This is a genomic window from Mammaliicoccus lentus (genome assembly GCF_002902755.1).
GTDB lineage: Bacteria > Bacillota > Bacilli > Staphylococcales > Staphylococcaceae > Mammaliicoccus > Mammaliicoccus lentus.
The window spans coordinates 57672-138468 of the sequence record NZ_PPRS01000006.1 but is presented as its reverse complement, the minus strand read 5'-3'; the positions used below and the strand labels follow the sequence as shown (position 1 = coordinate 138468).

The window sequence follows — 80797 nt, the reverse complement described above, 5'->3', positions numbered from 1 at the left end:
ATTACATTAAAAATGGCCAAATCCATAGCTTAGCTATGAATTCGACCAAAAAGACATTTTTATTATTTAGTTGTCTACTTGACAGGGTTCACTTCATTTCATAGGTACGTGCTTTTTTGTTTGCTTAAAATATAAAGCAAATTCTATTATTTATTGATTTCGTCGTTTAGAACGAAGTATCAACATTATGAAGTAACATAGTAATCCAAACAACATTGTGATGAACAATGCATGGAACAATGCTATAAATATATTAACTCTTGTAAATATAGACAACGCTCCTGTTGTAACCTGTAAGCAAATTAGTATAAATGCTAAAGTCCAACCGTACTTAATTACACGATATTTAGCATAATTTCTGAAAGCGTAAATGAATATATACAGTATCCATATAAATATGAAAAATGCTAGGGCTCGGTGAGACATTTGAACCCACTCATAAAATGTTTGTGGTAATCCAGTGCTACCGCTATGACACAGTGGCCAACTTAAGCATGAAAGACTAGCATTAGCATGTCTAACAAGCGCACCTGAATAAATAACAAAGTATATAAAGAAAGTTACGGCATACGTGTGTATTTTTAAGTGTTTATCTATCACTAAACTAGTTGCTTCGAATTTTTTATCTACTTCATAAATAATTAGTGTTAGTAATAGGACGGATGCGAAACTGATTAAAGATATTCCGAAATGTAATGAAAGTATAAAATCATTTTGTTGCCATATTACAGCGGCAGCTCCAATAAGTGCTTGTAATAATATAAAAGCTATACTTGTGATACATAAAGGTCTTACTTCTTTAATATGTCCTAATTTTATCCAACTAATAATAGCTAATAAAGCGACAAGAATAAGTGCTAAACCTGATACACCTCTATGGGCTAATTCAATTATCGTTTCAATTGGCCAGTCCGATGGTATAACAGATCCATGACATAATGGCCAAGAACTTCCACAACCATCTTCAGAACCAGTCTTGGTTACTAAAGCGCCACCTAACTGCACAAACAGCATAACAATTGTTGCTAATGTAGCTAGCCATTTTAAAAATTTGTCATTAAACAATAAGAACACCTCTAATAAAATTATAATCCATATTTAAACTAATATAAAATGGGCTTTATTCTAAAATAAACCTTATTTATATTAAAAAATATGATAGAATTTAAGAGAAAGACGTATTAACAATAATTATTATATTAATACGATTCTAATTTAAACACTAATATCTATAGTATAACAATGAATACCCATTGTAAATGTTACACAATAATGACTTTTTAATGAACTCAAATTTTAGGGAAGTATAAAAATGTCAAAATTTTGTTTCAAAAATGTATAGATTATGTGACAATTTTCATATATCATTGAATATATATGTGAGAGATAACGGAAGGAGGGTCAAAATTGCAACAAAATCAATATAGTGTGACGTCCGAAAAAGATATAGATAAAAGTCGTCTAACGTTATATGAAATTAAAGCCATCATTAAAATGGGACTTGTTCAAGGGAATTTAATACCTGCGTTTGCGGGTGCTTGGCTTGCGATTGTATTTGGTGGTTTCAACTTCTTCCACAGCTTGCCAGTTGTGTTATTAATGATTGTAGGTTCTACACTCATTATGGGTGGCGCTTGTGCGATCAATAATTACTACGACCAAGATATCGACTCCATCATGCCATCTAAACAAAAAAGACCAACTGTTAATGGACGAATTAGTAACAATAATTTACTTAAATTAAGCTTTGGCTTAATGATAGTAGGTGAGATCTTATTATTTATGATTAACATTCCTACAGGTATTATTGGATTACTGGGGATTTTCGGATACGTTGTCTTATACTCAATTTGGTCTAAAAGACACACAGTTTGGAATACTGTAATAGGTAGTTTTCCTGGCGCGATACCACCATTGATTGGTTGGGCAAGCATTGATCAAACATTAAGTCCACTTGCTTGGACGCTATTTTTAGTATTATTTGCTTGGCAACCAGCGCACTTCTATGCATTAGCTTATCGTCGAAAAGACGAATATGCTTTAGCGAAAATACCAATGCTACCAGCAGTCAAAAGCTTTACTAGAACACGCTTAAGTATGTTGTTATGGGTAGTGCTATTATTACCTTTACCATTCTTAATGGCGCAATTAGGTACTGTTTTTGTAGTTATTGCTTCATTACTTAATATAGCTTGGTTACTATTAGCTTTATCTGGATTTAAAAAAGAAATTAACAAATCAAAATGGGCTACGAGTATGTTTGTTTTTTCTTTAAATTACCTTGTTATTTTCTTTGTTATGACAGTCATTGTTACTGTCGTACAATTAATATAATTAAATATGAATGAATGCATGAAAGAGGGGTTAAACGAATGAAGACACGTTTAAAAAACACGAAAATGTTCGGTTTACTTATCGCCCTGCTGTTTGTTCTAGCAGGTTGTGGTCAACCACATTTATCAGTTCTTCGCCCGGCAGGGGAAGTCGCTGATAAACAATTCTTTTTATTAATGCTTTCAATAGGCATTATGTTACTTGTTATTATTGTAGTCGTTATTATTTTCTTACTTGCGATGATTAAATTCCGTCGTAAAAAATTAGGTGAAGATTTTGTTCCTAAAGACGTAGAAGGTAATCACAAATTAGAATTAGTATGGACAATCATTCCTGTTATTTTACTTATTATCTTAGCTATACCTACAGTGATGCTTACATTCTCACTAGGTGATACTAAAGCGATTGATAAAGTCGACGAAAAAGGTAAGAGTAAAGAGCTTGTTATTGATGTAACTGCTAATCTTTATTGGTGGGAATTTAGTTATCCAAATGAAAAAATTGTTACCAGTCAAGAGCTTGTTGTTCCAACTGATCAAAAAGTTTACTTCAGATTACATTCAGCTGACGTAAAACACTCATTCTGGGTGCCAGCAGTTGGTGGTAAATTAGATACTAACGTAGAAGGCGTTAATAAATTCTACTTAGAATTTAATAATGATAAAGCAAAAGAAGTTAAAAATCTATTCTACGGTAAATGTGCTGAGTTATGTGGACCTTCACATGCTTTAATGGACTTTAAAGTTAAAGCTCTACCTAAAGATGATTTTGATAAATGGGTTAAAGATATGAAATCTGTTGAGAAACCTGTAGCTGCGACATCTAGTCAAGCTAAAGAAGGTGAAAAGGTATTTAATAAATCATGTGCTGGATGTCATGCTGTTACGCCAACAGGTGAGAAAGCTAAAGGTCCTAACCTTACAAACTTTGGTGACCGTGATCTAATTGCTGGATATTTAGACCATGATGAAAAGAACCTTAAAAAATGGATTAAAGACCCTGAAAGCATTAAGCCTGGTAATAAAATGACTGATCAATATAAAGTTTCTGATGAAGATATCGATGCTTTATCTGCCTACTTAATGGAACGAAAAGTTGATAAGTAAGAATTGAAAGGGAGGTTACTCTAGTGTCTACTCAAAGTAAAAAGGGGTTTGGATCGACTATTTGGGACTATTTAACAACAGTCGACCACAAAAAAATTGCTATTTTATATTTATTAGCTGGAGGATTATTCTTTGCTATCGGTGGTATAGAAGCAATGTTGATTCGTATCCAGTTAGCAGTGCCAGAGAACGACTTTGTTTCAGCTGGACTGTTTAATGAAATCATTACGATGCACGGTACAACTATGATATTCTTGGCCGCAATGCCATTACTATTCGGTTATATGAACGCAGTTGTTCCATTACAAATTGGTGCTCGAGATGTTGCGTTTCCATTCTTAAATGCATTAGGTTTCTGGCTATTCTTATTTGGAGGAATATTCTTAAACTTATCATGGATTTTAGGTGGAGCTCCAGATGCAGGTTGGACATCTTATGCAAGTTTGTCACTTGAATCTGCAGGACATGGTATTAACTTCTATGCACTAGGACTTCAAATTTCTGGTGCAGGTACTTTAATCGCTGGTATTAACTTTGTTGCTACAATTGTTAATATGAGAGCGCCTGGCATGACATATATGCGTATGCCACTAATGACATGGACAACATTTGTTGCTTCAACATTAATCGTATTCGCATTCCCACCGTTAACTATCGGTATATTCTTATTAATATTCGATAGAATGTTTGGAACGTCATTCTTTATTGCTTCACAAGGTGGTAACACAATAATTTGGGAACATTTATTCTGGATATTTGGACACCCAGAAGTATATATTTTAGTATTACCAGCTTTCGGTATATTCTCAGAGATTATACCTGTATTTGCTAGGAAACGTTTATTCGGTTATTCTGCAATGGTATTTGCTACTGTTTTAATCGGTTTCTTAGGATTCATGGTTTGGGCTCACCATATGTTTACAGTAGGCCTAGGACCAGTAGCTAACGCTATATTCGCAGTTGCAACAATGGCAATTGCCGTACCAACCGGTGTTAAAATATTCAACTGGCTATTAACTGTTTGGGGTGGTAGTGTTGAATTTACAACGCCAATGCTATATGCATTATTCTTTATTCCATCATTCGTTATGGGTGGGGTAACAGGTGTCATGCAAGCATCAGCTCCTGCTGACTATCAATTACATGACTCATACTTTATTGTTGCTCACTTCCACTACGTAATTGTTGGTGGTGTCGTGTTTGCCATATTAGCAGCTTTACACTATTGGTTCCCATTAATAGCTGGAAAGATGTTAAATGAAACATTAGGTAAAATTGGATTCTGGTTCTTCTTCACTGGGTTCCACTTAACATTCTTAATTCAGCACTTCTTAGGACTATGGGGAATGCCTCGTCGAGTATTTACATACTTACCAGGACAAGGATATGATATTCCTAACTTAGTTTCTTCAATAGGTGCTTTGCTAATGGCAATCGCTGTAATTGTTGAAACAATAAACGTTATTACGACATTAGCTAAAGGTGAAAAAGTTGGAAGAGATCCTTGGGGCGACGGACGTACACTAGAATGGGCTTTACCACTTCCGACACCACATTATAATTTTGCGCAAGTACCTTTAGTTCGTGGTTTAGATGCTCTTTGGATTGAGAAAAAACAAGGCGATGGAAAAATATTACCTGCTGAATCATTGGATGATATTCACATGCCTAACAACTCATTCATACCATTTTTACAAGCTTTCGGTTTATTCGTAGCTGCATTTGGTGCAATGTACTTTGCTGATGGTAAAGAATGGGCATTAGAAGCAGTAAAAGGATTAAACGAAAAACCATGGGCAGTTTACGTGTTAATCTTCGGTCTGGCAATTACTGCAGGCAGCATGATTTACAGATCACTTAAAGATGACCACGGTCATCATATAACTAAACAAGAGTTAATTGAGTATGAAAGGGGTGAGCGTTAATGGCACATGAAGAAGTAAAATTTACAGCTGAAAATTGGCCAGATCATCCTGAAACAGCATCAATGGAAGGTAAGAATAAAATAGTTGGTTTTTGGGTATTCCTTGGTGGTGAGGTCGCATTATTCGCTTCATTATTCGCAACCTACTTAGCTTTGAAAGATGCTGTGCCAAGTGAAGATCACTTATTAGCTAAAGATTTGTTCCATCTTCCATTAGCGTTCGTAATGACGATGTTATTATTAACGTCTTCATTAACTAGTGTTTATGCTTTGTATCATTTAAGAAACTTTAATGCTAAAGGTGTATTTATCTGGATTGGTATTACTGTCCTTTTAGGTTTAGGTTTCTTAGGTTTAGAAATTTATGAGTTTGTTGAGTATGTTCAACAAGGTCATACATTCCGTTCAAGTGCTTTCGGTAGCGCATTCTATTTCTTAGTAGGAACACACGGTTTCCACGTAATAATTGGTTTAGTGTGGTTAACAGCACTTGTACTTAGAAACAGAGCAAGAGGATTAAGTATTTATAATGCACACAAATTTAATACTGCTGCTTTGTATTGGCACTTTATTGACGTAGTATGGGTGTTCATCTTCACAGTAGTATACTTGATGGGAGCGTTAGGATAATATGAATCAACAAGTTAATCATGACGCAGAAGCGCTAAGATCATACAAGAGACGTAAAAGTACTCAAGAAATGCGTATGCAAGTTACTAACTTTGCAATAATGATTTTTGTTACATTTGTTGCCTTCGCTTTAGTAGCTGCAGAATTACCAAAAGAATTTGTTATCCCTGTAATACTAGGATTAGCTGTACTTCAAGTAGTATTACAATTCTATTATTTCATGCATATGAAAGCTGAAAAACATGGTGTATCTAAACTGTTTATGGTTGTAGGTTTATTCTTTGGATTATCATTCGTTGTAACATTCATTTATATTGTTTGGATAGGCGATCCTATTTTCGTTAAAAATAAATAATATTTAAAGACCCAAAACTTTGTTATATAAGTTTTGGGTCTTTATTTTATAGTAAAAAGTATTATATTGGTCATATCATTGTCATAACTAATTTTTGAGTTGGGTTGTTTAAGCGGTTATTAAATCATATAATAAAGATAATGACTTAATGAGGAAGTGTATTAAAGATGGGTGGTTTAACTTCAATATCAATGTTTGGTTTTTGGGCGAATTGGACACCATTCTTTTTTATAGGCGTATTATGTGTAATTATCTTATACTTTTTGATTTGTGGTAAATGGTATAAAGATATTCCAGGGGGAAGACCTTTAAAAAAGGGTGAAGCAACATTATTTGTTGTACTTATGTTAGCAATCTATCTACTTGAAGGTGGGCCAATAGATTTACTATCACATATTATTTTTAGTTTCCATATGCTTCAAATGGCCATATTATTTTTAATTATTGCACCATTAATGTTTTATGCAATACCTGAGTATATTGTGAAATATGTGGAAGAATTACCTGTAGTAAATAAAATTGTAAGTTTATTTACGAAGCCTTTGTTAGCTATTTTCTTATTTAACGGGTTGTTCTCTGTCTATCATATTCCACTTGTTTTAGATACATTAAAGCAAAATATCGTTTTACATGACATGTATACTATTTTGCTATTTATAAGTGCTTGGTTTATGTGGCATCCAATTTTCAACAAGCATATACCAGATGCACAGCATATGACTAACATCAAAAAGATTCTATATATATTCTTTATAGGCGTTCTATTGACACCGTCATGTGGTTTAATTATATTTAGTAATAGTGCTATGTATGACACATATACTTCAGGAGAAGCATGGTTAGGAGCTATGACTCTATGTGTACCAGCAGATACTTTAAACAGTGTTGTTCAAGGGGCTGGTATTTCAGGGCCTGAATACTTTACAAACTTCTCACCATTAGAAGACCAACAAACTGGTGGGGTTATTATGAAGGTGATGCAAGAAATTGTATTTGGTATTTATTTATACGTTATCTTTGTAAGATGGTTCAGATATGAACGCAAAAATGAAAGTCAAATTACAGAAGATAGCTTAAGAAAATTAGAAGAACAAAAAGCGTTATACAATCAATTTAGATAGGATGTAAAAACATGAATTTACCTATATTACCAACAATTAGTACAACATTTATAGTATTGAGCGCAATTTTAGTAGCTATTGGCTGGTATTTTATTGCACAAAGAAAAATTGAAACACATAAAAAATTCATGCTTTCAGCAGCAGTAGCAGCAGTAATTTTCTTTACTATTTATGCTAGTAGAACAATATTTATTGGAAATACCTCTTTTGGTGGTCCAGACAATATTAAAATTTACTACACTTTATTTTTAATATTCCATATTACTTTAGCTACGATTGGAGCAATCATGGGGATTATTACAATTTATCTTGGCTTAAAAGATAAATTAGATCTTCATCGAAAATTTGGACCAGTAACATCCATTATATGGTTCTCTACAGCAATTACAGGCGTAGCTGTATATCTATTATTATATGTTTTCTATCATGGTGGAGAAACGACATCAATGATTAAAGCAATACTTGGTTCTTAAATTTAGTATAAGTCTAGAAATTGAATATTGATATGTAAACTAAAAGGGATTAAGCAATAAATCCATTAAAACAAAGAGGCTGGGACATAAATACATGTCTCAGCCTCATTCATTATAATGGCAGTAGCTGACTAGGGTGAAAATGCACTTATATCGAATTTTTTAACCTAGTCATCATTGCGGGGGTGGGACTACGAAATCTTTTTAATAAAATGAGATTTCTTTCCCACTCTTTTATAATTTATATTTTAAAGTCTGTTTTTATTAAACCGGATTCTAATATTGTTTTTATAACAATTAAAATGAGTGGGCCGATAAAGAATCCTAGGAATCCCATTAATTTTAATCCTATAAACATAGAAATAAGTGTTGGTAAAGGAGTTAATCCAACACCTGTACCAAATATTTTAGGTTCCAGTACTTTTCTTTGGACGAGTAGTACAATGGATAGAATAATGAGTTGTATGCCAAGAGTAGGGTCACCTACAATATAAGCGTATGCTGCCCATGGTATTGTAAATCCTGTAGCACCTACAATAGGTAATATATCTATAAACCAGATTAATAAACTTATAATGAATGCAGAATCTACACCTATAATTAATAGTCCTATATATGTGAATACCCAAGTAATAAAACTTAGTATAACTGTGGCTGTAATCATACCAAGTATTGAATGACTTATTTTATTATAGATTGTTATAACTTGAGTATAAGTATTTGGGTATAAATGCTTCTTTATGAATTTGTGAATATTAGGTATTTCTAGCATAAATAAAAATAATGCAACGAGAAAGACAACTAGACTAATTATGAATCCTGGTAAGGAGGAAACGACTTCAGTAATATTTTCAACACTAAAATAATGAGAAATAGAATCTCTCATAGACGCGACAAAATTTTGTAATTCTTTGTTAATGGTAGTTGCCATTTCATCAGGTAATACTGCTTTCATTTTGTCGTTATATTGTTCGATTACTTTTATTAATTTATTTATTTTATTAGGTAAATCTTTAATGAATAGTACAATTTGGTCTATTAGTTTTGTTAAAAATAAATAGATTATGAACCCGCTTATTGTTGGTAGGGATGTATATATAATTATAACGCTCCATTTACGACTATTAATCTTGTTAGTTAGTCTTTTAATGAGTGGGTTAAAAGCTAGCGCTATAATGAACGCTGTGATTAAAGGTATAGAAATCGGGATGATAAAATAAATAAATAAAATTGTTAATATTGCGATGATAAATATACTTATATTCCGTTTATTAATCCATTTTTTCATAAATGTACCTCTCAATTTTAGATGTAGATATAAATTAAGAGACGTGAAAAAATCACGTCTCTTAATTTACTGTTCAAAGTTGTTTTCTATTGTGTACTTAATGTGTTTAAAGCTTTAATATCTGACGTAATTCGTTCAATTAGTAAGTTGCAATGAGCAACTAAGTTATCTGGATAAACTTCATCATCACCGTACTCAACGCCAGTTGGATAATAATGTTTACCTAAATAAGGATCCATCAATTGGAGTGTTGCACTTTTTGCACCAACGTCCCCTTTAAGTGCATAACTTGGAACTCTTAAATAATATATGCCTTCACTTAATTCATATTTAAAATCATAAGTAATACGTTCATAGTCCCAGTGTCCGCCTGCAACAAAACCATGTTTATTCATAACATCTTGCAATAGTTCTTGTTCGATGATAACCTTTTCAAGACCTGTATTATCAAATACCATGTAATTTTCCTCCCTCTAAGTACCTTTAAGTTTATTTTATGATAAAAGCTTCAATGTTGCAATGTACATTTAAATTTAACATAAATATTCACATTTCAATTGATTTAACTAAAAACTTTACTGTAAAATGATATAATCATTATTAGGAGTAAAAAGAGGAGGTAAATAGTTGAAGAATATTATCATTAAAGTAATAGCAATCGCTATTTTAATCATTGTACTCTTTTATTTATTCTATTCTCCTAAATTAGAATTTGATGTCTTAAAGAACCCAAACTACTCACATGATAAAGCAAGTGAAAATTACTATGAAAAACAAGCTGAAAAGTCCACAGGTAATGCTAAGCTGAAAGAGGGCGTAGGGACTTATGTCTATGGTAGTATAGATGATGTCATTAAAGATTTAGGTCAACCAGATAGGGTATATAAGGCAGAGCACGATAGAAAGAATTATGTCTTTAAAAATAAGGAACATTATTATTTAGTTTCAACCAAAAATAATAAAGTGTCATCTGTTTTTGCAACTGGTGAAAAAGTAGATGTATCACCAATTAAAATTAAACAAGATGCTACTAAATTATTTAATGGTACTAACATAGATATGGAACCAAACATAAATAGTTCGTATGGTGATTATCAAATTGAATTATCAGAAAGGGACATCAAAACTCAATTATTAGTTAAATATGGTGATGTTTATGCACAGGTATTAATTGATAGCGAAACAAATGAGGTTATGGGTGTTCAATTTATGGATTCAGACATTATTGTTGAGCAAGCGCCATTTTCTATGTCTAAAGTTTCAAATAAAGATAAAAAATTAAAACGTGCAGATCAACAAGATTTCCAAACACATATTAATAAAGATTTAACTTTATTAGAAATTGTAAATGAGTATAGAGAATTAAAAGGAATAACACCTTTAGATATAAATGATCAATTAACTTATATTACTCAAATGGAAGCGGATTTGATTGATAGTGACGTTGATGAAGAAGAGGCTGTAAAAACTTTAGAAGATGGTATAATGAAACATATCAATGATAAAAAAATTGAATATAACGCTATCAACCAAAACTTAGCATATAATTTTTATGATATGCCAACACTTGTTAATAGTTGGTTGAACAACAACAGTTATAGAGAGAAATTACTTGGAAGTCAATACGATGAATTTGGTGCAGGTAATTCTCGAGAATATTATTCACTTGTCTTCAAAGATAATAAATAATAAGGAGGTCATTGGGATGTTCACAGTTGAAACAGCTAATATTTTAGATCAATCCGATGAACTAAGTGCTTGTATTATGGAATCAGAAATTTACCAAGCTTATCGAGAAGCTAAATATAAATTAGAAACAGATTTAGAAGTAAAGATTTTAAGAAAGAAATTTGATCAAATCAAGTCACACTATGATGATTGTTTAAGGTTTGGAAGATATCATCCTGATTATAATAGAGTAATGAAAGAAACAAGACAGCAGAAGAGAGAATACGAAATGCACCCAGTCGTTTCCAACTTTAAAACTAAAGAAACAGAATTACAGAATTTATTGGATGAAGTTGTAAGCATTGTATCTTATTCTATATCAAACAATGTTAAAGTAGATACAGGTAATCCATTCTTTACTAGTGAGAGTCACGGTGGAGGATGTTCAACAGGCGGTTCATGCGGTTGTTCTTAATAAAACAGTCCGAGACATATATAAATGTCTCGGACTGTTTTATGTTTAATATTGTTTTTTAATTAAAAAGTGCGCTGTATCTGGTCTATCTGTAACGATAGTATGTGCACCTTTTTGAATTAAGTCATCCATAATATCTATTTGATTAATAACCCAATAACCAACGGCAATATTCAGTGAAGTTAAATATTGAATAAAGCCTTCTGAATCAAGTGGAAGACCTTTTGCATTTACAGGAATTTGGAATGTATCAGTTTTAGGTTGGTAAACATGTCCATAACCAGAATGATAAGCAGTATATGCTTTTGTTACTTCGTTTTGTCCTGTACCTAATGAAATAGTATCTTGAGCGTATAAATTAAATCTTTCTATTTGTTCATCATAAAAACTTGTAATATTTACACGATCTTCAACTTTTAATTCTGATATTAATCGGAATAAGTGTGAAGGTGCTAAACTTCCAGCATAAGATTCAGGATGGTCCTTGATATCGATGTTTACTAACACATCTTGGTATTTTGTTAATAATTCTTTAAGCGTAACGATTTTGGCTTTTTCATCGCCTCTATAAGGATGTTCATGGTTGATATCTTTATAGTGATATCCAAAGTCAAACTGACGTAACTCTTCTAAAGTGTGATCAGCTACTAAGCCAGAACCATTACTTGTTCGATCTACCGTTTCGTCATGTGTAACAACTAAGACTTCATCTTTTGTTAAACGAACATCAATTTCAAAACCAGTTACATTGTATTTTAATGCATGGTCAAAAGCTAGACGGGTATGTTCTGGTCTTAAAGCCATCCCACCTCGATGAGCGAAAATATAAGGTGCTGGTTGAGTAAAGAATGGTTTGATTTTGCGAGGTCTAACTTCACTAGTAGCTTTTGTAATAAGCCAAGAACCTGCAGCTATGCCTCCGATAAGACCTGTTGCTTTCATTAAATTAATTTTTGACATTTTATCCAATCCTTTCGAAATGCAATTAAAGACTTATATATATTCTATCAAATTGGTATGTGATATAAAAGCATGTAAGTTATGAGTGCAAGATTATCTTCTTTCAACATCATATATAAAATGCTAATATAAAAATAAAACATGAAGGGAGATATTGTCATGGAGCTAGTAGAGCGCATTAGTATTATTGTCTATTTAAAAAATATGAAACATGAAAGACAATTACGTAAATTCGGGAATATTTATTATTCTCATAAAAAAGAACAATATGTCATGCTTTATACAAATGAAGATAAAATAGATGACACTATCCAACATCTAATGAAATTAAAATATGTTAAAGATGTGAAAGTGTCACCATTTAAGAGTGTTAAGAGAGATTATTCAAATAAAAATGTTGAGAAAAAAGAATATTTGAACTTTTAATTTATTGTAACGGTGGCAAGTAACGTTCTAGTCTTAATACACCTTTTAAGTAAGTGAAGTAAAGTTCATCTTCTGCGAATTCAGACCGTGACTTTACGTCTAGACCTTTTACTTTTATGTCATATTCATTTGCCCATTGATTAATTAAATCGAATTTTTTGTTAGATTCTGGATACGGATATCTTATGCCTTCTAATATTGTATAGATAGCTTGAAAATGGTTCTCTTTAGTCGGTTTCATAATTATGCAAGCTGTTGATAGCTTCTCCTCAGATAAAGGCGTGTGGAGCATCAAAATATCAGAAATACGTTCGTGATTGTATTCAATGATTGTTTGAAATTCAAATAAATCCGTTAATCCATGTCCAATGACAATAAATGATTGCTTCATATGGTAAACCTCGTTTTCATATAATATATAATTAGTATAGTTAATAATTTAAAATAAAGAAAGAGTTGATTCAATTGAGAGTTATTGGTGGAAAATATAAAAGGTTACATATAAATACAATTGAAGGCCAATCTACAAGACCAACTACCGATAAAGTAAAAGAAAGTATCTTCAATAGTTTACAAGACGTTGACGGGCTTGGCTTAGATTTGTTTGCAGGAAGTGGTGGGTTAGGTATTGAAGCATTATCAAGAGGATTAAACAAAGTTATTTTTGTAGATGGCAATTTTAAAGCGACAAAAATGATAAAAGAAAACTTGGATTTACTCAAAATCCCATCTTCAGAGTATGAAGTGTATAAAAATGATGCTATTAGAGCTTTAAAAGCATTGAATAAAAGAGAAATTCAATTTGATTATATATTTTTAGATCCACCTTATAATAAAGACCTTATAAATAAATCATTAGAAAAAATTGAAGAATTTAATTTATTAAGTGCTAATGGTACAATTGTTTGTGAATTTGATAAATCAGAAAATATAAATACACGTCAGTTTGAAATCTTTAAAAAGTATGAATATGGTCTTACACATGTTATGTTGCTGACAAAAGGAGAGAACGATGTCTAAAAAAATAGCAGTAGTCCCAGGTAGTTTCGATCCAATTACTTTAGGACATATAGATATTATAAAAAGAAGCGCTAAAATATTTGATGAAGTACATGTCTCGGTATTAAAAAATTCTTCGAAAAAAGGTTTATTTACAAATGAAGAAAGAGTGGCATTAATAAAAGAAGCGGTAGAAGATGTACCTAATATCGTAGTACATACATTCCACGGCTTACTCGTTGATTTTTGTAGGGAAATCAATGCGACAACAATTGTTCGAGGATTGAGAGCTGTGAGTGATTTCGAATATGAAATGCAATTAACATCTATGAATAAAAAATTAGATGATGATATAGAAACATTATATATGATGACTAATAATAAGTATTCATTTATTAGTTCTAGTGTTGTAAAAGAAGTAGCGCAATACGATAGAGATGTTTCGGAGTTTGTTCCCGCCAATGTAAATAAAGCTTTAAAAGAAAAACGAGAGAACAACAAATAAACTTCGTGCGATATATACTAAAGCACGAAGTTTATTTCCATTAAATAAGTTTCACTATTTTTTTATATAAACATGTTGATTAAAGTCTGTTTCTGATTCTCCAGATACATACTGGTATAAAGATGTGGCTTTAATCTCATGTTCAAAATACGGAGCAGACTTTTTGTTAACATTAGTAATAATTGGTAATGGGCATGACTCTTGTATTTCTTTAATGTATTTTCTACCTTGTTCGGACATTGCTAATACACGAATTGCTTGTGGTTTATAAGAGTTTACATCTATATTTTTGATGTTGAGTAATGTAGCAGTTAGTAATCTTTGAATACGCGTCCAAGTATATCTTTTTGATTTAATGCGCGATACGAATTCATCGAAAGTCTGACTATCTTCTATTTCTTTCTTTAGTTTATATTCTAACCCTTCAGTCATCATATAAATTTCTTGTAATTCTTTTGTACTTGATCTCAAAATAGTCCATTTTAATAATGGGAAAAAATCATCCCAGTTTACACCTTTATGTGAACTTAATAAGTTAGAGCTAAATTCAGGTAAACTTAGTTTATATTGCTCATCATTTGAAAAGTATGCATTTCTTATTGAGGTTGCACTGGAAATGTGTGAGCGTTGATTTAAGCTTGAATCTAGAAATAAGTTGTCTTTTCGTTGTATAGTCACTGGTTCGATATTAAGGTCGTTGTTTATTATGTGTCTGACGTATTCTATAGCCAATAAATTATTAGAGCCTGATAATAACTTTGAATCTTGAATTAATTCAGAGATGATTCTAGGGTGAGATTTTCCTTCTTTAATCATTTCCTTATATCGTATATCATTTTTTATATCTTCAATTTGACTAATAGTCTCTTTAATATCATTAACGTTTCCTGACTCGCTACCAAAAGATAAATAATTACATTTAAATTGTTCTGCTATATCAACACCACCTTGAGCAAAAAGTTCTCCGGAAGATATTGCATAAATAAGTGGTAATTCCACTACTAAATCTACATATTGAACAGCCATTTTAGCACGTTGAAATTTATTCAAAATTGCTGGTTCTCCTCGCATCGTAAACGATCCACTCATAACAGCGACTGATACATCGCTGTTTGTTATGTTTTTAGATAGTTCAGCATGATAAACATGGCCATTATGAAACGGATTATACTCTGTAATTAAAGCAACACTTTTCATTTGCAATTCCCCTCATTTCACTTCATCATTAGTATTGTATCAGATAATGAATGTTAAGAAAAAATCTTGACAAACGTTGTCGTTAAGGTTACAATAATTTTTGTGTTTGTAAGAGGTGAACCTAGATGAAGTGGTCAATAACACAACTTAATAAATACCAAGACGAACCATTTACTTTTGATAAAGAAATCGATATGAAATATCTTACTGAACGAGTAGATGAACTTATCGATATATCTCCAATAAAAGTAACAGGAGACGTACAAGTGCGAATGCATGAGATAATTGTCAATCTTGACATTAGCGGTGTATTGACGTTACCATGTGCCCGTACTTTAAAGCCAGTAGATCTACCATTTGATACTACTTCAACGGAAATATTCGAATTAGATGAGTTTAGCGATGGTGATGAAGAAGAAGACGGTCTTAGACATAAAGTCGAAGGCGGTATGATTAATTTATTACCGATTATCGAAGAACTCGTTATTTTAGAAAAGCCACAACGCGTATTTTCTGAAGGTAGTGAAGATATTTCAATGGCAGGCAATGGTTGGGAAGTTATTGGCGAAGATCAAATTGAATCAACTGAAACTTCAGATCAAGAAGATAGTGAACGTAAAGTTGATCCAAGACTTCAAAAATTACAACAATTCTTCGATGATGAAAAATAATCGAACTAGTGTTTATAAAATTTAAGGAGGAATTAAACATGGCAGTTCCAAAAAGAAGAACTTCAAAAGCAGCTAAAAGAAAACGTCGTACTCATTTCAAAATCTCAGTACCAGGCATGGTAGAATGTTCTAACTGTGGAGAAATGAAATTATCTCACCGTGTATGTAAAGCATGTGGATCATACAAAGGTAAAGAAGTCGTTTCTAAATAATAAGTTATATTACAACGTCCTTTTTAAGGGCGTTTTTTTATTTATATGAAAATATGTGGTTATCATATATAATAGATACATAAGATTACGTAAACACGAGGAGATTATATGGAAGAAATCACTTCAGCACAAAATAATAAAATAAAACAAATTAATAAATTAAAGAAAAAGAAAGACAGAATAAAACAAGGGCAATTTCTTATTGAAGGTTATCATTTAGTTGAAGAAGCATTTCGCAGTCAACTAAAAATAAATTCTTTATTATCAGTAGATTTTTCAAGATTAGATGAACAAATTATAGATTATGCGGAAAATGCTTATATTATAAATTTTAAAGTAGCTGAAGCATTGTCGGACACAACTACACCACAAGGTATATTCGCTGTTGTTGATATTCCGAATTACGAAGCAGATGTTTTTAAACAAGTGCTTATTTTAGATAGAGTACAAGATCCTGGAAACATGGGGGCACTTATTCGTAATGCAGATGCGTCTGGTATGGATGCAGTTATTTATTCTAAAGGCAGTGCAGACCCTTATCAAGATAAGGTGTTAAGAGCATCACAAGGTAGCGTGTTCCATTTGCCAATCATTGAAGAAAATTTATTAACATTTATACAATCATTTGATGGCAAAGTATTTGGAACGAGTTTACAAAACGCAGTGCCATATAACACTGTTGAAAAACAAGACAATTTTGCTTTAATTATGGGTAATGAAGGCAGTGGTGTTGATGAATCATTATTGCAGGAAACATTCCAGAACTTAAATATACCTATATATGGCCAAGCTGAAAGCTTAAATGTAGCTGTATCTAGTGGTATTTTACTCTATCACTTGAGAGGTTGACCATTCATGTATAATTTTATATAATGATTTCATAATCAATATGAGCTAATAAAAGGACGTAAATTAATGTTCGCGCATGAAAGGGAATGGATTCGTGACTGAAAAATCCTATGTTGTGACTTAATTTTTTTCATCCTTTTGGCAACTTAAAGAAATTTAAGTCGGAATGTAGATCCGTTATCAACATATAAGTGTATGCATGAGTATGTATAAATTTGGGTGGTACCACGGAAGACTTTCGTCCCTCTATTATTGAGGGGTGGAAGTCTTTTTTTCGACTAAATAGGAGGATATATATGTCATTACGCGAGAAACTTTCAGATTTAAGACAAGAAGCGCTTGTTCGCATAAACGAAGCTAAAGCTGAAAGATCATTACAAGATGTTAAAGTAAATTACTTAGGTAAAAAAGGCGTTATTACAAGTTTGATGAAAGAAATGAAAGATTTACCTAAAGAAGAAAGACCAGAATTTGGTCAATTAGTTAACGAAGTACGTAACGCTGTTGAAGTTGAAATTGAATCTAAAAGAGAATTATTAGAAGAAGAAGCGTTAAATGAACAACTAGAGAATGAAACAATAGATGTAACTTTGCCTGGTAGAAAAGTGGCATTAGGAGCAAAACATCCTCTGACTAAAATTAACGAAGATTTAGAAGATTTATTTATTGGATTAGGATATGAAATCGTTGAAGGTTATGAAGTTGAATCGGACTATTATAACTTTGAAGCTTTAAATTTACCTAAATCACATCCAGCGAGAGATATGCAAGATACTTTCTATATTTCAGAAGAAGTTTTATTGCGTACACACACATCTCCAGTTCAAGCTAGAACTTTAGAAAAAAGAAATGGTAAAGGTCCAGTAAAAATTATTTGTCCAGGTAAAGTTTATAGACGAGATTCTGATGATGCAACACATAGTCATCAATTTACTCAAATCGAAGGATTAGTAGTTGCAGAGAACATTAAAATGAGTGATTTAAAAGGTACTCTAGAACTATTAGTACGTAAATTATTTGGTAAAGATAGAGAAATACGTTTAAGACCAAGCTTCTTCCCATTTACAGAACCTTCAGTTGAAGTAGACGTATCCTGTTTTAAATGTAAAGGTAAAGGATGTAATGTGTGTAAACAAACTGGTTGGATAGAAGTATTAGGTTCAGGTATGGTACATCCTAACGTATTAGAAATGGCTGGGTTTGACTCAAATAAATATTCTGGATTTGCATTCGGATTAGGGCCAGATAGATTAGCTATGTTGAAATATGGAATTGAGGATATAAGACACTTCTATACTAATGATGTGAGATTTATAGAACAATTTAAGCCTGTAGAAGATGGTGGTGAAGCGTAATGTTAGTAAGTAAAGAATGGTTAAATGAATTTATAAAAATAGATGCTGGTATTGAAGAACTAGCAGAAAAAATAACAAGAAGTGGTATAGAAGTAGATAGCATTACGGACTATAGTAAAGATATTAAGAAATTAGTCGTAGGTCACGTCGTTTCTAAAGAAAAACATCCAGAAGCAGATAAATTAAATATTTGTAAAGTAGATGTTGGCGAAGAAGAACATGTACAAATTGTTTGTGGTGCACCAAATGTCGATGAAGGCCAACATGTTATTGTTGTTAAAGTCGGTGGAAGATTGCCTGGCGGGGTTAAAATTAAAAGAGCTAAATTAAGAGGCGAAGTTTCTGAAGGCATGATTTGTTCTCTACAAGAAATTGGTATGGATCAAAACGTCTTACCTAAAAAGTATGCAGACGGTATTTATGTATTTTCAAATGAGCCAACACCAGGAAATGATGCGTTAGAAGCTTTATTATTAGATGATCAAGTAATGGACTTTGATTTAACACCTAATAGAGCTGACTGCTTAAGTATGCTAGGTGCTGCACATGAAGTTAGTGCTTTGTATGATCAAGATATTAAGTATCCAAATACAAACGTTAATGAAACCACTGCAAAAGCTTCTGATGAACTATCAATTACTGTTGAAGATACAGAAGCGGTGCCGTTTTATTCAGCTAGAATAGTTAAAAATGTCACGATAGAACCATCACCAACTTGGCTACAATCAAGATTAATGAAATCAGGTATTCGTCCAATCAATAATGTAGTTGATGTTTCAAACTATGTATTGCTTGAATACGGTCAACCACTTCATATGTTTGATCAAGATCAAATTGGTTCTAAAGAAATTGTTGCTCGTTATGCTAAAGAGGAAGAAAAAATGACAACACTTGATGATGTTGAAAGAACTTTAAAAACTTCGGACATTGTAATTACTAACGGTAAAGAACCAATCGCAATAGCTGGTGTGATGGGTGGAGATTTTTCTGAAGTAACAGAAAACACTGTGAACGTTGTAATTGAAAGTGCATTATTCAATGCAACTAATATTCGTCAAACATCTAGAAGATTAGGTCTACGTAGTGAAGCATCAAATCGATTCGAAAAAGGTGTTGCAAGTGAAAGAGTACTTGAGGCATTAAATAGAGCAGCTTATTTATTACAAGAAATCGCAGGAGCAAAAGTGTTAAACGAAGTTGTATCGGACGGAACTTTACCTGCAACTTCTAAAGTAATCAGTATTTCAACACACGATGTGAATGAGTTAATTGGATTTAATTTATCGACAGACGAGATTGATACAATTTTCAATCGTTTAGGTTTCACTACTAATATTACACGTGAAGACTTTGAAGTAACTGTTCCTTCAAGACGTAATGATATTACAATTAAAGCTGATTTAATCGAAGAAGTAGCGAGAATATACGGTTACGACCAATTGCCATCAACTTTACCAAACTTTGAAAATGCTACAGCAGGTTATTTAACAGATAATCAACTAAAAACACGTAAAGTAAAAGAAATTCTAGAAGGTGCAGGTTTAGACCAAGCGATAACATACTCTTTAGTGAGTAAAGATATAGCTACTCAATTTACAATCAATCAACATGATGTCGTTGAGTTGATGATGCCTATGAGTGAAGATCAAGCTGCTTTACGTCAAAGCATATTACCAAGATTGATTGATGCAACACGTTATAACGTTGCTAGAAAGAATAAAAATGTAGCATTATATGAATTAGGTAAAGTCTTTTATGGTAATGGTCAAGATGAGTTGCCAACTGAAGTGGAGTTCTTAAGTGGAATACTAACAGGACAATATTCAGGTAACCGTTGGCAACAAAAAGATGAACCAGTAGACTTTTATTTAGTAAAAGGCATCGTGGAACGTATTGCAGAACAATTAAATGTACGTTTTACATTTGAAACTACTAAAGTAGATTTATTACACCCAGGTAGAACAGCATATGTAAAATTAGATGATGAAGTAATCGGCTTAATTGCAGAGCTGCATCCAACTGTAGAGAAAGAAAATGATTTAGACCGTACGTATGTTTTTGAACTAAACTTCACTAGAATATTAGAGCATCCAGTAGGTAAAATTGAATATGCACCTATACCAAGATTCCCAGGTGTATCAAGAGATGTTGCTTTAGTTGTAGGTACTGAAGTTTCAGCTTCTTCATTAATTAATACTATTGATGAAAATGGTGAAGAAATCTTAAATCATACAGAAGTATTTGACGTTTATGAAGGTGAACATATGGAAGAAGGCAAGAAATCAGTAGCTATCCGTATAGATTACTTAGATGTAAATGACACACTAACTGAAGAAAAAGTTACAGCTGTACACAATCAAATACTAAAAGCACTAGAACAACAAGGTGCCACGTTGAGATCATAATTAACAAAACAAAAACGCCAATCCATGAGTTTACAATTCACGGATTGGCGTTTTTCATTTCGATATTTATAATATTGAATGTTTACATGAGAATTATTATTTCTTTTTACGTTTACTCATTTTTGTAATTTGTTTTCCGATAAACCATATTAAATAACACATAATAAGAATGGCTAAGATAACTTGCCAACCTATAGTTATGAGCAGCATATTAATTTCTCCTTTTACGGTTAATTAAATCTAAAACTTTTTCTCTATTTTTAAAATGTTTTTTCGAAATTTTATCGAGTTGGTGCATATCATATCTCTGAGCGATTTTAGCAGCTTCTAAATCGACTTTACTACTAGCGCCTTTAGGTATAATCATATTTAAATCTTTCGCGATTTTATCCATATGTTTTACGAAAGCATATCTAGCGATAATGCTTGCTGCAGCTATAGCAATTGATTTTGATTCACCTTTTGTTTCAAAAAATGTAATATCTTTTCTAGGCATAGGGCTTGCTGTATAGCGTTCATATGTACTAGCTTGAACAAACTGGTCAATGACAATCTGTTCTAATTCATTTTCATCTATACGTGATATAACATTAGTAATTGCTTGGTTATGTAATACAGCTTTCATTTTTACTTGACTCCAACCGTCAAGTTGCTTTTTATTATAGTTATCATTATCAAGAACTATGAGCGAATGTGGACAAATTTCAATGATTTGCTCTGCTAACTGTACAATTTTAGCATCAGTCAGTGATTTAGAATCCATAACACCTATAGTTTTTAAAATTTCTGCATTTTTCTTGGAAACATAAGCTGCACAAACTGTTAATGGCCCAAAATAATCACCACTGCCTGCCTCATCGCTGCCTATAGTATTATGCTTGTCGAAATTATAAACTTTATTAGATGTACTAGTTTTTTGGGGTTGAGATGATTCGATTTTAATTCCAAGTAGTTGTGAAGCTACTTGTTCTGCATCTTTACCTTGAAACATAATTTTTTTAGAACGATAAATTTGTACTTGAGTACTTTTAATTTTTTTTCGTGCAATGGTACCATTAGGAAGACCAGTTGTTTCCATGTTATATTGATTAATTAAATGATTGATGGTTTGCGTGTCTATTACTTTAACGATATTTCCCACAATGTATATCCTGCCTTTAATATATTTTCTTAGTTAAGGTTATCATAATTTTTTGGTTAAAACGAATATTCTATTGGGAAGTTAGTGGATTATCATACACAAATGAACATATGTCATGTATAATATATTATGATTAAGTATAGAATAATCCATTTATAATTTGAACAGGGGTAGTATAATGAGTGAAAACAAAAACAGAGTAACAGTAGTTATAAATGATCAACATTATACAATAATTGGAGAAGACGATCCATCTCATATTCGTTATGTAGCTGGTAGAGTAGATGAGAAGATTAAAGCATTGGGTCAATTAAATGCTGGGTTGGATACAACACGTAAATCAGTTCTCACTGCTGTAAATGTGATGCACGAGTATGTTAAATTGGAAGAAGAGAATGAAAAGCTCCAAGAAGAAATAAAACAATTAAAAAATAAAGGAAATTTAGAATGATTACATTACTAGTTATTATATGTTTAATATTAGGTGTCATCATTGGTTATAGAAGAAGTTTGGTATTAGAGTCTTTACATGCTATAAGTACAATTTCTGCACTTGTAGTAGCAGTAATTTGCTATGCGCCATTTAGTAAGCAATTACATCTTTTACTTCCTTATCCAAGTGCATCTACTGAAGGTACTAATGCAATATTTAAAAATATTAATAATGAGGATGCATTTTATAATATTATGGCAATTCTCATTTTATTTGTTTTGACTAAAATAATTTTACAAGTAATTTCTACTGTATTTGATTTTTATCATCAAATGGAATTCGGTGGTAAGTATGCGCAATACTTTGCTATGGTACTTGGTTTTATAGAAACATATATTATCGTGATTATAATACTTGCTACTGTTGCAGTGATACCTATACCTATGTTTATAGAAGCTTTACACCAATCTTCTGTAGGGAATCTTGTATTAACAAAAACACCATTCTTATCTGATTTGTTAGTAAATTGGCTTTCAAATTAATTGAATCATATTGAACTAAGTCATGGGCCAACCTATGACTTTTTTTACGGAGGAATAGATATGTTAACGAAAAAAGATATAGTGAAAATGCTTGAGACAATTGCAGTATATATGGAAATTAAAGGGGAGAATCCTTTTAAAGTATCAGCATATAGAAAAGCTAGTCAATCCTTAGAAACTGATGAAAGAACGATACAAGAAATTGACGATGTCACAACACTGAAAGGAATAGGTAAAGGTGTTGGAGATGTAATTAATGAATATTTAGAAACAGGTAAACAAAGTTATTTAGATGAACTTAAAGAAGAAATACCAGAAGGCTTGATTCCGCTTTTAAAAATTCCAGGTCTTGGCAGTAAAAAAGTCGCAAAATTATACAAAGAATTAAATATAAAAAATAAAGAAGATTTAATAAAAGCTTGTGAAAATAATGAAGTCTCAGCTTTACCAGGTTTTGCTAAAAAAACGGAACAGAAGTTACTAGAAGAAGCTAAAGTTCTAGGACAAAGACCTGAACGTTATCCAATCAATACAATGATTAAAGCACACGAAGTGATTAATCGCTTTTTAGATGATATTGACGGCATAATTGAATATCATGTTGCGGGTAGTTTTAGAAGAATGAAAGAAACGAGCAAAGATTTAGACTATATTATTTCTACTGAAAATGAGATGGATGTTCAACAAGCGCTTTTACAATTCCCAGACATACAAGAACAAATTGCTGTAGGTAAAACTAAAGTCTCATTAGATATATTAATTGAAGATGATGTAATAGGTGTAGACTTCAGAATGATTAAGCCTGAAGCTTTCTACCATACTTTGCAACATTTTACAGGTTCAAAAGATCATAATATAAGAATTAGGCAATTGGCTAAAGAAAGAAATGAAAAAGTAAGTGAATATGGTATTGAAGAAAGTAACGGTAATATAATTACTTATGATAATGAAAAAGCTATTTATGATCACTTCAATGTACCGTATGTTCCTCCAACTATGCGTGAAGATGGTACAGAATTTGATAAAGATATTAGTAATATTGTTCAATTAAGTGATATCAATGGTGATATCCATATGCATACAACTTATAGTGATGGTGCCTTTAAATTAGAAGAGATGATAGAAGCTGCGATAGAGAAAGGTTATCAATTCATATGTATAACTGATCATTCTAGAAGCCTTGCAGTAGCTAACGGATTATCTATAGATCGACTTTTAGAACAAAATGAAAAAATCAAACAATTAAACGAAAAATATAAAGAAATTGATATCTATAGTGGTACAGAAATGGATATTAAACCAGATGGTACTTTAGATTATCCTAACGAAGTATTAAAAGAATTAGATTATGTAATTGCTGCCATTCATCAAAGCTTTAATCAAACTGAAGAAGAAATTATGAATAGGTTAAGAAATGCATGTGAGAACCCATATGTAAGACATATAGCTCATCCTACAGGCCGTATTATAGGTAGAAGAGATGGTTATAAAGTTAATATTGAACAACTTATTGAGATGGCTAAAAAAACAAATACTGTTTTAGAATTAAATGCAAATCCACAAAGATTGGATTTAAATGCAGAAGTATTAAAAAAACATCCTGATTTAATGATTACTATTAATACAGACGCTCATCATATCGATCACTTTGATTTTATGAAATATGGCGTCGGTACTGCACAAAAAGGATGGGTCAAAAAAGACCAAGTTATAAATACTAAAGATCGTGATTCATTTAAAGAATGGATTCGTTCTAATAAATAATGTACAAATAGAAGAGGGAAGATAAAATGAATGAAAAAACATTAAAAGTTCTTGAATATCCCTTAATTATTCAAAAATTGTCAGCTCATGCTACAAGTGACATTGCGACACGCTTAATTGAAGAGGTTAAACCAAGTGATGATTATGCATCTGTTCAACATAGTTTAAATGAAACGGATGAAATGACACAAATATATAATAAACATAGGGTGCCAGGATATTCAGGATTACAAGATATTAAATCTCTTGTAAGAAGGTCTGAAATAGGAAGTTTATTAAATGTCGAAGAACTTAATCAAATTAAAAGAAATATACAAGTTCAAAATAGATTTAAAACATTTTATGCAAGCATTGTAGAAGAAGATGAAGATATTCTGTATCCAATAATAGACGAACAAGTTTCTCGATTACCAGTGCTCAGTGAATTGTTAAATCAAATAAATGAACAATGTGATGAACATGACTTATTTGATACGGCTAGTCCTAAATTAGCGGAATTGAGATATCAAATTAAAAAAACGAACGATCGTATTAAATCAAGATTGGAACAAATGGTAAGATCTCAATCGAATCAGAAGAAATTATCAGATTCGATTGTTACAGTGAGAAATGATCGACATGTATTACCTGTTAAAGCTGAATACCGTCAAGATTTCAGTGGTATCGTACATGATCAGTCTGCATCCGGCCAAACTTTATATATAGAACCTAGTGCAATTGTTGAAATGCATAATCAGATTGCACAAGTAAAAGTGAAAGAAAAAGAAGAAAGAGATAGATTGCTATATATTCTTACAGAACTAGTTAGCGGTGTATCTTATGAATTACTAACAAGCACAGAAATAATGGGTCATTTAGATTTTATAACTGCTAAAGCCAAATTTGGTACGACTATAAAAGCAACAAAACCTATTCTTTCTGAAGATAGAGCTATATATTTACCTAAAGCAAGACATCCATTAATCAATGAAAATGAAGTGGTTAGCAATACGATTGAATTTAAGGAAGATATAAATGCTGTTATTATAACTGGTCCTAATACAGGCGGTAAGACAGTAACTTTAAAAACAGTTGGTTTGATTACATTAATGGCGCAATCTGGTTTATTAATTCCAACTTTAGACGGTTCAATCATTACAATATTTAAAAATGTATTTTGTGATATTGGTGACGAACAATCTATAGAGCAATCTCTATCTACGTTTTCATCACATATGAAGAATATTGTTAATATTATCGAGCACGCAGATAAAGATTCATTAATCTTATTTGATGAGCTTGGGGCAGGTACTGATCCAAGTGAGGGTGCTGCATTAGCGATGAGTATATTAGATTATACAATTGAAAGAGATGCATTAATAATGGCTACAACACATTATCCAGAACTTAAAGCTTATAGTTACAATAGAGACAAAGTGATGAATGCAAGTGTGGAATTTGATGTAGAGACTCTAAAACCAACTTATAAATTATTAATGGGTATACCAGGAAGATCTAATGCGTTTGAAATTTCGAAAAAACTAGGATTAAAAAATGAGTTAATTAATCATGCTAAATCGCTAATTGGTCAAGATGAGAAAGAAATTAATGTCATGATTGAGTCGTTAGAAAAGAATGCTAAATCAGTGGAAAACGATAGAATTGAAGTGGAAAAATTAAAACAAGAATCACAAGAACTACATCAATCACTATCTCAAGAGTTACAACGTTTTGAAAAATTCAAGACTCAATTAATGGATGAAGCACGCAATAAAGCAAATCAAGAAGTGAAACAAAAAACTAGAGAAGCAGAAAACATTTTACAAGAATTGCGAGATATGAGAGATAAATCTGGCGCTGAAGTAAAAGAACATGAATTAATTGAACGCAAAAAACGTTTAGATAACCAATATACTGCAGAATCCATTAAACAGAATGTACAGAAAGAACGTCATGATAAAATAGAAGTAGGTGACGATGTTAAAGTATTATCGTATGGACAAAAAGGTGAAGTCATTGATATTGCTAGTGATGAGGAAGCGATTGTTCAGATGGGTATTCTCAAGATGAAAATAGAAATTAAAGATTTAGAGAAACTAGATAAGAAAAAACAACAACCACAAAAAGTCGTGCCAAGAACCAATAGATCTACTATAAAAATGGATTTAGACTTACGTGGTTATCGTTACGAAGAAGCTATGATAGAATTAGACCAATATCTTGATCAAGCAGTTTTATCAAATTATGGTACAGTAAATATTATTCATGGTAAAGGTACTGGTGCGTTACAAAAAGGTGTGACAGAACATTTGAAACGACATCGTTCAGTCGACAGCTTTAGGACAGGTATGCCTTCAGAAGGTGGATTTGGTGTTACTGTAGTGACATTGAAATAAGGAGGAAACATATTGGATAATTTTGATATGTATAAGCTTGCTAAAGTATTAATCGTTATTTCTGCTTTAACATTTATAGCAGGTATCGCTTATTTAATTTTCTTATAAGGAGAAGTGTCATGATAAAAACTAATATAGAACAAAATGTTTTGTTTATTGAACTTAATAATGGCCCTGTAAATGTTTTGAACGAAGCGGTTTTAAATCAAATTATAGGAGCTATAGAAGAAATAGGATTTGGCAATGATGTTAAAGTAATAGTAATTAAAGGGAATGAGAAATGTTTTTCAGCTGGAGCAGATATCAAATCATTCCTTGGACTATCCAAGCATGAAAGGTTAAATTTAGCTTCGACAAGTGCAAAACTATTTAGATTGATTAAAACATGCCACAAACCAGTTATTAGTTCTATTCACGGCGTATGCTTAGGCGGAGGTTTAGAATTGGCTTTAGCATGTGATATGAGAATTATAACGAATGACACTAAAGTAGGGTTACCAGAAGTTAATTTAGGTATTTTTCCTGGATTTGGTGGTGTGAGAAGGCTATCCGCAATGATAGGTCAACATAAAGCACTTCAAATCGCATTAACTGGAGATATGATAAAGCCTGAAGATGTATCACATTTATTTAATGATATTGTTGAACAAAATGAATTAGATAATGTAACGAAAGAGTTAGCCTTTAACATAGCGAGTAAATCATCAGATTCTATTAAAGTAATTAAGCAAATGTCTAATCTGGATATATCATTAGAAAGTGATCAAATTGAGGAAAGACATTTCGTAGATATCATTGAAACAGAAAATGCTCAAGAAGGAATTGACGCTTTTATTTCAAAAAGAACACCTAATTTTAAGTGATTGATTAACAGTACATCATGAAGTACAATACAGTGTGAGCAAACAACATGCATCGGTCTATGAACCGTGCTATACTCACTATATCATTAATTATCAAGGAGGATATTTCCTATGGCATTAGTAAAAGCAACTGATTCAAACTTTGACGAACAAATTAAAGAAGGCGTTAATTTAGTAGATTTCTGGGCACCTTGGTGTGGACCTTGTAAAATGATTGCACCAGTATTAGAAGATTTAGCTAAAGACGTTGAAGGTAAAGCAAATATAGTTAAATTAGATGTTGATGAAAACCAAGAAACAGCAGCTAAATATGAAGTAATGAGTATTCCTACATTAATCGTATTTAAAGACGGCGAACCTGTTGATAAAGTTGTAGGTTTCCAACCTAAAGAACAACTAGAGCAAGTTTTAGCTAAACATTATTAATCTTAAATCCAATCATCAGGCTGGGACATTAATCAATGTCTCAGCCTGATTTGTCATATTGGCAATAGATGACTGACTGGCTTACTAATGTGTTCCATTAACGTTTTATCAATACTAGTTAGAATTGCTAGAGTGGGAGTATAAAATCTTATTTAAAAATTAGATTTTTATCCTACTCTTTTCACATTGTAAATAGAACGTATGTTTTGGTAGGTAGACGATTTATTGATATAATAATATTAAAAAGTTATAAAGGTAGGTGAATTTTGTGGAAGACTACCAAAAGAAAATTAAACAAAAACTAGAAGTTATACCTACAGAACCTGGTTGTTATATTATGAAAGATAGACACAATTCAGTAATATATGTTGGTAAAGCTAAACGTTTAAGAAATAGGGTTAGAAGCTATTTTACGGGAGCACATGATGAAAAAACAACACGTTTAGTCGGGGAAATAAGAGATTTCGAGTTTATCGTAACTTCTAGTGAAATAGAGTCTTTGTTACTAGAATTAAACTTAATTAAGAAGCATCAACCACGATATAATATTTTATTAAAAGATGACAAGAGTTATCCATTTATTAAAATAACAAATGAAGAACATCCACGTTTACTCGTAACACGCACAGTAAAGAAAAATTCAGGTAAATATTTTGGCCCTTATCCAAACGCATATGCAGCACAAGAAACTAAAAAGTTATTAGACAGAATATATCCACTTAGAAAATGCGTTACAATGCCTAATAAAGTTTGTCTTTATTATCATATCGGTCAATGTCTAGGTCCATGTGTTTATCCAGTTGAACAAGCTCAATATCAACAAATGATTAAAGAAATTACTGACTTTTTAAACGGTGATGATAAAACGATAGTGAATGATCTACACGATAAAATGAATGCAGCAAGTGAAGCATTAAAATTTGAAGAAGCAAAAGAATATAGAGATTTAATTAAGCATATTGAAATGTTGAATTACAAACAAAATATGATGTCAGCTGACATGACAATGCGAGATATCTTCGGTTATTCAGTAGATAAAGGTTGGATATGTATCCAAGTATTTTTCATTAGACAAGGTAAACTAATTGAAAGACAGGCTTCTATGATTCCAATTATTCAAACTGCTGAAGAAGAATTCTATACATTTATTGGTCAATTTTATACGTTAAACCAACATTTAACACCGAAAGAAATTCACATTCCAAAAAATCTTGACAAAAAAACAGTAGAGTCTGTTGTTGATTCAAAAGTTATACAACCACAAAGAGGTAAGAAGAAAGAAATGGTAGATTTAGCAATTAAAAATGCTAATATTTCATTAAATAATAAATTCGAATTAATTGCTAAAGATGAATCTAGAACAATTAAAGCTATTGAGGATTTAGGAGATTCAATGGGGATCCAAACACCTATTAGAATAGAAGCTTTTGATAATTCTAATATACAAGGTGTTCATCCTGTTTCTGTTATGATTGCTTTCGTAGATGGAAAACCAAGCAAGAAAGATTATCGAAAGTATAAAATTAAAACAGTTGATGGACCCGATGATTATAAATCAATGCAAGAAGCAGTTCGAAGACGTTATACGAGAGTATTAAAAGAAGGTTTACCAATTCCTGATTTAATTATAGTCGATGGTGGTAAAGGACACATGTCTTCAGTAAGAGAAGTTTTAGAAAATGAACTAGGCTTAGATATTCCAATAGCAGGGCTTAGCAAAAATGATAAACATCAAACTTCTGAGTTATTATATGGTACGCAAGCAGAAATTATACCACTAAAGAAAAATTCTCAAGCTTTTTATTTATTACAAAGAATTCAAGATGAAGTTCATAGATTTGCTATTACATTCCATCGATCAACAAGACAAAAAACTTCTTTAAAATCTGTATTAGATGAAATAGAAGGTATAGGACCAAAACGAAAACAAAATTTATTAAAACATTTTGGTTCAATTAAAAAAATGAGAGAATCTAATGAAGAAGAATTTATGAAAATTGGATTGCCTCAGAAAGTCGCCCACAACCTAAAAGTAAAACTTGATAGTAAAGAGTAATATTACAATGGAAAATCCAATTATATGGGTATGAGAATAATTCTCATACCCAAAATCTTATGTAATAATGTTACAATATACATGTAATGCTCATTGTGTTTTTTTTAATACACATGTAATCGTTTTCAGTTATAAAAGAAAATATAGACACAATCGAGTTATAGATTAAAGTTAGGGGGGACTTCTTTTGGCGTCAAGCGAAAATCAGTTTATTTTACGTCGTATCCATTCAATGTTAGGTGTAATTCCTATAGGAATATTTTTGATTCAGCATTTGGTAATTAACCATTTTGCAACTATTAGTCCAGAGGCATTTAATAAAGCTTCAGACTTTATGTGGCATTTACCATTCAAAATCGTTTTAGAAGTGGTAATAATTTATATTCCTATATTATTCCACGCTATATATGGATTATACATAGCGTTTACAGCTAAAGAAAATGTAGGCAGACAATCATTATTTAGAAACTGGATGTTTTTATTCCAACGTATAACAGGTGTTATCTCGTTTATATTCATTGCTGTACACGTTTATCAAACGCGTATACAGGCAGCATTAGGACATCATATTGATTTTGATATGGTTTCAGATATATTATCTAATCCTATTTCAGTAACGTTATATGTTATCGGCGTATTAAGTGTTATATTCCATTTCTCAAATGGTTTATGGTCATTCTGTATCACTTGGGGGATCACACAATCGCCTAAGTCACAACGCTATATGACTTATGTAACATTATTCGTATTTATCGTTATTAGTATTATTGGCTTAAGAGCTATATTCGCGTTCGTATAAGATTTATACTTTTTAGGGGAGTGACAATTTTTATGGCAAACAACAAAATTATTGTTGTCGGTGGTGGTTTAGCTGGTTTAATGGCAACAATTAAAGCTGCGGAAAAAGGTGCACATGTTGACTTGTTCTCATTAGTACCAGTTAAACGTTCACACTCTGTTTGTGCTCAAGGTGGTATTAATGGTGCAGTTAATACTAAGGGTGAAGGTGACTCTACATCTATTCACTTCGATGATACTGTATATGGTGGGGACTTCCTTGCTAACCAAACACCGGTTAAAAGAATGACTGAAGCAGCACCAAGTATTATCCACTTATTAGATAGAATGGGCGTAATGTTTAACCGTACACCTGAAGGTCTTTTAGACTTCCGTAGATTTGGTGGAACATTATATCATAGAACAGCTTTTGCTGGTGCAACTACAGGACAACAATTACTATATGCATTAGATGAACAAGTTAGAAGATTCGAAGTACAAGGTTTAGTAACTAAATACGAAGGCTGGGAGTTTTTAGGCATTGTTAAAGATGACGAAGATGCAGCTCGCGGTATTATAGCTCAAAACTTAAAAACTGCTAAAATAGAATCATTTGGTTCAGACGCTGTTATTATGGCAACAGGTGGACCTGGTATTATCTTTGGTAAGTCAACAAACTCAATGATTAATACTGGTTCAGCTGCATCTGTTGTTTATCAACAAGGTGCTAAATACGCGAATGGTGAATTTATCCAAATTCACCCTACAGCAATTCCGGGCGATGATAAATTAAGATTAATGAGTGAGTCAGCTCGTGGTGAAGGTGGCCGTATTTGGACTTATAAAGACGGTAAACCTTGGTATTTCTTAGAAGAAAAATATCCTGACTATGGTAACTTAGTACCACGTGATATCGCAACTCGTGAAATATTTGATGTATGTGTAAACCAAAAATTAGGTATTAATGGCGAAAACATGGTATACCTAGATTTATCACATAAAGATGCTCATGAGTTAGATGTTAAACTTGGTGGTATAATTGAAATATATGAAAAATTCACTGGTGACGACCCTCGTAAAGTCCCAATGAAAATATTCCCAGCTGTTCACTATTCGATGGGCGGCATATGGGTAGACTTTGATCAAATGACCAATATTAAAGGTCTTTTCGCTGCAGGAGAATGTGACTTTTCTCAGCATGGTGGTAACAGATTAGGCGCTAACTCGTTATTATCTGCAATTTATGGCGGTATGGTAGCTGGTCCTAACGCAATGGAATACGTTAAAAATATCGAAACTTCATATACAGAGTTAGATGAAGAATTATATCAAAAACGTATTGACGAAGAACAAGAAAAATTCGATCACTTATTAAATCTAAAAGGTACTGAAAACGCATATAAATTACACAAAGAGCTAGGCGAAATTATGACGGCGAATGTAACAGTTGTACGTCATAATGACAAACTGTTAGAAACAGATAAGAGAATAGTAGAATTAATGGAAAGATATCAAGATATTGATATGGAAGATACGTCAACTTGGAGTAACCAAGCTGTATTCTTTACGCGTCAATTATGGAACATGTTAGTGCTTGCTAGGGTTATTACAATTGGTGCATACAATCGTAATGAATCTCGTGGTGCACATTACAAACCAGAATTCCCTGACCGTAATGATGAAGAATGGTTAAAAACTACAATAGCACAATTCAGAGGAGCTGAAGAGGCACCTGAATTTTCATATGAAGATGTTGATATTAGTCACATTGAACCTCGTAAACGAGATTACTCACAGAAATCTAAAGGAGGTAAATGATAATGGCAGACTCTCAAACAGTTGAACAAAATGCACAAGGACAAAATCAAGAAGACAAAACAATTACATTAATCATAACTCGTCAAGAAAATGACAAATCACAGTCATATGACGAAAAGTTTGTGATTCCATATAGACCAAACATGAACGTGATTGCAGCATTGATGGAAATCCAAAGAAATCCTGTTAACTCAAAAGGTGAGAAAACGACACCTGTGACATGGGATATGAACTGTCTTGAAGAAGTATGTGGTGCATGTTCCATGGTTATTAACGGTAAAGCGCGTCAATCATGTTCTGCAATAATTGATCAATTGGAACAACCTATAAAGCTTGAGCCAATGAAAGCATTCCCAGTAGTTCGTGATTTACAAGTAGATCGTTCTCGTATGTTTGATAACTTGAAAAAAGTACAAGCTTGGGTTCCAATCGATGGTACTTACGATTTAGGTCCTGGACCTCGTATGCCTGAGAAAAAACGACAAACAGCATATGAATTATCAAAATGTATGACATGTGGTGTTTGTTTAGAAGTATGTCCTAACATAAACGTAAATAATAATTTTATGGGGGCACAAGCTATTTCTCAAGTACGTCTTTTCAACTTACATCCAACAGGTAGTATGACAAAAGACGAAAGAATTAAAGCGTTGATGTCTGACGGTGGTATTCAAGAATGTGGTAGTTCACAAAACTGTGTGAATGCTTGTCCGAAAGGTATCCCATTAACTACATCAATTGCTTCAATGAACAGAGAAGCAACATTTCAAATGTTTAAATCATTCTTTGGTTCAGATCACCAAGTATATTAATATTATATATTAGTGCTGTGACATCATTGTCCAGTTTATATAAGCTAGTAAAAATTCTTGTATTTTTGAATTTTTACTGGCTCTTTTTATGCTTTAATATAAGGATGTTTATCTATACTAATAAGGCTTAATCAACTCATTTCATTAACTTCAAGTTATTTGATATGTTATTATAAAGTGTATAAGTAAGAAGTTGAAAAGAGGTACCATCGATTATGGAAGATATTACGAAACAGATTGAATATTCTCTAAGACATATTGTAGAAAGAACAAAATATACAGCGAGAACACAATTAAAACTTTATGATATTTCACCACCACAATTTATAACATTGCAATGGTTATATGAAAATGAAAATCTTACTATAGGTGAATTATCTAAAAAATTATTTTTAGCATATTCTACGACAACAGACATCATTGATAAATTAGAAAAGAAAGAGTTAGCAATGAGGATTCAATCTGTTGATGATAAAAGAGTTTTCCATGTTAAATTACTAGAAAAAGGCGAGCATTTAATTGACGAAGTGATTCACGCAAGACAAAGATATACTGAAGAATTATTGTCTGTTATGAATGACGAGGATAAAATCAAATTTAATGAAGCTTTAGATATCATGTTAAAAAGAATGAGAAGTGAAGACCAATGAACAAACCAATAGGCGTGATAGATTCAGGAGTCGGAGGCTTGACAGTAGCTAAGGAAATTATGAGACAATTACCAAATGAAACAATATATTATTTAGGTGATATTGGTAGATGTCCTTATGGTCCGAGGTCGAGAGAAGAAGTCAAAGAGTTTACTATACAGCTTGCTAATTTTTTAGTTAAAAAAGATATTAAAATGTTAGTTATAGCGTGTAATACAGCTACAGCTGTAGCATTAAAACCTTTACAGGAATTACTGTCTATACCAGTTGTAGGTGTAATAGATCCTGGTTCAAGAACTGCTATAATGACAACCAAAAATAATCGTGTTCTTGTATTAGGTACTGAAGGTACTATTAAATCTGAAGCATACAGAAGAAGTATTAAGACTATAAACCCTCAAGTAGAGGTAAAAGGCATTGCTTGTCCAGGATTTGTACCATTAGTTGAACAGATGAGATATAAAGACCCGACGATTACAAGTATCGTTATCCATCAGACACTGAAACAATGGAGATATGATGATTCAGATACAGTAATTCTAGGTTGTACACATTATCCATTGATTTATAATCAAATCAATCAATATTTTGATGGTGAAAAGTCTGTTATATCATCTGGTTTAGAAACAGCAAGGGAAGTAAGTGCGTTGTTAACTTTTAGCAATGAACATTCTTATTATACGCCAAACCCACAGCACAAATTCTTTGCCAATGGTGATGTTGAGCACATTACACGAACGATAACAGAATGGTTACATATAGAAAATGTAGAAGTAGAAAGAATAACATTGTAAGGGGAGACTACTATGAAAGACATTATAATTGCATCAAATAATAAAGGTAAAATTGAAGATTTTAAAGCGATATTTCCTAAAGCAAATGTGATAGGTATATCAGAAATTGCACCAGATTTTGATGTAGAAGAAACAGGTACAACTTTTGAAGAGAATGCTATCTTAAAATCAGAAACAGCTTCTAAAGCATTAAATAAAATTGTGATAGCAGATGATAGTGGATTGTCCGTTGAAGCTTTATACGGTGAGCCAGGTATATACTCAGCACGTTACGCTGGTGAACCTAAAGATGACCAAGCTAATATTGAAAAATTATTATCTAACTTAAAAGATAAAGAAAATAAAAATGCTGAATTTATATGTGCTATTGCTGTAAGTGAACCAGGAAAAGATACAGTAACTTATGTTGGAAAAGTACAAGGAGAAATAATAGATGAACAAAGAGGAGAGAATGGATTTGGTTATGATCCAATATTCTTTGTGCCATCGTTAGATAAAACTATGGCAGAGTTAACTGCAGCTGAGAAAAGTGCAATTAGCCATAGAGGAAATGCTATTAAACTTATGAATGAAGATATAGGGGAGCGATTTCAATGAAATGGATAATTGTTAGTGATAATCACGGAGAACAAGGTATACTTCATGAATTATATGACTATCATAAAAATGCAGATTTATTTTTACACTTAGGAGATTCTGAATTTAATTATGATGACAGTGAATTAAGTTTATTCAAGCGTGTAAAAGGGAATTGTGACTTTGACCCTCAATTTCCAATAGAAAATAGTGGAGAAATAGAGAATATTAAATATTTCTATACACACGGGCACAGATATGATATTAAATCAAATAGAGAAGTTTTAAGTGCACATGCAGCAAATGAAGGTGCTCAATTTGCATTTTATGGTCATAGTCATGTTGCATTATGTGAATCTATAAATGGAGTATATTGTATTAATCCTGGTAGTATATCGCAAACTAGAGGAGATTGGGAAGAAACATATGCGATTTTAGAATTCGATGAAAAAAGAGAAAATGTAAATTTATCATTCTTAAATAGAGATCATAAAGAACTAGAAAAACAATCACTAGCTCTGTAATATACTTTAAAAAGATATAATATGATTTGTAAAAATTTAGTATAAATGAATAGTTATAAATAAAAAATGAGATATTCAAGAGAATATCTCATTTTAATTACAATTAAAGAATAAACTTTCATTTGTAAAATAAATGTTTTATAATATGACTATTAATTCACAGTAAATTTAAAAGATTTACAATTAATCAAAATCGGGAGCGGGTATAAATGGAAAGAACGCGTGTAACATCACTTATAAACAATGAAAAATTTTGTATAAATAAAGGTGAAGAAGATGAAGTACATCGTAATGAAAATATATACGTATTAAGCGCTTATGGACTTGTACATGCAAGTATAGTAGAAATCTTTGAAGATCAATCAATTTGCAGAGCAGATAAAGAAAATACAGTAAAAATAAATGATATCGTACTAACAGATTAATAAAAAAATCAAAATTTCACAAAAAGAGTGTAATAATACCTCGAAAGCGATTTAATAAACCTTTTTCTTTTTAAAAAGTATTGATTAAACTGCAGCAATTAGATATAATTATTCTTGTGTTAATAAATGAGTTAATAAATGTCCTGGTAGCTCAGTAGGATAGAGCAACGGCCTTCTAAGCCGTCGGTCGGGGGTTCGAATCCCTCTCAGGACGCTAATAAGTAAATTCCGTTACATCTCGTTACTAAAAACGAAGATGTAACGGAATTTTTTGTTTATAGTGAATTACTGTTTACTAACGTAATTGCTCCGGAACTACACTAAAATAATTAGAATACTCAACGTCAATAAATCAATTGGAATAAAGTAATTATGATTTATTACTCGACAAAATCTATATCATCATAGGCTTTTGTCCAATGGTTAGGTTGTAATTCTTCTAATTTTTTATATTTAACTTCTTGATTTTCGTTAGTTACACCGACTTTTATTTGATTACCCCAATATAATAATCTTTCTTGACATGTCCCGCATGGCGTAAGTATTTTAAATTCACTCTTTTCGTCATCTCTAACAACGCAAATTGAGTGAGTTATGATGTCTTGGTATTTATGTGCTTCTATGATTGAACCTGTTTCAATACATAATGCACTAGAGGCGTTTATGATTTCTGGGGCAACTGAAGTGTATATTTTACCATTTTTTGAATACATTGCTGCTGCACCTCCCCATCCTTTTGGATATCTTTTTTTTATTAGTGCTTTAGCGTCTTCGAAAAGCTTTTGTTCGATATTCATTTTTTATCCCCTTAATTTTTGTGTTTTTGAAACGAGTGTAAACGAATTTCTTCTTGTTTTGATACTATGTAAACTACCCAGTGATAAGGGCGGTGATTTTTTACGTTATCATATACATAGAAAAAGTGCATATCTACAGAGTGTAATAGAAGTAAACTGTTACTGACGTTTGGTCTTTTTTATTTTCAAGCTATCTCCATAATACAATCCATATCTAAATATATAATACATTTTCATTTTTCTGAGTGTTTCTAACATTGAATGTTATTTTGCGAAAAACATTCTTTTTCATAAGTCCATCAAATACAGCATCATCAAAACTAGATTTAATATATTCATTAAGTTTTCTTATAGTTTCTTTAGTATGCGAATTTGCGAATAGATTAATAAGGTTCTGATAATTTGATCGAGTAAGATTTTTAACATAATATTACTCATATAAAACCTTGTATCAATTCTAGTAAATGTTTTTCCCATGATATTTAGCATCTTTGGGTGATTCAAAACAAAGTTTTCTGTATCTTTTTCCCTCAAAAGCTGAAATTATATTGATTTTTCCCCATGTTTAGTAACTTTCATATTTACACTCCTTACTAAAAAACCTCACGTGTTAGGTGAGGTACTTACTTATTTATCCAAGTTATCGATAGCGTATTGAGCTTCTTCTGGTGTGAATTTATCACCAGCACTTGATGTTAATTGATCGTATAATTCTTCATTAGACATATCCATTATGTTGATGTAGCTTTTGGCAGACTCTAAAGCATTTTTTTATAATCAGCTTTTAAATTTTCCACTGCATATCTAGCAATATCTTCTGGGTATTTATCACCAGCTTTTGAAGTTAATTGTTCAAAGATACCTTCTTTTGACATATTTAGATATTCAGAATATGATTTAGCACTATTCAAAGCTGCTTTTTGCTCTCTATTAGGTTTATTATCTTCTTTTTCTTCTGTTAAACTTTCTTTAGTTGAAGATTCTACAGTAGTTTTTTCTTCCGTTTTAACTTCTTCAGTTGAAGGTTCTGCAGTAGATTTTTCTTCAGTAGACTGTTCCGTAGGTTTAGATTCAGAATTCTTATTAGTAGTATTTTTAGCTTTGTCTATTGTTTCTGTATCATTTTTGCTAACTGTATAATCATCACTTACTGGTAATGCAACAAAAATACCAACAAAACAAGCGAAGCCTACTAGAAATAAAACTATTGAACTAATTAAAGGAACTTTAATATTTCCTTTTTTAACAATTCTAACAATGGTGATGATAAACATTGTTAGAAAAGCAATTGAAATAAAAAACCATAAAACTGTAAAAATAAAACTTCCCATGTAAAACTCCCTTTCTTATTAGAAATTATATATTAAAACACCTTTAATGGATTACTTTCTATAATATAAATCTAATTGCAGGTGATTAAACCAATTAGCAGTTCATACACATTTTTTAATCTAGATAGTGCCGTCATAAATAACAATTGTAATAAGGCAATTTCTAATTTCTGATGTTCTTCTTAAAAAAAGTATAACTATCTCTATTAATATAGGCTACATTGAATATCCGTTTACGCATATATCTTCTCCAATACTAGCACCAGTAGTACTATGTCTAGTAAAAGATATTTTCTCATTATGGTTATTATATTTGAATTTATTTTCCTTGATAGAAAATAATTACTTGGAAAATTATCAGATATTGCATAATAATTTGAGCTTTAATTGTATATAATTACCTTAACAATATTGTAAAACTATAACTAAATGAGTAAAAGGTAATATTTTTACATTAAGGTTACATATTACAATTTATAAACTAGAGTAAGCTAGCTATATTTTTATTAAAGGAGTGGTTTGGTTGGTGATGAGATGAAAGTTCATAAATTAATATACTATATGCAAAAACATCATTAACCTTTATAGGAAAAAACAATTATAGACGCTATTTAAAATCCAAATAATTCTATGATTATTCAATCTAAAGTGACAGATGCTTTACAAGCTAAGAACATAAAGAGACAAAGGCCAAATAAATTATAGTCATATGCACATTCAAAACAGAATAAAAATCCCAATCCGCTTTGTAGTTAATGTAACGGATTGGGATTTTTATTTTGCATAAGATTTATATATTTTAAGCTTCAACTTCGTTTAATTGCTTTACATCTAATGTCCAATTAAATATATCTTCTGCTTTGCCTGTTTGTATGTCCTTATATGCTTTATATAATTGTTGAGTAATGCGTGATTTTTGATTGCTATTAAGTATTATCTCATTATTTAAGTGTGAAATTCTATTTACAGGCGTAATTGCATTTAATGTATCTGTGCAAAAGGCTTCGCTTAATATACCTTTGTCATTTGCTAATACGATATCTTCTATAGCTATTTCTTTTTCTGATACTTGATATCCGAGGTTATTAGCGAGTTTGATTATAGTTTGGCGCATAATTCCTGGTTTAATACTCCCATTTAATTTTGGAGTTACAATTTCATTATTGATTACGAAAAAGATGTTTTTGTTACTAACTTCTTCTATATATTTCTTTTCTATACCGTCTAACCATAGTACGTTATCATATCCTTTTTCTTGAGCTTGCTTTTGTGCTAAAAATTGTGAAGCAAAGCTGCCTCCAAATTGTGTGTAACCTGCGTCTCCTCTTATTGATTTTACAAGTTCTTGTTCCACATATAATGAAATAGCGTTTGGTAACGATTGATCTGATTGTTTTGGAATAGTTGAAACTATAATATTGAAATTATATTCTTCAGATTTACTTACACCTAATTTACTTTCTGTAGCGTACATAAAGGGACGTATGTATATTGAGTTTTCTTCATTAATGTTTATAGAGCTATCAACATTGAGTAATTGGATTAGGGTATTAATCACAGGTTCTATTGGAATGGTGGGCATTTCTAATCTTGTTAAAGAATGATTGAATTTATTTAAGTGATCATATGGTTTGAAAATGGAGAAGTTATTTTTATCATTAAAGGCTATCATATCTTCGAAAACTGTTTGACCGTAATGTAAACATTGCGCGCTAGGTGAAATTGTTATGGGGGCATAAGGTCTTATTACAGGTTTTGACCAACCTATATCTGAGTGATACGACATGTTGATCATATATTCGGAAAATTTATTATTCGATTCATCATTCATTGTTATTGCCTCCTAAAAAGTTTATGTAATGTTGAATAGTATATCAGCTACATTGACCTAATACAATACGTTATTTGAATATTCTGATAATTAATAAAATGATTTTATTCTTTATTTTATGAATATTTTTCATTATGATGATATACTTTTATTGTTATGAGTAATGGGAAGGGGTGAGCATAATGACAGTGGGTATTGTTTTTTTAATAATATTTTTATTGAGTTTTAAAATAGAATTTCGCCAATATAAAAATGTTTATTTTCTAGCTATTATTTTTATGTCGGTTTTAATCAGTATATTTGTAAACATAATCATCCCAAGTTTTGAATTAAATATGAATGTGAATTACTTATTAATTCTTAATATGTTTTATGGTGTATTAATTATTGTAGTTATGCTATTGTCACTTCTCAATACCAAAAAGAAAATTGCGAATGAAGGTAAATTTGTTAATAATATGCTTGTTTTAGGTTATGGTGTTTTTATTCTTATTAATTTCTTAATCATTAGTTTTAAGCCAGATTCAATTTTAAAATTTTATGAAGGTGTGTGGATTGTATACGTATCACTAATATTCTATTACTTAAACATTATCTTCATATTTCAAAATCTTTATGCTTGGATCGTAAGTGGGTTATCAAGAAAAAGAAAAAGTCATTTCATTATCGTTTTAGGAGCAGGCATTATAGAAGACAAAGTAACGCCATTACTTCAAGCAAGATTAGATAAAGCAATTAAAATAAAAAAGAAAAATTTAGATGCGGTGTTTATAGTAAGTGGAGGCCAAGGACCAGACGAAATTGTAAGTGAAGCAGAAGCTATGCGTAAATATTTGTTGAGTCAAGGGGTATCAAATAAAGATATTATTATGGAAGAAAAATCTACAAATACTAAAGAGAACCTTATATATTCTTATGATATTATGAAAAAATATGAAGTAAATCCGTTTGCGATTATTGTTTCGAATTATTTTCATATATTGAGAGCTGGATTTTTATCAAAGCAATTAAAGATTGATGCTACTGTTTCAGGTGGTGTTTCAAAGACATACTTTTATCCTAACACGTATGTTAGAGAATTCATGGCTTTGTTGGTCATGTTTAAGAAGACACATATAATCGCATTTTTATTGATAACAGCTTATGTTATATCGTACGTATTAACACAATAAGAGGGTGTCGCCTCTAAGACGAAAGAAATTTTAACTAAACACGTTATATCTAAATTTTAATTGACGACTATAACAAAATAGCATCTCATTTCTAACTGAATAAATCAGTGAAATGAGATGCTATTTATTTTAAGTTAGGAATTATATTCCAGACTGTTTTTTATTTAAGGAGTCCAAATTACAACGTCTTCTCCAGATTGATTTTGTTGCTCGATATCTTTAAATCCATGATTTACAAAGAAATCTTTAGATTGGTTACGTGCAATACATTTAATCGGTAGGCCATAGCTTTTAGCATAGTCTAATAATTGCAATCCGTAACCTCTGTCTTGATAATCTTTTAACACTTCTAGTTTCCATAAAATTAAATAATCACTAAAGTTAGGGAAATAAGTCTTCTCAACTTCATCTTGCTTGAATAAGCACATTCGAGCTACTAATTTATCCCCAACATAAATGCCGAAAAATGGTGAATCTGAACTTGCATCTATAATTTTGCCTTTTAGTTCTTCTACCATATATAAACCTTCGTTACCGAAGTTTCGGAATTGTTCAAATGCTTCTTCTGTTTTGTAATTAATTTGTAAATGTTCTACTTTTGCCATGATAATCCCCCTTGCTCTTTTCTTAATTATACTTCATTTATAACAAATTTTAAATTATAAGCCGTTAGATTGTTTTATTTAGCTATAATCTTTATACTTATTATAGTAATCAATTCTGAAGGAGAAAGACACGTATGGACTGTATAAAGACGTTAATTGATAAGCAAAATAGTTTCATAGATAGATACACTAATCAAAGTGAAGAAATACTGAATTTTTATGATTATAAGCCAGGCTTACAAGATGAATTCGTTAGACGAAGCGAGACATCTGCTAATGGTAGAGAAGAAATATTAGCACATGTTATAAGAAATTATATGTCTGATTTAACTTTATCAAAAGCTCAAGAAACTAATATTCAAAATTTAAGTAAAGGTCATAAAGTTGTAATTGGTGGTCAACAGGCGGGGTTGTTTACAGGACCACTTTATACATTTCATAAAATCATTTCTATCATTATTTTAGCTAAAGAGCAAAGTCAAAAATTAAATCAACCTATCATACCAGTATTTTGGATTGCTGGGGAAGATCATGATTTTGATGAAGTGAATCATACATACGCGTATGACCGTATAACAAGACAGTTAAATAAAATCAAATATAATACTGTAGAACCACCAGAAAAAAGTGTTTCTGAATATGTATTTGACGAAGAGCTTATATTGAAAGCTTTAGATGATATGTTTAAATCTATTGGAGAAACAAAACATTCAAAAGATTTAAAATCGTTAATCACTCAAATAGTAAAGAATGCTCATTCATGGAGTGATATGTTTAAATATTTAACACATGAAATTTTTAAAGAATACGGTTTATTAGTGATTGATGCTCATCACCCAAGATTAAGAGAAATGGAAAAACCATTCTTCAAACAAATTATAAATAATTATAAACAAGTTGATGAAGCCTTCAGAACAACGCAAAATAATTTTGCAGAAGTTATCAAAAATCGCATGATTTTGACTGATACGAATGTACATTTATTCTATGAGTATAATGACAAACGTCAATTAATAATGGCGGATAAAAATGCTTTTTATTTAAGTAAGGATTCTGAGGTTGTATTTAGTGAAGATGAATTGCTACAACTAATAGATAATTACCCAGAGAGATTTTCTAATAATGTGGTAACAAGACCTCTTATGGAAGAATATTTATTTAATACTTTAAGCTTTATTGGTGGTCCAAGCGAAATAATCTATTGGGGAGAGTTAAAAGGTGTATTCAACGTATTAAATATTGAAATGCCAATTGTAACACCTAGAATGCGTATAAGTTATTTAACTCAAGAAGCGAAAAAAGTTATAGAATCATATGAACTAGATATAAATGATATTTTAATAGAGGGCGTACAAAGTGATAAAGATAAGTTTATACGTGCTCAAGCATCTGATGAAGTATTAAGAGAAATTGAAAAAATGAAAGATATACAAACATCATTCCACCATAAATTAATTGATGAAATTGGTGATGAATATCAAAATAGACAATTAATAGAAAAAAACAACAAAATTCATCAACATCAGTATCAGTACTTATTAGATCGATATTTACTGAATGTTGAAAGAGAAAACGAAATTAGTATGAGACATTTTGAAATAATAGAAAATACGTTACACCCTCACCAAGGTTTGCAAGAAAGAGTGTGGAATCCGGTACAAATTATGAATCAATTTGGGACAGATGTGTTCAGTCCCTCCACCTATCCACCACTTTGTTACACTTTCGAACATATAACAATAGAAGTATAGAAATATCAACGGTTACACCGAATTTACAGACTTGTAAATTCGGTGTTTTTTTATGTATTGTACAAATTTTGAGAAAACTTGTATAAATAGTGGAGGATTGTGGGGGAATGTGGTAAATTATAAATAAGGTGAGGTGAAATAAAATGTTCATGGGTGAATATCAACATCAATTAGATACTAAAGGACGTATGATTGTACCTTCGAAATTTAGATATGATTTGAATGAACGTTTTATTATCACTAGAGGCCTAGATAAATGTCTGTTTGGTTATACACTTGAAGAGTGGGCACGCATCGAAGAAAAATTAAAAAACTTACCTATTACAAAAAAAGATGCACGTAAATTTATGAGAATGTTTTTCTCAGGTGCTGTTGAAGTTGAATTAGACAAACAAGGACGTATTAACATCCCGCAGAATTTAAGAACATATGCAAATTTAAGTAAAGAATGTACAGTAATTGGTGTTTCTAACAGAATTGAAATCTGGGATAGAAACACTTGGAATGATTTTTATGATGAATCTGAAGACAATTTTGAGGACATTGCAGAAGATCTCATCGATATTGATTTTTAGGAGTGGAGTAAATGTTTCATCACGTATCAGTACTATTAAGAGAAACAGTAGACAAATTAGACATAAAACCCGATGGTACATACGTAGATTGTACATTAGGTGGAGCTGGGCATAGTTTATACCTAGCCGAACAATTGAATGATGATGGTCATCTAATTGCAATCGATCAAGATGAGACGGCTATTCAACATGCTAAAAATATTTTGAAGGATCATATCCATAAAGTAACCTTTGTACAAGACAACTTTAGAAATTTAGAACATATATTAGAATCATTAGATATAAGCAAAGTAGATGGTGTGCTTTATGACTTGGGCGTTTCAAGTCCGCAACTTGATACTCCTGAAAGAGGTTTTAGTTATCATTATGATGCAAAGCTTGATATGAGAATGGACCAAACTCAATCACTATCTGCATATGAAGTGATAAACGAATGGCCGTATGAGCAACTTGTTAAAACATTTTTTAGATATGGTGAAGAGAAGTTCTCTAAACAAATAGCTAGAAAGATTGAAGCAAGACGAGAAAATGCTCCTATAGAAACGACTTTCGAACTAGTGGATTTGATAAAAGAAGGAATCCCGGCTGCTAAGCGTAGAAAAGGCGGACACCCAGCTAAAAGAGTGTTTCAAGCTGTGAGAATTGCAGTGAACGATGAGCTAGGAGCCTTTGAAGAATCTATTGAAGCAGCTATACAACATGTCAAAGTTGGTGGGAGGATTTCCGTTATCACTTTCCATTCTTTAGAAGATCGTTTGTGTAAACAAGTATTTCAAGAGTATGAAAAAGGGCCGGATGTCCCAAGAGGATTACCAGTTGTACCTGAGGAATACCAACCTAAACTCAAAAGAGTTAACAGAAAGCCTATTATTTCTGATGACGAGGAACTTGAAGAAAATAACCGAGCAAGAAGTGCGAAGCTAAGAGTAGCAGAAATCTTAAAGTAGTTAGAGGAGTGGCAATTGAATGGCAGTAGAGAGAATATATCCAAATTATAGACCTGACGAGTGGCAAGAGCCACAAGTCGAACCGCAAAGAAAAAAAGTTACCAAAAGTAAAGTAGTTGGCATATCAAGGATAGAAAAGTTTGTATACATAACACTAATAACTATGATTGCGTTGATAAGTATTTATATGCTATCTTTAAAAATGGATGCGTACAATAATAAAACTCAAATTGCAGAATTAGATAATAAAATTGAAGAGCAAAAAACTACTAATGGTGATTTGAAAACAGAATCTATGAAGCAGTCATCATATGAACGTATCTACGAAAAAGCTGAAGACTATGGTCTTAAGTTGAATAACAACAATGTAAAGGTAGTGCGTAGTGATGCCAAAAATTAAAATAAAGAAAAATAAAATAGGAGCAGTCCTCTTAGTAAGTTTTTTCGGACTGCTCTTTTTTATATTGGTCTTAAGATATTCCTACCTCATGATCAGCGGACAAGCTGCTGGAGAGGATTTAGCATATAGAGCAAGTGAAAAATATTTAAGACAAACAGTTGCTCAACCTGAAAGAGGTAAAATTTATGACAGAAATGGAAAAGTGTTAGCAGAAGACACGGATAGTTATAAATTGGTCGCTATTCTAGATAAAAAAATGAGTAAAGATAGTGATAAACCGAGGCACGTAAAAGATAAAGAGAAAACAGCAAAAGAACTTTCGAAAATCTTAAAAATGGATGAAAAAGATGTATTAAAAAGGTTGAAAACTAAAAATGCTTTCCAAGTTGAATTTGGTCAAAAAGGAAAAGATTTAACTTATAAGCAAAAAACAGATATTGAGAAATTAAAACTTCCAGGTATTACTTTTGAAACCGAAAAGAAACGATTTTATCCAAATGGAAATTTTGCATCCCATCTTATAGGATTAGCTGATAAAGATCAGGAAACTAATAAGTTAACAGGTGTATATGGTGCTGAAAAAGTCTTTGATAGTTATCTAAAAGGTAAGACAGGTAAAAATTCTTATAAACAAGATATTTGGGGCATGTTAGTACCAAACTCAGAAGATAATATTGAAGCTAAAAATGGTGACGATGTACATCTAACATTAGATTCGAATATCCAAGTATTTGTTGAGAATGCATTAGATAAAATGGTTGATCGTTATGAACCAGAAGATTTATTTGCAGTTGTTATGGATGCTAAATCAGGTGAAATATTAGGCTATAGTCAACGACCGACATTTAATCCAGATACAAAAGAAGACTTTGGTAAAAAATGGGCGAATGATTTATATCAAAATACATATGAACCTGGTTCGACATTTAAAACGTACGGACTAGCTGCTGCAATTGAAGAAGGCAAATTCGAACCTAATAAAAAATTCAAAACAGGTCATAGAGAAATTGACGGATTTAAAATTTATGACTGGAACGATGATGGCTGGGGTAATATACCTATGACAACTGGATTCACATATTCAGCAAACACTTTAATGATGAAATTACAAGATTTAGTTGGTGCAGATAAAGCGAAAACTTATTATGAAAAATTCGGTTTTGGTAAGAAAACAGGAAGTTTATTCGATAGCGAAGCTCCTGGTAACATTGCATTTGATAATGAACTTCAAAGAAAAACATCTTCGTTTGGACAATCTACAACTGTAACGCCAATTCAAATGTTACAGGCAGAAACTGCGATTTTAAATCAAGGTAATATGTTACAACCATATTATGTTCAATCAATAAAAAATCAACAAACTAAAGAAACGATTAAAGAAGGTAAGAAAAAAGTAGTAGGTAATCCAATTTCAAAAGATACAGCTCAGAAAACGATGACTGAATTGGATAAAGTGGTAAATAGTAAAGACAGTAATGCAACCAATTACAAAATTGATGGATATCGTGTTGCTGGTAAGACAGGTACTGCACAAGTTCCTGACACTAAAGGTGGCGGATACGTAGATGGGGCTAATCCTTACTTTGTAAGTTTTATGGGGTATGCACCAGCTAAAGATCCAGAAGTAGTAGTTTATGCAGGTATGTCACTAGCTAAGAAACGAGACTTAGAAGCTTATGAATATGGTGTTTCTCGTGGCTTTAATCCAATAATGGAGAATACATTGAAATATTTAGATGTAGAAGAAAGTGAAGGAAAAGAGAAAAATGACTCTTCAAAAGTTCCAGATGTTGTTAATATGGAAACTAAAAAGGCTACAGACATTGTAAAAGGTAAGAAATTAGAACCTGTCGTTATCGGTAATGGAGAAAAAATAATAAAACAATTACCACTAAAAGATAAAAGCGTACAAGATAAAGAAAGAGTATTACTTGTGACAGATGGCGAACTAACAATGCCTAATACTGAAAAATGGACAAAACGTGATATATTAAAACTTCAAGAAGCGACTGGTATTAAAGCTGAAACAGAAGGTTCTGGTTATGTTAAAGAACAATCAGTAGATGAAAATCAAAAAATTAAATCAGGCACTGAAGTTAAATTTACGTTGTCTAATAATCATCCAAATGGAGATGATTCAATAGGACAAGTACCAGAAGAAGATACAAGTGAAAAAGATAAAGAAGATAAAGAGAAAGATAATAAAGATAAAAAAGAAGAGAAATCGAATGATTCTAAAGAATCAGATGATTCCTGATAAATAAACAAAAGAAAAGGTGAACTATTATGAATTTTACGCTACCTGTCATTGCGTTTTTATTGACTTTGATTCTTGTACCAATACTTATCCCCACACTTAAAAAACTTAAGTTTGGGCAGAGTATAAGAGAAGAGGGTCCTCAAAGTCATATGAAAAAAACAGGCACACCAACAATGGGCGGATTGACATTTTTACTTTCTACCATTGTAGTGACGGTTATTGCATTATTTTTCGCTGACCAAATCGGACCACTAATTTTATTATTATTTGTCACAATAGGTTTTGGACTGATTGGTTTTATAGACGATTATATAATTGTCGTTAAAAAAAATAACCAAGGCTTAACGAGTAAACAGAAGTTTTTAGCTCAAATTGCAATAGCTGTAATATTTTATATTGTCAGTGTTGCGTTACCAAATTATCAATTTGAGTCAGCGATTAATATACCGTTTACTGATTGGTCATTACCGTTATCAGTATTCTATATCGTGTTTATTATATTTTGGCAAGTAGGATTTAGTAATGCTGTTAACTTAACTGATGGATTAGATGGCTTATCGACTGGGTTATCTGTTATAGCATTTGCATTTTATGCAATATTGTCATTTGTTTTAGATAAACCAGAAATAGGGTTATTCTGTTTAGTGATGTTAGCTAGTTTAATTGGATTCTTAATTTATAATAAGTATCCAGCAAAAGTATTTATGGGTGACACAGGTAGCTTGGCATTAGGCGGTATCTTTGCAACTATTTCTATTATGTTAAATCAAGAAATTACTTTATTATTGATCGGTTTTGTATTCGTTATTGAAACTTTATCTGTAATGCTACAAGTAACTTCGTATAAACTTACTGGGAAAAGAATATTTAAAATGAGTCCATTGCACCATCATTTTGAATTAGTAGGTTGGAGTGAATGGAAAGTTGTATTAGTATTTTGGGCTACTGGTATCATTACAGGGGCTATAGGTCTATGGATTGGAGTGATGTAAAGTGAAGCCATATACTGGATTGAAAGATAAGAACGTCTTGATTTTAGGGTTAGCAAAAAGTGGATATGAAAGTGCTAAGCTTTGTAAGAAACTAGGTGCAAACGTTATAGTAAATGATGGACAAGATTTAACGAACAATCCACATGCATTGGAGCTTGTAAATGATGGGATTAAAGTTATTAGTGGTGAACATCCACTGAGTTTATTGGATAATAATCCATTAATCGTTAAAAACCCAGGTATCCCATATAAAATCCCTTTATTACAAGAGGCATTAAATAAAAATTTAAAAATCATAACGGAAATTGAGTTAAGTTATTATATTTCTGAAGCGCCTATAATTGGTATCACAGGAACAAACGGGAAAACTACAGTTACTTCACTAATTGGTGATATGTTTGGAAACAGCAAAGTGAAAGGCCAAGTATCGGGCAATATAGGTGTTGTAGCATCGAAAGTAGCACAAGATGTGACGAAAGATGATTACCTAATTACTGAGTTATCGTCATTCCAACTTCTAGGAACGGTTGAATACAGGCCTCATATTGCAATTGTTACAAATATTTATTCAGCTCACTTAGATTATCATGGTTCATTAGAAGAGTATCAAAATGCTAAAAAGAATATATTTAAAAATCAAACTGAAGATGATTATCTAATATTTAATTATGAACAAAGACATCTTATTGACAAAGATGAAATTAAATCAAAGATTTTATATTTTTCAACAGAACAAGAGGTAAACGGGATATACATCAAAGACGATTATGTAGTATATAATGGTGTGCGTATTATTAACACGAATGACATCGTATTACCTGGTAAGCATAATTTAGAAAATGTATTAGTAGCAGTTCTCGCTTCTATTATATCCGGAGTAGATATCAAGTCTATAGTTCATACCCTTACTACATTCTCTGGGATAAAACATAGACTACAGTACATAGGAACAAACAGAGGTAATAAATATTACAATGATTCGAAAGCTACAAATACATTAGCAACAAGATTTGCGTTAAGCTCATTTAATTCACCAATTATTTGGTTATGTGGGGGATTAGATAGAGGTAATGATTTCGACGATTTAATTCCTTATATGGATAAAGTTAGATTAATGGTCACTTTTGGTGAAACAAAAGGTAAATTAAAAACTTTAGGTGCAAGTCAAGGTAAAGAAGTACTAGAAGCTAAAGATGTTAAAGGTGCTGTTGATTTAATACAAGATCATATTCAATCTAATGATGTTGTATTATTATCTCCCGCATGCGCAAGTTGGGATCAATACGATACATTTGAAGCACGTGGAGATGAATTTATTGAGAGTTTCCAAAAACATTTACCTTCATTCTAGAAAAATGGTTATAAGGAGTGACAACAGTGAGTAAGAGTTCTGATAAAAATGAAGATATTTTACAATTTGAAACGGCTACAGAAGATAAACACCTTAAAAGTCTAAAAACAAAAAGAAAGCGTAGACGACAAATTCAATTAGGCGTATTCATTGGTGTTATACTCCTTGTCTTGTTAGTAGTTTTATATATGTTTACGGATATCAGTAAAGTAGATAAAGTAGAAATTAATGGTGAAAAGCTTGTTGCTAAAAAAGATATCGAAAAAGCATTAAATATAAAATCTGATTCTAGAATTTATAATTTGCCAATGAGCGAAATGAAATCTAAGATTGAAAAAATCGAAGGTATTAAAAATGTTGAAATAAAGCGTCGTTTTCCTAATGATTTAATCGTAAATGTTAAAGAATATGAAACAATAGGCTTAATCAAAAATAAAAAAGGGTATGAACCACTATTGGAAAACGGTTCTACTATCAAAAAAATATCAACAGATTTACCAATCGATGTTCCGATTTTAAATGACTTCACTTCTAAAAAATTAAACAAAATTGTACCAGAGTTAAAGAAAGTAAAACCTAAAGTGAAATCAATGATTTCAGAAATTAATTATAAACCAGGTGAAAATAATCAAAATAGAATCCAAATGTTTATGACAGATAATGTAGAAGTTGTTGGAGATATTCAAACTTTTGCAAATAAAATTAACTATTATCCTAGCATATCTGATAAATTAGAGAGAGATAATACTGGAGAATTAAAAACACCAGGTTTTGTTGATTTACAAGTCGGTGCTACATTCTTACCATATGAATCTAAAGAACAACAAAAAGAGCGTGCAAATAAAGAAAGTGAACAAGAAGAAAATACAAAATCTGAGCAACAAAAGTTAGATCAAGCATTACAAGATTTATCAAAAGAACTAGAAAAATCTGATGAAGAACCAAAATCAACAGAAAAATCATCAGATTAACTAAAAATTCAACAAATAAACCTATTATTAGTTCACATTAAAACATCAATCATGTAAACTAAGAATAGTGTAAATTAGATTATCATGTCTTAGAGGAGGTGCCTATCGATGGAGGAACATTATTATATTAGTTTAGATATAGGTTCATCGAGTGTAAAAGTAATTGTAGGAGAAAAATTTCATAATGGCATTAACGTGATAGGTACAGGGCAAACGTTTACAAATGGAATAAGAAATGGTTGTATAGATGATTTTGATATTGCTAAGCAAGCAATTAAAGATACAATCAAAAAAGCGGCGATTGCTTCTGGAGTAGACATTAAAGAAGTTTTCTTAAAAATGCCTATCGTAAATACGGAAATATATGATGAAAAATATGAAATACCATTTGAAGGAACGGAAACAGAGATTGATGGTGCTCACATAGAATCTGTCTTAGAAGGCATAAGAGGATTGAATGACGTACCTGAAACCGAAGTTGTTGGGGTATTCCCAATGAAATTCATAGTAGATGATTTGCATGAAGTTTCAGACCCTAAAGAAATGGTTGCTACACAATCATTGAAGGTTGAAGCTGGTGTGATTGCAACATCTAAATCACTTTTAATCAATATAATTAAATGTGTAGAATCATGTGGTGTAGATGTATTAGAAGTATTCTCAGATGCTTATAATTATCAGTCAATCTTATCGCCAACAGAAGTTGAGTTAGGCGCTTGTGTCATTGATATAGGTGAAGATTTAACTCAAGTAGGTTTCTATGAACGAGGCAATCTTGTTGATGGGGATACAATTGAAATGGCAGGAAGAAGCATTACAACAGATATTGCTAAAGCATTAAATACTACATATGACAACGCTGAAAAAATCAAACAACAATATGGTCATTCGTTCTATGACTCAGCATCTGATCAAGATGTTTTCAGTGTTGAGCAAATCAATGAAGAAGGTCACGCACAATTTACTCAAAAAGAATTAAGTGAAATTATTGAATCAAGAATGGAAGAAATTTTCTTCGATGTTTTTGATTTATTACAAGATATGGGTATTACAAACGTTAACGGTGGATTTATCGTAACTGGCGGTACTTCAAATCTATTAGGAATTAAAGAATTATTACAAGATATGGTGAACGAAAAAGTACGTATACACACACCATCTCAAATGGGAATTCGCAAACCAGAATTTACGTCAAGTATCTCTACCATATCTAGTGGAATTGTCTTTGATGAGCTACTAGATTATGTTACAATGAATAATTATGATGCGGATACAATTGAAGAAGAAACTTATGATGAAGTAAATCAAGAATCTAAAGCAAAACCTTATGAACAATGGTTTAAGAAAAAACAAAACAAAGACAAAAATAATGATACAAAAGCTTCAAGTTCTGGTAACGACAATCACTCCGAAGCTGATTATGATTCGGATAGTCAAGAAGAGAAGCCAAGTGTATTCAAGAAATTAATGAAATCGTTATTTGATTGATGGGTCATAAAGATTAGGAGGATAATAAATGTTAGAATTTGAGCAAGGATTTAATCATTTAGCTACTTTAAAAGTAATTGGTGTTGGTGGCGGCGGTAACAACGCTGTAAACCGTATGATAGACCATGGTATGAATAATGTAGAATTTATTTCTATTAACACAGATGGTCAAGCGTTAAACTTATCTAAAGCGTCATCAAAAATTCAAATTGGTGAAAAATTAACTCGTGGTTTAGGAGCAGGTGCTAACCCAGAAATTGGTAAAAAAGCTGCTGAAGAATCTCGTGAACAAATAGAAGATGCTATTCAAGGTGCAGATATGGTATTCGTAACTGCAGGTATGGGTGGCGGAACTGGTACAGGTGCTGCACCAGTTGTTGCTAAAATTGCTAAAGAAATGGGTGCATTAACAGTTGGTGTTGTTACTCGTCCATTTAGCTTTGAAGGTCGCAAACGTCAAACACAAGCTGCAGCTGGCGTAGAATCTATGAAAGCTTCAGTAGACACTTTAATCGTTATTCCTAACGATCGTTTATTAGATATTGTAGATAAATCTACACCTATGATGGAAGCTTTCAAAGAAGCAGACAATGTATTACGTCAAGGTGTACAAGGTATCTCTGATTTAATCGCTGTTTCTGGTGAAGTAAACTTAGACTTTGCAGACGTAAAAACGATTATGTCTAACCAAGGTTCAGCATTAATGGGTATCGGTGTTTCTTCTGGTGAAAATAGAGCAATTGAAGCGGCTAAGAAAGCAATTTCTTCTCCATTATTAGAAACATCTATCGTAGGCGCTCAAGGTGTCCTTATGAACATTACGGGTGGAGAATCACTATCTCTATTCGAAGCACAAGAAGCTGCTGATATCGTTCAAGATGCTGCTGACGAAGATGTTAACATGATATTTGGTACAGTTATTAATCCTGAATTACAAGACGAATTAGTCGTTACAGTAATTGCAACAGGTTTTAATGATAAACCTTCTAGTGCGCGCAAACCTCAAGGTGGCGGAGCATTTGGTGGAACTACAGAAGCACCTTCAAAAAGAGATGAAGGAGAGTCACTAGATAGAAAAGCTTCATTTGAAAGTAAACCTGCTGCAAATGAATCAACTGATGATAGTGATATTCCAAGTTTCATTCGAAATAGAGAAGATAGACGTTCTAGACGCTCTAGACGATAAATGAACTTTAAAAGTCATCAGGCATATGTCCTGATGACTTTTTTTATTAGGAGAGATAACATGGAAGAAATATTTAGTCAGCAAAATCACCACTTATCATATAATGTTCAAGAAAGACCTGATTTAACAATTGGGATCACAACAAGAACTGATGGTCACAGTCCTTACCCAAATAATGCTTTTAACATGGCGCGTTATATAGATGATAATCCAGAGAATATTACAAAACACCAAAGAATATTAGCTGAGGAGATTGGCTTCTCGTGTGATTCATGGGTGTTTCCAATCCAAACTCATAAAAATAAAATTCAAGAAGTTAAATCATCAGATAGAGGTAAAAATATCTCAGAGCTTACTAACGAGTTATATGGATTAGATGGATTATACACTTATGAATCAAATATTTTACTGACAATGTGTTTTGCTGATTGCGTACCAATTTATTTGTATGATACGAATAGCGAGTATGTCGGACTTTGTCATGCAGGTTGGAGAGGAACTCAATCGCAAATCATTAAAGAAATGATTGAAAACTATAAAGGTGATATTGAGAACCTTAGAATTGTTATCGGTCCTTCAACTTCAAATAGTTATGAAATTAACGATGATATTTACAATAAATTTAAGTCTTTACCAATTGATTCATCTTTATATATTGAAAATAGAGGTCAGAATAAACATGGTATAGATTTGAAAAGAGCAAATGAATTGTTAGCTATATTTTATGGTGTAAAACCAGAACATATCGTTAAGACAAATCATTGTACAGCTAGTGAAACAGATAAGTTCTTTTCCTATAGAGTAGAACAAGGAAATACTGGAAGAATGCTTGCATTTATAGGTAGAAAGTAGGTATAATTTTGAAATCGGTAAAAGAAAATTTAGTAGATATAGAGTCACAAATTCGTAACAGTACTAAAGAATCAAGTTTTGAAACATCACCTCAAGTGATTGTTGTTACAAAATATGTTACAATAGACCGAGCTATAGAAGCTTATCAAGCTGGTTTAAGAAATTTCGGTGAAAATAGAATTGAAGGTTTCATTGAAAAGAAAAAGCAACTTCCTGATGATGCAATTATGCATTTTATTGGGTCTCTGCAAACAAGAAAAGTAAAAGAAGTCATTGATGACATCGATTACTTACACGCACTAGATAGGTTGAAATTAGCAAAAGAAATAGAAAAACGTGCCAATCATAAAGTTAAATGTTTTGTTCAAGTTAATGTTTCAGGTGAGGAATCTAAACACGGTATGTCACCAGAAGAAGTCATTCCTTTTATTAAAGAAATGGAAAATTTTGAACACATTGAAATTGTTGGTTTAATGACTATGGCACCACTAACCGAAGACAAAGAAAAATTAAGACAATATTTCAAACAACTAAGACTGTTAAAAGATAAAGTACAATCATTAAATCTAAGCTATGCACCATGTACAGAATTATCTATGGGCATGAGCAATGATTTTAATGAAGCAATAATAGAAGGTGCTTCATATGTTCGAATTGGTACAAAATTAGTTGGTGAATAAGGAGTGTAAATTATGGCTATTAAAGATGTGTTTAAAGGTTTCTTCATAGTAGATGATGAAGAGGAAGTATACGAAGAACCACGTCAAGAGCAAAGTAGAGCCCCCGAGCAAGAACAAAGCTCTCAAGAGAAAAAGAAAACAGCACAGAATACTTTAAAAAGTGTACCGTCACAACAGAATAATACAACAAGATATCAATCACAACGTTCACGTGATTTTAATAAACCTGAAAGGAAAGAAGCCATGAGTGAAAAACGTACAAATTCATCTCAAACAAATGTGGTGAGCATGGGTGGTAATATGGATTTTGCGCAAAATTCAAAAATGTGCTTGTTTGAACCAAGAGTATTTTCTGATACACAAGATATCGCAGATGAACTTAAAAATAGAAGAACAACACTAGTAAACTTACAAAGAATAGATAAAGTATCTGCTAAAAGAATAATCGATTTCTTAAGTGGAACAGTTTATGCTATCGGCGGTGACATTAGAAGAGTTGGGACAGATATTTTCTTGTGCACACCTGATAATGTTGAAGTTGCTGGATCAATCACAGAACAAATTGAACAAGTTGACCCTTATCAAGAATAGAGGAAATAGTATATGGATAGCGGATTATTAAGTACAATTTTAGGATTTGTATTGTTTGTTGTTAAAATTTATCAATATGGTATGATTGTTTACTTCTTAACATCTTGGTTACCTGGATTAAGAGAAGGAGCTATAGGACAATTTTTAGGTAAGATTTATGAACCGTTTTTAGAACCTTTCAGAAAAATAATTCCACCTCTAGGTATGTTAGACATATCTTCAATTGTGGCTTTTATTACTTTAAGTTTATTCTATGTAGGTTTAATAAGCGTATTCAATATGTTTGTACCTGTAGTACCAATCCTGTAAATTTAACATGAATGATATAGTGTAATGGGATGGGACAATGCGTCCATCCTTTTTTTATATATATTTAGAGGTGTAACAATGGATATCTATCAACATTTTAGAAAAGAAGAAAGAGAAGAAATTGATTTATTTATTAATAAATGTGAAATAGCAGAAAGAAATTATCAACATGTTCTTACGGACTTTTTAGACCCTCGAGAACAATACATTTTAGATACAATAGTTGGTAGTTTTGAAGGATTAAGAGTCCATTATTTTGGCGGAGGTAATGAGGCTGAAAGAAAGCGTGCAATAATTGCTCCTGATTACTTCACTCCAGAAGAAGAAGACTTTGAAATAGTATTAATCGAACTTAATTATCCAACTAAGTTTGTAACATTAACACATCGAAATATATTAGGAACGATAATGTCTCTAGGAATTGATCGTAATCAATTAGGTGATATTATTGTTAACGAAAAAATACAATTTGTTTTGACAAAAAGATTTGAATCATATATTATGTTAGAATTAACAAAAATTAAAGGTGCAGGAATCAAATTGAGTTCTATTCCTTTTCAAAATATGATACAATCAAATGAGAATTGGGTTACACGAGATACAACTGTGAGTGCTATGAGGCTTGATGTAATTGTAAAGCATATAACTAATACAAGTAGAGCGCTAAGTAAGAAACTCATAGAAGGTAAACGTGTAAAAGTCAATCATAGAGAGATTGAAAGAGTAGACTTTTTAGTCGAAGAGAATGATTTACTATCGATAAAAGGATACGGTCGTGCTAAGATTGTAGCCAATAACGGTGAATCAAAAAAAGGCAAATTACGTATAACATATCGTACTTTGTTTAAATAGTGCTAAGGAGGAAAACTGATGGCATTTACCCCAGAAAATATTAAACAAAAAGAATTTAGTAGAGTGCATAAAGGCTTAGATGAATCAGAAGTACGTCAATATCTAGAATCATTAAGCGATGAAATAGAAAAATTAAAATCAGAAAAAGCGCAATTACAAACATTAATAGATGATAAAGATGAAAATATTAATCGTTTTAGAGCGGTCGAAAACACAATTTCTGAAGCAATATTACAAGCTCAAAAAGCAGGCGAACAAACAAAGCATTCCGCTGAGCTAAAAGCTGATTCTATAGTTAAAGAAGCAGAAGGTAGAGCTAATATTATCATCAATGATGCTTTACAAAAAGCACGTAAAATAAGCTTCCAAACTGAAGATATGAAGAGACAATCTAAAGTATTTAGATCTCGTTTTCGTATGTTAGTAGAAGCGCAACTTGATTTGTTGAAGAATGATGATTGGGATTATTTATTAAATTATGATATTGATCAACAACAAGTTACTGAAGAAAATATTGACATTTTGCAAAAAGAAGAACAAAATAATCAAGAGAAGATTAATAATCAATCTATAGATAGTGATGAGGACGCGTCTAAAGAATAATTATAGTAGAAGCGAGCTAGGGATGGTGAAAGCCTAGTCGAATAATTTCTTTAGGTATCACCTTTTCAAAAAATTATATATAGTTAATGAGTGAACTCTAAGTTGAGTTAATAAGGGTGGTACCGCGATTACTTCGTCCCTATTATTTCAACTTAGAGTTTTTTATTTTAATAATTGAAGGAGATTAAAACTTATGGACTACAAAGACACGTTACTTATGCCAAAAACAAGCTTCCCAATGAGAGGTGGACTTCCAAATAAGGAACCTCAAATTCAAGCTGAATGGGATGAAAAAGACTTATTTAATAAAATTTTAGAAAAAAATAAAGGTAAAACACCATTTATTTTGCATGACGGACCTCCTTACGCAAACGGTAATCTACACATGGGTCATGCATTGAATAAAATCTTAAAAGACTTTATTGTTCGTCATAAAGCAATGACTGGTTATTATGCACCTTATGTTCCAGGTTGGGATACACATGGCTTACCTATTGAACAAGCATTAACAAATAAAGGTGTTAAGCGTAAAGAAATGTCAGTCGCAGAATTTCGTGAAAAATGTGAAGAGTTTGCACTTGAACAAATCGAAGTACAAAAATCTGACTTTAAACGTTTAGGTGTAAATGGTGATTGGCAAAACCCATATATTACTTTAAAACCTGAATTCGAAGCAGCTCAAATTCGCGTATTTGGAGAAATGGCAGCTAAAGGTTTAATTTATAAAGGTAAAAAACCAGTTTATTGGTCACCTTCAAGTGAATCATCTTTAGCAGAAGCTGAAATTGAATATAAAGATAAAAAATCACCATCTATTTATGTAGCTTTTAAAGTAGTTGATAGTAAAGGTGTTGTAGATGAAGATGCATCATTCGTTATCTGGACAACAACTCCATGGACAATTCCATCAAACTTAGGAATTGCTGTTAATCCTGAACTTACTTATGTACAAGTAAATGTTGAAGGTAAAAAATATGTAGTAGCAGAAGCGTTATTAGATGCTGTTTGTGAAGATTTAGACTGGAATAAAGAAACAATTGTTCGTGAAAAAGAATTTAAAGGTTCTGAACTTGAATATGTTACAGCGCAACATCCATTTATCGACAGAACATCATTAGTAATTTTAGGCGATCACGTAACTACAGACGCAGGTACTGGTTGTGTTCATACCGCACCTGGACACGGGGAAGATGACTATGTTATCGGACAAAAATATGATTTAGGTGTAATTAGCCCAATCGATGATAAAGGTGTTTTCACAGAAGAAGCAGGAGAGTTTGCAGGGCAATTTTATGATAAAGCAAACAAAACAATTACAGAAAAATTAGATGAAGTTGGAGCACTATTAAAACTATCATTCTTCTCACATTCATATCCACATGACTGGCGTACAAAAAAACCGGTTATCTTTAGAGCGACTGAGCAATGGTTCGCTTCAATCAGTAAAGTAAGACAAGATATTTTAGATGCAATTGATACAACTAAATTTAAAATTGATTGGGGTAAAACACGTTTATACAACATGATTAGAGATAGAGGAGAATGGGTAATTTCTCGTCAAAGAGTTTGGGGCGTACCATTACCTGTATTCTATTCTGAAAATGGCGATATCATCATGACAGAAGCAACAATTAATCATGTTGCTGATTTATTCGAAAAACATGGATCTAATGTTTGGTTTGAAAGAGAAGCTAAAGATTTATTACCTGAAGGATTTACACATGAAGGTAGTCCTAACGGTGTATTCACTAAAGAAACAGATATTATGGATGTTTGGTTCGATTCAGGCTCTACGCACAGAGGAGTACTTGAAACTAGACCTGAATTATCTTACCCAGCTGATATTTATATTGAAGGAAGTGACCAATATAGAGGTTGGTTTAACTCTTCAATTACAACTTCAGTAGCAACTAGAGGCATTTCACCATATAAAATGTTACTTTCACACGGTTTTGTAATGGATGGTGAAGGTAAAAAAATGAGTAAATCTCTTGGTAATGTTATCGTACCAGATAAGATTGTTAAACAAATGGGTGCTGATATTGCTCGACTATGGGTGAGTAGTGTTGATTACTTGGCTGATGTTCGTATTTCTAATGAAATTTTAAAACAAACTTCAGATGTTTACCGTAAAATCAGAAATACATTCCGCTTCTTATTAGGAAACGTGAATGATTTTAACCCAGCAACTGATAGTGTTTCTTATGATGAAATGCTTGAAATCGATCAATACATGCATAACCGTTTAAATCAATTTATCGGTAAGACATTATCACATTATGAAGCTTACGACTATTTAGACATCTATCAAGATATTCAAAACTTTATCAACGTAGATTTAAGTAATTTCTACTTAGATTACGGTAAAGATATTTTATATATTGAAAAAGCAGACTCATTAAAACGTCGTAGTATGCAAACCGTATTATATGAGACATTAGTTAAATTAACTAAGTTATTAGCACCAATTATCCCACATACTGCAGATGAAATTTGGGGGCATATTCCACATGTTGAAGAAGAAAGTGTACATTTAACAGATATGCCTGAACCACATGAAATTGATACTGTATTAATGGAAAAATGGTCTCAATTCATGAAATTAAGAGACGATGTTAACAGAGCTCTAGAAGTAGCACGTAATGAAAAAGTAATTGGTAAATCATTAGAAGCGCATATTACTTTATCTAACTCATCTGAGTTTGATACTGTTGATTTCTTAAGTAAATTTAATGATTTAAATCAATTGTTCATTGTATCAAAAGTTGACGTTGTAGATGAATTAACTGAAGGTACAGAATATGAATTAGTTAAAGTTAAAGTTGACCATGCAGAAGGTGAAAAATGTCAACGTTGTTGGAACTATTCAGATCAATTAGGTTCAGTTAATGGACTAGATCACTTATGTCCTCGTTGTCAATCAGTTGTAGCAACTTTAGGTTAATCATTTAATTTAAAAAACAATTTGTTGTGTAAATAAATACTCCTATTAAAGTTTTCACTTTAATAGGAGTATTTTTAATGTAATAACATAAAAATACATGTTTAATATTATTTGTCAGATTAACAAACCTACCTGTTTATGTGGTAAAATAATCAAGATTGGAGTGAACAATAAATGCGTAAAGGTTATAATATTCCTATATGGAGTATTTTTATAGTTATAATTATAGCGTTAGACCAATTAACAAAATATATGATTGTAAAATCATTAGAAATTGGTGATTCTGTAAAAGTTATTAAAAATCTTTTATATATAACTTCTCATCGGAACGAAGGTGCTGCGTGGGGTATTCTTCAAGGGAAAATGTGGTTGTTCTATATTGTGACAATCGTTGTGTTAGTTATATTAATTATGTTCTTTAAGAGCGAAGGTTATGGAAAACCATTAATCCAATTCGGTCTGAGTTTATTAATAGCTGGTTCGATAGGTAATTTTATAGATCGATTGTTTAGAAGTGAAGTAGTAGATTTTATAGATACGTATATATTTGGTTATAATTTCCCGATATTTAATGTTGCGGATGCAGCTTTAACAATTGGTGTTATTGTATTAATTATTGTAATTTTATTTGAAGGCAAGGAGGAAAAAGCTTGAATACGTTTGAATTTAAAATAGAAACAGAGCAAGAAGCGGGCGTAAGAATTGATAAATTGTTACCTGAATTAAATCCAGATTGGTCAAGAAGTCAAATACAAGATTGGATTAAATTAGGTTTAGTTGAGGTAAACGGTAAAGTCGTAAAATCAAATTATAAAACTAAATTGAATGATACGATTGTTGCTACTGAAAAAGTAGTAGAAGAAGTAGACATAGTAGCAGAAGATTTAGGCATAGAGATATATTATGAAGATAAAGATGTTGCGGTAGTCTACAAGCCTAAAGGAATGGTAGTACATCCTGCTCCCGGACATTATACTGGAACTTTAGTAAATGGACTTATGTATGCTATAACAGATTTATCAGGCATTAATGGAGAAATTAGACCAGGTGTTGTACATCGAATTGATAAAGATACTTCAGGTTTATTGATGGTAGCAAAAAATGATATTGCACATAGAGGGTTAGTAGAACAATTAGTCGATAAGACAGTAACTAGAGAATATACTGCTTTAGTACATGGTCATATCCCTCACGAATTCGGTACTATTGAAGCGCCTATTGGTAGAAACCCAAAAGAGCGCCAAGAAATGGCTATCGTTGATGATGGCAAAGAAGCAGTAACGCATTTTAACGTGATAGAAAAATTCGACCAATATACATTGGTGAATTGTCAGCTTGAAACTGGGCGAACACACCAGATTAGAGTGCACATGAAACATATTGGTTACCCATTAGTAGGGGACCCAAAGTATGGTAGAAAGAAAACTTTAGATTTAGGCGGGCAAGCTTTACATGCAGGGTTACTTGGATTTGGACATCCTATAACTGGAAAATATATCGAAAAAGAAGCGCCTTTACCTGAATATTTCGAAGCGTTAATAGAAAAGTTAAGAAAAATAGAAGATAAAAAATAATTGTAATAATACTAGTTTAATTTCAGATATACTTTGACAATATACTAGAAAAACGATATTATAGTTTTAACAATTAAATCGTCTTTAACAGACAGTCCTGAGAGGCTGAGAAGACATATATGTGCGTGTGGACCTTTTTAAAGGTACCAGTATATACTCATGTCTTCTTAAAGACATGAGTATTTTGTTGTGGAAGGAGATTGAATATGGCTGAAAGAATGATTATGGATGATGCAGCAATCAATCGTGCTTTGACGAGAATGTCACATGAGATTTTAGAGAAAAACAAAGGCACGAAAGATATTGTATTATTAGGTGTGAAAACTAGAGGCGTACACTTAGCAAATAGAATTGAAAAGAAAATCAAATCTATAGAAGATGTGCAAGTGCCAACTGGCGAGATTGATGTCACACATTACCGAGATGATGTAGAACATAGTCAAATTAAAGTGAAATCATTTGATATCGAAGTAGATATTAATGATAAACATGTTATTATCGTCGATGACGTGTTATACACAGGTCGCACTGTTAGAGCTTCACTTGATGCTATATTAGACCATGCACGACCACGAAAAATCAGCTTAGCTACATTGGTAGATAGAGGTCATAGAGAGTTGCCTATTAGAGCAGATTACGTTGGTAAAAACGTACCAACTGCTTCTAACGAATCAATAGTAGTAGAACTAGAAGAAATTGACGATAAAACAGCAGTAACATTAAATTAAATAATTCCTTTTAAATCAGTACGAGATACTGGCAAAGGAGCGTTTTTGTAACAGTCTACCTGTATATATTTGTATAGGTATAACTGTATACATAGATCCCTTTGCATATCTTGTAAAGGGATCTTTTTTTGAATAGGAGAATGAAAAATGACACACAACGAAGAAATGTTTGAACGCACGGTTGAACCTATTTTAGATGTAAATGAGAAACCAAAACCTTCTCAATGGTTTTTCTTAAGTTCACAGCACTTATTTGCAATGTTTGGAGCGACAGTATTAGTACCTTTCTTAACAGGATTACCTGTTTCAGCAGCATTAATCGCTTCGGGGCTTGGAACATTACTTTATATTCTAATTACTAAAGGAAAAATACCTGCATACTTAGGATCAAGTTTCGCGTTCATCACACCGATTATAGTCGGTCTTAAATCACACGACCTAGGCGAAATGTTAGTGGCTTTGTTCATGAGTGGTGTCCTTTATGTAATCATCGGATTGATTATAAGGCTTACAGGCACAGATTGGTTGCTGAATTTATTACCACCTGTTGTAGTAGGACCAGTAATTATGGTTATAGGACTTGGTTTAGCGCCAGTTGCTGTCAACATGGCAATGTACACTGATTCAAACGCAATGACTGGATACAGCGGTGTTTATATTACAGTGGCACTGATTACACTGATTACAACAATAATTGTTTCAGTATTCTTTAAAGGATTTTTATCAATCATACCAGTATTGATAGGTATTATTGTAGGTTACATTTCATCATTACTATACGGCATTGTTGATTTAGAACCGATAGCAAAAGCGAAATGGTTACAATTACCAGACATATACATGCCTTTTCATGATTACACACCTTCATTACAGTGGGGATTAATATTAATCATGTTACCGATTGTATTTGTAACGGTAAGTGAACATATTGGGCATCAAATAGTTATTAATAAAATTGTCGGTAAAAACTTTTTCAAAGAGCCAGGTTTACATCGATCATTAATCGGTGATGGCGTGTCAACTATGATGTCTTCTATTATAGGTGGACCTCCAAGTACAACATACGGAGAAAATATAGGTGTACTAGCAATTACAAAAATTTATAGTATATGGGTTATAGGAGGTGCAGCAGTCCTCGCACTTATTTTAGGCTTTGTTGGAAAGTTTACAGCTATGATTTCCACTATACCGACACCAGTCATGGGCGGTGTATCGATACTGTTATTCGGAATTATAGCTTCAAGTGGATTGAGGATGTTGGTAGAAAACAAAATTGACTTTGGTAACAATAGAAATTTAATTATAGCATCAGTAATTTTAGTACTAGGAATCGGAAAAGCACATCTAGATTTTACAGGTATCGGTATTCATTTGAATATTGAAGGGATGGCATTAGCAGCAACAGTTGGTATTTTACTGAATCTCATTTTACCCAAGAAAATAAAATAATTCTAGGAGGCGTTACCCTTGAAAAACATATTATCTATGGCTGATTTAACAAAAGACGAAATATTAAACATTATTCACAAAGCGCAGGATCTAAAAGAACAAGGTATAAGTTCAATTGATAGAAAAGCAACTGTAGCAAATTTATTCTTTGAAAATTCTACAAGAACGAAATGTAGTTTCGAAATGGCTGAAAGAAAATTAGGATTAGACATTTTACCATTTGAAACAAATACTTCATCTGTTCAGAAGGGTGAAACGCTATATGACACGTGTAAAACTCTCGAATCTATAGGAGTTGAAGCGCTGATCATCAGACATAGTGAAAATGAATATTATGAACCTTTAAAATCGCTTAATATACCTGTTATTAATGGAGGAGATGGAAGTGGACAACACCCAACTCAATCTTTACTGGATATTATGACGATTTATGAAGAGTATGGTTATTTTAGCGGGTTAAAAGTTTTAATTTCAGGAGATATTAAAAATTCAAGAGTAGCAAGAAGTAACGCTGACGCTTTAACAAAATTAGGTGCAGAAGTCATGTTCTCAGCTCCAGACCAATGGAAAGAACAGATTTCTGATATTCCTTATGTAAATATTGATGATGTTATTAATGAAATTGATGTGTGCATGTTGTTAAGAGTACAAAATGAAAGACATGATAAAGGTCAATCTTATAGCAAGTCTGAATATCATGTTGGTTATGGCCTTACAAAAGAAAGATACGAACAACTGAAAGATAGTGCAATTGTAATGCATCCTGCTCCGGTAAATCGAGGGGTCGAAATTGATACAAATTTAGTTGAAAGTCCAAAATCTCGCATTTTTAGACAAATGGAAAATGGTGTTTTCGTGAGAATGGCATGTATTCAAGAAGTACTTAATCATAAGGAGGAAAAAGTAAAATGTCACTTATAATCAAAAATGGAAAAATCTTATCTCAAGGTGAACTTGTGAAGAAAGATATACAAATAGAAGATGGTAAGATCAAAAGTATCGCTGATTCAATAGAAGAAGGAAATTTGAAAGTGATTGATGCTAAAGGACATTTTATTTCGCCAGGTTTTGTTGATGTCCATGTTCATTTAAGAGAACCAGGTGGAGAGCATAAAGAAACAATTGAAACAGGAACTAAAGCAGCGGCAAGAGGTGGTTTTACAACTGTATGTCCAATGCCTAACACTAAACCTGTTCCTGATTCAGTTGAAAATCTAGAAAAAATACATGACATTATAAATAAACATGCTGCTGTAAGAGTATTACCATACGCATCTATTACTGTGAGACAAGCAGGTAAAGAGCACGTAGATTTTAAAGCTTTAAAAGAAACAGGCATGTTCCAATTTACTGATGATGGTGTAGGAGTACAGACAGCTTCAATGATGTATGAAGCAATGATAGAAGCGGCTAAAATCAATAAAGCAATCGTTGCGCATTGTGAAGACAATTCACTTATTTACGGTGGAGCAATGCATGAAGGAAAACGTAGTAACGAACTTAACATACCAGGCATACCTTCAATATGTGAAGCTGTCCAAATTGCAAGAGATGTGTTATTAGCCGAAGCTGCTAATTGTCATTATCATGTGTGTCACGTTTCGACTAAAGAAAGTGTAAGAGTAATAAGAGATGCTAAAAAAGCTGGAATTAAAGTGACTGCAGAAGTAACACCACACCATTTATTGTTAACTGAAGACGATGTACCTGGAGACGACGCAATATACAAAATGAACCCACCATTAAGAGCAAAAGAAGACAGAGATGCTTTAATTGAAGGACTTATTGATGGAACAATTGATTGTATTGCAACAGATCACGCTCCGCATGCCAAAGAAGAAAAAGAAGCTTCTATGGTTGATGCACCATTTGGAATTGTAGGAAGCGAAACTGCTTTCCAATTGTTATATACGCATTTTGTTAAAACAGGAAAATTTACTCTAGAACAACTTGTTTCTTATTTAACAATAAAACCATCTGAAACATTCGATTTACCTTATGGACGACTTGAAGAAGGTGGCTATGCTGACCTTACGATAATAGATTTAGAATCAGAAAGACCAATTAAAGCTGAAGAATTTGCTTCTAAAAGTAGCAATACACCATTTATCGATGAAGTTGTATCAGGATACCCAATCATGACAATTTATGACGGTGAAATAGTTTATGAGGAGGCAGTAAAAAATGCGTAATAGAAGATACTTAGTTCTTGAAGATGGCACCATTTATAAAGGGTTTAAGTTAGGTTCAGATGAATTAACAATAGGAGAAATTGTATTTAATACAGCTATGACAGGTTATCAAGAAACAATTTCAGATCCATCATATACAGGTCAAATTATTACATTCACATATCCACTTATTGGGAATTATGGTTTTAACCGAGATGATTTTGAATCATTAACACTGACTTTAAATGGTGTAGTTGTTCGTGAAGCATGTCAAGAACCGAGTAACTTCAGATCTAGTAAAACACTAGATGAAACTTTGAAATTTTATAATATTCCAGGTATTTCCGGTGTTGACACAAGAAGTTTAACTAGAAAAATTAGAAACCACGGTGTTCTTAAAGCTGGTTTTACAGATAATGAAAACGAAATTGAAACAGTTATTCACAGATTGAAAAATGATACGTTAAGAACTGATGAAGTTGAGCAAGTGTCATCTATTAGACCGTATATTTCAACAGGAGACGGATATAAAGTAGTACTGATTGACTATGGTAAAAAAGAAAATATTGTACGTGAGTTAAATAGAAGAGGTTGTGATGTGACAGTTGTACCATATCAAACATCTGTAGAAGAAATATTAAATATTGCCCCTGATGGCGTGATGGTTTCTAATGGTCCAGGTAATCCAGAGAATGTTAAAGAAACGCTAGATACGATTCAATCAATTATAGGAAAAATACCATTCTTTGGTATATGTTTAGGACATCAATTATTTGCACTATCACAAGGTGCAACTTCTTACAAAATGAAATTTGGTCATAGAGGTGCTAACCATCCTGTTATGAACTTAAGTACTGGAAAAGTTGATTTAACAAGTCAAAATCACGGCTACGCTATAGAAGAAGAATCAATCAAAAATACAAAATTAGAAATTACACATATCGCATTAAATGATCGTTCAATAGAAGGTCTGAAGCATAAAGAATATCCAGCTTTCTCTGTACAATATCATCCGGAAGCTTCTCCAGGACCACATGATTCAAATTATTTATTCGATGAATTTATTGAAATGATTCAATTACATAAAGAGAAGGAGCGTAATATTAATGCCTAAACAAACAGATATAAAATCCATCTTAGTTATCGGTTCAGGTCCAATCATTATAGGACAAGCAGCTGAATTTGATTATGCAGGTACACAAGCTTGTCTAGCTCTAAAAGAAGAAGGATATAAAGTCATACTTGTTAACTCTAACCCAGCCACGATTATGACTGATACAGAAATTGCAGATACAGTATACATCGAACCTTTAACATTGGATTTTGTTAGTAGAATTATAAGAAAAGAACAACCAGATGCACTATTACCAACATTAGGCGGTCAAACAGGTTTAAATATGGCAATTGAACTACATGAAAATGGTGTACTTGAAGAAAATAATGTTCGTTTGTTAGGTACGCAATTATCTTCCATCGCTCAAGCAGAAGACCGTGATTTATTCCGTAATTTAATGAATGAATTAAATGAGCCAGTACCGGAAAGTGATATTGTAAATGATCTAGACGCCGCCATCCAATTTGCGAATAAAGTAGGTTATCCTTTAATTGTTCGCCCAGCATTTACGATGGGTGGAACAGGTGGGGGAATTTGTAATGATGAGACTGAATTAAGAGAAGTTGTTCAGAACGGTTTAAAATATAGTCCTGTAACTCAATGTTTAATTGAAAAATCAATAGCTGGATATAAAGAAATTGAATATGAAGTAATGCGAGATAAAAATGATAATGCCATTGTTGTGTGTAACATGGAAAATATTGACCCTGTTGGTATACATACTGGAGATTCAATCGTGGTGGCACCAAGCCAAACATTATCAGATGTTGAGTACCAAATGTTAAGAGATGTTTCATTAAAAATTATTAGAGCTTTAAAAATAGAAGGTGGATGTAATGTACAATTAGCCCTTGATCCACATTCTTTAAATTATTATATCATCGAGGTTAATCCACGTGTATCTAGATCCTCTGCTTTAGCTTCAAAAGCAACGGGGTATCCGATTGCTAAATTGGCAGCTAAAATTGCAGTTGGTATGACATTAGATGAAATGCTGAATCCTGTTACAGGCACGTCATATGCAGCATTTGAGCCTGCTTTAGACTATGTTGTTTCTAAAATACCTAGATTTCCTTTTGATAAATTCGACAAAGGTGAAAGACATTTAGGTACACAGATGAAAGCAACTGGAGAAGTTATGGCTATTGGAAGAACTTATGAAGAATCGCTTTTAAAAGCAATTCGCTCATTAGAATATGGCGTACATCATTTAGGATTACCTAATGGAGATGAATTTGAACTAAACTTTATAGAAGAAAGAATTAAAGCACAAGATGATGAAAGACTTTTCTTCATTGGAGAAGCAATTAGAAGAGGAACATCGTTAGAAAGAATTCATGAACTAACTGAAATTGACTACTTTTTCTTAAATAAATTTAAACACATTATTGAGATAGAACATGAACTTAAAGAAAATAAAGGAAATTTAGAATGTTTAATGTGGGCTAAACAGTATGGATTTAGTGACAAAGTGATTGCGCATAGATGGGAACAATCTGAACGTGAAATTTATGATTTAAGGCAACAACATCAAATCAATCCAGTTTATAAAACTGTCGATACGTGTGCAGCTGAGTTTGAATCTGAAACACCATATTTTTATGGCACTTATGAAGAAGAAAATGAATCAATAGTATCGGAGAAGGAAAAAATTATCGTTCTAGGTTCTGGTCCAATAAGAATCGGCCAAGGAGTAGAATTTGATTATGCAACAGTTCATGCAGTATGGGCGATACAAGAAGCTGGATATGAGGCTATAATTATAAATAATAATCCAGAAACTGTTTCGACTGATTTCTCAATTTCAGACAAACTATATTTTGAACCTTTAACAGAAGAAGATGTTATGAGTATTATTAATCATGAAGAACCAATTGGAGTAGTTGTTCAATTCGGAGGTCAAACTGCGATTAATTTAGCTGATAAACTTTCTGAAAAGGGCATTAAAATACTTGGTACTTCTTTAGAGGACTTAAATAGAGCAGAAGATAGAAAAGAATTCGAAGCTTTATTACAAAAAATAAATGTACCACAACCATTAGGAAAAACTGCAACATCTGTAGAAGAAGCAATAAAAAATGCGAATGAAATTGGTTACCCTGTCGTTGTGAGACCTTCATATGTACTAGGTGGTAGAGCAATGGAAATCGTATACGCTGAAGCGGAACTACGAAATTATATGGAGCAAGCTGTTAAAGCAAGCCCCGAACACCCAGTACTGATAGATAGATATTTAACAGGTAAAGAAATAGAAGTAGATGCAATATCAGACGGGGAAACAGTTGTTATACCAGGAATCATGGAACATATTGAAAGAGCTGGCGTTCACTCAGGAGATTCTATAGCAGTTTATCCACCACAAACTTTAACAGATGAAGAAATTAATATGTTAGTAGACTATACGACTAAATTAGCTAAAGGGCTAAACATTATCGGTTTAATCAATATTCAGTTTGTTTTATCTAAAGGTGAAGTCTTCGTACTTGAAGTTAATCCTAGAGCAAGTAGAACTGTGCCATTTTTAAGTAAAATAACGGGCATTCCAATGGCTAAGTTAGCTACAAAAGCAATTACAAATATATCTTTAAAAGAACAAGGATATGAAAACGGATTAGTTCCTTACAAAGAAGGCGTGTATGTAAAAGCACCAGTATTCAGTTTTAGTAAATTGAAAAATGTAGATATTACTTTAGGACCTGAAATGAAATCAACAGGTGAAGTAATGGGGAAAGACCTAACGCTAGAAAAAGCATTATATAAAGGTTTAACGGCAAGCGGATTAAAAGTACAAGATCAAGGTACAGCACTGTTTACTGTAAGTGATAAAGATAAAGAAGAAGCTTACATTATTGCAAAACGATTCCATGAAATAGGTTATAGAATTTTTGCAACTGAAGGAACATCAAAATATTTCCAAGAAAAAAATATACCAACTTATACTGTAGGAAAAATTGGTGGAGAACATGATTTGCTATCTGTTATTCAAAAAGGCGAAGTACAATTAGTCGTTAATACAATGACTAAAGGAAAAATTTATGAAAGAGATGGTTTCCAAATTCGGAGAGAATCGGTAGAGAACGGCATTCCTTGTTTAACGTCACTTGATACTGCAAACGCATTAGCAGATGTAATTGACAGTATGACATTTAAAACTGACCAAATGTAGAGGGGGATCACAATGTCTCATTTAATGACAGTTGTATCAAATAATCAAATTGCAGACGCTATTTATGAATTAAAAGTTTATGGTGATATTACGAAAAATATGAAAAAACCTGGCCAATTCGTACACATAAAGGCAGGTATGGGTACTGAACATATGTTAAGAAGGCCTATATCAATTTGTGAAGTGAATCGAGAAGATGAGACTTTCACAATGCTTTTTAGAAAAGAAGGGCAAGGAACTGAAAAAATTTCTAAACTAAAATCAGGAGATTCTATAGATGTTATTGCGCCTTTAGGTAATGGTTTTCCAGTGGAAGAAGCACAAAATACCGCTTTATTAGTAGGTGGCGGTATTGGTGTGCCTCCACTATATGAATTATCTAAACAACTTAATGCAAGAGGAATTAAAACAATTCACGTGTTAGGTTTCCAAAGCGCAAAAGATGCATTTTATGTCGAACAATTCGAATCTTTAGGAGAAACGTATATAAGTACGGTTGACGGAAGTTTAGGTACAAAAGGATTTGTTACAACTGTTATTGAACAATTAGAAACACCTTTCGATATATTTTATAGTTGTGGTCCCAAAGTGATGCTCAAAGCATTAAAAGCACAATTAAGTGATGTTAAAGGTTACATTTCTTTAGAAGAACGAATGGGTTGTGGGATTGGTGCATGTTACGCCTGCGTGTGCCATACTGATGATGATGTAGGTTATGTTAAAGTATGTACAGATGGACCAGTATTCGAAAAAGGAGCCGTTATCATATGAGTAGATTAAATGTAACACTACCAGGTTTAAATTTGAAAAATCCAATAATGCCAGCAAGTGGATGTTTTGCATTTGGTAAAGAATTTAGTCAGTTCTATGACTTATCAGAGCTTGGATCTATTATGATAAAAGCTGCTACTAAAGAAGCAAGATATGGGAACGAAACACCTCGTGTTGCCGAAACTGCTAGCGGAATGATAAATGCTATTGGATTACAAAATCCAGGGGTTCATCATATTATTGAACATGAGCTAAAATATTTAGAGCAATTTGATGTACCAATTATTGCTAACGTAGCTGGTTCAACAGAAGAAGAATATGTATATGTAGCAGAACACATTTCAAAATCACCTAACGTACATGCATTAGAATTAAATATTTCATGCCCAAACGTTAAAGAAGGTGGCATACAATTCGGAACAGTACCAGAAGTAGCAAGTGATTTAACAAAAAAGGTGAAAGAAGTATCTTCTGTTCCAGTGTATGTTAAACTATCTCCTAATGTTACGAACATTGTTGAAATGGCTAAAGCAATCGCTCAATATGCAGACGGAATCACGATGATTAACACTTTAGTTGGTCTACGTGTTGATGAAAAAACAGGAAAGCCGATAATAAGTAACATTGTTGGTGGTTTAAGCGGGCCAGCAATTAAACCTGTAGCTTTAAGAATGGTTTATGAAGTTAGTCAAAATATTGATATTCCCATCATTGCAATGGGTGGCGTTAGAACAGCTCAAGATGTAATCGACTATATATCAGTAGGTGCAGATGCAGTAGCAGTAGGAACAGCTAATTTTGAAAATCCTACAGTATGTAAAGAAATTATTGATGAATTACCAAGTTTATTAGATAAATTAGGGGTACAACATATTCACGAACTTAAAGGTAGAACATATAGACAAGAAGGAGTTGTAAAATAAATGAAAGATACACCAATTATTGCATTGGATTTTGCAACGCTGAAAGAAGTAGAAAATTTTTTAGACTTATTTGATGAACCACTATTTGTGAAAATTGGAATGGAACTATTTTTACAAAATGGTCCTGATACAATTAAAGCAATTAAGGATAGAGGACACGACATATTTTTAGATTTAAAGCTACATGATATACCAAATACTGTACAAAGTGCATTGGCGGGATTAGGAAAATTTAATATAGATCTTATTAATGTGCATGCAGCAGGTGGCATAGAAATGATGAAATCTGGTTTAAAAGGCCTGAAATCTACGAATCCTAACGCAAAATTAATAGCTGTAACGCAACTTACTTCTACTACTGAAGAACAAATGCAGAAAGAACAAAATATCCAAACATCTATAGAAGACTCAGTTGTTCATTATGCTAAAAATACTAAAGATGCTGGTTTAGATGGGGTCGTATGTTCACCATTAGAATCTAAAATATTAAAAGAAACTCTTGGTAAAGAATTCTTGAAAGTAACACCGGGAATACGATTAGAAACGGATAAAACGCATGATCAACAACGTGTTACAACTCCAGAAGAAGCGAAAAATCTTGGTTCAACACATATTGTTGTAGGCCGTTCAATTACACAACATACGAATCCAGTGGAAAGATATCACGAAATATTACAAAGATGGAAAGGATAATGAACATGACTTCAAATATTGCACAATCATTATTAAAGATAAAGGCGGTTACACTTTCACCAGATGATCCTTATACTTGGAGTTCAGGCATTAAATCGCCAATATACTGTGATAACAGAGTCACGTTAGCTTACCCTGAAATAAGAGAAGACATTTATAAAAGTTTAATTAATTTAATAAAAGAACATGCTAATGAAGTAGAAATTATTTCAGGGACTGCAACAGCTGGCATACCTCATGCTGCATTTATCGCCGATGATATGAAGCTACCTATGAGTTATGTAAGATCAAAAAGCAAAGGGCATGGTAAAGGTAATCAAATTGAAGGTGCTTCAAGCAAAGGAAAAAAAGTTGTTGTCATTGAAGATTTAATTTCTACAGGTGGTTCTTCAATCAATGCAGTAGAAGCATTATTAGAAGATGGCGCTGAAGTTTTAGGTGTATTCGCAATATTTACATATGGTATTTCCAAAGCAGAAGAAGCATTTAACAAAATTAATGTTCCATTTTACACTTTATCAAACTATGATGAACTTGTAACTGTGGCAGAAAAAGAAGGATTTATAGAAAATAAAGATATTAAAACTTTAAAAGAATGGAAAGATACTTTATAATGAACTCATATAAAGGGGGCCGTATTTTATGGAAAGTGAACATCGTTTAACTGCTGAAGAAGAACGTGAGCAGATTAAAAAATGGGGACACATTAATGATTTTCTTAAAAAAGATTCTAACAAACCGGCGGACTTTGAGCATTCAAAAGTAAGAGACGATAATTTTAAAGAAAGAACCGGCTATACAAATAATACAAATGTAGACAGAGATAGAAGATACGATTTAGACGATAAAAACATTTTCAAAAGTATAAAAAAAGAACTAGAGAAGAACGGATTCTTTAATACAAAAGAACAAAACAATTAAAAAATTTAAATTATAGCTATTTCTGAGGCTGGGGCATATATACACGCCCCAGCCTCGATTCATTATAATGGCAGTAGCTGACTGGTTTGAAAATGCACTTATATCAAGCTTTTTCAACCCCAGTCATTCTTGCCGAGGTGGGACTACGAAATCTTTTTAATAAAATGAGATTTCTGGCCCACTCTTTTTTATAAATATATATATAATTTTATACTTCCGTATATATAAAAAGCATAAATATTATAATAATTTAATAAAAATAGTATTCTAAAGAAGTAATATTTGTTAAAATGTAAACGAATACAATTTAAGGGGGTAGTAATATATGAAAGAAAAGGGAAATAAACTTACCGATAAGCTTTGGAAAGAAAGTGGAAGAACTAAAGAAATGTTAAAGTTCTTTTCAGCAGATGCATTAAAAGGACAAAAAGAACCAGAACCAAAGTTAAAAGCATATAATACAGCACAGTTAGTAGGATTAATTTTAGGGCCTTTATTATTTTTAATTGTCTTATTATTTGTTAGTCCACCAGGACTCAGCCAAAAAGGGGTTTATGTTATGGCTGTAACACTTTGGATTGCAGTTTGGTGGATTACAGAAGCTATCCCTATTCCGGCAACGAGTTTAATGCCTTTATTCCTATTTCCTTTAGGGGGCGTAATGGATAGCGAAACAGTGTCTAGCGCTTATGGGGATGACATCGTATTCTTATTCTTAGGTGGATTTATTATTGCTATTGCAATGGAAAGATGGAACTTACATACAAGGATTGCACTTGTTATCATTAAAAGTATCGGGACAAGTACAGGGCGAATTTTATTAGGATTTATGATTGCTACTGGTGCTTTATCGATGTTTGTGTCTAATACAGCAGCAGTAATGATCATGATTCCAATTGGTTTAGCTATTATTAAGGAAGCACATGAATTAACAACTGATGATTCTAAAGAACATCATTTATCACAATTTGAAAAATCGCTTGTTTTAGGTATCGGGTATGCCGGTACAATTGGTGGTTTAGGTACTTTAATTGGTACACCACCGTTAATTATTTTAAAAGGACAATATGAGAAAATATTTGGAGAAGAAATTAGTTTTGCCCAATGGATGGTTATGGGTGTACCAGTAGTTATTATTTTATTAGCTATTACATGGGCGTATTTAAACTTTGTGAAATTTAAACACGATATGAAGGAGCTACCAGGAGGTAAAGAAATAATTACAAAAGAATTGAAAGCTTTAGGTAAGACAACTTATGAAGAAAAAATCGTGTTAACATTATTCTGTTTAGCAGCATTTTTATGGGTATCAAGAGAATTTTTACTTTCACAATTTACATTTACAGAGCTTGTTAAAGATGGAACGATTTCAATGTTCGTTGCGGTATTATTATTCTTAGTGCCCGCAAAAAGAAAATTTGCTCGAATTTTAGATTGGTCTATTGCAAAAGACTTACCATGGGGAATTTTATTACTATTTGGTGGTGGTTTAGCTGTAGCATCAGCTATTACAGAAAGTGGTTTAGATAAATGGATGGGTAAACAAATATCTAGCCTTGAAGGTATTAACATCATCTTGATTATCTTTATTGTTACACTGTTCGTACTATTCTTAACTGAGATTACATCGAATACAGCTACAGCAACAATGATATTACCGATTTTAGCGACTATAGCAGTGGGTATACACATACATCCACTTGCACTGATGATACCAGCGGCTATGGCAGCAAACTGTGCATTTATGTTACCAGTAGGTACACCACCGAATGCGATAGTATTTGGTACAGATAAAGTATCCATTCGAGAAATGGCGACAACAGGATTCTGGTTAAACTTATTCAGTTGTGTTGTAATCGTGATATTTGTTTGGTTCATGGTGCCATGGTTATTCGGCATCGATTTAATGTCTACTAAATAAAAAGTGCATAATTATTAAAAACTAATTTTATAAATTACAAATGGATTTATAAATAAAAAGCGTCACTCCGTTAATTCAAAATATGACGGAGTGGCGCTTCAGTTTGCTTTTAGCTTATTATTTTATAAAAGTTTTTATAATCAATGTTTATCCTAAGAACAATTTTATGAAGACATAACCTATAATGATGATTGCTAATAAGATGACAACCGGTAATAATAATGACAATGACATAATATCTCTCCTTTGTCTTTAAACCTTATAATGATTATACTCATTATATAAGATAAAAGAAACAATTTAAATACGTTAATGGAGTGAAACCAATGATACCTAAAATAACGACATTTTTAATGTTTAATGGTGAAGCGGAAGAAGCTATTAAATTTTATACATCTATTTTTAAAGATAGTGAAATACTAACTATGGTTAAGTATGACGAAGAAGGGCCAGGTGAACCTGGAACAGTACAACATTCTATATTTAAAATGAACGGTGAAATTTTTATGGCGATTGATCAAAGTAACGGAGTAGATATTGAAATGAACCCAGCAATGTCTTTATATGTTACTTGTGATAATGCTATGGAAATGGAAACCTTGTATTCAGAATTAAAGTCAGGCGGTGCTATTTTAATGCCTAAAACAGAAATACCCCCAACTTTTAGAGAATTCGCATGGGTACAAGATAAATACGGCGTTAATTTCCAATTAGCATTGCCAGAAAATCAATAAAAAATAGCAGTGAATTCTCCACCAACGTGGAATTTTCACTGCTATTTTTATAACTTTATTATGATGAATTATTTCTTTAATAATTTCTTTATATCATCATAGTCAGTTGTAACATATAGCGTCGATTGATGATCATAAGTTACAAATCCTGGCTTTGCTCCGCTTGGTTTGTGTACATTTTTAATTTCAGTATAGTCTACAGGTATTTGACCTGATTGACTTGCTTTTGAATAATATCCTGCAATCATTGCCGCTTCATTTATCGTTGTTTCTGTAGGCTCTGTATCTTGTATAACAACATGTGAACCTGGAATATCTTTAGTATGGAACCAAAGTTGGTTCTTTCTTGCGATACGATGTGTAAGATAATCGTTTTGTTTATTATTTTTACCTAATAATATTGTTTGACCATCAGATGATTCAAACGTTGTTAAAGTAATTTTATTAGATTTTTTCTTTTTATTATTTTTACGTCTTTTTACAAATCCTTGTTCTTCTAACTCTTCTCTAATATCATCAATATCTTCAACAGAAATATGTTTAAGTTGTTGTTCCAATGACTCGAAATATAGAATGTTAGATTGAGTAAGTTTAATTTGTTTTTCTAATTCTATTTCACGCGTTTTTAAACGGTTATATTGTTTATAATAATATTGTGCGTTCATAGAAGGCGATTTAGTTGGATCTAAAGGAATAGTAATAGGCTCGTTATTGTAATAATTAATTGTTTCTAACGATTCATCACCTTGTTTTATTTGATACATATTTGCTGTAATTAATTCACCATATAATTGTTGTATATCTTTAGTACTTGCTGCTTCTTGTTCGTTAATAAGTTTTTCTAACTTATGCTTATACTTCTGTAAATGTTGGTCAACAATTTTAACTAAGTCTAATGCACGTTGTTTTACACGTTCTCGTTCTCCACGAGATTCATAAAAACGGTCTAAACATTCATGTAATGTGTTAAAACTTGTATAGTCTTGTCCATAAGAATGTAGAGGCATAAAATAGAAAACTTCTTTACCAGTTGAGTGGTTGTTATATATGACTGGCTTAGGTTCTTCCTTTACTTCGTTAATCACTTCATCGAATGCTTCTACAAGCGTACTTTGGTTCATGAACGGTCTTCTAGATACAATTTCTTTTGTGATAAGTGGACTAAATCCTTCGAATTGTTGAAGTAATTGTCTATCAATTTTACCAGAATTAAAATCAATATATTTATTAATATCGTCTACTTCAAAAGGATTCATTTTCTTAGTTGTAGGTGGATATTCATATTTAAAACCTGGCATAATCGTACGAGCAGTATTTGTATTTGGTGTATGATGTTTAAACCCATCTATAATTTTACGTTCACCATCTACTAAAATAATATTGCTATGTCTTCCCATTATTTCTAAAATGAGGGTACGTTTTCTTAAGTCACCAATTTCATCTCTCGAATGAATATCGATTTCAACTAATCTATCATTTCCAATTTGCGTTATCGCTTGTATGATACCACCATCGAGATGTTTTCTTAAAACTCTTAAGAACATCGGTGGATCAAAAGGATTCTCTAGTTTTTCTTCAGTAAGATGAAATCTACTAAAATTAGCATGCGTAGATAATAATAGATGATTATTCTTTCTTTCACTACGAATTGTTAAAATAATAGTGTCGTTACTTGGTTCTGTTATTTTATGAATTCGCCCAGTTACGAGCGATTGTATATCTTCTACTATCTTTCTTGTAAATAAGCCATCAAAAGCCATTTGCATTCACACCTTTTTAAAAAGTCAATTTATTGTAACATGTAAGGGATTAAATGAGTATATTTCTGTTTAAAGTTTACAACCTCTCTAGCCATACAGAATTGAAGTATGGTAAGATATAAAAAACAAAATGATGATAAATCGTTAGTATTCATTAGGAAAGGTCGTTTGACATGAACATAGAAAAAGGGTTACTGATTGTTCTCTCAGGTCCGTCTGGTGTCGGAAAAGGAACAGTAAGAAAATCAATCTTTGATGATCCTAGTACCGATTTTAAATATTCTATCTCAATGACTACAAGGAATATGCGTCCAGGTGAAACTGATGGCGTAGATTATTTCTTTAAATCAAGAGAAGAATTTGAAGCTTTAATTGCCGATGATCAATTTATAGAGTATGCTGAATATGTAGGTAATTATTATGGTACACCTGTACAATATGTAAGGGATACAATGGATAACGGATATGATGTATTTTTAGAAATTGAAGTGGAAGGCGCTAAACAAGTTAGAAAGAAGTTTCCTGAAGCTTTATTTATATTCTTAGCTCCACCAAGCTTAGAGCATTTAAAAGAAAGACTTGTTGGTAGAGGCACAGAATCGAATGAAATTATTCAAAATCGTATTACTGAAGCCCGTAAAGAAGTAGAAATGATGAATCTTTACGATTATGTTGTCGTGAACGACGAAGTAGAATTAGCGAAAGCACGTATTCAATCAATTGTTGAAGCTGAACATTTGAAAAGAGAACGTGTAGAAGCTAGATATAGAAAAATGATATTGGAGGCAAAAAAATAATGTTATATCCAGCACAAAATGAACTTAAAGATAGTATTAACTCTAAATATTTAATCGTAACAACAGCTGCAAAGAGAGCACGTGAACTTCAAGAATATCCTGATAGTTTATTATTAGATGAGTATCGTTCTCTTAAAAATGTAGGACAAGCACTTGAAGAGATTGCAGCTCATAAAGTACAAGCTAAACTACAAGATTAATATCTCCATAATATCAGCAGGCTGGGACATTATTATGTCTCAGCCTTGTTTATTATATATACAGTAGCTGATTGGACTGGAAATGCGCTTATAACATACTTTTTTCAATTTAATATATAGATTGAATTCATGACAGTATAAATTAAAGAATGTATAATAAGTGTTAATAATAATTGTAATTTGGAGGCGTACACAAATGAAGAATATACTTCTAGCTGTTACTGGTGGCATAGCTGCCTATAAAGCGATTGATTTAACAAGTAAATTAACACAAAACGGATACGTAGTGAGAGTGATGTTAACTGAAAATGCCCAACAATTTGTTACTCCTCTAGCTTTCCAAGCAATCAGCCGTAATCATGTTTATACAGATACTTTTGACGAAAAAGATGTTAGTGAAATACAACATATTACTATAGCAGATTGGGCTGATGCTGTTATTGTTGCGCCTGCTACCG

General features: G+C 32.0%; 81 protein-coding genes, 1 tRNA gene and 1 pseudogene (1 of these 83 running past the window's edge). 70 read left to right on the top strand and 13 right to left on the bottom strand.

The window, feature by feature from the left end; genetic code table 11:
- Nucleotides 1–150: 150 nt before the first annotated feature.
- Complete coding sequence (locus CD135_RS03510) at nucleotides 151–1065, bottom strand: COX15/CtaA family protein (protein ID WP_017001122.1); 915 nt, start codon at nucleotides 1063–1065, stop codon at nucleotides 151–153.
- 363 nt (nucleotides 1066–1428) lie between these two features.
- Here CD135_RS03510 and cyoE point away from each other — a divergent pair, with 363 nt between their 5' ends.
- From cyoE to CD135_RS03475, 7 genes are all read left to right on the top strand, one after another.
- The gene (gene cyoE, locus CD135_RS03505; RefSeq protein WP_026023743.1) at nucleotides 1429–2334 is read left to right on the top strand and encodes a heme o synthase; all 906 of its coding nucleotides are present in this window, start codon (nucleotides 1429–1431) and stop codon (nucleotides 2332–2334) included.
- A 38-nt stretch (nucleotides 2335–2372) separates the two neighbouring features.
- Entirely contained in the window at nucleotides 2373–3440 is a 1068-nt protein-coding gene (gene coxB / locus CD135_RS03500; protein WP_017001120.1) for a cytochrome c oxidase subunit II, read from the top strand.
- Nucleotides 3441–3463: 23 nt separating this feature from the next.
- The gene (gene ctaD, locus CD135_RS03495) at nucleotides 3464–5365 is read left to right on the top strand and encodes a cytochrome c oxidase subunit I (RefSeq protein WP_017001119.1); all 1902 of its coding nucleotides are present in this window, start codon (nucleotides 3464–3466) and stop codon (nucleotides 5363–5365) included.
- Entirely contained in the window at nucleotides 5365–5994 is a 630-nt protein-coding gene (locus CD135_RS03490) for a cytochrome c oxidase subunit 3 (protein WP_017001118.1), read from the top strand. Before ctaD ends, CD135_RS03490 begins: the two co-directional genes overlap by 1 nt.
- Nucleotide 5995: 1 nt before the next feature.
- Complete coding sequence (locus CD135_RS03485; RefSeq protein WP_017001117.1) at nucleotides 5996–6349, top strand: cytochrome C oxidase subunit IV family protein; 354 nt, start codon at nucleotides 5996–5998, stop codon at nucleotides 6347–6349.
- 167 nt (nucleotides 6350–6516) lie between these two features.
- Nucleotides 6517–7470 carry a cytochrome c oxidase assembly factor CtaG gene (gene ctaG / locus CD135_RS03480; RefSeq protein ID WP_017001116.1) on the top strand — a complete coding sequence of 318 codons (954 nt, stop codon included), beginning with the start codon at nucleotides 6517–6519 and terminating at the stop codon, nucleotides 7468–7470.
- Nucleotides 7471–7481: 11 nt separating this feature from the next.
- Nucleotides 7482–7943, top strand: a complete 462-nt coding sequence (locus CD135_RS03475) for a DUF420 domain-containing protein (protein WP_017001115.1) — start codon at nucleotides 7482–7484, stop codon at nucleotides 7941–7943.
- Nucleotides 7944–8184: 241 nt separating this feature from the next.
- Here CD135_RS03475 and ytvI read toward each other — a convergent pair whose 3' ends face one another.
- The gene (gene ytvI / locus CD135_RS03470; RefSeq protein WP_103268821.1) at nucleotides 8185–9231 is read right to left on the bottom strand and encodes a sporulation integral membrane protein YtvI; all 1047 of its coding nucleotides are present in this window, start codon (nucleotides 9229–9231) and stop codon (nucleotides 8185–8187) included.
- 86 nt (nucleotides 9232–9317) lie between these two features.
- Nucleotides 9318–9689 (bottom strand): YugN family protein, encoded by a 372-nt coding sequence (locus CD135_RS03465; RefSeq protein WP_103268820.1) that lies wholly within the window; start codon nucleotides 9687–9689, stop codon nucleotides 9318–9320.
- 169 nt (nucleotides 9690–9858) lie between these two features.
- On the opposite strand from CD135_RS03465, the gene CD135_RS03460 reads away from it, so the two are divergent.
- The gene (locus CD135_RS03460; protein WP_017000502.1) at nucleotides 9859–10920 is read left to right on the top strand and encodes a CAP-associated domain-containing protein; all 1062 of its coding nucleotides are present in this window, start codon (nucleotides 9859–9861) and stop codon (nucleotides 10918–10920) included.
- 16 nt (nucleotides 10921–10936) lie between these two features.
- A complete protein-coding gene (locus CD135_RS03455) occupies nucleotides 10937–11374 on the top strand; it encodes a YlbF/YmcA family competence regulator (RefSeq protein ID WP_017000503.1) in 438 nt (145 codons plus the stop codon).
- Between the two features lie 45 nt (nucleotides 11375–11419).
- On the opposite strand, the gene CD135_RS03450 is transcribed toward CD135_RS03455, so the two are convergent.
- Nucleotides 11420–12334 (bottom strand): glycerophosphodiester phosphodiesterase family protein, encoded by a 915-nt coding sequence (locus CD135_RS03450; protein ID WP_103268819.1) that lies wholly within the window; start codon nucleotides 12332–12334, stop codon nucleotides 11420–11422.
- Between the two features lie 159 nt (nucleotides 12335–12493).
- Between CD135_RS03450 and CD135_RS03445 the strand changes: the two genes are divergently transcribed.
- Nucleotides 12494–12760 carry a DUF2129 domain-containing protein gene (locus CD135_RS03445; protein ID WP_017000505.1) on the top strand — a complete coding sequence of 89 codons (267 nt, stop codon included), beginning with the start codon at nucleotides 12494–12496 and terminating at the stop codon, nucleotides 12758–12760.
- 1 nt (nucleotide 12761) lies between these two features.
- Here CD135_RS03445 and CD135_RS03440 read toward each other — a convergent pair whose 3' ends face one another.
- Nucleotides 12762–13151, bottom strand: coding sequence for a DUF7147 family protein (locus CD135_RS03440; protein WP_017000506.1), 390 nt, complete (start codon nucleotides 13149–13151; stop codon nucleotides 12762–12764).
- A 65-nt stretch (nucleotides 13152–13216) separates the two neighbouring features.
- Here CD135_RS03440 and rsmD point away from each other — a divergent pair, with 65 nt between their 5' ends.
- Together rsmD and coaD are read left to right on the top strand one after the other, a co-directional pair.
- The gene (rsmD, locus tag CD135_RS03435) at nucleotides 13217–13780 is read left to right on the top strand and encodes a 16S rRNA (guanine(966)-N(2))-methyltransferase RsmD (protein ID WP_228064634.1); all 564 of its coding nucleotides are present in this window, start codon (nucleotides 13217–13219) and stop codon (nucleotides 13778–13780) included.
- The gene (coaD, locus tag CD135_RS03430; protein ID WP_064204094.1) at nucleotides 13773–14264 is read left to right on the top strand and encodes a pantetheine-phosphate adenylyltransferase; all 492 of its coding nucleotides are present in this window, start codon (nucleotides 13773–13775) and stop codon (nucleotides 14262–14264) included. The genes rsmD and coaD overlap by 8 nt, the downstream gene beginning before the upstream one ends.
- A 54-nt stretch (nucleotides 14265–14318) precedes the next feature.
- On the opposite strand, the gene CD135_RS03425 is transcribed toward coaD, so the two are convergent.
- A complete protein-coding gene (locus CD135_RS03425) occupies nucleotides 14319–15461 on the bottom strand; it encodes a nucleotidyltransferase (protein WP_017000509.1) in 1143 nt (380 codons plus the stop codon).
- Nucleotides 15462–15586: 125 nt separating this feature from the next.
- Between CD135_RS03425 and CD135_RS03420 the strand changes: the two genes are divergently transcribed.
- The 5 genes from CD135_RS03420 to pheT all read left to right on the top strand — a co-directional run bounded on the left by CD135_RS03420 (nucleotide 15587) and on the right by pheT (nucleotide 20953).
- Nucleotides 15587–16132: a YceD family protein gene (locus CD135_RS03420; RefSeq protein ID WP_103268818.1), complete on the top strand. Its 546-nt coding sequence runs from the start codon at nucleotides 15587–15589 to the stop codon at nucleotides 16130–16132.
- 38 nt (nucleotides 16133–16170) lie between these two features.
- Complete coding sequence (gene rpmF, locus CD135_RS03415; RefSeq protein ID WP_017000511.1) at nucleotides 16171–16344, top strand: 50S ribosomal protein L32; 174 nt, start codon at nucleotides 16171–16173, stop codon at nucleotides 16342–16344.
- Between the two features lie 108 nt (nucleotides 16345–16452).
- Nucleotides 16453–17193: a TrmH family RNA methyltransferase gene (locus CD135_RS03410; RefSeq protein ID WP_064211129.1), complete on the top strand. Its 741-nt coding sequence runs from the start codon at nucleotides 16453–16455 to the stop codon at nucleotides 17191–17193.
- A 296-nt stretch (nucleotides 17194–17489) separates the two neighbouring features.
- Nucleotides 17490–18548, top strand: coding sequence for a phenylalanine--tRNA ligase subunit alpha (gene pheS / locus CD135_RS03405; RefSeq protein ID WP_064204092.1), 1059 nt, complete (start codon nucleotides 17490–17492; stop codon nucleotides 18546–18548).
- Complete coding sequence (gene pheT, locus CD135_RS03400; RefSeq protein ID WP_103268817.1) at nucleotides 18548–20953, top strand: phenylalanine--tRNA ligase subunit beta; 2406 nt, start codon at nucleotides 18548–18550, stop codon at nucleotides 20951–20953. The genes pheS and pheT overlap by 1 nt, the downstream gene beginning before the upstream one ends.
- Before the next feature lie 211 nt (nucleotides 20954–21164).
- Here pheT and rnhC read toward each other — a convergent pair whose 3' ends face one another.
- Nucleotides 21165–22094: a ribonuclease HIII gene (gene rnhC, locus CD135_RS03395; RefSeq protein WP_017000516.1), complete on the bottom strand. Its 930-nt coding sequence runs from the start codon at nucleotides 22092–22094 to the stop codon at nucleotides 21165–21167.
- Nucleotides 22095–22272: 178 nt separating this feature from the next.
- On the opposite strand from rnhC, the gene zapA reads away from it, so the two are divergent.
- The 16 genes from zapA to CD135_RS03315 all read left to right on the top strand — a co-directional run bounded on the left by zapA (nucleotide 22273) and on the right by CD135_RS03315 (nucleotide 37143).
- Entirely contained in the window at nucleotides 22273–22545 is a 273-nt protein-coding gene (zapA, locus tag CD135_RS03390) for a cell division protein ZapA (protein ID WP_017000517.1), read from the top strand.
- Nucleotides 22542–23069 (top strand): CvpA family protein, encoded by a 528-nt coding sequence (locus tag CD135_RS03385; RefSeq protein ID WP_064211130.1) that lies wholly within the window; start codon nucleotides 22542–22544, stop codon nucleotides 23067–23069. Before zapA ends, CD135_RS03385 begins: the two co-directional genes overlap by 4 nt.
- A gap of 60 nt (nucleotides 23070–23129) precedes the next feature.
- Nucleotides 23130–24833 (top strand): DNA polymerase/3'-5' exonuclease PolX, encoded by a 1704-nt coding sequence (polX, locus tag CD135_RS03380; protein ID WP_064211131.1) that lies wholly within the window; start codon nucleotides 23130–23132, stop codon nucleotides 24831–24833.
- Nucleotides 24834–24859: 26 nt separating this feature from the next.
- Nucleotides 24860–27208: an endonuclease MutS2 gene (locus CD135_RS03375; RefSeq protein WP_103268816.1), complete on the top strand. Its 2349-nt coding sequence runs from the start codon at nucleotides 24860–24862 to the stop codon at nucleotides 27206–27208.
- 119 nt (nucleotides 27209–27327) lie between these two features.
- Nucleotides 27328–28071: an enoyl-CoA hydratase/isomerase family protein gene (locus CD135_RS03370; RefSeq protein WP_064204086.1), complete on the top strand. Its 744-nt coding sequence runs from the start codon at nucleotides 27328–27330 to the stop codon at nucleotides 28069–28071.
- Between the two features lie 111 nt (nucleotides 28072–28182).
- Nucleotides 28183–28497, top strand: coding sequence for a thioredoxin (trxA, locus tag CD135_RS03365; RefSeq protein WP_017000523.1), 315 nt, complete (start codon nucleotides 28183–28185; stop codon nucleotides 28495–28497).
- Between the two features lie 268 nt (nucleotides 28498–28765).
- The gene (gene uvrC, locus CD135_RS03360) at nucleotides 28766–30553 is read left to right on the top strand and encodes an excinuclease ABC subunit UvrC (RefSeq protein ID WP_064204085.1); all 1788 of its coding nucleotides are present in this window, start codon (nucleotides 28766–28768) and stop codon (nucleotides 30551–30553) included.
- Between the two features lie 187 nt (nucleotides 30554–30740).
- Complete coding sequence (locus CD135_RS03355; RefSeq protein ID WP_017000525.1) at nucleotides 30741–31352, top strand: succinate dehydrogenase cytochrome b558 subunit; 612 nt, start codon at nucleotides 30741–30743, stop codon at nucleotides 31350–31352.
- Nucleotides 31353–31384: 32 nt separating this feature from the next.
- A complete protein-coding gene (gene sdhA, locus CD135_RS03350; RefSeq protein WP_103268815.1) occupies nucleotides 31385–33148 on the top strand; it encodes a succinate dehydrogenase flavoprotein subunit in 1764 nt (587 codons plus the stop codon).
- Nucleotides 33149–33150: 2 nt separating this feature from the next.
- On the top strand, nucleotides 33151–33960 hold the full coding sequence (gene sdhB / locus CD135_RS03345; protein ID WP_017000527.1) for a succinate dehydrogenase iron-sulfur subunit: 810 nt from the start codon (nucleotides 33151–33153) through the stop codon (nucleotides 33958–33960).
- A gap of 215 nt (nucleotides 33961–34175) precedes the next feature.
- A complete protein-coding gene (locus CD135_RS03340; protein ID WP_064204083.1) occupies nucleotides 34176–34610 on the top strand; it encodes a MarR family winged helix-turn-helix transcriptional regulator in 435 nt (144 codons plus the stop codon).
- Nucleotides 34607–35404: a glutamate racemase gene (racE, locus tag CD135_RS03335; protein ID WP_017000529.1), complete on the top strand. Its 798-nt coding sequence runs from the start codon at nucleotides 34607–34609 to the stop codon at nucleotides 35402–35404. Before CD135_RS03340 ends, racE begins: the two co-directional genes overlap by 4 nt.
- Before the next feature lie 12 nt (nucleotides 35405–35416).
- Nucleotides 35417–36001: an XTP/dITP diphosphatase gene (locus CD135_RS03330; RefSeq protein ID WP_064204082.1), complete on the top strand. Its 585-nt coding sequence runs from the start codon at nucleotides 35417–35419 to the stop codon at nucleotides 35999–36001.
- On the top strand, nucleotides 35998–36504 hold the full coding sequence (locus CD135_RS03325) for a metallophosphoesterase family protein (protein WP_103268814.1): 507 nt from the start codon (nucleotides 35998–36000) through the stop codon (nucleotides 36502–36504). The genes CD135_RS03330 and CD135_RS03325 overlap by 4 nt, the downstream gene beginning before the upstream one ends.
- 209 nt (nucleotides 36505–36713) lie before the next feature.
- Nucleotides 36714–36929, top strand: coding sequence for a hypothetical protein (locus CD135_RS03320; RefSeq protein WP_017000532.1), 216 nt, complete (start codon nucleotides 36714–36716; stop codon nucleotides 36927–36929).
- Nucleotides 36930–37069: 140 nt separating this feature from the next.
- Nucleotides 37070–37143: transfer RNA gene (locus tag CD135_RS03315), tRNA-Arg, on the top strand.
- Nucleotides 37144–37309: 166 nt separating this feature from the next.
- Here the strand turns inward: CD135_RS03315 and CD135_RS03310 are convergent.
- The 3 genes from CD135_RS03310 to CD135_RS13315 all read right to left on the bottom strand — a co-directional run bounded on the left by CD135_RS03310 (nucleotide 37310) and on the right by CD135_RS13315 (nucleotide 39057).
- Nucleotides 37310–37726 carry a cytidine deaminase gene (locus CD135_RS03310; protein WP_103268813.1) on the bottom strand — a complete coding sequence of 139 codons (417 nt, stop codon included), beginning with the start codon at nucleotides 37724–37726 and terminating at the stop codon, nucleotides 37310–37312.
- Nucleotides 37727–38353: 627 nt separating this feature from the next.
- Nucleotides 38354–38458: an Ltp family lipoprotein gene (locus tag CD135_RS13320; RefSeq protein WP_017000534.1), complete on the bottom strand. Its 105-nt coding sequence runs from the start codon at nucleotides 38456–38458 to the stop codon at nucleotides 38354–38356.
- A gap of 26 nt (nucleotides 38459–38484) precedes the next feature.
- Nucleotides 38485–39057: an Ltp family lipoprotein gene (locus tag CD135_RS13315; RefSeq protein ID WP_103268812.1), complete on the bottom strand. Its 573-nt coding sequence runs from the start codon at nucleotides 39055–39057 to the stop codon at nucleotides 38485–38487.
- A 615-nt stretch (nucleotides 39058–39672) separates the two neighbouring features.
- Between CD135_RS13315 and CD135_RS13295 the strand changes: the two are divergent.
- Nucleotides 39673–39756 (top strand): annotated as a pseudogene (locus tag CD135_RS13295) (hypothetical protein); the annotation flags it as partial.
- A gap of 100 nt (nucleotides 39757–39856) precedes the next feature.
- On the opposite strand, the gene ilvE reads toward CD135_RS13295, so the two are convergent.
- Entirely contained in the window at nucleotides 39857–40888 is a 1032-nt protein-coding gene (gene ilvE / locus CD135_RS03295; RefSeq protein ID WP_103268811.1) for a branched-chain-amino-acid transaminase, read from the bottom strand.
- A gap of 182 nt (nucleotides 40889–41070) precedes the next feature.
- Between ilvE and CD135_RS03290 the strand changes: the two genes are divergently transcribed.
- Nucleotides 41071–42060 (top strand): YdcF family protein, encoded by a 990-nt coding sequence (locus CD135_RS03290; protein WP_103268810.1) that lies wholly within the window; start codon nucleotides 41071–41073, stop codon nucleotides 42058–42060.
- 164 nt (nucleotides 42061–42224) lie between these two features.
- On the opposite strand, the gene CD135_RS03285 is transcribed toward CD135_RS03290, so the two are convergent.
- A complete protein-coding gene (locus tag CD135_RS03285) occupies nucleotides 42225–42665 on the bottom strand; it encodes an N-acetyltransferase (protein WP_017000538.1) in 441 nt (146 codons plus the stop codon).
- Between the two features lie 134 nt (nucleotides 42666–42799).
- Between CD135_RS03285 and bshC the strand changes: the two genes are divergently transcribed.
- From bshC to CD135_RS03125, 32 genes are all read left to right on the top strand, one after another.
- Nucleotides 42800–44416: a bacillithiol biosynthesis cysteine-adding enzyme BshC gene (bshC, locus tag CD135_RS03280; RefSeq protein ID WP_103268809.1), complete on the top strand. Its 1617-nt coding sequence runs from the start codon at nucleotides 42800–42802 to the stop codon at nucleotides 44414–44416.
- A 143-nt stretch (nucleotides 44417–44559) separates the two neighbouring features.
- Nucleotides 44560–44991, top strand: a complete 432-nt coding sequence (mraZ, locus tag CD135_RS03275) for a division/cell wall cluster transcriptional repressor MraZ (protein WP_017000540.1) — start codon at nucleotides 44560–44562, stop codon at nucleotides 44989–44991.
- An 11-nt stretch (nucleotides 44992–45002) separates the two neighbouring features.
- Nucleotides 45003–45938, top strand: coding sequence for a 16S rRNA (cytosine(1402)-N(4))-methyltransferase RsmH (gene rsmH, locus CD135_RS03270; RefSeq protein WP_017000541.1), 936 nt, complete (start codon nucleotides 45003–45005; stop codon nucleotides 45936–45938).
- Nucleotides 45939–45957: 19 nt separating this feature from the next.
- The gene (gene ftsL, locus CD135_RS03265; RefSeq protein WP_064204076.1) at nucleotides 45958–46338 is read left to right on the top strand and encodes a cell division protein FtsL; all 381 of its coding nucleotides are present in this window, start codon (nucleotides 45958–45960) and stop codon (nucleotides 46336–46338) included.
- Entirely contained in the window at nucleotides 46325–48595 is a 2271-nt protein-coding gene (locus tag CD135_RS03260; RefSeq protein WP_064204075.1) for a penicillin-binding protein, read from the top strand. Before ftsL ends, CD135_RS03260 begins: the two co-directional genes overlap by 14 nt.
- Nucleotides 48596–48624: 29 nt before the next feature.
- Nucleotides 48625–49590: a phospho-N-acetylmuramoyl-pentapeptide-transferase gene (gene mraY, locus CD135_RS03255; RefSeq protein ID WP_017000545.1), complete on the top strand. Its 966-nt coding sequence runs from the start codon at nucleotides 48625–48627 to the stop codon at nucleotides 49588–49590.
- A gap of 1 nt (nucleotide 49591) precedes the next feature.
- Nucleotides 49592–50941 carry a UDP-N-acetylmuramoyl-L-alanine--D-glutamate ligase gene (gene murD / locus CD135_RS03250; protein WP_064204074.1) on the top strand — a complete coding sequence of 450 codons (1350 nt, stop codon included), beginning with the start codon at nucleotides 49592–49594 and terminating at the stop codon, nucleotides 50939–50941.
- 26 nt (nucleotides 50942–50967) lie between these two features.
- On the top strand, nucleotides 50968–51912 hold the full coding sequence (locus CD135_RS03245; protein ID WP_103268808.1) for a cell division protein FtsQ/DivIB: 945 nt from the start codon (nucleotides 50968–50970) through the stop codon (nucleotides 51910–51912).
- 108 nt (nucleotides 51913–52020) lie between these two features.
- Entirely contained in the window at nucleotides 52021–53400 is a 1380-nt protein-coding gene (gene ftsA, locus CD135_RS03240; RefSeq protein WP_103268807.1) for a cell division protein FtsA, read from the top strand.
- A gap of 28 nt (nucleotides 53401–53428) precedes the next feature.
- Nucleotides 53429–54586: a cell division protein FtsZ gene (gene ftsZ, locus CD135_RS03235; RefSeq protein WP_017000549.1), complete on the top strand. Its 1158-nt coding sequence runs from the start codon at nucleotides 53429–53431 to the stop codon at nucleotides 54584–54586.
- Nucleotides 54587–54646: 60 nt separating this feature from the next.
- Nucleotides 54647–55438 carry a peptidoglycan editing factor PgeF gene (gene pgeF / locus CD135_RS03230; protein ID WP_103268806.1) on the top strand — a complete coding sequence of 264 codons (792 nt, stop codon included), beginning with the start codon at nucleotides 54647–54649 and terminating at the stop codon, nucleotides 55436–55438.
- 8 nt (nucleotides 55439–55446) lie between these two features.
- Nucleotides 55447–56118, top strand: a complete 672-nt coding sequence (locus CD135_RS03225; RefSeq protein WP_017000551.1) for a YggS family pyridoxal phosphate-dependent enzyme — start codon at nucleotides 55447–55449, stop codon at nucleotides 56116–56118.
- A gap of 12 nt (nucleotides 56119–56130) precedes the next feature.
- A complete protein-coding gene (locus tag CD135_RS13145) occupies nucleotides 56131–56709 on the top strand; it encodes a cell division protein SepF (RefSeq protein WP_017000552.1) in 579 nt (192 codons plus the stop codon).
- Nucleotides 56710–56721: 12 nt separating this feature from the next.
- Nucleotides 56722–57018 (top strand): YggT family protein, encoded by a 297-nt coding sequence (locus CD135_RS03215; RefSeq protein WP_017000554.1) that lies wholly within the window; start codon nucleotides 56722–56724, stop codon nucleotides 57016–57018.
- A 78-nt stretch (nucleotides 57019–57096) separates the two neighbouring features.
- Nucleotides 57097–57870, top strand: a complete 774-nt coding sequence (locus tag CD135_RS03210) for a YlmH family RNA-binding protein (protein ID WP_103268805.1) — start codon at nucleotides 57097–57099, stop codon at nucleotides 57868–57870.
- A gap of 18 nt (nucleotides 57871–57888) precedes the next feature.
- Complete coding sequence (locus CD135_RS03205; RefSeq protein WP_017000559.1) at nucleotides 57889–58473, top strand: DivIVA domain-containing protein; 585 nt, start codon at nucleotides 57889–57891, stop codon at nucleotides 58471–58473.
- Between the two features lie 193 nt (nucleotides 58474–58666).
- Entirely contained in the window at nucleotides 58667–61417 is a 2751-nt protein-coding gene (gene ileS, locus CD135_RS03200) for an isoleucine--tRNA ligase (RefSeq protein WP_103268804.1), read from the top strand.
- 174 nt (nucleotides 61418–61591) lie between these two features.
- Entirely contained in the window at nucleotides 61592–62071 is a 480-nt protein-coding gene (lspA, locus tag CD135_RS03195) for a signal peptidase II (protein ID WP_017000562.1), read from the top strand.
- Entirely contained in the window at nucleotides 62068–62991 is a 924-nt protein-coding gene (locus CD135_RS03190; RefSeq protein WP_103268803.1) for an RluA family pseudouridine synthase, read from the top strand. The genes lspA and CD135_RS03190 overlap by 4 nt, the downstream gene beginning before the upstream one ends.
- A 206-nt stretch (nucleotides 62992–63197) precedes the next feature.
- A complete protein-coding gene (gene pyrR / locus CD135_RS03185) occupies nucleotides 63198–63719 on the top strand; it encodes a bifunctional pyr operon transcriptional regulator/uracil phosphoribosyltransferase PyrR (protein WP_017000567.1) in 522 nt (173 codons plus the stop codon).
- Nucleotides 63720–63866: 147 nt separating this feature from the next.
- Nucleotides 63867–65168 (top strand): uracil permease, encoded by a 1302-nt coding sequence (gene uraA / locus CD135_RS03180; protein ID WP_017000569.1) that lies wholly within the window; start codon nucleotides 63867–63869, stop codon nucleotides 65166–65168.
- 18 nt (nucleotides 65169–65186) lie between these two features.
- On the top strand, nucleotides 65187–66089 hold the full coding sequence (locus CD135_RS03175) for an aspartate carbamoyltransferase catalytic subunit (protein WP_064204068.1): 903 nt from the start codon (nucleotides 65187–65189) through the stop codon (nucleotides 66087–66089).
- Nucleotides 66077–67360 (top strand): dihydroorotase, encoded by a 1284-nt coding sequence (locus CD135_RS03170; protein ID WP_064204067.1) that lies wholly within the window; start codon nucleotides 66077–66079, stop codon nucleotides 67358–67360. The genes CD135_RS03175 and CD135_RS03170 overlap by 13 nt, the downstream gene beginning before the upstream one ends.
- Entirely contained in the window at nucleotides 67353–68453 is a 1101-nt protein-coding gene (locus CD135_RS03165) for a carbamoyl phosphate synthase small subunit (RefSeq protein ID WP_017000576.1), read from the top strand. The genes CD135_RS03170 and CD135_RS03165 overlap by 8 nt, the downstream gene beginning before the upstream one ends.
- On the top strand, nucleotides 68446–71619 hold the full coding sequence (gene carB / locus CD135_RS03160; RefSeq protein ID WP_017000578.1) for a carbamoyl-phosphate synthase large subunit: 3174 nt from the start codon (nucleotides 68446–68448) through the stop codon (nucleotides 71617–71619). The genes CD135_RS03165 and carB overlap by 8 nt, the downstream gene beginning before the upstream one ends.
- Before the next feature lie 12 nt (nucleotides 71620–71631).
- Nucleotides 71632–72390, top strand: coding sequence for a dihydroorotate dehydrogenase electron transfer subunit (locus tag CD135_RS03155; protein ID WP_017000579.1), 759 nt, complete (start codon nucleotides 71632–71634; stop codon nucleotides 72388–72390).
- Nucleotides 72387–73313 (top strand): dihydroorotate dehydrogenase, encoded by a 927-nt coding sequence (locus CD135_RS03150; protein ID WP_017000581.1) that lies wholly within the window; start codon nucleotides 72387–72389, stop codon nucleotides 73311–73313. The genes CD135_RS03155 and CD135_RS03150 overlap by 4 nt, the downstream gene beginning before the upstream one ends.
- Nucleotides 73314–74006 carry an orotidine-5'-phosphate decarboxylase gene (gene pyrF, locus CD135_RS03145; RefSeq protein WP_017000583.1) on the top strand — a complete coding sequence of 231 codons (693 nt, stop codon included), beginning with the start codon at nucleotides 73314–73316 and terminating at the stop codon, nucleotides 74004–74006.
- 5 nt (nucleotides 74007–74011) lie between these two features.
- On the top strand, nucleotides 74012–74620 hold the full coding sequence (gene pyrE, locus CD135_RS03140) for an orotate phosphoribosyltransferase (protein ID WP_064204133.1): 609 nt from the start codon (nucleotides 74012–74014) through the stop codon (nucleotides 74618–74620).
- 28 nt (nucleotides 74621–74648) lie between these two features.
- Nucleotides 74649–74927 (top strand): hypothetical protein, encoded by a 279-nt coding sequence (locus tag CD135_RS03135; protein WP_064204064.1) that lies wholly within the window; start codon nucleotides 74649–74651, stop codon nucleotides 74925–74927.
- 325 nt (nucleotides 74928–75252) lie between these two features.
- The gene (locus CD135_RS03130; protein WP_174700882.1) at nucleotides 75253–76848 is read left to right on the top strand and encodes an SLC13 family permease; all 1596 of its coding nucleotides are present in this window, start codon (nucleotides 75253–75255) and stop codon (nucleotides 76846–76848) included.
- 326 nt (nucleotides 76849–77174) lie between these two features.
- A complete protein-coding gene (locus tag CD135_RS03125; RefSeq protein ID WP_064211148.1) occupies nucleotides 77175–77582 on the top strand; it encodes a VOC family protein in 408 nt (135 codons plus the stop codon).
- A 68-nt stretch (nucleotides 77583–77650) separates the two neighbouring features.
- On the opposite strand, the gene CD135_RS03120 is transcribed toward CD135_RS03125, so the two are convergent.
- Entirely contained in the window at nucleotides 77651–79342 is a 1692-nt protein-coding gene (locus CD135_RS03120; protein ID WP_103268802.1) for an Rqc2 family fibronectin-binding protein, read from the bottom strand.
- Nucleotides 79343–79515: 173 nt separating this feature from the next.
- On the opposite strand from CD135_RS03120, the gene gmk reads away from it, so the two are divergent.
- The 3 genes from gmk to coaBC all read left to right on the top strand — a co-directional run.
- Nucleotides 79516–80139 (top strand): guanylate kinase, encoded by a 624-nt coding sequence (gene gmk, locus CD135_RS03115; RefSeq protein WP_017000160.1) that lies wholly within the window; start codon nucleotides 79516–79518, stop codon nucleotides 80137–80139.
- Nucleotides 80139–80339: a DNA-directed RNA polymerase subunit omega gene (gene rpoZ, locus CD135_RS03110; RefSeq protein WP_017000158.1), complete on the top strand. Its 201-nt coding sequence runs from the start codon at nucleotides 80139–80141 to the stop codon at nucleotides 80337–80339. Before gmk ends, rpoZ begins: the two co-directional genes overlap by 1 nt.
- Before the next feature lie 196 nt (nucleotides 80340–80535).
- On the top strand, nucleotides 80536–80797 hold the 5' end (the start) of the coding sequence (gene coaBC / locus CD135_RS03105) for a bifunctional phosphopantothenoylcysteine decarboxylase/phosphopantothenate--cysteine ligase CoaBC (protein WP_070045131.1). Its footprint extends 941 nt past the window's final position; 262 of the gene's 1203 nt are visible here — the first part of the coding sequence; it begins with the start codon at nucleotides 80536–80538; its stop codon lies beyond the right edge, outside the window.

Coding starts and splice junctions, on each gene's coding strand:
- coxB (WP_017001120.1), top strand. CDS start 2,373: ATGAAGACACGTTTAAAAAACACGAAAATGTTCGGTTTACTTATCGCC.
- CD135_RS03490 (WP_017001118.1), top strand. CDS start 5,365: ATGGCACATGAAGAAGTAAAATTTACAGCTGAAAATTGGCCAGATCAT.
- CD135_RS03485 (WP_017001117.1), top strand. CDS start 5,996: ATGAATCAACAAGTTAATCATGACGCAGAAGCGCTAAGATCATACAAG.
- ctaG (WP_017001116.1), top strand. CDS start 6,517: ATGGGTGGTTTAACTTCAATATCAATGTTTGGTTTTTGGGCGAATTGG.
- CD135_RS03475 (WP_017001115.1), top strand. CDS start 7,482: ATGAATTTACCTATATTACCAACAATTAGTACAACATTTATAGTATTG.
- ytvI (WP_103268821.1), bottom strand. CDS start 9,231: ATGAAAAAATGGATTAATAAACGGAATATAAGTATATTTATCATCGCA.
- CD135_RS03465 (WP_103268820.1), bottom strand. CDS start 9,689: ATGGTATTTGATAATACAGGTCTTGAAAAGGTTATCATCGAACAAGAA.
- CD135_RS03455 (WP_017000503.1), top strand. CDS start 10,937: ATGTTCACAGTTGAAACAGCTAATATTTTAGATCAATCCGATGAACTA.
- CD135_RS03450 (WP_103268819.1), bottom strand. CDS start 12,334: ATGTCAAAAATTAATTTAATGAAAGCAACAGGTCTTATCGGAGGCATA.
- CD135_RS03445 (WP_017000505.1), top strand. CDS start 12,494: ATGGAGCTAGTAGAGCGCATTAGTATTATTGTCTATTTAAAAAATATG.
- CD135_RS03440 (WP_017000506.1), bottom strand. CDS start 13,151: ATGAAGCAATCATTTATTGTCATTGGACATGGATTAACGGATTTATTT.
- coaD (WP_064204094.1), top strand. CDS start 13,773: ATGTCTAAAAAAATAGCAGTAGTCCCAGGTAGTTTCGATCCAATTACT.
- CD135_RS03425 (WP_017000509.1), bottom strand. CDS start 15,461: ATGAAAAGTGTTGCTTTAATTACAGAGTATAATCCGTTTCATAATGGC.
- CD135_RS03420 (WP_103268818.1), top strand. CDS start 15,587: ATGAAGTGGTCAATAACACAACTTAATAAATACCAAGACGAACCATTT.
- rpmF (WP_017000511.1), top strand. CDS start 16,171: ATGGCAGTTCCAAAAAGAAGAACTTCAAAAGCAGCTAAAAGAAAACGT.
- CD135_RS03410 (WP_064211129.1), top strand. CDS start 16,453: ATGGAAGAAATCACTTCAGCACAAAATAATAAAATAAAACAAATTAAT.
- pheS (WP_064204092.1), top strand. CDS start 17,490: ATGTCATTACGCGAGAAACTTTCAGATTTAAGACAAGAAGCGCTTGTT.
- pheT (WP_103268817.1), top strand. CDS start 18,548: ATGTTAGTAAGTAAAGAATGGTTAAATGAATTTATAAAAATAGATGCT.
- zapA (WP_017000517.1), top strand. CDS start 22,273: ATGAGTGAAAACAAAAACAGAGTAACAGTAGTTATAAATGATCAACAT.
- CD135_RS03385 (WP_064211130.1), top strand. CDS start 22,542: ATGATTACATTACTAGTTATTATATGTTTAATATTAGGTGTCATCATT.
- polX (WP_064211131.1), top strand. CDS start 23,130: ATGTTAACGAAAAAAGATATAGTGAAAATGCTTGAGACAATTGCAGTA.
- CD135_RS03375 (WP_103268816.1), top strand. CDS start 24,860: ATGAATGAAAAAACATTAAAAGTTCTTGAATATCCCTTAATTATTCAA.
- CD135_RS03370 (WP_064204086.1), top strand. CDS start 27,328: ATGATAAAAACTAATATAGAACAAAATGTTTTGTTTATTGAACTTAAT.
- trxA (WP_017000523.1), top strand. CDS start 28,183: ATGGCATTAGTAAAAGCAACTGATTCAAACTTTGACGAACAAATTAAA.
- sdhA (WP_103268815.1), top strand. CDS start 31,385: ATGGCAAACAACAAAATTATTGTTGTCGGTGGTGGTTTAGCTGGTTTA.
- sdhB (WP_017000527.1), top strand. CDS start 33,151: ATGGCAGACTCTCAAACAGTTGAACAAAATGCACAAGGACAAAATCAA.
- CD135_RS03340 (WP_064204083.1), top strand. CDS start 34,176: ATGGAAGATATTACGAAACAGATTGAATATTCTCTAAGACATATTGTA.
- racE (WP_017000529.1), top strand. CDS start 34,607: ATGAACAAACCAATAGGCGTGATAGATTCAGGAGTCGGAGGCTTGACA.
- CD135_RS03330 (WP_064204082.1), top strand. CDS start 35,417: ATGAAAGACATTATAATTGCATCAAATAATAAAGGTAAAATTGAAGAT.
- CD135_RS03325 (WP_103268814.1), top strand. CDS start 35,998: ATGAAATGGATAATTGTTAGTGATAATCACGGAGAACAAGGTATACTT.
- CD135_RS03320 (WP_017000532.1), top strand. CDS start 36,714: ATGGAAAGAACGCGTGTAACATCACTTATAAACAATGAAAAATTTTGT.
- CD135_RS03310 (WP_103268813.1), bottom strand. CDS start 37,726: ATGAATATCGAACAAAAGCTTTTCGAAGACGCTAAAGCACTAATAAAA.
- CD135_RS13320 (WP_017000534.1), bottom strand. CDS start 38,458: ATGGATATGTCTAATGAAGAATTATACGATCAATTAACATCAAGTGCT.
- CD135_RS13315 (WP_103268812.1), bottom strand. CDS start 39,057: ATGGGAAGTTTTATTTTTACAGTTTTATGGTTTTTTATTTCAATTGCT.
- ilvE (WP_103268811.1), bottom strand. CDS start 40,888: ATGAATGATGAATCGAATAATAAATTTTCCGAATATATGATCAACATG.
- CD135_RS03290 (WP_103268810.1), top strand. CDS start 41,071: ATGACAGTGGGTATTGTTTTTTTAATAATATTTTTATTGAGTTTTAAA.
- CD135_RS03285 (WP_017000538.1), bottom strand. CDS start 42,665: ATGGCAAAAGTAGAACATTTACAAATTAATTACAAAACAGAAGAAGCA.
- bshC (WP_103268809.1), top strand. CDS start 42,800: ATGGACTGTATAAAGACGTTAATTGATAAGCAAAATAGTTTCATAGAT.
- mraZ (WP_017000540.1), top strand. CDS start 44,560: ATGTTCATGGGTGAATATCAACATCAATTAGATACTAAAGGACGTATG.
- rsmH (WP_017000541.1), top strand. CDS start 45,003: ATGTTTCATCACGTATCAGTACTATTAAGAGAAACAGTAGACAAATTA.
- ftsL (WP_064204076.1), top strand. CDS start 45,958: ATGGCAGTAGAGAGAATATATCCAAATTATAGACCTGACGAGTGGCAA.
- CD135_RS03260 (WP_064204075.1), top strand. CDS start 46,325: ATGCCAAAAATTAAAATAAAGAAAAATAAAATAGGAGCAGTCCTCTTA.
- mraY (WP_017000545.1), top strand. CDS start 48,625: ATGAATTTTACGCTACCTGTCATTGCGTTTTTATTGACTTTGATTCTT.
- ftsA (WP_103268807.1), top strand. CDS start 52,021: ATGGAGGAACATTATTATATTAGTTTAGATATAGGTTCATCGAGTGTA.
- ftsZ (WP_017000549.1), top strand. CDS start 53,429: ATGTTAGAATTTGAGCAAGGATTTAATCATTTAGCTACTTTAAAAGTA.
- pgeF (WP_103268806.1), top strand. CDS start 54,647: ATGGAAGAAATATTTAGTCAGCAAAATCACCACTTATCATATAATGTT.
- CD135_RS13145 (WP_017000552.1), top strand. CDS start 56,131: ATGGCTATTAAAGATGTGTTTAAAGGTTTCTTCATAGTAGATGATGAA.
- CD135_RS03215 (WP_017000554.1), top strand. CDS start 56,722: ATGGATAGCGGATTATTAAGTACAATTTTAGGATTTGTATTGTTTGTT.
- CD135_RS03210 (WP_103268805.1), top strand. CDS start 57,097: ATGGATATCTATCAACATTTTAGAAAAGAAGAAAGAGAAGAAATTGAT.
- CD135_RS03205 (WP_017000559.1), top strand. CDS start 57,889: ATGGCATTTACCCCAGAAAATATTAAACAAAAAGAATTTAGTAGAGTG.
- ileS (WP_103268804.1), top strand. CDS start 58,667: ATGGACTACAAAGACACGTTACTTATGCCAAAAACAAGCTTCCCAATG.
- lspA (WP_017000562.1), top strand. CDS start 61,592: ATGCGTAAAGGTTATAATATTCCTATATGGAGTATTTTTATAGTTATA.
- pyrR (WP_017000567.1), top strand. CDS start 63,198: ATGGCTGAAAGAATGATTATGGATGATGCAGCAATCAATCGTGCTTTG.
- uraA (WP_017000569.1), top strand. CDS start 63,867: ATGACACACAACGAAGAAATGTTTGAACGCACGGTTGAACCTATTTTA.
- CD135_RS03170 (WP_064204067.1), top strand. CDS start 66,077: ATGTCACTTATAATCAAAAATGGAAAAATCTTATCTCAAGGTGAACTT.
- CD135_RS03165 (WP_017000576.1), top strand. CDS start 67,353: ATGCGTAATAGAAGATACTTAGTTCTTGAAGATGGCACCATTTATAAA.
- carB (WP_017000578.1), top strand. CDS start 68,446: ATGCCTAAACAAACAGATATAAAATCCATCTTAGTTATCGGTTCAGGT.
- CD135_RS03155 (WP_017000579.1), top strand. CDS start 71,632: ATGTCTCATTTAATGACAGTTGTATCAAATAATCAAATTGCAGACGCT.
- CD135_RS03150 (WP_017000581.1), top strand. CDS start 72,387: ATGAGTAGATTAAATGTAACACTACCAGGTTTAAATTTGAAAAATCCA.
- pyrF (WP_017000583.1), top strand. CDS start 73,314: ATGAAAGATACACCAATTATTGCATTGGATTTTGCAACGCTGAAAGAA.
- pyrE (WP_064204133.1), top strand. CDS start 74,012: ATGACTTCAAATATTGCACAATCATTATTAAAGATAAAGGCGGTTACA.
- CD135_RS03135 (WP_064204064.1), top strand. CDS start 74,649: ATGGAAAGTGAACATCGTTTAACTGCTGAAGAAGAACGTGAGCAGATT.
- CD135_RS03130 (WP_174700882.1), top strand. CDS start 75,253: ATGAAAGAAAAGGGAAATAAACTTACCGATAAGCTTTGGAAAGAAAGT.
- CD135_RS03125 (WP_064211148.1), top strand. CDS start 77,175: ATGATACCTAAAATAACGACATTTTTAATGTTTAATGGTGAAGCGGAA.
- CD135_RS03120 (WP_103268802.1), bottom strand. CDS start 79,342: ATGGCTTTTGATGGCTTATTTACAAGAAAGATAGTAGAAGATATACAA.
- gmk (WP_017000160.1), top strand. CDS start 79,516: ATGAACATAGAAAAAGGGTTACTGATTGTTCTCTCAGGTCCGTCTGGT.
- rpoZ (WP_017000158.1), top strand. CDS start 80,139: ATGTTATATCCAGCACAAAATGAACTTAAAGATAGTATTAACTCTAAA.